Raw genomic sequence first — 115,343 nt, forward strand, 5'->3', positions numbered from 1 at the left:
CACCAATTACTTGACCCGCATGCGCCTGTGTCGCGCCGATGGCGAGTTGGAACTGACATTCAAAGGGGCCGTCCGCGACATTCCCGAGGGCTACCAGCCCTGGTTTCGCTGGCCAACCGCCCCCCGGCAGGAAACACTGCTTTTCGGCCACTGGGCTGCACTGGAAGGCAAAACTGGCAGAAGCGACGTGATCGGCCTGGACAGCGGCTGCGTCTGGGGACGCCATATGACACTGCTGGATATGGATAGCGGTGAACTGCATCGCTGCGATTGCCACTAGGCCTTCCCCCACCTCACAGAATCGTTGATTATTCGCCCATGGACATTTATCTGGTCGGCGGCGCGGTCCGCGACGAACTCTTAAACTACCCTTTCCACGAGCGCGACTGGCTGGTGGTGGGCGCCACGCCCGAGGAACTGACTGATCTCGGCTACGAGCAGGTCGGCAAGGACTTTCCGGTTTTCCTTCACCCGAAAACCAAAGAAGAATACGCCCTCGCACGACGCGAGCGAAAAACGGCGGCGGGCTACCACGGTTTTGTCTGCGACTTTGGCCCTGAAGTGAGCGTTGAAGACGATCTGCGACGCCGCGACTTGACCATTAACGCCATGGCAAAGGCCGACGACGGCTCGGTGATCGACCCCTTTGGCGGCCAGCAAGACCTTGAACAACGACTGCTGCGCCACGTCTCCCCGGCATTTGCCGAGGACCCGCTGCGTATATTCAGGGTTGCCCGCTTCGCCGCCCGCTACGCCCATCTCGGCTTCCACATTGCCGACGACACCCTAGCGCTGATGCGGCAGATGAGCACCGCCCGCGAACTGGGCGCACTCAGTCCCGAGCGCATTATGGTCGAGATCAACAAGGCCCTCAGCGAACGCCAGCCCAGTGCCTTTTTCGAGAGTTTGCTGGCCTGCGGCGCACTGAATACCTTATCCCCAGCCTGGGCCGACAGTTTGAACGCCGCGCTGCTTCAGGCGCTGAATAAAACGGGACTCGATGTCGACCAGCGCTTTGCCCTGAGCTGCAGCGCAATGTCTGGTGAAGACGCTGAGGCGCTCTGCACCCGGCTTCGCGCCAGCAAACTGGCCACGCTGCTGGCTCGCCATGCCGCCAGCGCCCTGCCGCTGACAAGGGCTCTGTCAGCCGATGCCACGCTGTCACAACTGGAAGCACTGGATTACCTGCGACGACCGGAGATACTCGATAAGCTGTGCGGCATTGCAGCCGCGCTGGGTGAAGACGGTGAGCAGCTCCAACAACTCAAACGCGCCGCAGCGGCACTCGGTCGTATCGACGCAAAGCAGTTGATGGAGGAAGGATTGCGCGGTCCCGCACTGGGCAAGGCCTTACGTGAGCACCGCCTGCATACACTGACGATGCTGCTGGAAAAACGCTGAAATCAGCCAGCGCTGCCGCGTTCGATAATAATGCCGACTTCGTCCGCGTAATGCAGGGCGTTCGGTTTGGCCAGACGCAAACGCAGCCAAGGCACACCAAACTCATCGCGAATCAGGGCCGCACAGCGCTCGGCCAGGGTCTCCACCAGCAGAAATTCGCTCTGACGAATAAAGTCACACAGGCGCTCACTGATGGCCTGGTAATTCAGCGTCAGGGAAATGTCTTCGGCAGCCGCCGCCGCCCGAACGTCATAGCCCATTTCCAGATCGATAAGTACCGTTTGGCGGTGGAGACGTTCGTAATCGTGAGTACCAATAATGGTATCGACGCGTAAACCGCGTACAAAGACTTTATCCATGATTCAGTTTCCCAGACCGGGCAGCTCGTTCATCGGCCAGCGAGGACGCACCTGCACCGACAGCGCCTCCGCTTGCCCAGCCAGCAGACGGCAAGCACCTGCGTAGGCAATCATTGCACCGTTGTCGGTGCAGTAGGCAGGGCGCGGATAATACACTTGGGCACCGATCTTCGCCAGTTTCGCTTCCAGCCGCTCACGCAACAAGGTATTGGCACTCACACCACCGGCAATGACCAGTCGCGACAGCCCTTCCTGCTTCAGCGCACGCAGACACTTGATGGTCAGGGTATCCACCACGGCGTCCTGGAACGCGGCCGCGATATCGTTGCGATCCGTTTCGCTCAACACGCCGTCAGCACGGCAGTCATTCACGGTATTCAGCGTGAAGGTTTTCAGCCCACTGAAGCTGAAGTCCAGACCGGGGCGATTAACCATCGGTCGGGGAAAATCAAAACGCCTGTTGTCACCCAGCGCGGCGACCTTCGCGAGTTGCGGCCCACCCGGATATGGCAGGCCCAGCATTTTCGCCGCCTTATCGAAGGCCTCCCCCGCCGCATCGTCCAGCGACTCGCCCAGCAATTGATAATGACCAATGCCGTCGACGCGGACCAACTGCGTATGCCCGCCAGACACCAGCAAGGCAATAAAGGGGAACTCGGGGGGATTCGCTTCCAGCATGGGCGCCAACAAATGGCCTTCCATATGGTGAACAGCCAGCGCGGGCACGCCCCAGGCGTACGCCATCGCACGCCCGGCACAGGCACCCACCATCAGCGCGCCAGCAAGACCGGGGCCAGCAGTATAGGCCACGGCATCGAGGTCACCGCCGTTCATTCCGGCCTTATCGAGTACTTCGCGAATCAGCGGCAACAACTTGCGAACATGATCGCGGGAGGCCAGTTCCGGCACCACGCCGCCAAACTCCGCATGCAGGGCAATCTGGCTGTACAGCGCATCGGCCAGCAGCCCCTGCTCGCTGTCGTAGATTGCCACGCCTGTCTCGTCGCAGGAGCTTTCGAGTCCAAGTACCCGCAAAATCGGCCCTTCCGCACTGTTACTGAGCGCGCATCATACTGATTTCCCCCTGACGGCACCAGATAAGCCGCTTTTTACTTTGCATTTTCACAATACAGCGTTTAGAATTCTGCGCCCTTAGAGAGCCACGTTTGTATCGGTGGCAAAAGAATCGATTGCTAACTTTTATCAGCACAGGTTTAACGAATGCCTTCAGTTAAGATCAAAGAAAACGAGCCCTTTGATATCGCTCTGCGCCGTTTCAAGCGCTCTTGCGAAAAAGCCGGCGTCCTTGCCGAAGTTCGTCGTCGCGAGTTTTACGAGAAGCCGACGTCAGTTCGCAAGCGTCAAGCGGCGGCAGCTGTTAAGCGTCACGCGAAGAAAGTTTCCCGCGAAATGAAAAAGCAGCAGCGCCTCTACTAAGAGCGCCTGCCGGCAGCCACCATCGCGCTGCCATCTGCACAGCTATTTGCGAAAGATGGGCGACCCCAGTGGTCGCCCGTTTTTGTGTCTGAAAAACACATCTCCAGCAGGGAAATGCCGATGAGCCAGCCAACACTGAAACAATCGCTGAACGACGCTATGAAAGCGGCCATGCGCGCCCGCGAGAAAGAGCGCCTAGGCGCCATTCGCCTGATTCAGGCCGAGGTCAAGCGCATTGAAGTGGACGAGCGCATTGAGGTGGACGACGCCCGCCTGCTGACCATCCTCGACAAAATGTGCAAGCAGCGCCGCGACTCCATTACCCAGTATGAAGAGGCGGGGCGCGAAGAGCTGGCCGCGCAAGAGCGCGCCGAAATGGCCGTTATCCAAGAGTTCATGCCCACACCGCTGAGCGATGAAGAGCTGGACGCGCTGATAGAGAAAGCCATCGCCGACAGCGGCGCCGACTCCATGAAAGACATGGGCAAGGTGGTTGGCCTGATCAAGCCTGCCGCCCAGGGCCGCGCCGACATGGCAGCCGTAAGTCGCAAAATTAAAGAGCGACTGGCCCAGTAAACCGGCTGGGCTGGTCGGCACCCCACCAGCCTTGCTAATCTGAAGCTCCCGTTTCATCGGATCAGCGCCGTGGCCGCCAAAGGACGTATCCCCCAAGCCTTTATCGACGACCTGTTGTCGCGGGTGGATATTGTCGACGTCATTAACCGTCGCGTATCCCTGAAGAAGACCGGTCGCAACTACACTGCCCGCTGCCCGTTTCACGAAGAAAAAACCCCCTCGTTCAGCGTCAACCCGGACAAACAGTTCTACTATTGCTTCGGCTGCGGCGCGGCGGGTAACGCCATCGGCTTTATCATGGACTACGAACGGCAGGATTTCCCTGCCGCCATCGACAGTCTCGCTCACAGCGCCGGACTGGAAGTCCCCCGAGAAGAACTCAGCCCCCAGCAGGCGCAGAAACAACAGCGCCGCAAGACCGTCTACGACTTGATGGAGCAATTGGCCAGCTACTACCAGCGCCAGCTTCGCCAACATCCCGACGCCGAACGCGCGGTCGGCTACCTGAAGAAACGCGGCCTCAGCGGGCAGATCGCCCGAGACTTCGGCATTGGCTTCGCCCCGCCCGGCTGGGACAACATCCTGCAAGGCTTCGGCGCCAATCCCGAAGGCCGCCAGCAATTGCTCGACGCAGGCATGCTGGTTGAGAAAGAAGACAGCGACCGCCTCTACGACCGCTTCCGCGACCGCATCATGTTCCCCATCCGCGATAACCGGGGACGGGTGGTGGCGTTTGGCGGGCGCGTACTCGGCGACGACAAGCCTAAATACCTCAACTCGCCGGAAACCGACATCTTTCACAAAGGCCGCGAACTGTATGGCCTGTACGAAGCCCGTCAACACAATCGCCAACTGGAGCGGGTCATTATTGTTGAGGGCTACATGGATGTCGTCGCGCTGGCTCAACATGGCATCCGCTGCGCCGTCGCCACCCTGGGCACCGCCAGCAACAGCGACCACCTGCGCACCGCATTTCGCTACTGCAGCGAAATTGTCTTCTGCTTCGACGGCGACGAAGCCGGACGCCGCGCCGCCCAACGCGCACTGGAAAACGCCCTGCCAACCATGGAAGACGGGCGCAGCATCCGTTTTCTCTTCCTCGATGAAGGTCAGGATCCCGACGACACCGTGCGGCGCATCGGCGGCCCCGGCTTCGAGGGATTAGTCGCCCGCTCCGCCAAACTCGAGAGCTACTTTTTCGACAGCTTCAACGACCAGCTTGACCCGGACACCATGGAGGGACGCGCCAAGCTCGCCAAGCTGGCGACACCGCTATTAATGCTGCTGCCCGACGGCGTCTACAAAGAGCTCATGTTTGACGAACTGGCCAAGCGCAGCGGCCTGAGTCGCCCGTCACTGGACAAGCTACGAGAAAACACCCCGCAGCCGGAACAGCAGGAGGAGCGCGCCGACAGCCCCGCGCCGCGGCCAAAGAAACGCGACAGCGCCACGCTGCTGGAGCAACTGCCACGCGGAAAACGCGATCCTGGCCTGTTTGCTCTGGCAATGTTGCTTTACGCCCCCAGTGAGATTGTCGACGGTATCAGCACGCTGCCGCCCAGCGACAACGACCCCGGCTTGCAGTTGCTGAGCGCCATTGTCGAACTACTGCGCAAGCGACCGGAATCGTCGACCGCGATGCTGCTCGGACACTGGCACGGCCAGCCCGAGTACCCGCTGCTGACCGATGCATTGAAGACCATCGAGTTGCTGGGCAGCAGTCTGGATGAAGCGCTGGCACGCAGGGCTTTTTTCGACACCCTTGAGCACTTTGAGCGCCGCCAGAAGGACACCCACCTTCAACAGAGGCTGGCCGCATTGCGCGAACGCGAAGAAGTCGACAAAGCCGCTACGGGCAACTACGCTGAACTCAGCGATGACACCAAAGCCGAGCTGCGACACATCCAGCAGCTTTTGGCACACAAACACCGCAAGTAATGCCACTGATCCCGCCTGAACAAAGCAGGTTTTTACTGGTCGGAGACTGTGCATTTAGGGTACAATATGCGGCTATTTTTCACCTGCACCTACGAGTATTTTGCAAGCATGAATGACTCAACGCATCAATCGCGCCTCAAACAACTCATTGCCAAAGGCAAGGAGCAGGGATACCTGACCTACTCTGAGGTAAATGACCACCTTCCGGAGGACATTTCCGATCCGGATCAGGTCGAAGAAATTATCCAGATGATCAACGACATGGGCATTCAGGTATTTGAACATGCCCCTGACGAAGACACCCTGATCATGACCGGCGGCGACTCCTCCGACGACATCGCCGCCGCCGAAGCTGCCGCCGCCCTGGCTGCAGTGGAAACCGAAACCGGCCGCACCACTGACCCCGTGCGCATGTACATGCGCGAAATGGGCACCGTCGAACTGCTGACCCGTGAAGGCGAGATTGTCATCGCCAAGCGTATTGAGGAAGGCATTCGCGACATGATGGCCGCGCTGGCTTACTACCCCGGCATCGTGTCAGGTGTGTTGACCGAGTACGACAAAGTCGCCACTGAAGAGCGCCGTCTGGGCGATATTATCAGCGGCTACCTGGACCCCGCCGACGAAGTCCCCTCTCCGCAGGCGCAGGCTGCTGCTGCCGCTGAGTCCAGTGACGACGACGAAGAAACCACCTCTGGCCCCGATCCCGAGGAGGCAAAACAGCGCTTCTCGGCCCTGCAAAAGCAGAACGACAAAGTCGAGAAGTGCATCGCCGATCACGGTCGCTACAGCAAGCAGACCGCCAAAGAGCTGGCCGCACTGGGCGAACTGTTCAAGTTCTTCAAACTGACCCCCGGCACCTTCGATCCGCTGATCGAAGAAGTCCGCACCACGCTCAGCTCCATCCGTGCGCTTGAGCGCGAGATTATGGTGATCTGCGTGAAGAACGTCGGCATGGACCGCAAAGAGTTCATCCGCAGCTTCCAGGGCAATGAAGCTAACGCCAGCTGGATCGACGAGCACATTGCCAAGTACCCGGCACTGGCCGACTACAAAGATGCCCTCGGCCGCATTCAGGCTCGCATCGCCGTCATTGAAGAACGTCAGGACCTGACGATTTCCGACATCAAGGAAATCAACCGTCGTATCTCCATCGGCGAAGCCCGCGCTCGTCGCGCCAAAAAGGAAATGGTCGAAGCCAACCTGCGCTTGGTAATTTCCATCGCCAAAAAGTACACCAACCGTGGCCTGCAGTTCCTCGACCTGATTCAGGAAGGCAACATCGGCCTGATGAAGGCTGTCGACAAGTTCGAGTATCGCCGCGGCTACAAATTCTCCACCTACGCCACCTGGTGGATTCGTCAGGCGATCACCCGCTCCATCGCCGACCAGGCACGTACCATTCGTATTCCGGTGCACATGATCGAAACGATCAACAAGCTGAACCGTATCTCTCGCCAGATGCTTCAGGAAATGGGTCGCGAGCCCACTCCGGAAGAACTGGGTGAGCGCATGGAAATGCCGGAAGACAAGGTTCGCAAGGTACTGAAAATCGCCAAAGAGCCGATCTCCATGGAAACCCCGATCGGCGACGATGAAGATTCGCATCTGGGTGATTTCATTGAGGACACCACCATTTCCTCGCCAGTTGACTCTGCAACAGGTGAAGGCCTGCGCGAAGCAACCAAGGAAGTGCTGGCTGGTCTGACCGCCCGCGAAGCCAAGGTGCTCCGCATGCGCTTCGGTATCGATATGAACACCGACCACACGCTGGAAGAAGTCGGCAAGCAGTTTGACGTTACCCGTGAGCGTATCCGTCAGATCGAAGCCAAGGCTCTGCGCAAGCTGCGTCACCCGACGCGCTCAGATCACCTGCGCAGCTTCCTCGACGAGTAATACAATCATGCGGCGGCCCGCGCTGGTCGCCGCGCAGCCCTGAACGACTCCACACGGAATCAGAACAGTGCCCATGCGCAAACTGCTTATATTCAGTCTTTTTATTGCCTTGATGGCCGGTTGCAGCTCGACCCCTGAAGAACCCGTGCCCGTCGTCAACGAACAAGCTGAGCGTGAGCAGGAACTGAACGAACAACTGCAGACCGCCATCGGCTTTGCCAACAAAGGCCATTATTACGTTGCAGAAGACCAGCTCAAGGTCATTGCCAACGAGCCTCGCAACAAAACCAGCCTTCGCCAGCAGGCATTGACGCAACTAACCCTGCTCTATCTGAACAAAGACAATCCCCGAGCGAACACCGCGCGCGCCACCCGCAGTCTCGACCAACTCAATGTGCTGAATAATGGCCGCTCCGGCGACAACACCGCGATTTTTACCGCGCTGGGCTATGCGCTGGAAGCACGTATCAGCCTGGAAGAAGCCCAGCGCAAAGTAGAAGAATCTGCCCGCACCCAGCAGGTTCTAATGCAGGAAATTAACGCGCTGCAGATCGCACTGGATAAGCTGCGCCAGCTCTCGCTGCAATAAGCCCATCACTCGGGGCGATCGCCTCCCGCCCGGCGCAGATACAGCGCCAACTGCTGCTCCAGCACACTGGCATCGGCCTCGGTGCGGGCCAGCATCACTGGCACGGCGCGCCACTGGCTGGCACGCAACCCGGCCAGAAATTCACCAACCTGACGGTCATTACTGTGCGGCCCGATCACAATCAACTGCCACGCGTGCTCGGCCAGTAGCTTCCGGGCCTCGCCCACCGTACTCGTGCGAAACAGCTGCCAATACTCGGAGCCGGGTAAACGCGCGATGACATTGGCCAGCGCATCCCCTTCTTCCAGTAACAGCAGATTGCCCACCGCCCCGGCGGGAATCAGCTCCCGCACGGCAGCGGCTAACTCCTCGCGCTCCACCGGCTTCACCAGGTATTCGTTGGCGCCCAGCAGCAGCCCCAGATCCCGCTCATTCAGCATGGACTGCATCAGCACCGGCACATTGCTCAGCCCCGGCTCCCGACGCAGAATATGCAGCACTTGCCAGCCGTCCATAATCGGCATCATTACATCGAGAATAATCAGGTCGGGGCGCTGCTCGCGCGCCAGATCCAAACCCTCTGGCCCGGTGCTGGCCGTACGCACCCGGTAGCCCTCTCGCTGCAAGCTGCGGCGGGCAATTTCCAACGCGTTCGCGTCATCATCAATCACCAGCACATCGCCACGCGCAGTGTCGGCATCCTGACTGTGTAGAGCGACCGAGGTTTCACCGTTCACCGGCAGCCGCAACAGAAACCGACTGCCTTTCCCGGCCTCGCTTTCGGCGCTGAGCGTACCGCCCAGCAGCTCTGAAAACTTCTTGGAGATCGTCAGCCCCAGTCCAGAGCCGCCAAACTGCTTGGTCGTCGACAGATCTGCCTGCACAAATGCATCGAAGACATTCTCAAGTTGTTCGTCACTCATGCCGATACCGGTGTCCGACACTTCGATATTCAGGGTATTGTTTTCGCCGCTTACTTCCTCCCAGACTTTCAGCGAGATATCACCCTCTCGGGTAAATTTGGCGGCATTGCTCAGCAGATTCAGCAGCACCTGCCGCAGCCGGGTCACATCGGTACGTACATAATTGCTGCTGAACTGGTAATCGCAATGCAGGCGGTTGCGGTTTTTCTCCATCAGTGGCGCCGCCGTCACCTCAACGTCGCGCAGCACCGAATCCAGCTCCACACTTTCCCAGAACACGGCCATGCGCCCGGACTCGATTTTGGAAATATCCAGCACGTCATTAATCAGCGTAAGCAAATGCTTGCCTGCCAACTGCACCTTTTCCAGGTCTGGCTGTAAGTCGCCGGCGGGCAGCGCTGGGTCGTCCTCAATCTCCTCAAGCAGCATTTCGGAGTAGCCAATAATCGCGTTCATCGGCGTGCGCAGCTCATGGCTCATATTTGCCAGAAAGCCACTCTTGGCCTGATTGGCGGCATCCGCCCGGCGACTGGCTTCACGCACGCGACTCATGGCGCTGCGCAGATTGGCCGCCATCTCATTGAAGGACTTCGCCAACTGCCCGAATTCATCGTGCCCCATATCGGCAATGCTGTAATCAAAATTGCCACTGCCCCATTCCGCCGTGCCCTTTTGCAACTGGCGGATGGAACGACGGGTATAGCGGGTAATGTAGTAACCCAGCACAAAGGTGGTAATCAGCGCCAGCAGGAACACCCCCAGCGCCACCTTGTTGGTCAGGCTGACGATGTCTTTGAGGCGGGCATTAATTTCATCCGAGCGAATCAGCAGTGCCAGTTCATTGTCGCTCAAGGTCGCACTGAGCTGCTGGTATTCCGTCGTGGCGATCAGCAGCGCTTCAGCGGCGTCATCCGGCGACACCAACCGCTTTTCCGTCGCCAGCAAAAATCGCTGCCAGGCATCCAGCAATGTCTCGGTCACCAGCGGACGATAACTGTCCGGCTCCATGTATTCACGCAACTCGCGATTAAGCGTGTCCTGCAGTTCACGCAGTCGTTCAATGGCCGCCAGCAGCTCTCCCCGCTCATTCTCGTTCAGCTGCTTATTCGCCGCCGAGGCATTGAGGGCTTCCACCACTCGCATTTTGCGCTGAATACCATATAGCTGCTGGCTGAAGGCATTCATGTCCGACTGCGTACTGATCACATTCTGCAACAACCAGACATTGCGGCGGCGGGTATCATTGCCCCACACCTGCACCAGCACACTGCCCAGCGAGAGCAGCAGAATAGTGACAAAAGACAGGGTTAAACGGCGGGTAAAACTCATGAAGGCTCAGCCAGCAGTGCGTTCATTTTGCTCAACAGCCGCGGCAGGTCCACAGGCTTGGTGTCGTAATCGTCACAGCCCGCCTCCATCGCCCGCAGCCGGTCGTCGGCCATGGCGTGGGCGGTCAGCGCAATAATGGGAATGTGGCGCAGCGAGTCATCAGCCTTCATTTCCCGCGCCACCTGCCACCCGTCCTTCACCGGCAGACTCATATCCAACAGCAGGATATCCGGCGATTCACGGCGACTCATATCAATCCCCTGCTGACCATCGACGGCCAGCAGCACCTCATAACCGCGACGCTGCAGGCGACGGCTGAGCATATCGCGGTTCATTTCATTGTCTTCAACCAAAAGCACGGTCGGCATTTGTCACCCGTTATTCTCTGTTGTGTCAGTTGCCGCCAGGCCCAGCCAATCGGGCTGGATCGTTGTGCGCAATTCATAGCGCCCGTCGTCGGCGGCCACCAGCTTGCCATACAGACTGCCCTCTTCTCCCGGCCCGAACAGGCAAATATCACTGGGGCTGGGCAGTTCAGCATCGCTCTCGATCAGCAGCCCATTATCGCGGCGGGCACAAAGGTGCACCGGCAGCCGCTCATCACCCAGACGCTTGCTCTCCAGCACATTCAGCGTCAAAGACTGCGGCGTCGCCAACCACTGCCAGGGTTGCGGCTCCGGCGACTCCAGCAGCAGATCGTAGGGCAGCCCCACTCCCAGAACTTCCGACAACGGCAATGGCGCGTCCAAGCCTTTCACCGATACCTCAATGCAGCGACCGCGCAGCACTTCGCTACGGGCATTCTCCAGCGTGGCGGGCGAAGCGAGAATCTGTCCACCTGCGGTACAGGCCTCGATTCGCGAAGCGAGGTTCACGTTGTGGCCCACCACGCCATATTTACTGCGCAGCTCGGAACCGATGTTTCCCGCCACCACATCACCGGTGTTCAGGCCAATACCAATTTCAATCGCCGGAAGGCCCTCGGCCACATTGCGGGCATTCACTTCACCCATGGCCCGCTGCATGGCGACCGCACAGGCCAGCGCTCTGTCGGCATCGTCCTCTTCACTCACCGGCGCGCCGAATACCGCCAGAATGCCGTCGCCGACAAACTCGTCCACCGTGCCGCGAAAACCCTGAATCACTTCCGTCATCACCGCCAGATAATGGTTCAACAGCAGCATGCAGCGTTCCGGCTCCAGCAGCAGACTGATCGTCGAAAAGTCGCGGATGTCTGCCATTAACACCGTCACCTGGCGACGTTCGCCACCCAGCCGCAGACCGTCCTGTTCATCCAGCAGACGCTGCACGATCTCATCCGACAGATAGCGGCCAAACACCTTGCGCACAAAACGCTGACTTTTCTCCAGCTCGGCGAGGTACTCCCGTTCGCGATCGAACCAGGACTTGCGCTCCAGCAACGCCGACACGCGCGCCCCCAGCAACGTGGCATTCACGGGTTTGATCAGGTAATCGCTGGCCCCGGCGTCAATACAGTGAATCGCCCCGGCCTCGTCCTGCACACCGCTGATGACCACCACCGGAATGCGCCGCAGCTCTTCGTCGGCGCGAATGGTTTGCAGTACCTCGTAGCCATTCAGGCCCGGCATTACCAGATCCAGCAGCAGCAAATCCGGCTTGGCACTGCGCATCACCTCCAATGCCCGCTCGCCGCTGCTGGCCTCAATTACCAGATGCTCCTGACGCTGTAGCTGTTGCGCCAGCAACTCACGGCTGCTGTCATTGTCATCCACCACCAAAATCGTTGCTGGCGCCACGCGCCGCTGATCCAGTCGCAGACCGCGCTTGAAGCTTTTGAAAATGGAGGAAATGGGGTCGGTCTTGTCACCACCGGCAGTGGGCAAACGGAGCTTTTCCAGCTCCAGTTGGAAGCGCTTGGAAAGGGTGGCGATTTCGCTCAGCGCCTCGCAGCAGGAAGCATCGCCGAGGTCTTCCAGCAAAATTTCCACATAGCCTTCCACTACGCCGATACTGTTGCGCTGATCGTGACGCAAGCGCGACAGGGCAGTGTCATCGCTGGCCTCTGCCGCCGCCTCCAGCGAGGCCGACAACACCTCCAACGCCTCGGAAATGCGCCGGGCGTCAGCCAGTGCAGCGGGATCGTCCGCAAGGGCCTGCTCAACACTCGCCGCCCGGCGTTGCATCGCCGTCAACGGCGCGTAGAGGCTCTGACGAATGTCGTCCAGATACGCCTTCTCAATACGCTGTTTGTCGTTCAAAACCCGCTCCGCGCCAAGGGTGAATACCGCAATTATGGCAGCACCGCAGCAAAATAACACAGCCGCTGGCAATGCCTGGCACGCCTCTTTATAATGCCCCGGCTGCGCCCACCGGGCGCCCTCCGCGAAACCGCAAAACGGCAGGCCGATACGGCCCACGCCAAGCACGCGGCTCAGTGGGCCTTTAGCTCAGTTGGTTAGAGCGCTCGACTCATAATCGATCGGTCGCAGGTTCAAGTCCTGCAAGGCCCACCATTTTCCCAATTAAATTAGCTCCTAGCTCACCCAGGGCTATCCCCTCAAACAAGCCTATCCAAACCCCGTAGGACTTCCTGAATCAAAAGGTCTCGGGCTAGAGTTAATGACAGGCTTATTAACTGCCGCCAAATCGACTAAGATCAGATATACAAAAGGATTTTTAAGCAGCTGAACCATACATCGATGGATAGGCGGATGGATAAATCAGAAAAAAAGCAGCTAAGCGAATCAGATATTAAAGCTAAATTCATCACCCCCGCCCTTATCGAGGCTGGCTGGGATGAAATGACACAAATCCGCCGTGAAGTTACCCTAACACCTGGCCCCGTAATCGTGCGAGGCAACCTCTCGTCCCGCAACAAGAAGAAGAAAAAATTTGCCGACTATGTTCTGCAAAAGGAAAAAGGCATCCCCATTGCGGTAGTTGAAGCCAAAGACAATAATCACACCGCCAGCCAGGGTATGCAGCAAGCCCTAGGCTACGCCGATATTCTGGAAGTACCCTCAGCCTTTAGCTCCAATGGCGACGCCTTTGCCTCACACAACAAGGTAGCCGCGCCTAGCGAGGATATCGAAACCGAACTCTCTTTAGATGCATTCCCCACTCCCGCCGAGCTATGGCAGCGTTACAAAACCTATCGCGGTATCACCGAAGAAGAGCAAGATTTGGTTATCGAACCTTACTTCGATGACGGCTCAGGTAAAGAACCCCGCTACTACCAAGCAGAGGCTATCAACCGTGTGATGGAGAAGGTTGCCAAAGGCGATAAGCGGCTGTTGCTGGTGATGGCCACTGGTACTGGCAAAACCTACACCACCTTCCAAATCATCTGGCGTCTGTGGAAAGCCAACAAAGCCAAACGCATTCTGTTTTTGGTGGATCGCAATATTCTGGCCGACCAAACCCTGGTCAACGACTTCCGGCCCTTCGGTTCGGTGATGACCAAAATCAAAAACCGCAAGATCGACCCGGCCTACGAGATCTATCTGGGCCTCTATCAGGCCCTCACAGGCCCGGACGAAGAGGACAAGATCTACCAGTCCGTATCCCGCGACTTCTTCGATCTGATTGTGATCGACGAATGCCACCGTGGCAGCGCCAACGACGACTCCGCCTGGCGCGAGATTCTGGAATACTTCGACAGCGCTATTCAGCTGGGTCTCACCGCCACACCCAAAGAGACCGAATACGCTTCCAACATCACCTACTTTGGCGAGCCGGTGTACACCTACACCTTAAAGCAGGGCATTCAAGATGGCTTCCTTGCCCCCTACAAGGTGGTGCGCATCAATATCGACCGGGACCTGGAAGGCTGGCACCCGCCCAAAGGCATGAAAGACGATCTGGGCAACGAGATCGAACAGCGGGTCTACAACCAGCAGGATATGGACCGGGTGCTGGTGCTGAACCAGCGCACCCGGCTGGTGGCTGAACGGGTAATGCAGCTGCTGAACGCCACCGACCCCTACCAGAAAACCATCATCTTCTGTGAAGACATCGACCACGCCGAGCGCATGCGCAAAGCCATCGTCAATGCCGCCGGGGCCCTAGCGAAAGAGAACAGCAAATACGTGATGCGTATTACCGGCGACAGCGTCGAGGGCAAGGCCGAGCTGGACAATTTTATCGACCCGGAGAGCAAATACCCGGTCATCGCCACCACATCCGAACTGCTCACCACCGGCGTGGATGCCAAAACCTGCAAGCTGATCGTGCTGGATAAAACCATCAATTCCATGACCACCTTCAAACAGATCGTCGGGCGCGGCACCCGCATTCATGAAGAGCAGAACAAGTACTTCTTCACCATCATGGACTTCAAGCGGGCGACCCAATTGTTTCAAGACCCAGAATTCGATGGCGAGCCCGTAGTGATCTATGAACCGAGTGATGGCGACAATCCTGTACCGCCAGACCCCGATTTGCCCGGCGATGACAATGATGGCGACGGGGTGAATGAACCCGAGGGTGCCTACAAAGTACGCGTCAGCGGCGTGGACGTGCGCATCCTCTCTGAGCGGGTGGAGTATCTGGGCGAAGATGGCCAGATGGTCACCGAGTCCTACCGCGACTACAGCCGTAACTGCATCCGCAAGGAGTTCAGCTCCCTCAACGACTTCCTCAGCAAATGGCACAGCAGCAAGAAGAAAGCCGCCATTATCGAGGAGCTGGCCGAATACGGCATCGAGCTGGACAAACTCGCTCAGGAAGTGGGCGAAAAAGGCCGCGAGTACGGCGATTTCGACCTCATCTGCCATATCGCCTTCGACCAGCCACCACTGACCCGAAAAGAGCGGGCCAACAACGTCAAAAAGCGCAACTACTTCACCCGCTACGGTGATCAGGCCCGCGCCGTGCTGGAGGCCCTGCTGGACAAATACGCCGATGAAGGCATCACCTCCATCGAAACCCCCAAGGTGTTAAAGCTCAACCCGTTTGATAGCATTGGCACCCCCGTAGAGATCATCAACGACGTCTTTGGCGGCAAGGCCAACTACGAGCAGGCCGTCGCAGACCTCGAACAACAGCTCTTCAGCGACATCAGCTAGCAAGCAGCTAACAGACACCCCAAAAGATTGAATACTTTTTAACCTCAGGAACTTCATGAGCAACGTCAGCGGTATTATCAAATCCATTCAGGACATCATGCGCAAGGATGTGGGCGTCGACGGCGACGCCCAGCGCATCAGCCAACTGGTGTGGATGTTCTTCCTCAAGATTTACGACGACCGCGAAGCCGAAATCGAACTCCTTGACGAAGACGACTACAAATCTCCCCTGCCCGAGCACCTGCGCTGGCGCAACTGGGCCGCCGATACCGAGGGCATGACCGGCGACGAGCTGAGCGACTTCGTCAACCTGCAGCTCTTCCCCACCCTCAAAGACAAACTGGTCATCAGCGGCGAGAACGGCAAACGCGCACTGGTGATCCGCAATATCTTTGAAGACGCCTACAACTACATGAAGTCTGGCACCCTGATGCGCCAGGTAATCAACAAAATCTGCGAGATCAACTTTAACAACACCCAGGATCGCCACACCTTCGGCAGCATCTACGAGCAGATCCTTAAAGACCTGCAAAGCGCCGGTAACGCCGGTGAGTTCTACACCCCCCGCGCTGTCACCAAGTTTATTGTCGACCGGGTAGACCCCAAGCTGAAAGAGAGCGTACTGGACCCGGCCTGCGGCACCGGCGGCTTCCTCGCCTGTACCATTGATCACAAACGGGATAACTACGTTAAAAAGAGCAAGGACAACGAAGTACTGGCGCAAAGCATTCACGGGGTGGAGAAAAAAGCCCTGCCCCATATGCTCTGCACCACCAATATGATCCTGCACGGCATCGACACGCCCACCCAGATTGAGCACGACAACATGCTCAGCCGCCGTGCCTATACCGACTACGGCGAGAAAGACCGGGTCAATGTGATTATCACCAACCCGCCCTTTGGTGGCATGGAAGAGGACGGCGTGGAAAACCAGTTCCCCGCCACCTTCCGCACCCGCGAAACCGCCGACCTGTTTATGGCGCTGGTGATCAAGCTGTTAAAAACCCACGGCCGCGCCGCCGTGGTACTGCCCGATGGCTTTCTGTTTGGCGAGGGCATGAAAACCCGCTTAAAAGAGAAACTGCTCAACGAGTGCCACCTGCACACCATCGTGCGCCTGCCCAACGGCGTCTTTAACCCCTACACCGGTATTAAAACCAATATCCTCTTCTTTACCAAAAAGTCCGAGGCCGAATGGCCCGCCACGCAAGCCGTCTGGTACTACGAGCACCCCTACCCGGAAGGTGTGACCAGCTACAACAAAACCAAACCCATGCAGTTCGAAGAGTTCGAAACCGAACGCCAATGGTGGGGCAATGAAGAGGACGGCTTTAAAACCCGCACCGAGACCGAACAGGCCTGGAAAGTCAGCCTGCAGGACATTATCGACCGTAACTACAACCTGGATATTAAAAACCCCCATGTGGGCGAACAGGTCAATCACGACCCGGACGAGCTGCTGGCCGAGTACGATCAGCAACAGCAAGAGATTCAAAGCCTGCGCGACCAGCTGAAGGCCATCTTACACGAAGCTTTGAACCACTAAGTCCACGTCATTGCGAGGAGCGTCAGCGACGCGGCAATCCATCATGAATAATGTAGAAAACCTGATCACCCAACACCTCAACCTCTGGACCTCTGCCATCAAGCAGAAATCCAGCGCAGGCCGAGGCTCATCCAGCAAGACCGAGCTTTACGGCATTAAAAAGCTGCGCGAGTTGATTTTGGAATTGGCAGCGCGTGGTCTATTGGTTCCACAAGACCCGAATGATGAACCAGCAACTGAGCTACTCAAGAAAATATCAACCGAAAAAACAGCCCTCATAAAAGAGGGGAAAATAAAAAAAGCCAAACCTCTACCGCCCTTAACGGATGAAGAAAAAATCAATACCCCTGGCGGATGGACCCTCATTCGCACAGGCCAACTATTTAACACAATCAATAGCGGTGGAACGCCTAGCAAAAGAAACCCTGAATACTGGAATGGAGACATTCCTTGGGCAAGCGTCAAGGATCTTGGAACAAAGCGTCACATTTCAACAACGCAGGACCAAATAACCGAACTAGGATTAATCAACGGTAGTCGACTAGCGGATGTTGGGGACATACTGATTTGCACCCGCATGGGACTTGGAAAAATCTCTATAGTTAAAGCTCCCATGGCCTTCAATCAAGATTTGAAGTCAGTAAAGCTAACCTCGTTCGTAGATGTAGATTTTTTCTTGAACACATACTCGACACTAAAAATCAGAGGCACAGGAACAACTGTCGAGGGAATTAAGCAAGAACAACTCTTAGAGTATGTCATAGGCCTCCCCCCACTTGCCGAACAACACCGCATAGTCGCCAAAGTCGATGAACTAATGGCCCTCTGCGACCAACTGGAACAGCAAACCGAAGCCAGCCTTAGCGCCCACCAAACCCTGGTGGCAACCCTGCTCGGCGCCCTCACCAACGCCGCCGACCACGACAGCTTCCAACAAGCCTGGCAACGTATCGCCCAACACTTCGACACCCTGTTCACCACCGAACACAGCATCGACCAGCTCAAACAAACCATCCTGCAACTGGCCGTTATGGGCAAACTCGTCCCGCAAGATCCCAACGACGAACCGGCTAGTGAACTGTTAAAGCGGATTGCGACTGAAAAGGCCAAGCTGGTTAAAGAGGGGAAGATTAAAAAGCAGAAGGTGCCAACCACCGTATCTGCTGAAGAGCATCCTTTTCCGTTAAAGAGAGGCTGGGAATATAGAAAACTTGGCGACTTAGCTCAAATTTTCTCTGGTAATTCATTTAAAAGTGAAGACTTTAAAGAGAATGATGGATGCAAGGTAATTAAGATTACCAATGCAGGAGTAGGAGAACTTATTGAAACAGCTGATTGCTTGCCTATCGACTTCCAAGAGGAATATAAAAACTATCTCGTTTTTAAAGGTGATTTGATACTGGCTCTAACAAGGCCTTATATTTCCACTGGACTTAAAATTAGCATATGTCCTGAGACTTATCATGAATCACTATTAAATCAACGGGTAGCTGCAATCAGGCCATTTTTGGACTCGTCGTTCCTATATCTATTTATGCAAAGCGCTTACGTATTGGGCTTATACCAAGCTCGATTTGGCGGGTCAGGACTACAGCCAAACCTAAAAATTAGTGATGTTACCGATCTAGTTATTCCCGTCCCGCCTATGCCAGAGCAGGAGAGAATTGTTGCACAAGTGATGAATTTAACCATGCTCTGCGACCAACTAAAAGCTCGCCTAAACCAAGCCCAAACCATCCAACTGTATCTGGCTGACGCCCTAACCGAACAGGCCATTGCCTGATAGCAGACGCTGATGAGTGATAGAGACGGATTAAAACCCCTGACCGAGTTATGCACTGCTGATATTCGCAATACCTGGTATGTGCGCATCGACCGACAAACCGGCGAAGAACGGCCGGTCACCGTGGAAGATCACTACGCCGAAATAGAGCGCTACCCGCTGCACGACCAGGTGCCGGATAGAATCGCCACTCAATACGATGTGGCCCGCAACCTCTACCTCTACGCCTGGTTTGAATACCGCTTCTTTAACATCGCCGAAGCTCAGGTACTTACCGTACTGGAGCTTGCTATGAGAGAGCGTATCGGCGAGGACGAGATAAAGCGCTATATCAAACGGCGCAACGACGAACACAAGGCTAAAACTGGCAAAAAAGGCGGCCTGCGAAATGGCATGAAAACGCTGATGCAGTACTGCCGAGACCATCAGTTAATCCGCAACGAAGGGTTTTCTGCCTGGCACCGAAATGCTAAACAAATCGCTTACAACAAAGCCGATACTGAACGCCGGCAATGGGCCATTGCCGAGTTAAAACGAACAGGAAAATCTCAGATTGCGCTTCCGGAGGTTGATATCGATACACTGCCACCAGATCCAGATTATGATTATGTTGAGCTTCTCGTAGACAATCTCAACCAACTACGAAACCACTATTCTCACGGCAGCACTATGCTCCACAATCAGGTGCTTGATAACTTCGAAATGGTATCTGAATTTATCAATCAAGTTTTCGAGGACCACGCCCTTACCAAGGAAAAGGTACGTTAAATGAGCAGATTCTGTGGTAATAAAAATACAGCTCCTATCCTTCAAGCTGCTCAGCAGTGGCAGGAAGTCAGCTTACTCAACGGCCAGTCGTTATTTGGTTTTGGCGATATTTGGAATAGCCACACCCTCGATGAGCTGGTGACCTATTTCGTTGATAATCTCAATTATGGCGAAGGCAACTTTGTACAAAAACTTGAGACCCAGCTAGCATCTGCTCGACCAGAGTCCAAGATCCTTTGTGCAGAGATCATGTGGGCCATGCTGCTAGCCCCAAGTAATATTAAGCCAAGCAAGAAGCGCGAAAATATTAACCATATTCTCGCCTGGGCTGGTGTAGAACTACCGGAGAACCAAGCGCTACTCGGTGATGAACCGTTAAGTGGTATCGGCAGCGGCGGCACGGCCTATAACAATCTTCGCTGGAAAGAGCTGGTCTATGCTATTCGGCTGTTCAAGGCGCTCTTTTCTCTCTCACCTGACGAACGCGGCAAGCTTCTACAAAATGGTCAAGACTTTGCTCAATGGCTGGAGACAATCCCGGACAATGGAAAGCGTCAGTTCCGCCATATGCTGCTTTACCTGCTTTTCCCGGACGGTTTTGAACGCATTTTCGGCCAAGGCGATCGCAAAAAGGTATTAAAGAGCTTCAGTGGTCTCGACAAACAAGAAATTAACGCGCTCAAAGCAAGTGAGATGGATGAAGCACTCGCCACTATTCGCGCAGAACAGGTGGAATCATTTAATACAGAACAATTAGATTGGTATGTGCCGCCCCTAAAGGCTATGTGGCAGGACACGAGCAAATCGAAGGAGGGTACAGAGGGCCATTCAATCTACGACACATTGATGACCTTTTTGGAGCAAGCCCATACCGAAAGTCTACGCACCCAAGACTATCCTCGCTCGCACGCAGGTTTAACCATGCGAATCAGCTTTGGCGCGGGTAATCAGGCGCATGTTCCCTGGATTGGGCTGCTGTCGGCCGGTCAAACACCGACAAAAGGGATCTACCCCGTTTACTTATATTATCGTGCCGACAGCTTGCTTGTGCTTGCCAAAGGCGTGAGCGCGACAAATCCACCCCTTATCACTTGGGAAACTGATGAAGAGAGCCAAACAGTAGAGCAGTACTTTCAAACCACGCTTCATAAATCCGCCATTCGTTATGGCGAATCCTATATTCATCAAGTTTATGACCTGTCGGAAGCGCTCGATAAAGATCAAATAGACGCGGATCTAGACGAATTGATCGACGAGTACCTTTCCATAGTTGGAGGACTTCCGATCGACGTAAAGGAGCCGGAGCCCAGCTATCAATCAGATACCCAAACTGCCTCAGCCGCACCAATGTCTGTCGATAGCTTAATGTCAGATGTATTTATTGGTAAACAAGACATCAAGGACATTCTTGCGCTGCTGCACAACAAGAAAAACATTGTGTTGCAGGGCCCACCCGGTGTGGGCAAATCCTTTGTTGCCAAAAAACTGGCCTATGCCCTGATGGGAGAGAAAGCACCCCAGCGGGTAGAGATGGTGCAGTTCCACCAGTCTTACGCCTATGAGGACTTTGTACAGGGCTATCGCCCCAGCGATTCCGGCTTTGAATTGAAGAACGGTCTGTTTCATCAATTCTGCAGCAAGGCCGCCAAAGACCCGAACAACACCTACGTGTTTGTGATCGACGAGATCAATCGCGGCAACCTGAGCAAAATCTTTGGTGAACTGATGTTGCTGATCGAGGCCGACAAGCGCGGTGAGGAGTGGCAGGCGCCCCTCACCTACAGCAAGGATTTGGGGGAGCGCTTTCATGTGCCCGAGAATGTGCACTTGATCGGCTTGATGAACACTGCCGACCGCTCGCTGGCCATGGTGGACTACGCCCTGCGCCGCCGCTTTGCGTTTGTGGACTTAAAGCCCGAATTCAAAAGCGAGGGCTTTACCCGCTTTATGCAGGAGCGCGGCGCCGAGCAGGCCATGATTGCCACCATCACCAGCCGTATGAACAGCCTGAATGATCGCATTGCCAAAGACAGCGCCAATCTTGGCCCCGGGTTCTGCATTGGTCACAGCTTCTTCTGTGCAGCCTCGGATAGCGGTCTGTACGACAACGCCTGGTACCGGCAGATTGTGAACTTCGAAATCGCGCCACTGATTCGCGAGTACTGGTTTGACGATCCCGGTACAGCACAATCGCTGATTGATGAACTGCTGGCCTGAGTGGATTGACAGATTACCGTGTCGAACGTCATTCCCATTCAGAACCTCTACTACCTACTCTGCTATTCGTGGAATCGATTGGCCGAGTCAGAGGTAATCGATGTAACCGGGATCGATTCCACCCGCCAGGTGGATTTGTTTGCCTTTGTACTAATACGCGGCACCCGTCACTTGTTGCGTCGGGGACTGGAGCAAGGCTATCAAGCTCATAGCGAGACGATTCCCGGCATTCGGGGTCGTATTGATATGACCACCACCGCACGTCGAGTACTGGCTGCACAGGGCTTGGCTCACTGCCAGTTTGACGAACTGACCACCAACACTATTGCCAATCAGATTCTGCGCTCCACCCTCTATCATCTAAGCCGCGTGCGAGAGATGGACCGCGACCTGAACAAACAGCTGCACAGCCTTTACCGAGAGCTGGATGGCATCGACGCCCCTCCACTGAACAAAGCCCTCTTCCGCAAGGTACAACTACACAGCAACGCACGCTTTTATAAACTACTGCTAAGTGTATGCGAGCTAGTTGCTGACTCACTTTTGATTAGCCAGCGCGATGGCAGCCTCAGTTTTAAAGATTTTCTCCGCGACGAGAGACGCATGGCAAAAGTCTTTGAAGAGTTTTTGTTCAATTTCTATCGCACAGAACGTAGCGATTTATCCGTTCGCAAGGAACGAATCAACTGGCTTTCTGAAGGATCAGCCGAAGAGAGCTTGGCATACCTACCCACGATGGAAACCGACCTATCGATTCGTAGCCCCAGCCAGACACTGATTATTGATGCCAAATATTACAAAGAAACGCTAACAAGCTATTTCAACACCGAGCGCGTGCATTCGGCGAACCTATATCAACTATTTGCGTATGTAAAAAATTTGGAGGGGCGCGAGGGACCTGATGCACGTGCCAGCGGTATGCTTTTGTACCCATTGGCAAGTAGGAAGATTCGCCTAAACTATCAACTGCACGGCCATGATATTCGAATCTGTACGGTTAATCTTTGCCGACACTGGACCGAAATCCGCGAGGAGCTTCACGAACTCATACACGAAATCTAAGCCGCCTTAAAACCCGATAAGTCTGCACTAGAACCACTTAGCGTCGATTCAAGCTACTCAAACGCATCCCAATACGGCGGCGAGCCGAAATAACCGTCGATAAAATCCAGAAAGCACCGCAGTTTTGCCGTTTGCAATTGGCGGTGGGCGTAGACGGCATAGAGCCCCAGCGGTTCAGGCTCGCACTGCGGCAGGACGACTTCTAGCTGCCCGGCAGCGATAGCAGGGCCAGCGATGAAGCTGGGTTGCAGGGCGATGCCTCCGCCATTGATTGCCGCCTGGACGAGCAGGTCGCCATTGTTGGAGACGACACTGGCGGCGGGTGCCCCCGGCCCTTTGCGTCGCCAATATTGAGATAAGTCCCCTTCATCTTCGATGTAGCTGTAGCGCAGGTAGCGATGCTCGGCTAACTCTTCAGGCTGCGCGGGTCGACCACATCGGTCCAGATAGTCTGGCGCGGCGCAGAGCAGAATACGTACGGGTGCAAGACGTTTGGCGATAAGCGAGGAGCTTTTTAGCTGACCGATACGCAGCGCGACATCGAAGCCCTCTTCCACAATATCGACCTTGCGGTCATTGAGCTGCAGGTCGATCTCGATGGCGGGATAGGCCCGCTGGAAATCGCAGATCAAGGTTCCCATGTGGGAGATGGCAAAGGATACCGGCGCGCTGATACGCAAAAGCCCCTGCGCCTGCTGCTGATAGTCGCCAAGCTGGCTCTCCATATCGTCGATATCAAACAGCACTTGTTGAACGCGCTGAAAGTAGGCCTGCCCGGCTTCTGTCAGACTGATACGGCGCGTGGTGCGCCGGAGCAGACGCGTGCCGAGCTGTTTTTCCAAGGCTGCGACATACTTGCTGACCAACTGCGGTGACTTGTCCAAGCGCTCAGCCGCGCGGCTGAATCCACCCTCATTCACGACCGAAACAAAGGTCCTCATCGCATCGAGACGATCCACAGTCACTCCTTAAGTGCGCCAACTCGCTCCAATATTATCAACATATTATTGATAGTTATAAAACATATCAGCCATTTATTGCCATTAAGTAGAAAGATAAAGTTGCACCATGGCTCGGGCAATAAGGACCTCAGCCACCCCAACGATTCTTAATTGACGGAGCACGACATGAATACCTCACTGATCAAAACGGTTTTACACAGCAACGCTGGCTTTTCCGCACTGGTACTTCGCGTACCGATTGGCTTGATTCTGGCCGCACATGGCGCGCAGAAACTGTTCGCGTGGTTCGGCGGCTACGGCCTGGAAGGCACCGGCCAGTGGATGGCCAGCATCGGCCTTGAGCCGGGCTACCTGATGGCGCTGATGGCAGGCAGCGCAGAGTTCTTCGGCGGGCTGGCGCTGGCACTCGGTTTGTTAACTCGACCCGCTGCCCTGCTCACGGCTTTTACCATGCTGATCGCGATCTTCAGCGTTCATATTGATAACGGCCTGTTCATGAGCAACAACGGCTACGAGTACGCGCTGACCCTGCTTGTCGCCGCGGTGGCACTGGCGATTCAAGGCGGTGGCCGGTTCTCGGTGGATGCACTGCTGAGCCAACGCCTCAGTCAGTAAGCGCCCCCACCCCATCGGCCCGCAGCGTTGCGGGCCATACTGTTTCCCGAGGAGTGAGCTATGTTGCTTAACGGTAAATGGGCAGAAAACTGGCAGCCCGTTCAGAACAAAGATGAGCAGGGTCGTTTTATTCGCCAAACCTCGTCGTTTCGACACTGGATTACCCCGGACGGCAGTGCCGGGCCGACTGGCAAAGGCGGCTTTAGGGCCGAGAAAGGACGCTACCACTTATACGTCGCCTATATCTGTCCGTGGGCGTCGCGCACGCTGATGGCTCGCGCACTCAAAGGCCTGAGCGATTACATCAGTGTGAGCGTGGTGAATCCGGTATTGACCGATCAGGGCTGGACGTTTAGCGCTTACCCAGACGCCGATGAGGACAAACTCAATGGCGCGCAGTATATGCACCAGATTTACACTCAGGTTGATCCGCAGTTCACCGGGCGCGCGACGGTACCGGTACTCTGGGACAAGCATCTGCACACTATCGTCAATAACGAATCGGCCGATATCCTTCGCATGTTGGGCAGCGCGTTTGATCATCTCACGGGCAATCACCTCGACCTTTACCCCGAGGCATTGCGCAGCGAGATTGATGCGCTGAACGACTACCTCTATCCCGCCTTGAACAATGGTGTGTATCAGGCGGGCTTTGCCAGCTCACAGGTGGCGTATGAGGAGGCTTACCACGGCGTTTTCGCGGCGCTGGACAGGCTGGAGTCCCAGCTCGCTGATGGACGATCGTTTCTACTGGGAGAGCAACTGACAGAAGCGGATATTCGACTGTGGGTGACCTTAATTCGCTTTGATCTGGCCTACCACAGCTTATTCAAATGTAATCGCAACACCCTGCGATCGATGCCCCGACTATGGGCCTACACTCAGCGGATACTGGCGATGGAGGGCATTGCCAGCACCGTGAACGTCGACCATATCAAGGCGGGCTATTATTCGATTAAAGCCCTAAACCCAAGTGGTATTGTGCCGCTGGGGCCGCGGCTGGACGACTGATGTGCGTCAATACAACACATCGCTCGGCGTATTCCCGGAGCGATGTGTTGATGAGCATACCGCGCTTACTGGCAGCTAATATCTACATTATCAATGGTAGTGCCGTTCACCGTACCGCTGCCATTGCTGATGGAGCAAGTCACACTGCTGGAGGGCGAGAGCTTCACTTCGTAGCTGGCACCATCGGCCACCGGGTTGTAGTTATAGTTGTAGTAGCCGTTCTTGATACCGCCATCGTTGACCCACTTGCCGTCGATGAACAGCTCCCACTGACCAAAGTTATTGCTATTCGGCAGACCGGAAGTGGTGCCACCGATGTCGTAACCGGCCACAACTTCGCTACAACTGATGTCGATATTGTCGATATCGCTGCCGCTGAGCGTGCCGCTGGCATTGCTCACCGTGCAGTCCACCGCACTGGTAGGATGAACAATGACTTCGTAGCTGGCGCCATCAGCCACCGGATTGCTGTTGTAGTTGGTGAAGCCATTTTGCAGGCCACCGTCTGTGACCAGTGAGCCATCCACAAACAGCTCCCATGAACCAAAGCCACTGCCCGCAGGCAGGCCGCTGGTGCTACCACCGAGGTTGAATGCATTGTCGCTGCACTGAATATCAACATTGATGACATGGGCGCCGCTGACGGTGCCACTACCATTGCTGACCTCGCAACTCTGCCCCGCCGGCGCAGTGACAGTGACCTCATAGCTGCTGCCATCGGCAACGGGATCACTGTTGTACGTCACCGCCCCGTTTGCAAGCGCGCCATCATTGGCAATGCTGTCGTCCAGCCACAATTCCCACTGCGCTGAGTTGCCGCCAGCATAGCCGGAAATAGTCCCGCTGATATCAAAGCTGCTGGCTTCCATATACGGTTCGAACTGACCGAGGAAAGCCACGGGATCAATGCTGCTGACGTTAATTTCGTGAACCTCATTTTCCATCAAGCTTACGGCGTAGCTGTAGCCGTTTTCGTCGTCGTACCACACGTACTCTGAATTGACCTGCTCAAACCTAGTGAGCTGCAACGCATCACCATTGTTGTCATCCGGAGTGAGGTCGAGAAACAGATTGCCCGAGCCAGAGAAGATAAATGACACGCGATCGTTCAGCGCATAAGGTGCTCCGGGGGCTGCATAGGTGAACTGCATGACCATGGATGTACTTTTGAGCGCATCCGGCAGGGTGCTGACATCGCCACCGCCGGAGTTATCTCGCTCGAGCTCACTCAGGGTTTTCTGAAAGTGCGCAATGGCATCTGCAATACTGATCAGGGTCACGCTCATCACATTGAACACCTGCGCTTCGAAATCAGACTCACTCAGACTGAAATCCAGTGCGCCAGTAGTAAGCGAAGACTCGTCGATATTGATGCCGTTATCAGGATTGTTGTCACTGTCGAGCGATTGCAGCAGACGAATGATATTCACCACAACATTGTTGTTTATATCGTCAACACCCGCGATATCCAACGGCGTGAGTAAACGGCTTGCCCGCACCGACGGGAATTCAATATCGCCGATAAAGAAGCTGACCGCCTCGCCACGACGGAACCGGAAAACGCCGTCAGCATCGGTATAGCCTTCAAAGGATGGCGTTGAATAGCCAACGCCCTCGACTGCCGAGTCAACCAGGCGACCACTGGATTCAGACTTTTTATCATCGTCATCACAGCCAGCGAGCATTAGAGGAAGGGCCAGCACGCTGGCGCAAAGTAGAGATAGTCGGGGAGCGGTTGCTGTTTTCACGTGGAGTCTCCATACGGTCACATTGAGTCCTTCAGGAAACACCATTATTCACGCCCACTCCCCGCTTGCCCGCCCCCCAATTACGGGGGAATGATCGCAACAATCAGCGCAGCGCAAGATCAAAGGCAACGACTGCTCTGAATTCAGCCCGGCAGGCCATTAATCCATTTCGCCAAAGTTATAGCGAAAGTCCACGGAGTACTGCGTTTCGTCCGGGCGGGTAATCGCCACATAATTCCCCCCCTGAAGAATGGTATCCAGTACGAGCAACTTCTCTTTGACTTCAGTGAGGTTCTTGGCATTGAAGATCACCGCCCAGCGCTTGTCTTCCGGTCCAATCGCTAGGCGCGCATTAATCTTGGTCGTCGCTTTCTGGAAGGTTTGCTCATCGAGGTCGTAGTCCAGGTAGTGCTCGCCCTGATGAATAACGTCCACCGCCATCATCCCGCCGATTCCCCAGCGCGGAAGGATGGGAAAACGAATCGTAGGGGAGAGACTGGCTGTCACCTTGGGATTGTATGGCAGCTCCTTACCGCTAAGGTCTTGTGAGGGATGCGCGTTCTGGCCGCATTCGGGTAGAGCGTCGGTGTCGTCCCAGGTCGTGGGACCACAGGGGAAGTGGCCGTACTGGGTTTCGTTAAAGCCCAGGCTGCCCTGAACACTCAGCCAGGGCATGGGCGGAAGCCAGCGAAAGTCGAGCTCTACACCCCGAGATTCCGCATCATCGACATTAACGGTGTAAATCGCAGTTCCGTCAAAAACATTGAGCTGCAAATTCTCGAACTGCATGCTGTACACCGTGGCATTCACTTCCAGGGTGTCGTCGAACAGTCGGCTTTTGATCCCCACTTCAGCCGAGACGGCCTCTTCCGGCTCGTATTGTAGGCTGCGAGTATGGATCACCGGCCCGGAAAAGCCCCCGCTCTTGAAGCCTTTGGAGATATTGCCAAACACGGTTAACTTATCAACCGGAGACCAGCTAATGGCAAGCTTTGGCGACACTTCACGTTCTTTCAGCCGGTCCTTGGCGTAGTAATTTTCAGAGCCATTGGTGAGCGACGGCACGATGGAGTCGGAATAATTCGACTGTTCGCCATCAATCGTTTCCTCGCCAAGGCGCAAGCCGAGTGACGCCGTCACGGTATCTGACAGATGCCAGTCCGCTTGCCCGAACAACGCATAAGTCTCGGATTTGACGCGAACCGAGGTCTCGATAGCAAAGTCCTCACCGCTTCCGGGAATAACCCCCACTTCAGCCAGTAGAGAAAAGAGCGGGCCGAGAAAAGAAGGCAGCGGAATACCACGTCCTTCTGCGATGACAGGAGCCAAGGCAATCAGGCCATCAAGTACCAGGGACGTCTCCTGACTGACCTTCGATTGGGCATTGCCTGCGAACACTCCGAACATCCAGTCAACCGATTCTCCCCAGCCAAAAAGCGGGCCACTGTCGGCGCTATAACGCAGCTCAAACTGGCGTTGCATGTACCGGTCTGGCCCGTCGGTTTCAAAATAGCCGGTATTTACCGGGCTGAAATCCGTATCCAGCAAAAACGGTGTATCCACGCGGGCCCAGCTTGCCAGGCCGCTGATACTGCCATTTCTGAACATCATAAAGTCGCCCACATTCATATCCAGTTTGAGGGCGACCGAGTCGCTGTCGCGATTGGAATAGGTGGGTGAGTTAGAAGAGCGCGTATCGTTGAACTCGTCATCTTCGATCCGTGGATCGCGCTGCTCAAATGTTCGTCTGGCGGTCTCTGTCAGGTAAGAGTGCTGAAAGCCATTGCCCACACCTTCGTATTCAGTACTGAAGGCAATCAGCTTGAGTTCCACATCCTCACTGAGGAAGTAATCGAGGCGAAGACGTACTGATTCATCTTTAAATTCTTCTTTTTCATTGTCTCTCGCAGTGTTGAACAAACCAAGGTACTTCTCCCGCTTTCGCCAACTGATGCGAGCTGCCAAGGTGTCCTCGATAAGCGGAAAACCTATCGCGGCCTCGTAGCGCTTTCCGTCGAGTCGCTCCTCAGTCACCTGGACATACCCGCCCGTATCAAGCGACGGTGACTTGGTGGTGAAGTTCAATACGCCCGCAATGGTGTTCTTGCCAAACAGTGTTCCCTGGGGACCACGAAGCACTTCCAGCCGCTCTAAGTCGAACACACCATCATTCGTAAATGTGCTGCGCCCGTAACTGATGCCGTCGATGACCAAGCCCACCGAGGGTTCGATATTTCTGGCCAGCGGCGGAGAACCAAAGCCACGGATCATCGTCGAGCTGTATTGCGGGTTAGACGCCGTGAATTTCACGTTGGGCGTGTATTGCACCAGATCCTGCGCATCGGTAATGGCCGCTTCGGCAGCCAGGTCGCCGGATAATGCCGACACCGACATGGGAACATCCTGCAAGCTCTGGGAGCGCTTCTGCGCGGTGACAATGACCTCTTCTAACAGCCTGCCTTTACCGGCCTGCGCCGAATACGCTCCAGAACTGCACGCCAGTGCCAGAATCAACAGACACCATCTCTTCTTAGCCGACCTTGGGACCATCACGCTTCTTCCCTAGTTATTATTTTTATATGTTCAGGTATCAATGAGCGCGTCACTCACCGCAGAGAAGGTATTGATTCACCTGTCGCTATCACCGCATTAACGCGATCTGCCCATCGCTTATCTGGCAGCACATGTCTACGCGAGACGCTCTCTGGTCATGACGTCAAATCTGGAACAAAACTCAAATGACACAAAAAACGAGAGAGGTGATCTTATCGACTGCTCATTCCCCCCAGAAGATGACAACCGTAAACACTAAATCGACGAACTGGCCCTAATCACGATTAAAATCGTCGCCAGGACTCGTCGTCGCCGGCCGCGGGTTTTTCCTGCCGGCACAAACTGGCCCGAAGGAATTACGTATTGATCTGAAAGGATTTTTTTGACGTAGTGCGAAAGAAGTAGTTCGAAGAAAGTCGTGCGAAAAAAACAGATAAAAAGTGGGAACATCATGAAACGCTTTACTCAATCCTTTTCCCTGGCGCTGGCCGTCATTGCGGTGACGGCCTGTGACCACGCGCCCTCTTCCGGTGACGGTGCGGCGATTCGCAGCATGGACGAGATCAAGGCATCTGGCGAGCTGCGGGTACTAAGCCGCAATGCACCGACAACGTATTTCCTGAATAGAGATGGCGACCCTGCTGGCCCAGATTACGAACTCACCAAAGCCTTTGCGGATTCTCTCGGTGTCGAGTTGCGCTTTATTGTGCAGGACAACATCGGCGACATTCTGTCCGGCATCAAAGCCGGGAAAGCGGACTTCGCCGCTGCGGGCCTGAGCAAAACGCCACAGCGCGAGACCGAGTTTCTGTTCACCCGCACGACCGAAACGGTTACCGAACAGCTGGTATGCCGACGCGGCGGCAATGTGGCCAAGAGTCTGGATAAACTGGCCAATGTTTCCCTCGAAGTGCCCACAGGCAGCAGCTATGAAGAAACGCTGACACAGTTGCAGCAGAGCAACCCCGAAATCAGCTGGAAGAGCAATGACAGCGCCGGTACGGAGAGCCTTCTACAGAAAGTATGGGATGGAAAGCTCGATTGCACCGTTGCCGACTCCAATATTGTCGCGGTTAACCGACGCTTTCTACCCGAGCTGATCGTGATGTTCGATCTGGGCACACCCAAGGCGCATGCCTGGCTGATGACGAAAGGCAGCAGCGAACTCAAGGGCGAAATAGACAAATGGATGGCCAGCGCCGACGGCAAGACTTCTTTGGCCGCCGTTCACTATCGGCACTACAGTTTTATTGAGAACTTCGATTTTGTCGATACGCGCGCTTTGGTAGAGCGCATTGAGGACCGGTTGCCCAAATACAGCCAGTTGTTCGAAAAGGCAGCGGGGAAACACGGCTTCGACGGCATGCTGCTCGCGGCACAGGCCTATCAGGAATCGCACTGGGACGCGACCGCCAAGAGCCCGACCGGGGTGCGCGGTATTATGATGCTGACCCAGAACACCGCCAAATCACTGGGCGTTGAGGATCGACTTGATCCCAAGCAGGCCATCCCCGGCGGCGCAGCCTACCTGGCGGAGATGCGAGACCGCTTCAGTGAGGACATTCCCGAACCCGACCGTACCTATCTGGCACTGGCGGCCTACAATATCGGGCGCGCGCACATGCATGATGCCCAGTCACTGGCCAGAAAGCTGGGTAAAGACCCGAACAAGTGGGAGGACATACGCGAGGTTCTGCCGATGCTATCGGACAAGCGTTACTACAAGGATTTAAAATACGGCTATGCCCGAGGCATAGAACCGGTGCGCTATGTGAAGCGTATTCGCAACTACGAGAGCATTATCAGCGCGAAAGATAAATAAAGGGCTGAGCACCGCCAGCCCCCTCTCGTCGGGTACGAGCCTGACTAGACCGGCGAACAGAGAAATACCGGAATATCCCGGTCGGTTCGCGCCTGGTACTCATCGAAATCCGGGTAAAGACTCAGCAGGTGTGGCCAGAGTTCGCGTTTGCGTTCAGGGCTTACCTGCTCAGCGAGATAGCTGCGTTTGTCTCCGCCCACCATGATCTCAATATCCGGATTGGCTTTCAGGTTGTAATACCACACCGGGTGCCTTTCCATCCCGCCCTGAGAGGCTACCAATAATTTCTGCTCTCCCATCGGTAAATGAATCAGGGCCACTTCCCGAGGCTGCCCGGTTTTTCTCCCGCGCATCGTGACAACGCAGATCGGATAGCCACCGGGAAAATGCTTCATCAGGCGCCCGCCGCTGTTCTTGTACACCCAGACATTAAAACGCGTGTAGTGGCGCATAATGAACTTAATCAGGCCAAACCATTTGTCCGGGATTTCAGCAACGTCCTCCCGACGTGTTTTTACATAATCGAATTTGCTCATCGCATTCCCCGCATCAACTCAGTGGTTTTTATTGTTGTGCCAGCCTTTCGCGTTCAGCGCGCGGAGTCAATGGAAAAACCGATCAGCTCGACTGCCAGAATTACCGCCTGATTCACCCGCCCCGCCCCTGCGACGATTTGCCACAATCCGCCGCGTCATCACTGAATTAAAATGCGCATTTTTTAACCCGACATAATGATGACAATGATAATCCGCCATAGCGCCTCAGCCCTTTTCCTTTTCAGCTGTGCCTCGCTCAGCTTCGCCCAGGCTCATCGTAACCACGACCTGCCCATTGAGCTGGTAGAAGTCAGCGCGACCGCTACCCATGGTGACGGCGAACAGTTACTCAGCAGCGCACCGGTCACACGCCCGGTTCACGACGCCGGAGAGCTGCTGCGTTCAGTTACCGGCATGACGGCATTGCGCCGAGGGGGCCGCGGCTTTGACCCGATTATTCGGGGTCAGAGTCAGGCCAATCTGAATGTCATCGCCAATGGCGCCTTTAATTACGGTGCCTGCCCCGGCCGCATGGACCCGCCCAGCACCTATATCAGCAGCGACAGCTTTGACTCGGTACGGGTCATCAAAGGCCACCGCTCCGTGGTTTACGGCGCGGGCGGCAGCGGCGGTACACTGCTGTTTGAACACCAGCGTCCGGACTTTAGCGACAGCCCCGTGCGCGGTGAAATCACCGCCGGCTACACCGGTAACAGTGATCTGCGGAGCAGCTCCGCGGACATCGCCACCGGTAATGAGCAAGCCTACCTCCGCGTATTTGGCAGTAAGAAGCGCTCAGACAACTACCGCGATGGCGGCGGTGATACGGTTGCCTCCGCCTTCCAGTCAGACAGCTTTGGCATCTTGGCAGGCGCCGATATTACCGCCAGCGATTATCTGGAAATAAACCATGAACGCGCCTTCGAAGACGATGTCTGGTACGCAGGGAATGGTATGGACGCGCCCTATGCCGACTCCGATAGCAGCAGCCTGCGCTGGCATCATCACGCGCCAATAGGCCCCATCGACAGCCTTGAGCTGACGCTGTATCGCAGCGACGTGGTGCACCTGATGGACAACTACACGGTTCGCCAGCGCAATACGATGGCGAACGGCATGGCCGCGCCGTCCAGCTCTGACACCTGGGGTGGGCGCCTGCTGGCAGGCATTGAGCGCGACAGCTACCAGCTACAGATGGGGCTGGATTACCGCGCCAATGCCCGCAAAGCGCTGTTGTATATGGATGCAGGTAAAGACGGCCAGTACGAGATGCTATTGTCACGGATGTGGCCCGACGCCGAGCTGCGCCAGCGCGGCGTTTTTGCCGAACTCGACTATCGCCTCAGTAACGTCGACACCCTGCGCATCGGGACGCGCTATGACCAGTTCAACGCTGCCGCCCGCAGCGCAAATGTGAGCACCGGAATGATGGGCAGCGCCACGCCCGCTACCCTGTATGCCAACGCCTACGGCGTTGACGCGCGGCCACGCGAACGAGAGGGCATCAGCGCAGTGCTGGGCTGGGATCGCCAATTAAGCGAGCAGTTGCTGCTGAGCAGCAACCTCAGTCGCTCACTGCGCGCCCCGGACAGCTCTGAATTATGGATGGCCCGCAGCGCCATGGGCAGCACCTGGATCGGCAACCCGGCACTGGACCCTGAACTGCATCAGCAACTGGATATCAGTCTGATCGGCAACCGTGAGCAAAGTCAGTGGAGTGTGACGGTATTCGGTGACGAGGTGCATAACTATATCGAGCGTTATGAGACCGCTGCGGGCGATCGCTACCGCAACATCTCCGCCTCTCTATACGGCGCCGAGTTTGATGCGAGCCGCACACTGGGAGAATCGCTGCGAGCGGGGGTCAGCCTGTCTTATACCCGCGGTGAAGGCGACAACGGCGACCTGGCGCAAATTGCGCCGCTGGAAGCACGAGTGAAAATTGACTACGAACGCGAACGTTGGGCAGTGGGCGCTGAATGGTTGATTGCTGACCGCCAGTCTCACTTCAACTCCGCCGTCGATGTCGACTCGGCAACCCCCGGCTTTGCGGTGTTGCACGTCTTTGGACACTGGCAACTCACCAACGCGCTGTTGCTGGAAGCCGGCATTGAGAACCTGTTTGATCGCCGCTATGCCTACCACGTAAACGCCGGTAACGCCGACCCGTTTACGCCGGATGCGCTGCGCGTCAACGAGCCGGGGCGGCAAAGCTGGATTAAACTGCGCTACCGCTTCTAATCGCCAGAAATCTTCTACACTGGTAGGCATCGCCCATATCGGAGATGTCTACCAAGATGACGTGGTTGCTCGAACACCGCCTGTGTCGCCGGCTGATCTCCATGCCGCTGATTGTGCTACTCGCGATCGTCATGGCGACAAGCGTTCCGCTTTGGCTGCCGTTGTCATGGCTACTGGGCCTGCTATACCCACCTGCCCGCGCCGCGTGGCGCTGCCTCGCCTTCATCACCTTATACCTGTTGTATGAGTGCGTTGGCCTCGCGGTGAGTGCCTGGCTGTGGTTCCGCTATCCCGTGATGGGCCGTGACCATCAAGACTATCTTCGCGCCAACGGGGCCCTGCAGTCCTGGTGGGCCAATGCCCTGTGCCGCTCGGCAAAGTGGCTCTTCCGGCTTCAGTTTGACGTGACGGGTGAGGAAGCCCTGAATGGGCCCGGCGCGATTGTTTTGCCACGTCATACCAGCATTGGGGATACGCTGTTACCCATGTACGTGTACACCATTCCTCAACAGCTGAACGTTCGCTATGTGCTGAAAAGAGAATTGCTGCTGGACCCCTGCCTCGATACCGCGGGACATCGCCTGCCCAATGTCTTCCTGAATCGCGCCGCCGAAGATATGTCTCCGGAACTGCAGTCGCTCACCGAGCTGGCAGCGAATGCAGGCAATGACGCGATTGTGCTCTATGTCGAAGGGACTCGCTTTTCAGAGCAAAAGCGCCAGCAGCTTATCCGCCGCCTTATAGAAAAAGGCAATAGCGCTGCTGCCGACCGAGCCAAAGCGTGGACACATGTGCTGCCACCCCGCCCGGCGGGCGCGCTGGCCCTGATTGATGCCGCGCCTGAGAAAGATCTGCTCTTCTTCGCACATCACGGCTTCGAGGGTGCGGCGAGCTTTACCAGTCTGTTCAATGGCAGTTGGCTGAACACCACCGTGAAAATGCACTTCTGGCGCGTTCCCGCCGCCGAGCTTCCCTGCGACGATCATGCACGCCGTGAGCTGCTGTTCGATCAGTGGCAGCGTATGCAGGACTGCATTGAAGAAATGCGGAAACGCTAGCAAAACCATAGCAAGAGCTGAGTGAAACGCCGTATCTGCTCTCGACGAGATTCGTCTTCCCACTTATTGTTAGCGGCTAAGCAAACGAAAAAGGGGACACTATGGCAATCTTAAATGAGTTCAAGACCTTTATTACTAAAGGCAATATGGTTGATATGGCCGTCGGCATCGTGATCGGCGCCGCCTTCACAACCGTTGTTAAATCCCTGGTTACCGACATTATCATGCCACCGGTGGGAATGATGACGGGCGGCATCGACTTTTCAAACTTCTTCATTGCACTGGATGGTCAGCACTATAACTCCCTGGATGAAGCGACCAAATCTGGCGCGGCAACCATTAATTACGGCTTGTTCGTTAACAATATTATTACGCTGTTAATCGTGGGCGCAGCCGTGTTTGGTGTGGTCAAAACCGTAAATCGCATCAAGGCGAAAGAAGAGGAAGCGCCCAAAGCGCCGGCCAAGCCCAGCGAAGAAGTACTGCTCTTGCGAGAAATTCGGGACGCACTCAGCCAACCGCCTGAAGCAAAATAAGCGCTTCAGGGGCAGGACATGGAGCGTTTAATCTGACAGATAATATTCCACGGTCGACACCACCCTCACCATTTTGATGTGAGGGTTGTTGCGGTCGCGGTCGCGGATTGAAAACTGCCCCTGTGAAGCGCGCTTGATCTTGCCGAGCTGACTCTCGGAATCGCGAGCAAACTTCTGGGCCACTTCCCGCGCTTTCGTCGTCGCCTCTTCAATCATCGCCGGCTTGATATCATTGAGACGGGTAAACAGGTATTCAGCCTGCGCCTGATAACCGCCTTCCAGCACAATACCTCGCTTACCCAGCTGCGATAATTTGCTCATTAACTGGCGGATCTCGGGGATATTTTCAGAGTAAACCGTCACGGCCTGCGTCGCGGTGTAGCGAAATTCAGCGCGCATATTGCCACCGTATTGCTGGGCCGATTTATCGGTAATGGCGGGCGCACCCTGAGTGATCTCGCTCTCGTCTACACCATTGCTAGTCAGAAACTCGCGAATCTCGCCCGACTGTTGTTCCAGCGCCGCGTATAAATCGGCGAGCTGATTACTGGCGACACTGAACTGGATCGGCCAGATCACCACGTCTGCCGGATACTCGCGTTCGGCGAGCCCCTTAACGTTCACACTGCGCTCAAAACTTTTCACCTGCAGGGCGGCATTGCCCAACAGGTATCCCAGCGCGGAAAGCCCTAGAAGCAGGCATAAACCCAGAAAAATCAGGCCTGCCCGATTGCTGTTCTGCTGCATAAGATTCCCTCAACGTCATCCTTGTGGTCGCCATGCCCGTGGCTGGCAATGATCACTATAGACAATATTGAGGACAATTAGTTGAGCGGCGCTCACTCGGCTGTTGTCGGTGTCGCCGGTCGCAGCAGTAACAATAGGGGAATGGCCGCCAGCACTACCCACATCATCAGCCGAAAGTCTTGTAGAAATGCCAGGGTCGATGCTTGCGCCGTCACCGCTTGGTCCAGCATCGCCAGACCGGCCGGCGTGCTGACATCCAATACGCCCTGTCCAACCGCATTATCGAGCGCCTGATTGTAGGGCGTCATGTAACTGGCAAAAGCCGCATGATTGATCTGCGTGCGCTGCGCCAAATACGCCATCACAACCGAGATGCCGATACTGCTGCCGATATTGCGAATCAAGCTGTACAGCGCCGTCGCCTCATTACGGTAACGGGGAGCCAGGGTCGAAAAGCTGATCGTGGTCAGTGGTACAAAAATAAAGCCCAGGCCAAAGCCTTGAACCAGGCCCGTTCCAATAATCGCGCCGCGACTCACATCCGTGGTGAACTGCGTCATTTCCCACATCGAGAAGGCGGTTAGCAACATGCCGAAAAACAGCATATAACGAGGGTCGACACGCCCCGACAACCGCCCCACGACCACCATTGCCATCATGGTTCCCAGGCCTCTTGGCGCCAGTATCAGCCCGACATCTACCACCGGATAGCCCATCAGGTTTTGCAGGAAGGGAGGCAATAGCGCCATCGTCGCCAACAGGATAATGCCGACAATAAAAATGAAAATCAGGCCAAGATTGAAATTTCGGTCACGAAAGACACCGGGATCAATATAGGGCGCTTTGCTGGTAAACATATGGCATACGAACAGGTAGAACGCGCCCACCGTCAACACCAGCTCAAACAACACTTCACCACTCTGCAGCCAGTCCTGAGACTGCCCGCGATCGAGCATCATTTGCAAGGCACCGATGGCCAGGCTGAGCAGAAAAAAGCCCAACACATCAAAGCGTCGCGATTGGTCTGTTTCGGTTTCTTCCACAAACGCCGAAATGCCCAGCCACGCGAGTATGCCGAAAGGCAGGTTGATATAGAAAACCCAGCGCCAGCTGTAATATTCCGTCAGCCAGCCACCCAGTGTCGGCCCCAAGATCGGCCCCAGCATCACACCCATGCCCCACATGGCCATCGCGGCGCCGTGCTTTTCCTTGGGGAAGGTATCGAGCATGACCGCCTGTGAGAGCGGCACCAGGCTGGCACCGAATATGCCCTGCAGCAGCCGAAACAATACCAGCTGCCCCAGGCTCTGGGCCGCACCGCAGAGCATCGAGGTCAGGGTAAAGCCAACTACCGACCACAGAAACACCCGGCGACGTCCCAAGCGGTCTGAAGCAAACCCCACCAGTGGCATCACAATCGCAGAGGCAACGATATAGGACGTGAGCACCCATGAAATTTGCTCCTGACTGGCGCCCACCGTTCCCTGCATATGCGGCAGGGCCACATTGGCAATGGTCGTGTCCAACGCCTGCATGACCGTTGCCAGCATCACTGAAATGGAAATCAGTGCGCGGCGCCTGCCGGTATGCGAGGCGCCTTCGACGGGAACGGATTCGGGGGAAGTACTCTCACTCATCGCGGGCGACTCAGAGCGTCATGCCCAGCAGCGAATGGTGATGGCCGGTATCAATCTCGGGAATCGCACTCAAACCGGCCCGCAGCGGTGGTTGCCCCGGCTGACTGTTGATACGGATTCGCACAGGCACCCGCTGCGCCACTTTTACCCAGTTTCCGGTCGCGTTCTGTGCAGGAAGAAGGGAGAACTCCGAAGCCGTCGCAGGGCTCATGCTCTCGACCTCTCCTTCCCAAACAGTATTCGGATAGATGTCCAGTTCAACGGTTACCGGCTGTCCCGGACGTACCCAGGTCAGCTCTTTCTCCGTGTAGTTCGCTTCAATCCACAAGCTGCCGCTGGCAACCAGTGTCATCGCTGCCTTGCCGGGCATCAGATATTGCCCGCGCTTGGGTGGCGCGCTGACCTGACCATCCAGCGAGGCATGAATTTCTGTATGCGCCAGATCCAGCTCGGCTTTTTCCAAGGCGGCCAGTGCAGCGAGGTAGTAGGGATGGTCTTCGATAGGCGATTCCAGCGAACCACCGAGTACCGCGGCCATCCGCGCCAATTCGGCCTTCTGCATTTCAACGCCCACTTCCGCGAGACGCCGGTTTTGCTCGGCGTTATCAAAATCCGAATCAGAGGTGTAATGCTCGTTTTTCAGGTTCTGCTGACGACGTTGCTCTTTATCGGCAAACTCCCGGTGAGTTTCAGCCAGTCGCAGCATCGCCTCCGCTTTGAGATAGGCGGCTTTCTTTTCCAGCAGGTCGGTGCGTACCTTTTCAAGGTTGGCCCGCGCCTGATTGACGGCCATACGATACGGAGCCGGATCCAGGGAAAACAGCAGCTGCCCCGCATTGACGGACTGATTTTCACGGACGAAGACCTCGTTCACTTGCCCGGCCACTTCGGTGCTCACCTGCACTTTGTCTGCCTTCACGTAGGCATTATCCGTTTCTACATAACGGCCACTTTTCAAGTAGATATAGCCCCCTCCCAGCAACGCGACAGCAGGTACCACCACCATGAGAACAAAACGTTTCATCACTCGCCCCACGCATTTTCCATTCAATTAACCCAGTACCGGCGGGCTGCCGATATTGCGATGTTTAGCCCACTACTCGCCCAACAGGTTTTCGCGAATTTGCAGCAGCGTCTTAGTAGCCGCTTCTGCATCGCGTTGACTCAATCCCCGCAGTGCCCGGCTGCGCACACGCTCACCGACGGCCCGGATTTCATCCAGATAGGGCTGCGCCTGGGGGGTGAGATGGATGCGGAAAGCCCGGCGATCGCTGAGGTCCTGACGGCGCTCCACCAAGCCCGCTTCGGTCAGCTGATCGAGAAGTCGCGCCAGGGTAATCGGCTTGACCTCCAGCAACTCCGCCAGATCGACCTGCCGCACACCCTCATTCTGGGAAACAAAAATCAGTGCCCGCGACTGCGCCATGGTGAGTTGATTCTCTCCCAGCGTGTCGTAAAAACGACGTTTCATCAGACGCGCCAGATCGGCAATGATCAAACCAATCGGCTCGGGCTGTTCACTCATCATGATTTAGTACGCAAGAGTTATAGTAAGCAATGCTTACTATATTAGCGAACGGCAGGCTGTCGCGCCACCCTGCAAATGCAGGAGGCGCAAAATTACCGGGTGAAGGACAAGTGATCGCAGCACCGTGCAGTGCTGCGTAAGCCTAGAAACCCCAGCTTTCGGGGTCGGGGTGCGCTTGACCGCGCTCAAGTACCTGCAAACCTTTCACGCAGCGCACCGCCAGCCAGACGACCCACAGCAGAATAATCAACCAGCCAATCAGGATCAGCGAGAGCAAGCCACCTACCAGCAAGAAGGGGATACTGATCCAGAAAGTACGGATCTGGAAGTCATAGTGACTGCGCAGCCACGCTGGGGCGTCGTTGCGATTCACGTAGGCAATCACCACCGCCACCACCGAGGTAATGCCAAACACCAGGCTCACCAGGTAGAGGATGTAGACCATTTTTGCCATGTTGGTAACAACACGTTCTTCGCTCATGTTCACGTCCTGTATCAACGCCGGGCGCCCTGCCCTGAATAGTTAATCCGGCAAATAAAAAGGGGCCGCAGCCCCTTGGTATACTTCAGCGGCGCAGCGTCAGATAAACAGCCATACGCAACTGACTGCAGTACCACTCATCACGATGGTATAGGGTAAGGCCATCCACACCATTTTACCGTAAGACAGACGAATGAGTGGCGCCAGCGCGGAGGTCAGCAGGAACAGGAACGCCGCCTGGCCGTTTGGCGTGCCTACACTCGGGATATTGGTGCCGGTATTGATCGCCACCGCCAGATGCTCCAACTCCTGATGCGTCAGGTTTCCAGCATCAAACGCCGCCTTCACTTCGTTGATATAAACCGTCGCCACAAAGACGTTGTCGGAAATCACGCTCAACAGGCCGTTCGCAACAAAGAACATGACAGTGCGCATATGGCCTTCCAAGGCCAGCACATGCTCGATAATCGGCGCGAACAAATGCTGCTCGTGGATCACCCCAACGACGGAGAAGAACACCACCAACAGCGCGGTAAACGGCAGAGCCTCTTCAAAGGCATGACCAATCCGGTGCTCGTCAGTCACACCGTTGAATGCCGTTTGCAGCACAATAATGGTCAGACCAATCAGGCCCACCGGCGCCAGATGCAGCGCCAGACCGGCCACCAGAAACACGGCTACAACACCCTGCACTATCAGCTCCGCTTTTTCGGCGCGACCACGCTTGGCATCCTGATCATTGGCATAGTCTTCGAGTACGCTACGCACCGAATCCGGCAGTTTCGCGCCGTAATCGAAGAAGCCCGTCATTTCCAGCACGATGCAGGTGAGCCATCCCATCAGCAATACCGGCATACTCACCGGTGCCATCATGATGAAGAAGTGCGAAAACTCCCAGCCCATTTTCTCGGCGATCAGCAGATTCTGCGGCTCGCCGACCAGAGTGCAGACACCCCCCAAGGCGGTCCCTACGGCGCCGTGCATCAGCAGGCTGCGCAGAAACGCGCGGAACTGCTCCAGATCATGGCGAGCATCATCCTTCACACCGGCATCTTCATTGTGGTCGTGATCGGTATGGGAGTGATGCCCCCCGGAGGCCACTCGGTGGTAGACCGCGTAAAACCCCACGCCGACGGTAATCAATACCGCCGTGACGGTCAGTGCATCAAGAAAAGCACTTAACAGTGCAGCCATTCCAGAAAACATGAGTGACAGTGCAATCTTAGAGCGGACACCCAGCAGAATCTTGGTGAAGACAAACAACAGAAGGTTCTTCATGAAGTAGATGCCCGCGACCATAAAGACCAGCAGCAGGATAACTTCAAAGTTGTTCTTGGCTTCCATATACACCGTTTCCGGTGTCGCCATACCAATAATGATGGCTTCCAGCGCCAGCAAGCCGCCCGGTTGCAAGGGGTAGCATTTGAGCGCCATAGCCAGGGTAAAAATAAACTCGGCGATCAGCGCCCATCCGGCAACAAAAGGGCCGAAGGCAAAGAGCAGAATAGGATTAAGAACGAGAAAGCCGATAATGGCCTGTTTATACCAGAGCGGGGAATTTCCCAGAAAATTGCCATAGAAGGCGCTCGCAAAGCTTTGATTCATGGGCTTCTACCTTGCTTGACGAAATATAAGGCGGAGAGCGGCTGGGAGGTCGCTCAAGGCGGGCTGCGTTTGAGTCCGCGGCGGATCATACTACATCTCTATACACGCCGTCAGCCGAAGAGCGGCGCCCATGCCGCCGCTCTCGACTAAAGTCGTAGCTTATAACGGTTCCGCTTCGGTTTGCTGCTGCGCGGCAATCGCCTGTCCCGCCGCGGCGACAGCACGACTGTCAGCGACCCGGCCACTGCCTTTTAAGGCATAGCGATTGAGCCCGGCTATATGGACTTTGCGTATGTAGTGTTGCCAGTCAATGGCCCGAGCATCGACCGGGAACAGCGCTTGGTCGCTCTCCGGCAGCGAGCGGTACATGGCCATTAACTTGTCGTTGTGAAAGATATAACTGGGCTGCGCATAAAAGGAGAAAATTGCCGACAACTCCATGGCGGCATCCAAATTTCGTCGGGCACGCAGTTTGCGACGGCGGCCAAAGCGGCTCAGCAGTGAACTCAAGACAATCAGTGCAAAACGCAAGCCGGAGGCAACCACAGTAAACAAGCGCTTATCCACCGCCACGAAACGCCGACTGGGAGCATCGCTGAACAGCTTGTCATAGTCGCGGTGATTTTCCTTGGCCTCGCTCATCAAATGGTCGATGAACTGACCCATGGTCAAGGGGTTGCTGCCGCCACTGCAGCATTGATAAATACGGTGTTGCCCAGGTTCACGGAACTGCTCGGCCAGTGATAACAACACCGCATTCGCAACCAAATCGGCGGGGATAACATCGATGACCCCGCTGCGCTTGCCGGGAAAGAAAGCGACTTTGCCTCGGGCATAGGCCAGCAAAATCGCATCGGCGACCTTCACGCCCTCAATCCACCCCGGACAGGGTTCCTGAAGGGTACTCTCAATAATGGAGGGCCGCACAATCGTCAGTGGATAATCCCGCAGCGCCCGCATCAAGCGCTGCTCGCCCAACCATTTAGTAAAGGTATAGGTGTCGTTCCATCCCGCAGCTTGGGACTCGCGAATACCCAGCTCCACTAACTGGGCCTTCAGGGCGCGCCCCTCATAATTTTCCTTCAGCCCCTCGATTTTCTCGAGCAAGGATTCCACCAGGCCAAAGCTTTCGTAGTAGCCGCGCGCGTGCTGGGGCAAATTATCCATCCCCGCCGGGCTGACATTTTCCTCACGCATATCTCCCCGGTTAAGTCCGTTCACATAACAGGTGGAAACTTGAATGAGAGGTACGCCGCCTGCCGCCTCGCACAGCTCGACGATGTTATCCAGCGAGAGGGTATTGATCTCAAGCGCACGGTCCAGCTCTTCCCTGAAATTAACGCTGGCCGCGGAATTGATCACAGCATCCACTTCCCCCGCCAGCGTGTTAAAGGCCGCGCGAGACAGCCCAAATCGCGGTTCGGTGACTTCGCCGGTAATACAGTGCAGGCGCTGTTGGCAAAATTGCTCAAACCACTCGCCGCGCTCGGTCCGCAATGTATCAAAAATCGACGATGTGGCGACCTCGGCTTCGAAACGGCTGCGGGCATCCCGGTGATGGCGATTCCCCCGCATCAACAGATAAACCGCCTCCACATCTGGCACACTGCGAAGCAGCTTTTCCAGTACCACCTTGCCGAGAAACCCACTGGCACCGGTTATCAGAATACGTTTGCCACGCAGCGCCGTAACGGTTGTCGATGGCTCTGAATTGAACTCTCGCATGTTGCCTCCTAAATTGAAGAAAACCCGCCTGATCGCACTTGCGATCGTTTGTCACCAGCCTACGCCGGCAACTTGACCCGCACATGACAAGCACCCTGATGCACTAAACAGGCCAGTCGCACACCCCGGTGTTACGGACTTTGCCTGCGGCACCGGGCCCGAACTGCACTGTTTTTGCACAAGTACTCAAGCAACGTCCCAGTTCAGCGCAGAATGATCGGTTTTTCTGATCTGAGTCAGCAGAATTCTCGACACCTCCCGACAAGACAAGTTTCTATACTGTTGCCATCAGTTCAGCGACCGCACAGGAGAACAAGATGGGTTTACTGGTAAACGGCAAATGGCAGGACCGCTGGTATGACACCGACAGCAGCGACGGAAAATTCGAACGAGAAAGCGCCCAGTTCCGCCATCAGATCGGCGACAAGGACTTCCCTGTTGAGGCCGATCGCTACCACCTTTATGTCTCGCTGGCCTGCCCCTGGGCACACCGCACGCTGATTTTCCGCAAACTGAAAAAGCTCGAGTCCCTTATCAGTGTTTCGGTGGTCAGCCCGATCATGCTGGAACAGGGCTGGTCGTTTGAGCAGAATGAAGGCAGTAGCGGGGACCCGCTTTATGGCATGGCGCATCTGCACGAGCTGTACACTCGCGATACCGCCGACTACACCGGCCGTGTCACTGTCCCTGTACTATGGGACAAAAAACAGCAGCGGATTGTTAACAATGAGTCGGCGGACATTATCCGGCAGTTCAACACCGCGTTTGACGGGCTGACCGGCGATACTCAGAATTTCTACCCGGCTGCGCTGCACAGCGACATCGAGAGCATTAACGAGCAGGTTTATCACGGTGTGAACAACGGCGTTTACCGCTGCGGTTTTGCCACCACGCAAGCCGCTTATGATGAGGCCTATCAACAACTGTTTGCGACACTGGATGCACTCGAAGCGCGACTCTCAGGTCAGGCATTTTTGGCAGGCGAACAGGTGACTGAAGCAGATTGGCGGCTGTTCACAACACTGATCCGCTTTGATGCGGTATATCACGGACACTTCAAATGTAACCGTCAGCGCATGGAGGATTTCCCGTCGCTGTCCAACTACCTTCGCCAGCTTTACCAATGGCCGGGTATTGCTGAGACCGTGGATTTTTCGCACATCAAACGGCACTATTACATCAGCCATACAATGATTAACCCAACACAAGTGGTGCCTGATGGTCCGGCGATCGACTATAACCGGCCTCACAACCGCCGCTAAGCCAATACCCTATGCTGGAAATCTCTAACGCCGTTCAACTGCCGCTTCACGAAATCGAGATCAATGCGATTCGCGCCCAAGGCGCGGGCGGCCAGAACGTCAACAAGGTCTCCTCGGCCATCCATCTGCGCTTTGATATTCAGGCCTCATCGCTACCTGCCTTTTACAAGGAACAGCTGCTCGCCCTGCGCGATCAGCGCATCAGCAAGGAGGGGGTGATTGTGATCAAGGCGCAGCAGTTTCGCACTCAGGAGCAGAACCGGGAAGATGCGTTGAACCGGCTGCAGGCGCTCATCCGCAGCGTAGCGGTCAGCCGCAAAGCGCGACGCCCCACCAAGCCCAGCAAAAGTGCCCGCGCCAAGCGCATGGACAGCAAAACCAAACGCGGTAACATCAAGGCCTTGCGCGGCAAGGTCGACCACTAAGGCTGGCGGCTAGGTCAAATCCTGAAACGGATTGTAGGCAACTTCCCAATAGTGACCTTCGGTATCTTGGAAATACCCGGAATATCCGCCCCAGAAGACCTCCTGTGCCGCCTTGATCAGGGTTGCCCCGGCGTTTACGGCCTGCTCCAGCACCGCATCGACCTCGGCTTTGCTCGCCACATTATGCGCCAGCGTAATACCGCTAAAACCACCGGGCTTCGCCGATGGCAGACCAATGTCAGCGGCCAGCTCTTCACGCGGAAACAGCGACAACCAAGCCCCCTCCATCTCAAAGAACACCACGCCTTCCGCGTCAAACTGATGCTCAGGCAGTCCCAAGCCATCCCGGTAAAAACGCTGCGCTCGGGCGAGGTCATCAACCCCCAGCGTAATCAGGCTGATTTTAGCTTTCACTTACGATCCCCTCAAAGTCGGGCCAATGCCGCCGCGTAAAGTCACCTCAGGTGGCGCAAGGCGCCCAATAGCGTGACAAAAACACAGCACTGCGCTGATTCACATCAGCACAGGCCGAATACCGACGTCGCTGACAATCAGGCCTTATCGAGCGCCTGACTGACATCGGCAATAATGTCGTCGATATGTTCGATCCCCACCGAAATCCGGATGAGGTCTGCGCTGACCCCCGCCGCCGCCAGCTCGGCATCGTTGAGCTGACGGTGGGTAGTGGTTGCCGGGTGGCAGGCCAGTGATTTCGCATCACCGATATTCACCAGACGCAGGATCATCTGCAGCGCATCGATAAAGCGGGCTCCGGCTTCTTTGCCCCCGGTAATACCAAAACTGAGGATGCCCGAGGCTTTGCCGCCGGTAATTTTCTGACAGGTTTCGTGGTAGGGGCTGTCGGGCAGTGCCGCGTAATTTACCCACTCGACCTTGTCGTGCTGCTGGAGGTAAGCCGCCAGCTTTTCAGCATTTTCGCAGTGACGCTCCATGCGCAGTCCCAGTGTTTCGAGACCTTGCATAATCTGGAAGGCATTCATCGGCGACAACGCGGCACCGGTGTTACGCAGCGGCGCCACTCTGCAGCGACCGATAAAGGCCGCAGGACCCAATGCCTCGGTGTACACCACGCCGTGGTAGGAGGGATCAGGTTCATTCAGAATCGGGAACCGAGCCTTGTTGGCGACCCAGTCAAACTTGCCGGAGTCGACAATCGCGCCACCAATCGAGGTGCCGTGGCCGCCGATATATTTAGTCAGCGAGTGCACCACAATATCGGCGCCCAACTCAAAGGGACGACACAGGAACGGTGTAGCCACGGTGTTATCAACAATCAGCGGCACGCCGTGTTTATGGGCGATATCTGCCAAGCGGGCAATATCCACCACATTGCCAGCGGGGTTGCCGATGGACTCGCAAAATACCGCCTTGGTATTGTCATCGATGGCATTTTCAAAGCCGTCGAAATCATCGTGGCTGACCATTCGCGTTTCAATACCCTGGCGCGGCAGAGAGTGGGCAAAGAGATTGTACGTGCCACCGTAAAGCTGGCTGGTACTGACAATGTTGTCACCCACTGCGCAGATGGCCTGCAAGGCATAGGTGATGGCGGCCATACCCGACGCGACACCCAACGCAGCAATACCGCCCTCCATAGCCGCGATACGTTCTTCAAGCACAGCGGTAGTCGGGTTCATGATGCGGGTATAGATATTACCCGGCACTTTCAGATCGAACAGGTCGGCACCGTGCTGGGTGTCATCGAAGGTGTATGAGGTGGTCTGGTAAATCGGCACCGCGGCCGCTTTGGTGGTTTCTTCTGACTTGTAGCCCTGGTGCAGGGCGATGGATTCCAGCTTCATAATCGTTCTCTATGACGGTTGTATTCGTTGTTATGTCTACCGCCTGCCCTGTATCGACTAATTGTGATTATCTGCCATCAACGCCAGTGTATTCAGAAACGCGGATGGCATATCCATTTTGGCAATGGCCTCCGGGCCAGGCAGGCAATGGCGGCTGAGGAATTCTAGTAGACTTGGGTCGGGATCACAAAACAGCACATCCAATGCCAGGCGCTGGCCACCGTAAAGCCCTCGATGCAGCATATTGGCGGAGAAAATCAGCAGATCTCCGGGCTCCAGGGCAATCCTCTTGCTTCCCGGCAAATCATCCGCCGGTTGCCGCCCCGCCAGCCCCATTCGCACCGACCACTGCTGGGGCGTATCCCAGCGACGGTGACTGCCAGGCACCAGCTCGATACCCGACTCGTGTTTTGTCGCGATGCGGAAATGCACGACCTCAGGCCCTGTTAACGCTGCACGCTGCTGGCATTCATCGAGGTGGTATTGAGGATCGCGATGCCAGTAATTTGCCTGAGCCGGGTCCGCAGGATCGAAAAACAGTTGGGTATTCATGAAGCATGGCGCTGAGTCAAAGACCGCATTGACCTGGGCCATCAATGCACGAGAACCCAAAAATTGAAACAGGGTTTCTCGCTGTGACGGACTGAGTATATCCGGCGCGGTCAGGTAAGCCGCGTTGATCGCCCCAAGCCGGAACGCCTCCTCATTGGTCTCGATCCATGCGGAGTAATACGCGCTCAACAGCGTGTTTAGCTGGGCAATTTCCGCCGACGAAAAAGCGCCAGCAACCCGTAAATAACCATCGCGCTCGTACTCAGGATTCACGGCTTGATGTACCTCGAACATATTTCGTCGCAGACCGGCGGGTAAGAACACAATCCTCTATACCGGCAACGCCGGTCAATCGGGTACGCCATTCCACTCCCCTTAATCGCGTTTACGCACTTTCTTAGCCGCCGCTCTCAAGGCAGCGCCATAGGCATTGTTGCCCCATTCGCGCATGGCATCGAGATCGTCAAAGACGGTTTCCGGGGCCTCGTAATACGATAAGGTGTAAGGCTTGCCCTGCTTGTGATATTCGAAGGCGGCCAGCCCCTCGCTGACAAAGTCGTCTTTACTCAATGCATCGGCTTTCAGATACAGCACCCGCTTTATTATCAGCGCAATCATCAGCCCGTCGAGAAACAAGCCGTAGCCGCCGAACATGCGCCGCGCAGTAACCGGACCGACCACTTGCATCAGGTCGAGCACATGCTCAGTGAATTCTTGATCGGCAGCGCCCACGCCATGCCTCCCGCAATAACGATGCTGACTACTATACCGGGCTGGATGCGAGCCACAAAAAAGGCGCCCGCAGGCGCCTTGTTCACAATCTCTCGCAGCGACTCGAGGTCACAGACTGAGGACTTTCTCGCCCCGGGCGATACCGGATACGCCGCTGCGTACCACTTCCATAATTGCGGCCTCACCGACCGCCTCCAGGAAGGAGTCGAGCTTGTCGGCCGCGCCGGTCACCTGAATGGTATACACGCTGGGGCCTACGTCCACGATCTGGCCACGGAAGATATCGGTACAGCGCTTGATCTCGGCGCGTTGGGCACCGGTCGCCCGCACTTTTACCAACATCAGTTCGCGCTCGATATGCGCGCCTTCAGACAGGTCGACCAGTTTGACCACGTCCACCAAGCGGTTGAGGTGCTTGGTGATCTGCTCGATCTTGTGATCGTCGCCGATGGTGGTCAGGGTCAGCCGCGACATGGTCGGGTCTTCGGTCGGCGCCACATTGAGCGTCTCAATGTTGTAACCGCGTTGTGAGAACAGGCCCACTACCCGCGACAGTGCACCGGGCTCGTTTTCCATGAGTACTGAAATAATCCGCCGCATCAGGTCCGCTCCGTTTTGCTCAGCCACATATCGCGCATGCTGCCGTTGGGGGCCACATGCATGGGGTACACGTGCTCGTGGGGATCGACATGAATATCCATGAATACCAGCTCGTTCTTGCGGGCAAACACTTCTTTCATCGCCTCTTCCAGGTCACTCAACTGAGTGACCTTCACGCCGGAGTGGTGATAGGCCTCAGCCAGTTTAATGAAATCTGGCAGCGAGTCCTCGTACACACTCTGTGAGTAGCGGCCTTCGTACTGCATGTCCTGCCATTGTTTCACCATGCCCAAATAGCCGTTGTAAAGATTGAGAATCTTCACCGGGATATTGTACTGGGCGCAGGTCGACAGCTCCTGAATGTTCATCTGAATGCTGCCTTCGCCCGTCACACAGGCCACGTCGGCATCCGGGAAAGCCAGCTTGACGCCCATCGCCGCGGGCAGACCAAAGCCCATGGTGCCCAGGCCACCGGAGTTGATCCAGCGGCGTGGCTCATCAAACTTGTAGTATTGAGCCGCAAACATCTGGTGCTGGCCCACGTCGGACGTGACGAAGGCTTTGCCGCCGGTCACCTTGCACAGCGTCTCGATAACCTGCTGCGGCTTGATGTACGGCGTGCTGGTGTCGTAACGCGGCTTGGTCCACAGGCCGTGAGTGTCACGCCACTCGTCGATCTGTTCCCACCAGTGCTTGAGGGCACTTTGATCTGGCAGCTCAGGCTGCTCGGTACGCAGCTCACGCACCAGTGCGATCAGCTCGGTCAACACCGAATCCACCGGGCCAACGATCGGCACATCGGCATTGATGGTTTTTGAGATCGCCGCCGGGTCGATATCGATATGAATAATCTTGGCACCGGGGCAGAACTTGCTGGTGGTATTGGTCACGCGGTCATCGAAACGTGCACCCACCGCCAGAATCACATCGCTGTGATGCATCGCATTGTTGGCTTCGTAGAAACCGTGCATGCCCAGCATACCCAGGAACTGGCGATCGCTGCCCGGATAGGCCCCCAGGCCCATCAGCGTATTGGTGACCGGGAAGTTCAATTCTCTCGCCAACTCACGCAGCTGTGGAGAGGCATTGCCCTGCACCACACCACCACCCGCATAAATCACCGGGCGCTTAGCGGCCAGCAGCAGGCTGGCGGCCTTCTTGATTTGTCCGCTGTGACCGCGACTGGCCGGCGTGTAAGAGCGCAGCTTCACCTTCTTCGGGTAGTTGTACTCGAACTTGTCGTGCGGGTTAGTCAAATCCTTCGGCAGATCAACCACCACCGGGCCGGGACGACCACTGGAGGCAATGTAGAACGCCTTCTTGATCATCTCGGGAATTTCTTCAGTCTTGGTAACCTGGAAGCTGTGCTTCACGATAGGCCGTGAAATACCCAGCATATCCGTTTCCTGAAAGGCATCTTCGCCGATCAGGTGGCTCATTACCTGCCCCGACAGCACCACCATCGGGATCGAATCCATGTACGCGGTGGCAATACCGGTAATGGCATTGGTGGCACCCGGACCAGAGGTGACCAGCACCACGCCCGGCTTGCCGGTTGCGCGCGCATAGCCGTCGGCCGCATGGGTGGCCGCTTGCTCGTGACGCACCAAAATATGCGGCACCTTGCAACTTTTAAACAATGCGTCGTAGATGTGTAGTACCGCGCCACCGGGGTAGCCGAAGATGAATTCAACACCCTCGTCTTCCAAGGCGCGTGCGATCATTTCGCCGCCAGATAACAACTCCACTGAAAGACCCTCGCTTCAGTCTGAATCAAAAAATTCCGTCGCCACGCCCCCGGCTGCCAACCGGAAACGCACTTAATGTGAACGCATGTGATGTCGAAACACATACCTGCCAAACACCTTGCAGTGTTTGGGCGAATCGCCAAATGCCGCCATCGCGGCCATATTTGCCTCGCGGGGTAAGCGAAGCGGGCAATCTCGCAACACAGGTCATGTGTCTGCTGAGTGAATGGAACTACGTGTGTAGCAGCACAACAGCTTTAGTTGCACTCTGTAAATTGGCCGCAGGTAAGCAGCGCGGAAAACAGCCATCAAACCCATTACGGGTAGACCGGCTATTTTTTAACCTGCCCCCTTTTTTGTCAAGGCAAACTGCGCCTAACTGCCAGTTTTTTACGGCTTTTCCGCGCTTCAGCGAAATTGTGATCCGCCTTTGTGTGGCACAGAGGGAATCTGCCATAATCAGAACACGATTCACTCTGGCAGCTGTCGACGATGATAAAGAAAATTCTGCTGATTTCCGGCCTTGGGCTGACCCTGATGCTTAGCAGCAGTCACCTGCTCGCCGCCAAGAGCGGTTACTATCGCTGGACCGACAGCGAGGGCAAAGTGCACTTCAGTCAGCAGCCACCGGTCGGACAGCGCTATGAGTTTGTCGAAACCCAGACCGGGCGACGCAGTATCTCTGAGGATGAACCGACAGCCGCAGACGGCGAAGCGCCCCAGGCGTCACCCGCCGACAACGCCTCAATGGAAGTACTGCCTCCCAAAGACCCAAGCATTTGCGAGCAGGCCAAGGGCAACTTGCAATCGCTCTCGACGCACGGCGCCCGAATCAGAGCGACAGACGCTGACGGCAAAGCAAGGTACCTGACAGCCGAGGAAATTGAGCAGCAACGCCTGCGCGCTGAAGAAGCCATTCGCATCCACTGCAACTGATCACGGCGAGTATTTCAATCGCTGGGCAGCCCACCAAAGCCCAGCGACCGCGATCAACCACAACAGGCCGTAGTACCCGTAGCGGCGATACCAAACGCGTTGATTGGCCACCAGCAACAGCGGCAGCAGTAGCACCATCACCAATAACTGCGCCACTTCAACGCCAATATTGAAGCTCGCCAGAGCCAGCGCGGTGTTGCGCCAACCGCTGAGTAGTTCACTCAGCATGCTGGCAAAGCCAAAACCGTGTATCAGGCCGAAACCGGCAGCCAATAACCACTGACGCCCCCGGTCACGACCGGCGATTGCCAGCAGCGCGCTGACCACAATCGAAATCGCAATCAGAAGCTCGACCGGCCCCGAGGGCAAGACCACCCAGCCCAGCGTTGCGGCAACCAGCGTTACACTGTGGGCAACAGTAAAGGCAGTAATCACCCAGGCACTGGCCTTCAGTACATCCCTGCGTGTTCCCCGATACTCCCCACCACGCGCAATGGGCAGCAGCAATGCCAACAAAAAGAGTAAATGATCGTAGCCGAGCAACATGTGCAACATGCCCTGCCAGAAGAAAGTACCTGCGGTACTCCAAACATCGCCCCTAGCGAATTCTAGCGTCGGATCACTCGGCCCCAGCACTCCCAGCTTGAGCGTCTCACCCTGATATTGCAGGTCGTAGAGAACCCGATGAAAGGGGTCGATATCGAATAGTAGTCGGTAGCTGAGCGACAGACCTTCGGGCTCCTCGCTGCAAGGTGACTCAAGCTGCCACGCGGCGTAATGGCCGTCACTGTGCTGGGTAAAGCCAATCAGCTTGACGTCTAGCGCACAGCGAAGCTGACCGCGAGTCAGTGACAATCCGGCGTCAATAATGTCACCCAACGCCGCCTCGGCATCACGCACTTCTCGGACCGTCACGACGCCATCGCGGGGTGAGCGGTCGATATCATCGAGGCGCTGCAGATCCTCGACGGCGATATCCAGCCGCCAAGACTGATCATGGAAGTACAGAAAACTGTCGCTGTTCTTATGCGCCTGCACAGCAAGCGGCAACGCGCTGAGCAACAGCAGATATAGAAACGCCCTCATCGCTCATCCCCCACGGCGGCACGGGCATCTAACAGCAGTTGCCGATCTGGCCACTCACGCTGCTCAGTCCAGATCTCTTCGGCCATTTTCAGTGCTTCCCGCTGCCGCCCCTCAATCTCAAGCAGGTAACGCGCACGGTGTCGACTGGCGGGAATGTCCCCCCTCCGCGCCATTTCGGTGAAGCGTTGCTCTACCTGCGCTCGCAGTTGCAGGTAGTCCGCTTGCAGGTCCGCGTCGACAGACGCCTGCGATGTCAGCCCATGCAGGGCCATCAAACGGCACAACAGCATCGCCTCATCATCCGCCTCAGCCGCGCTCAGGCTCAGTGCCCGCTGGAACTGTTCCGCACTAAGTGCGGCTTCGCAGTATCTGGAACGGGTGTAACGATCTTCAGGTGAAAGCAGCAGCGCCATCCGCCATGCGTCGAGCGCACTGTCATCGGCAAGGCGATCGGCAAGGTCAGCTCGAGAGACCGCTATCCAATGCAAAGCGACATCGCCGCCAAGCAAGTGGTTCGCGATCAGTGCGTGCAGCTCGTTCAAGGCACCGGGGTCTTGCTCCCGAAGGCCGCGCAAGTATATCTGGCAGGCCTGACGGTAAAGGCTAGCAACAAGCTCTCCCATCGCCGCGCAGTGACCCTGCGCTACCGCGTAATCCCCCTGGACCAAAGCCAGGTGGTAGGCCGCCAGTAACCATTGCATCGTCGCATCGCGACGCCTGTCAGGCTCCTCGAGTTGCTGAATACTCCGCTCAGCCTCCGTCAAATAGTGCCAGGCGCGCTCGAACTGGTGCAAGCTCTGGGCCAGTTGCGACTGCAAGAAGGCATAGCGCCAGCGTTGATCACGACTGACCTCCTCCGCGGAAAGGTCGCCGTTGAGCAGACGCTCGGCTTCTCCCAAACGGCGGGGGTTCCCCTGTTCACGAAAAGCGCGGATGGCCTGCTCGACCTCGTCGAGCAGCTCAGCCACATCCGCCTTTTTGGCGGACGTCGGGTCTTGAGGCGGAGCGACAACGAGGGGAACCTTTGCCAAACGAAACTCATCAGCAGGCCAGGCAACAGGCGGAATCGCCGCATCCACCGTACCCGCCATCAGCAGGCCAAGCGTGAATAGCCATATGTCCTTGGGCACCATCTTTCCTCCCTAACGATTCCTAAAGAGCCCTAACAAAGAGGGGGCGATCATGTCGCCCCCTCGTTCTGCTAAATCGCCTGGCTATTTTATGAAGCCGTCATAAGACTGCTGATCCAGCGTTTCCGGCTTCACGCCGTTGACATCAATCGGCTCGTCATTGGGCTGCTGATTGAAGGCCTGTGCAAAGGTGGCAGCAAAGACCCCATCGCGATCAGCCTTCTGACGACCATCGCCATCATCATCCCATGAACAGGCGCTGATGCTTACTATGAACCCAACGAACAGTATCCACTTTTTCATCACTCTCTCTCCTGTCTGCGCCATTGGCCTCAGGGTGAACCCGCGATAGGTGTCGCCAGATACGGGAAACCAGAGAGGTAGCTGAAGCGATCGGGCTTGGCGCCGTCATTTGCCACCGCGCCAGCGTTGACGATTACCGGAGCTACGCCGCTGAGATCGCAGGTTTGCAGTTGGTTGGGGTTGTTGGCAGTAATCGCACCCAGTGCCACAGTGAGGGCGATATCGACCACATCGTCAACCGGACGACGACCGTTGGGGAAGCCGGCCAAATCACAATCAAGGAAGCCCAGTTCGCCTTGGGAAACCAGCGGCGCTGGCGCGATCTGCGTGTTCAAACGCAGCATTTCGCCGGGCTGAACGGATGCCGGCTGGTTCAGGCCCGCCACACCGGTAACGAATGCCGCCAGCAGGTCGTTACGCGGGGTCGCAGGAACGGTGGTGGCACCGGGGAACAGCACATCGACCAGCACCGGCAGTGTCGGGTACAGCACATAGTTGGCGAAATTGCTCACGTCGTCAGCGGGCTCGCTGGCATTGAACTTGTCTTTGTCGGTAATACCGATCACTACCTCGTTCACCAACGGGCTGCCCAATCGTGAAAGCTGCGTCCAAGCGCCGCCCTCAACACTGGGGCCCTGACCATTACTGTCGGCGACCGGACCCACCGGCTTCGAGTTCAACAGACGGGCTTGCGGCTTGCTCGCCGTCGTCCAGGCACCGACCACGGTTTCAGTGTCGGTAGTAACACAGGAAATAGGCAGTTCCAGCGCCAGCGAGGTCACGTTCTTGTCGCCGATCGTGTTGCTGGCGCTGTCGCGCGCACCCAGCGGGTTGAGGTTCACCTGATCAAATACCTGACCGAGGTTCACCACAAAGCCTTCCTGCCGCTGACCGACAAACATCCGTCCGGAGCTGCTGCAGCCAGGGATGGCGATATCGTAAACAAACTGCGCCGCGTAGCCTTCGTAATCGGGAATCGTCTTATTGCCGATGTTATCAACGGGCTTCACGAACTGGCTGGCACCGGAGCTGAGATTGGTCACAGAGCTCTCCTGCCCACTGCGACGGTCTCCGGAGACAAGGTCCACCGTAAATGTCTCGACCACGTTCAGCAGACCCGGCGAGGTACCGCTACCGCCTCCGACAGCAGCAAGTGGCACCTGCACCAAAATATCGCCGCCCTGCTCGTCCTCCCCGGTTTTCACCTGGCCGTCACTGATCAACCCGCTGGCATTCGCCTGCCCGTAGGTATTGGAAAACTGAAACTGGAAGGTCAAATCTTCTCGCGAGTCGCCATTGTTATCGATGTGGATTTCGTACAGCGCCTGAGGGTCCATGGTGAAATAGTTGGGGCCACCATAGGCATCCTGCAACGGCTGGTAATTTGCGATAACCGTGATGAAGCCATCGCGGCCGGATTCATAACTGCGAAAGAGATAGAAGTCGGTTCCGTCGACTTTGGGTGCGCCAGCGATAAATGGTGCTTCCCTGTGGCTAGAAGCGTTTGCGTTCAATGCAAACACAGCCGCGGTCAGCGCTGGCAGCGCGAACCGACTTATAAATCGGACAGCTCTCATGACATTACCTCGAATGTACGTAAATGTACTTATTTTTTGCAACTAGGCGTACGAGGCGCTGACGGTGATTGGATCAAAAAAAAAAGCCCGGCGGGAGAGCCGGGCATGTAAAGGGCGGGTTGCTTTGTCGCAGGGCTACTGTAACGTCGCCGCCTTGAAGCTGAGTTGATCTCCATCAATTTCTGCCCGGATTTGCTGTCCCGGAACAAATTCTCCCTGCAGCAGACGCTGTGCCAACGGGTTTTCGATCTGTTGCTGGATCGCGCGTTTCAGCGGCCGTGCACCGAATACCGGGTCGAAGCCGATTTCCGCCAGGCGATCCATCGCTTCGTCACTCAACACCAGGCTTAGTTCGCGCTCGGCCAGACGCTTGTTGAGGATATCGAGCTGAATATTGGCAATCGCCCGCACCTGATCCTTCGCCAGCGGCTCGAACACCACCAGCTCATCAACACGGTTGATAAACTCGGGGCGGAAGTGACCGGATACCACATCCATTACGGCATTGCGGATCGCGCCATACTCGGCGCCATTGCGGGTCAGCTCTTGAATCACATCCGAACCGAGGTTGGAGGTCATCACAATCACTGTGTTGCGGAAGTCCACGGTGCGACCCTGGCCATCGGTCAGTCGACCGTCATCCAGCACCTGCAGCAAAATGTTGAACACATCCGGATGCGCTTTCTCCACCTCATCAAGGAGCAGCAGTGAGTATGGCCGACGGCGCACCGCTTCGGTGAGATAACCGCCTTCCTCGTAACCTACATAGCCCGGAGGGGCACCGATCAGCCGTGCCACGGAGTGCTTCTCCATGAATTCCGACATGTCGATACGCACCATGGCCTCTTCACTGTCGTACAGGAAATTGGCCAATGCCTTACACAGCTCGGTTTTGCCCACACCGGTCGGCCCGAGGAACAGGAAAGACCCGTTGGGGCGATTGGGGTCGCTCAGGCCTGCCCGACTGCGACGCACTGCATTGGACACTGCATCCACCGCCTCGGCCTGCCCCACCACGCGCTTGTGCAGCGCGTCTTCCATGCGCAGTAGTTTGTCTTTCTCGCCCTCCAGCATTTTGCTGATAGGAATGCCTGTCCAGCGGGACACCACTTCGGCCACTTCTTCGTCCGATACCTTGTTACGCAGCAGCTGCATCTCGCCGTGCTCAGCCGCATCCGCCGACGCCAGCTGTTTCTCCAGCTCGGGAATTACGCCGTATTGCAGCTCAGACATTTTGCTCAGATCACTGCTGCGACGGGCCGCCTCCAGATCCAGCTTCGCTTGCTCCAGCTCACTCTTCACCTGGGCGCTGCCGCTTAGGGTGGCTTTTTCCGCCTTCCAGACTTCTTCCAGATCAGCGTACTCTTTCTCCACCTTGTCGATATCTGCATCGAGTTTATCCAACTGCTTGCGGGCAGACTCATCCTCGTCTTTTTTCACCGCCTCGCGCTGAATTTTCAACTGGATCAAACGGCGCTCAAGCTTATCCATCACCTCCGGCTTGGAGTCGATTTCCATGCGAATGCGGCTGGCGGCCTCATCGATCAGGTCGATGGCCTTGTCGGGCAACTGCCGGTCGGTGATATATCGCTGCGAGAGTTTGGTCGCGGCGATAATTGCCGAGTCGGTGATATCAACACCGTGGTGAACTTCGTAGCGCTCTTTCAGGCCGCGAAGAATTGCAATGGTGTCTTCTTCCGAGGGCTCATCCACCAGGACCTTCTGGAAGCGACGCTCCAGCGCGGCGTCCTTTTCAATGTACTGGCGATACTCATCCAGCGTCGTCGCGCCCACGCAGTGCAACTCGCCACGAGCCAGCGCCGGCTTAAGCATATTACCCGCGTCCATCGCGCCATCGGCTTTGCCCGCACCGACCATCGTGTGCAGCTCATCGATAAACAGAATGACCCGACCTTCTTCTTTGGCCAGCTCATTCAGAACCGATTTGAGGCGCTCTTCAAAATCACCGCGGAATTTGGCACCGGCCAGCAGCGCACCCAGATCCAGCGACAACACTCGCTTGTCCTTCAGACCCTCGGGCACTTCACCGTTGATAATGCGCTGCGCCAAGCCCTCGACGATCGCCGTTTTACCCACGCCGGGCTCACCGATCAGCACCGGATTGTTCTTGGTGCGGCGCTGCAAGACCTGAATAGTGCGGCGGATTTCATCGTCGCGACCAATCACCGGATCGAGCTTGCCTGACTCCGCGCGCTCAGTCAGGTCGATGGTATATTTCTCCAGCGCTTGCCGGTTTTCTTCCGCAGAGGCGTCGTTCACCGCCTGCCCTCCTCGTAACTTTTCAATCACGGCCTCAAGCGCCGCTTTGTCCACGCCCACATCCTTGAGCAACTTGCTGACCGAACTGGCCGACTCCAGCATGGCGAGCACCGCCAGCTCGCTGGAGATATAGGCGTCGCCGCGCTGTTGCGCCAGCTTGTCGGTAATATTAAAAACCCGCCCCAGGCTTTGTGAGACGTGTACATCGCCCGGCGCACCCTCGACGCGGGGCAGTTTATCCAGGGCCGCATTCACGGCGGTATCCAGAGAGGCGACTTGTGCGCCGGCCTGGCTGAGCATCGGACGCACGGAACCGCCCTGCTGCTTCAGCATCGCGGCCAGCAGGTGTTCGGGTTCGATATATTGATGGTCGCGCCCCAGCGCCAGCGACTGGGCATCGGCCAGCGCGGTTTGCAGTGAGTTGGTGAATCGATCAATACGCATAAGCGGCATCTCCATCAGCGCGGCATTAACCACACTATTAATAAGGTCTTTTATAGAGATGGGGTTGCGTAACGGAGTTTCAAGGTGTGCTGAAAAAAATGTGCGACTTCCGTGACGCTACACCAGGGCAATCAAGCTGGCCTGACGGCCACAGCGCGGCTGACGCCGGTAAGAGTAAAAACGACTCTCATCGGCAAACGTGCAGTGCTGTCCCCCGTATATGGCGGCAACACCACAGCTTTTCAACTGAAGACGGGCCAGTTGATAGAGATCCGCGTGAAATTTGTCGCCGACCCCAGGCTGAGAGACAAAACAGCGGGCAATGTCTTCTGCTGACGGCCCTGAAAACGCGTCGAGAAAGGTATCCCGCACCTCCGCTCCTACCTCAAAATGCCGGATCGAGATTGCGGGCCCCATCCAGGCCATCAAGGTATCCGGGGGGCAAGTAAAAGACGCGATGGTCTCTGCCAGCACGCCCTGACACAGTCCCCGCCAGCCCGCGTGGGCAGCAGCCACCTGTGTGCCCCGACGATCACAGAACAATACCGGCAGGCAATCGGCGGTCATAATTGCCAGTGCCAGCCCGCGACGATCAGTCATCACTGCATCGGCTTCCGGTGGGGGCGCTGCATTAGGCGATACCTCATTCGCGTGAAACACGGCGGTGCCGTGCACTTGCTGGAGCCACTGGATAGCCTCGACACCCCTTGGCTTTAAGTCATTCAACAAAGCACGGCGATTAGCCGCCACGGCATCGGGGTGATCGCCCACATGGTCGCCAAGATTAAAACTGGCGTAATCCCCTTCGCTGGCACCGCCGCCCGACGGCGCTTCCCGCTCGGTGCTCACCGCCAGTACATTCGCGGGCGCAGGCCAGTCGGGCAGTATCACCGCCGTTTTTCCTCGGCATCAAGTACCGCCAGCAGGGCTTTCATATCGTCCGGCAGAGGCACTTCCCAACTCAGGGTATCGCCGCTGCGTGGATGCTGCAGCTCCAGTTTGCGGGCATGCAGTGCCTGGCGCGGAAAGGTTCGCAGCATATCCACCAGTTCCTCGCTCGCGCCCTTGGGCAGACGCGGTCGCCCGGCATACGTGCTGTCACCGACCAAGGGATGGCGAATATGTGCCATATGGACGCGAATCTGGTGGGTACGCCCCGTTTCCAGAAAGCAGCGCACATGGCTGTGGTCCCGGTAACGTTTTTGCAGACGATAGTGAGTAATCGCCTCTTTGCCTCCCACCTGCAGCACCGCCATTTTCGTGCGCTGCTGCGGGTGTCGCCCCATCGGCTCGTCGACGACACCGCCACCGGTCATACTGCCCATCACCACCGCATCGTATTCCCGGTGGACGTCGCGAGCCTGCAACTGCATGACCAGATCGTTATGGGCTTCCAGCGTTTTCGCCACCACCATAAGACCGGTGGTATCGCGATCAAGGCGATGAACGATACCGGCGCGCGGCAGCGTGTCCATCACCGGGCTGTGATTGAGCAGTGCATTAAGCAACGTGCCGCCGGGATTGCCAGCACCGGGGTGCACGACCAGACCCGCGGGCTTATTGATAACCAGGATATCCTCGTCTTCATAGACCACATCCAGCGCAATAGGCTCGGGCTCAAAGCGCCCCTCTGGCTGCAGCTCGGCACTCAGGCTGAGTACGTCGCCCTCGTGCACCTTGTCGCGAGGACGCAATACCTCGCCATTGGCCTTGAGCGCACCGCTCTTAATCCAGGCCTGCAAACGCGAACGGGAAAATTCGGGGAACATGCTGCTGGCCGCCTGGTCGAAACGCGCATAGTTCAAAGCGGCCGGTACGGCTTCCTGGCGATTGATAATTTCTGTCATAGTGAATCTCCGGGGCCTCCTTTATACCACCCTGCCGCTGTGGTTAAATAGCAGGCCCTCGCAAAGCGGGGTTTTTCCGCCATCTGGAACGGATACATGAACGCGTTTACCAAGCTCCTAGCACTCCTACTAATAAGCACGCTGGCTGCCTGTGCCAGTAAACCGGACCGGCCTGAGCTGTCGGAGCGGGAGATCTACGAAACCGCGCAAGGCTACCTGAACAGCAAGAATTTTTCACTTGCCATTCAGAACCTGCAAATGCTGGAAAGTCGTTATCCCTTCGGCCCCTACGCCGAGCAGGCACAGCTGGAAATCATTTACGCCCACTATCGGGCGGGTGATAACGAAGCCGCCGTCGCCGCCGCCGACCGATTTATTCGTCTGCACCCCGGCCACGAGAAAGTCGACTACGCCTATTATATGCGCGGCCTTTCTAACTACACCGAGGGCGAAGGCTTACTCGAGCGGTTTATTCCCACCGATATGACCCAGCGCGATCCAGGCGCAGCTACCCAGTCCTTTGAAGACTTCCGTCAGTTGCTGCAACGCTTCCCCGACAGCGCCTACGCCGACGATGCCAGGGCGCGGATGATTTATCTGCGCAACCGACTGGCCCGTTACGAAATTAACGTGGCGAACTATTACTTCAAGCGCAAAGCCTATCTGGCCGCAGCTAACCGTGGCCGCTATGTGATTGAGAACCTGCCGCAGACGCCGGCCGTGCCGGACGCGCTGGCAGTGATGGTTCAAGCCTACCTGTTGCTGGGTATGGACGACCTTGCTGAGCAGACACTGACCGTGCTGCGCAGAAACTACCCCGACCATCCAAACCTGGACAAAGACGGCAACTTCCTGAGCGAAGTGGGTATTGATCAGGAAGGCTCGTTCCTCAACAAAGCGACCTTCGGATTGATCGACCGCTATGAGCCACCGCGCTTTGACAACCGCCAGAAGGGTCAGGAGTAATTCCTGACCGGTAATAAAAAGGGCGCAATAAGCGCCCTTTTTATTTGCCCAAAGTTTTCGCCACTGACAACCTAGTCGCCAATTTAGTCACCAATAGGCCACTTCTGGGTGATCGGATAGCGTCGATCGCGACCAAAGCCCCGCTCGGTAATTCTTGTGCCAATCGGCGCCTGACGGCGCTTGTACTCATTAATGTCTACCAGCCGCAGCACCCGGTAAACCGTCTCTCGGTCAAAGCCTTCCGCAATAATGGCCTCGGCACTTTCGTCGCGCTCGATATAGCGCTCGAGAATTTTGTCGAGCGTCTCGTAGGGCGGCAGGTTGTCCTCATCTTTCTGATCCGGCGCCAGTTCGGCCGAAGGTGGGCGATCTATGACGCGCTGTGGAATGGCAGCGGCGCGGGTATTGCGGAATCTCGCCAGCTCAAATACGCGGGTCTTCGCCACATCTTTGAGCACATCAAAGCCGCCCGCCATATCGCCGTAGAGGGTTGAATATCCGACAGCAACCTCGCTCTTATTGCCGGTCGTCAGCACTAGCGAGCCTTTCTTGTTGGAAATCGCCATTAGCAACACGCCCCGGCAACGCGCCTGCAAGTTCTGCTCGGTTGTATCCGCCTCCAGCCCGGCAAACTCGTCAGCCAAGGCCGCCATAAAGGCGTCATACATGGGTTCAATGGAAATACAGGAATAGCGAACGCCCAGCAACCGAGCCTGCTCTTCGGCGTCGCTCACGCTCATCGACGACGTGTAGCGAAAGGGCATCATCACGGCTTCGACCCGCTCAGCACCGAGTGCGTCGACGGCTATCGCCAGCGTCAGCGCAGAGTCAATACCGCCAGACAGACCGAGAACCACCCCTTTGAAACCGTTTTTGTTTACGTAGTCGCGAACGCCCAGCACCAGCGTCTCGTAGACGTCTTCGAGCACCGGCTTGAGGTCGGTAATGTCGCCCTCGGCAAAGCTCAGCGTTTTGCCGTTCCAGGTGGCATCCATGCAGGCGAGATGCTCCTGATAGGCCGGGCTGCGCGCCAGCAGCTCCCCTTCTTTGGATACCAGCATCGAAGCGCCGTCGAAAACCAGCTCATCCTGACCGCCGACAAGATTGCAGTACACCACTGGCATTCCGCCCTGCCAGGCGCGCTGAGCCAGCAGTGCTTCACGCTCGATTTGTTTACCCGCGTGAAATGGCGAGGCGCTCAGGTTAAGCATCAACTGCGCACCCTGAGAGCGTGCCGCCGACGTTGGGCCATCCTGCCAGACGTCTTCGCAGATACTGACCGCCGTCGGTACGCCAAAGAAATCGAACACCAGGCTTTCCTTGCCTTCCCTGAAATAGCGTTTCTCATCAAATACGCGGTAATTCGGCAGGCATTGTTTGAAATACTCATACTGCATGCGACCGCGATAAAACACCCCGGCGGCGTTGTACAGTCCATCTTCGCGACTGCGCGGATAACCGACAATGACGTAGGCTTCACTAGTTGCCTGCGCGATGCGCTGCAGTGCGCGATCGACGCGATGAGAAAGACTGGCACGAAGCAACAAGTCTTCAGGCGGATAGCCGGTGACCACCAACTCGGGGAACAGTATCAGTTGCGGATTGTGGGCCGCCGTGGCCCGCGCAATGGTATCGAGAATTTTGTCGGTATTGCCCTCGATATCCCCCACCACGGGGTTAATCTGAGCAGTCACAATGCGAAGCGTGGTCATTAAAGGGATTCCGTGTTGCTGTAGCGGCACGCCCCAACCGGGCACCGCTCGCCGTCGACGCGGTATTCTATCAAAACTCGCGGTGTGCATCCGCAGGAATTGGCAGATACACTGGCAACAGCCGAATTAATGAGTCCACCATGCCCACTGCCTACGACCCCAACCAGCGCCGCGCGGTCATGCGCATTTATGCTACCTACCGCTTGTTGCTCGCTGGCACCCTGTTTTTAAGCTACCTGCTGGGCGCCAGCAACAGCATTCTCGGCAGCAACCTGCCCGGCGTGTTCATGGCAACCGTCACCGCCTATCTGGGCTTCAGCCTGCTGGTATTTCTGCAACACCTGCTGATCACCCGCGACTACAGCGACACCGGACTGTTTTTCGAATTCTTTGTCGATATCGGCAGCATTATGCTGATGAGCTATTGCTCGACAAGCACCGACAGCGGCCTCACTTTATTACTGATTGTCAGCATCAGCGCCGCCAGCATGACCCTGCCTGCGCGATTGTGTCTGTCGCTGGCCTCACTGGCGACCATTGCCGGCATAGGCGAAGTCGCCGCACACACGCTCAGCGAACGGGTAGCCACCCAGCAGTTCGTTACCTCGGGCATGATGGGGATCGCCTACTTCTCTACCGCCATCGCCATTCGCCACCTCAGTGCCCGAATCGTTAAAGCCCAGGGGCTGGCTGAAAGCCGACGCAACGACCTGGAACAGCTCTCGCAGATTAACCAGAGCATTGTTCAGCGTATGCAAACCGGCATTCTGGTGATGTCGCGCACAGGGCGCATCAAGCTCAGCAATGCCGCCGCCATTGAACTGCTGCAGTTACCCGCCGACCCCGAAAAAACACAGCAATATGCGCCGCCCCAGCTCATCGCCATGAGCAACAGCGGCAACGGGCACTCGACGATTATTCAACTGCAGCCCTCAGGCGTAGAACTGCATGTAAACCTGACCTATCTCGCGCCTCAACACGGCGACGATGTGCTGATGTATATAGAGAATATCAGCAAGATCAATCAACGCGCCCAGAACCTGAAGCTGGCCTCCCTGGGCCGCTTCACCGCCAGTATCGCCCATGAAATTCGCAACCCGCTGGCAGCGATCAGCCACGCCGCGCAGCTACTGCGCGAATCGCCGGACCTGATCAGCAGCGACGCACGCTTTGTTGCCATTATCCAAAGTCATGCCAACCGCATGAACGACATCATCAAAAACATTCTGGAGCTTTCGCGGGGCCGCCTCGCGCAACCCCGGCAGTTTGCCCTGCGGCCGTGGCTGGAAACGTTCTGCCGGGACTGGCACGGCAATCATCCTGATAAAACCCGACTACAGATCGACGCCAACACCGAACACGACACGATTAACGTCGACCAGAGTCAGCTGTCGCAGATCATCAGCAATATCATGGAAAATGGCATCCGCCACGGCATTGCCGCCCATGGCGAAGCGCTTATCCAGTTTCAACTGAGCCACACATCCCCCGGCGGCGGCCTGACATTGGACATTATCGATAACGGGCCGGGTATTGATCGCGACGACGAAGACAAGATATTTGAGCCTTTTTTCACAACCCAGACACAGGGTAATGGCCTTGGTCTGTATCTCTGTCGCGAGCTCTGCCTCGCTAACCAGATCGCCATCTCTTACCGTCGCGACAACAACGGCGCCAGCTGTTTTCGGTTACAATTTGCCCATCCCGAACGCGGCACCATTCCAGAATAATCGACACGGCACCGATGAATAGCAAAACCGTACTGATCATTGATGATGAACCCGATATTCGCGAACTGCTGGAAATCACCATCAGCCGCATGGGACTCCATACTGAAGCGGTAGGCTGTGTGGCCGACGCACTGCACTGTCTGGCCAGTAAGCCGATACAGCTGTGTTTAACCGACATCAAACTCCCCGACGGCACCGGACTCGATATTGTCCGGCATATACAACAGCATTGTTCCGATACTGCAGTGGCAGTCATTACCGCGTTCGGCAGCACCGAGTTGGCCGTGGAAGCACTGAAAGCGGGAGCCTTCGACTTCATTAACAAGCCACTCGCTGTCGATCAACTGCGTAATCTGATCAAATCCGCTTTGCGTCTGGAAAACAGCCAGGCCAGCCCGGTAGACAGCAGCCGCAACACTCGCCTGCTCGGAGAGAGTGAACAGATCCGGCGACTGCGTGAGCAGATCAACAAACTTGCCCGCAGTCAGGCGCCGGTGTACATCAGTGGTGAATCGGGCAGCGGCAAGGAAGTGGTTGCGCGCTTGATTCATGCCAATGGGCCGCGCAGCAATGCGCCCTTTGTGCCAGTGAACTGCGGCGCGATTCCCGGCGAGCTGGTAGAGAGCGAATTCTTCGGCCATGTAAAAGGCAGCTTTACCGGCGCCTATGGTGACAAGGAAGGTCTGTTTGAAGCCGCCAATGGCGGCACCCTGTTTCTTGACGAAGTCGCGGACCTGCCGCTGAGCATGCAGGTGAAATTGTTGCGTGCCATTCAGGAAAAGGCCATCCGCCGGGTCGGCTCGAACCAGGAGATTCCCGTGGACGTGCGCATTCTCAGCGCCACCCATCGCGATCTCGCCAAAGAAGTGGCCGCCGAGCACTTCCGCAGCGACCTCTTCTATCGGATTAATGTGATTGAGGTCCAGGTGCCCAGCCTGCGCCAGCGAAAGGAGGACATCCCACTGCTCGCCCGTTTCATGCTGGAAAAAATAGCGCGGGAGTGGGATATCACGGCGCCGCAGCTCAGTGACGAGGCGCTGTCAGCTCTGAACGCCTACCAATTTCCGGGCAATGTTCGCGAACTGGAGAACATCATTGAGCGCGCCGCCACGCTTTGCGAGGGCAATGTCATTCGTGCCAGTGACCTGTCTCTGCCCGACAGCCCTGGGCAACTCCCTGAGGCAATAAGCGAGCCGAATCATCTCGCTCAGGCCACAGGGGATATCGAGGCCTATGTGTCGAGTATTGAAAAGGCGATTATTCTCGAAGCGCTGGAAGCCAATGACGGCAACAAAACCGAATCCGCCCGCATGCTAGGCATCACCTTCCGGCAGTTTCGCTACAAGCTGAAAAAGTACGAAATGGAATAGCGGGGCCCATAACAGGCCCCGATTACAGTTACTCGTAGTACCAGTAACTGCGTTTGCGCCCACCGGACAAATCCAGCGTTGGCGTAGTCGGGTCAAAGGGTGACGGGCCAGCCCCCCCAATGATAAACGGCACCGTTTTTCCGTCGATAGTGACGAGCCCGGCAATCGGTGATGGCGGCAGGCCGCCCCCCGAGAATTCATTGCGCTGACGCTCGCCAGTCACCAGATTGACGATATATGCCCCGGCATTCCCGAGGTTTGCACTACAGCTTTGCGCATCGGGAACATCCGGCTGGTTCGTGCCGAAATACACCTTGCCAGCCACCGCCAGAGGCGCATTGACGCCCTTCTCTCCCGTTAACAAGTCGATGTAGTAGCCGGCGAAGCTGTCTTCCAATCCACCGAAGTAAAGACTCGTTGCCCCTGTTGTCTCACAAGCAACCACCGCCCCGGTATCGTCGCTGCACTGCAAGGTGGTCTGGTTCACCAAGTCGTTCAGGGTGTAGGTCGTAAAACTGTCCGACACCGATTTTCCGAGATTCTTGTCCATAACCATGAAGAATTTATTCTCCACGTTGTAGGCAATGCCCGGTGTGGTTGAAGCACTGTACAAGGGGTGCTCACGGTCCCCTGAGACTGCGACCACCGCATCGTAGCGGTTGGTCGGCACGACATCCGCGCTGAACAGGAACTTGCGATTATTGTTACCGGTTCCCCCGAGGCTAGCGAGTTTGGTGATTTCCACTTCGTCAAAGTCCGTGGTTTGCGGATCATCGGCCTCCAGGTCTACGCGCCAGATATTGCCGCCCACATCGGTGGCATAGAGCCGGTCGATATAGCCATCGAAATCTTTGTCGAGCAAGGTAATATCGGCAGGGAAAGATTTATTCATGCCCGTAACCGTTTCACAATGCCCGCCACTGGCCATCGCCACACCGGAACAGTTCGCCAGTGCCGCCCACACAACCTCGCCACTGATCGCATCCAGAATCAGCACGCCGCGCCCCTGACTGTTGCTGGCTGGCGCAGGTTCATGATCCTCAGCAGGGTCATAGCCCGCACCGAGAATCAGCACAGGATTGTCATGATGTTTGAGCATGCCGACTTGCGCCTGTGACCAGGTTTGTCCCAACTCTGGTACCTGCTGCTCTGTCAGGCGCCACATGAACCGCGGCGCCAACGGGTTGCTGACATCCATCGCATAGATCAAGCGTCCACCACGACGCGCTGACAGATAGATAAACGCCTTGCCCGAGGTTGCCGTTCCCGTGCGCTTGTCCTGCAAGATTGTGGTACTGCCGTCGAAGAAATAATCGCGCTTCAAGGCACGCGGGTCGACGACATTGGGGTATTTGACCAAGGGGTCATTATTGAACTGACGCTTGAGCTTGCCAAAAAACTCTGGCGCGACAAAGCTCCACAACTCGCCACCGGGCTGCACGCTGGAAATATTGCTGTCCTGATTGCCATTAATGGCGTGGAAGTGGCCGTCGTTAGAGCCGTAGAACACCACAACCCCAGTGCTGCCACCGTAGTTAATAACAGCCGGACGGGAGTGCAGTACGTCGGCGTGAATAGAGCCCCGCGCTGTAATCGGGCAATTCGCATCCCGAACTTCAGGCGGACAGGGGCCTCGGCGCGCCTCGTTACCATTAATATCCTCACCGCGTACCCAATCAATGAGGTTTTCCGCTGTCAGCGTCACCGTGCTTGCACCACAGCTGACGTTATTGTTTTCAGCAAGCACATACTGGCTCAACTGGAGCACATAGGAGTCGTCATCAATTTTACTGCGTACGGCCCCCAACACTGTGCCTTTCAAGGCATCGATATTGTAGGTATTACTCTCGTTGCCCACCGTGCAGTTTTCCAGCTTGACCTGATCACCAATGTTTAATCCGTGACCGGCCTGGGTGACCGTGGCCACCCGACTGACCTCCACAATAGTGGCGTTGCTATAGCTCGCGCCATCAGGGATATCCTTTGAGGCGATATCAAAGCTGGTGTCCTGCACATTGCTTATCGAACAGGGTGCTGCAAAGGTACAAACCTGTTTGTTTTGTACTTCGTTCCAGGCGTTCAACAAAACGACCTGATCGGTATTGGCGTCGAGATTCGTGCCACCGGTCCCGTCATGCGTGATCGTACACACTGTGTTATTACCACCGCCACTGCAGCTGGTGGAAATCGCCTCGCCGGTATCAATACGCCCTACACTGATACTCGCGCCACCACCCTGTTGGGCAGCGCCCAGAAGAGTATTAAGCGACGCCACCAGCGTACTGTTGCTGCTGGCGAAGCTGGGCATTTCCGTGCCGGTAGGGCAACCACCAGCACTGTTACAGGTATAGACCACGCGGCTGTCAGAGTTAAGCAGATTATCAATCCGCAATAGCTGCCCGGCGCCACCCTTCTCTACCAGTTCTCCGTCTGGCGAATCCAAACCAAAACCCGCCCCTTCCGGGCTGTTGCGCCAGAAGCCGTCCAAGGGCCAGTCGCTGACACTGGAGCCATCGGCACGCGTCGGAGTGTTGGTAGTCCAGAAGCTCACCGCATCGTCAGTAATCGCCCCCGTAATGGGGTTAGTCACCGAGGTGACCGTACCGGAGATATCCTGGGTCGAATCGGTAAGGACAATATTGCCACCCGCATCAAACCCCAGCTGATATTGTTTAACGTTACCCGTCCAGCGCGGGGAAGCGGTGCTGTCGGGCCGGAAGCTGGCGATATACACCTGATTCAGGAAGGTGCCCTGTGTATTGGCGCTGACGGGCAGCGTGGCCGACGAGAAGGCGCTGTTGATGTCCTGCACCTCATTGAAAATCTGCAGCAGAATTTCTGCCAGACCGGCGTGATTCTCCGCGGTGACTTTGAAGGCCTTACCGCCACCTTCAACAGCCATATCCGCCAGAAAATTAATTTCCCCCGCCAGCTTATTCTCAAGGGCGGGGTCATAGACGGCAATAGAATAGGTCGTGACATTGCGATCAGCCTGCGCGCTGTCGCCAACATCCACCAGATTCATAAAGCGCGTCCACTCGTCCCCCCAGTATTTGTTGTTGGCACTGCCGGAGTTATTAAGCTGGGTAACGGCACGCGGCGTGGCGTAAAAATTGTACTGGGTAGAACCTGCCGCATAACCGAAAACACTGCTGAGTTGATTCTTGAGCAAGGTGTCGGGGTTACCCGTACCGTCTGCAACACTGGAGGTTTCCTTTGTCGCATTGCCGATATACACCAGTACCGCATCTCGGCACTCGGTCGCCACTTCCGCCAGCCCAGAATAATTGACGCCGGAACAGGACGTGGACAGGCCGTTAAGCATGGCCCAGCTTTCCGCGATCAGGTCACCCAGGCGGGACTGGTTCGCCAGCTTATTCTTGTCGATCTGTTTTAGTCGGGTAATGAAGTTGTTTATTCCAGTACTGTCCATCAGCGCCGGCGGCGCCAACAGGAAACCGCAGTTATTGTTACCATTGCCCAAGCCAGTACCGTTATTAAAGCTACTGAAGCCCTGCTCATTGAACACCATCAAACCAATACGGATCGCACCGTTGAGGTAGGCATACTGTGGATCCAGCAGTGACAGCATAGTGTTAACCAGCGCGCACTGCTCCATACCGCCGACCGTATCGCCGAGCGCGGGGGCATTGCCGGTGTCCCCGTAGACACAGCCGTGAGTCACATTCGCGTTGGAATTTGCCGTACTGTGCCAACCGAGCAAGACGGTAGGCGGATTCGCGCCACCCGGCGTAATACCCGCAAAAAGATCAATATCTTCTGCCTGCACTGGCCCCTGCATGGCAAGCAGCATCAGTGACAGACCCAGCAGTGATTTCAGCGTCTTCATATTCGTTACTCTTTGCTCATGCCTCGGCGCTCACCGTCAGTTCAGACAGGGCGTCCCGATTACCTCTCGCAGATACACACCCTGGTGCATCTCCACTTCTGTATTGGTACGGGCATCACTGACCGTCGCGCCAACATCCCAGGTCATTTTGGCGCACCAGGAGTTACCCTGCAGCGCCGCACTGTCATCCGTCAGCACCCCGGAACTGCTGTTCTGAGCGGTTCCCAGGCACTGAGCATCAGCGGGGTCCGCAACGTCCAGCTCTGATTGTTTGATCGGTTCGGAGCTCAAACACGTCGGCGGCGCGACGACCGCGACCATGTCATCGCTGCCGTCACCGTTAAAGTCGCTGCCAAACTCGGTATTTCCTTCCGGCAGCGGAATAGCAAAGTTGGCCGGGTTGCTGATGTAGGACTCGATAGCATTGCTGGCGCTATGTTTGGCCTCAATCCGATTTTGCTGGTTGCCGGCGATCTTGAAATTAATATTACTGCCCGTGAGCATACTCACCACGATCACAGTGAAAATAGCGAGCATGATCAGCACCACGATCAGCACGATGCCACGCTGTTTTGCCTTGGTCTTCATTCTCTCGGCCCCGCCATATTTGGCATCAGGATAGTCGAAGAGACCACCTGCCGCTTAAAGCGGTCATCAAAGGGCCCCTGCTCCGCCCCCCGGCCCAGATTGAAGGTATCGGCCACGGGCTGATTGAGCGCAGGCTCCTCCGATCTCAGCAGTAAACTGACACTCACTGCCACCACATCTTCCCAGTTATCCACGGCTGTCGCCGACCACAGGGCGGCGGCGCAGCCTGCGGGCACGGTGGCCGCCGCCGGATCAGCCGCATAGCAGTCGGGGCCGCCATCGCCATCAAGATCGAGACCGTACTGGATATGCATGTCCTCAACACCGCTGACCATCGAGAAGGTCCCGAGGCTGTCGTTGGCATACTCGATCATTTTCAGCGTGGGTTTGCCGTCTCCCCCATTGGCACAGTCATCGCAGTTCGCGATAAAAAAGCTGCGAACAATCAATGGCCGTGCCACTTCCACACTGCCGCAGCCTTTGGCTCGCAGCGTCAGCTGGCTTGGGTCGTGGCTCAAGCGGTAGGGCAACAGATCCAGCTCACAGTTGGAAATCTGCAAATAAGGCGTGGTATTGCCCAAGGGAATATCCGCTATCTCAACAGTGCCTACTCCCACCCGCCGCACAGTGATCACCTCCGCGGTCGACGGCGCTCCTGCAGCAGAAATACAACTGGGCTGGGTGGCGCTACTTGCGATACCGCTAACCGGCAGGGGAAAGTTCAGCGCAGAGCCATCAAAGCCTTGGTCCACCGCTGCATTACTGCTGACGCAGGGGCTGATAGCTTGATAGTTGGGCACACCTACGCCGGGATGGTAGCGCCCCCAAAAGCCCGCGAGTGACAACTCTTCCTCCAGCATCATCATGGCATATCGCCCATTCTCCGCCTGCGCGGAGACCACCGACAATTTGCCGCGGGTCTGACTGACCGAGGCCACCAGAGAAATAATGCCAATCAGCATAAACGCACCGACGCCCAGCGCGATCATCACCTCCACCAGTGAGATGCCCCGTTGCAAGCGCCTCATGACAGATCTCCAATACGGACGGTCGCGGTGACAACTCTGCGCTGCTTCTCGCTGCCGTACTGATCCTTACCGCAAGCCAGTGCATCATTCGGCGCCACCGTTTCATTAAGCCCCTGCCAGACGACGCTGATACGGTAAATTCTCGCCACTGCATCCAACTGATCAATGCAGCCTCGCGCACCAATCATGGCACCGACATTGTCATCATCACTATTCTGTTGCGCCGCCCCCAGCAACGCATCATCCCAAGCCTGTAAATCGGCATCGGCGCGGGTTCGCTGCTCCGTCGTCCCTGCCGCACAGCTGGTGGGCGCCGACGCCTGGTATCCAAGCTGCATTCCGTTGGCGCCGTTGGAGTAACAGTCGGCAACCAGCCGATTCGCATTCAGTCGGCCAACCATATCTTGCAACAGATTCAGTGCCTGCAGGCGCTGGTAAGATTCAACTTCCTGCTGGACGGAACGGGCGATCAGCCCGGCGGCGCCCATCAGCGCAACCAGGCCGATGACCATGGCAACCAGAATCTCGATCAGCGTAAAACCGCGAGCCACTCGCATCAGCACTCCCCCTTGGCACTTCGCGGGCGACCGCTCAAGCTGATTTCGACACAGGACGCGTGAGTGGTATCGCCAGAGGCTGGCACAATGCTGAAGCTGGCGGAGGCGTTAGCCCGGCCATTGCCCGTGAATTGGACACTGGTGTGACTGGCGGTGATGCTGGCACTCGGCTGGGCCGGTGCCTCGTAGACAACTTCCGCACCGGCCAAAACCTGCCAACCCTTATTCCAATCGTCACTGACGCGACTGAACGTGATGGGCGTATTTCGCTTAACAGCTTCGCTGCGCGCCAGGTCGATACTGCTGCGCAGCATGTCGGCAACCGTACGTACACGCTGGCGCTCCAGCACGCCATTAAAGGATGGGGCAGCCAGTGTTGCGACAATCGCCACAATCGCCATCACGATCAGCAACTCGAGCAGGGTAAAACCCCGTGTCACCGGCCTCAATCCCAACATCGCGTTGCTCCCGAGGCGTGACCTTTTTCCCCTTTGTTGTTCAGGGTCAGCGTACCGCAGCTGTCACTAGACTGTGCGCCCTTGGGGACTGCGCTAACCGAATAGCTGGGTGGTGTCGCCGCATTGTTGCCGACTGTGGTGATGGTGTAGCGATCGCTGAGTTCAGCCGGTGTCGATGCGCCCAGCGCGCTCATATCCGCCGCATAAGCGCGTGCGTCCAGATAGTAACGCTCCTGCATATTCGCCACTTCCATCAGGAAGCTGGCCGCCGCCGAACGGTTGGCGCGCATCACGTGATTTTGGTAAGACGGCAGCGCCACTGTCGCCAGAATGGCAATGATGGCAACCGTGACCATCAACTCGATCAACGTAAAACCGGCGTTTTGCTTCTTTCGCACGTGTATTTGCACTTGGCCCGATCCCCCTCAAACCGATGTGCTTATTGTTATGCCTGGCGCAGAGGCCGATCGAAGGAGAGAGTGCAGGCTCACACCGCGGGGGTGTAAAGCGCGGCCTCATGCCTACTTCTATTGGAAGTGGTTCCTCGATGCCAGCGCGTGGCGGCAACAACTGTCAGTATAGAACGGTTGTGTAAAGCGAGAATACGCAGTTTCACCAGTCAAGTACAAAAGCAAACGCACAAAGCGAGCACTATTCGACACTCAGGAAAAACGCGTATGGACAGCGCCGCGTTACCGCCGCCAACAGTCCGCCAGCGTTCGACTGGCATTGCTAATCCCTACCTGTCCCGCCTGATTGATCGTTAAATCACCACAATCGTCGCCAGCCATCACGCCTTTGCGCTGAGCCATCAAGGTGAAACTGTTTGGCGCCGGCGTTCCCGAGACCACAATCTCGTAGTAGGCCGTGCCGTTATCCGGCACCTTGCTAGGATAAACCGAGGGCAACACACCGCTGTTCAATGTGGTGGTATAGCGACCGTTCGCAGAGTAGTAACGCTCCAAGGCCTGAGCCCCAACCATTAGTGCATTGGCGGCTTCACTGCGGCGGGATTTGGCCACATGTTCTTGGTAGCTCGGATAAGCAATCGACGCCAGGATGCCAACAATGGCAACGGTGATCATCAACTCCAACAGTGTGAATCCGCGTGCGTTTATTCTGCACATTACTGTAGCTGCCTCCATGACTGACGACCGATATCGCCGCCATCATCGCCTTTCTCCGTAATCACACCCACCGTACCGCTACTGCCGGAGGTGTATTTGTATTCCAGACTGCCCTTGCTGATGACACCCGGCGTTTTAATAATTTCATCGCTGCCGCGACCGCTGATCGGGTAGTACTCGCCGTCGATGTACAAAACGGCATCCAGCTCATTGACCAAGCCATCATTGTTGGTATCCAACACCGGATCAGCATAGCGCCCTCCGGTATAGGCATCCAACTCCATCAGCCAGCTGCGACCGCCAAAGCCACAGATATTGTCGGTTGGGATCAGACTGGTAAAGATAATCCGACCATTCCTCAGCAGTGGACGCGAGACAGAGCGCTCACCCTCCAAGCTGTTATTGGGCGGCTGCAATGGCAGACGCCAGCCGTAATCAGGCGCCGTCCCACCATTTGATGACACCAGGCGAACCGATACCTCCGTGCTCGAGCCATCTCGATTGGTGCCCACTGCTTCGTAAAACACATCCTGTACCAGCAGATCGTCTCTATCGACAACAGCGCCATTATCACGAATGCCGTAAAAATCCTGTAACTGCGGGTCATTGCCGACGGTAGCATCAACGGTTTCGAAGTACTTGCCAGTACCGAAGTAAACAAAATAACCGCCCGCTGGGTGGCGGCCCACCGTGGGTCGCATGGTAATCGGCTGCGGATCACCGTCACCATCCACCGCCGAGAACAACGGTGCCGGATCGCCGCCCGACTTGAACGCCACGTCCCAGCTATTGGTATTGCTGCCGGTGAGATCAAACTTCCACAGATTACCTTTCAAATCACCGGCATAGACATAATCGGTAATTCGATCATTATCGATATCCACCGGCACCGGCGAACCCAGGCCGTTGCCTTCCCCGCTCACCTCAGTATCGATGGCTTTAATCAAGCTTCCCGTCGCCAGATCAACCACCATCAGCTTGACGGTATCACCCGACTCATAGCCGTTACCGAAAATCGCCACCCACTTGTTCCCTGCCGCCACCCGGATAATCGTCGGCTCACTCATCGCCACACCCAACTTGTCGCTGGCATCGGACGGGGTAGCAAACTCCCAGAGGAAATTATTCTGGCTGATTGTCGCCGGGTTGCTGACATCCACGGCAAACACCGACCGCCCGCCTGCGCCGGTCGCACCAACCGCCACCGTGGTCCAGTTGCCGTTGATGTAAGCATCACTGGCCCGGGGAGAGCCATCAACAAAATAGCGATGCTCATAGTTTGGGTCAGCTAACAAGGGCAGGCGGTTAAAAATCGACGATGGCAAGAAGCCGAATAACTCTTTGCCCGTTTCCGCATTAAAGCCGTGCAACATGCCATCGTTCGCTCCGACCACAATAATGGATGCCCAAGCCTTTTTACTGCGCAGATAATCGCGGTAACTGCTGCCCTCAGTGCCACTGAGAGTGTGGAAACCATAGTCATCACGATTGCCGACAAACACCGGATCGGAATTGACGATATCGCCAAGCAAACTGCTGCGACTGCGGAAGCTGCTGACACTGCCTTCCCCTCTCAGCCAGTTCAGCAAGTTCTGCCCTGCAGCATTGTTACCGCCATTGTTCAGCGCGCTGCGCTGCGCCGCATCCAAGCCCGACCAGTTACTGGTGGTAAAGGCGACCGCGCTGGTACTTGCGGTGCCGGGAGCCGCCACCGCGGCAAAGAGATTTCGAGTCGACGGTGAGGCAATAGAAGCGCTATCGCTGTCCCATTTAATATCCCCCAGACTGCCGTCTTCTTTCACCTTGTAGGCAACAATCCGGCCGGTCCATTCGAGACTGTTGAAGCTGGCCTGATAGACCAGAGTACCGGAATCCAGGCGCGTGGAGTTTGCCGCGACGGCTGATGCCGACGACTTGCTCTCGTTGGCGATCACCTGCAAGGCATCTGACAGGCCTTTGGCGAAGGAGTCCGGGTCGGTTGCACTGAAGAACTGTCCACGGCTGTTCACTGCCGCATGCAGCAAATCGTCAATCTTGTGCAGTTCATTAGATGTCGGGCTAGGCCAGCTGATATCTGCACCGCTGGTAATCGCGGCGAATGCCGTATCCGGATCAACCGTTCCGCTCACCCCGAGGCCAACCCCAAAGGTCACCATATGCTGCCAGAACGCCGGATTTTTCTTGTTGACCGTTACGGCATTGGGCATGTCCGAACGCAAGTCGTTTTTCCAGTAATACATGGCAACGTCAGCCAACGTATCAGAGCGACTGTCTTCGAAGGGGGAAACTGCCTTGTAGGTATAGGATGCCCCCCCTGTCGACGTGTGACTCGGATTATCACTGCCGTCATTGTTGTTGCTGGGATCGCCTCCGGGGCTGCTTCCCGACCAATAGCCATCCGTCATCAGTACAGTGTAGTTGCGCCGACACTCCAACTGCTCGCCGCCGTCTTCGCCGGGGGTTTCACTCCAGGGCCCCTTGTTGTCCGAACGCTCAAAATATTCACCCGAGGCATTCAAGGCTCGACGCAATGGCGTACCCGCGGCGGGGATATCCAGCTCGTAAAGCTCCTCGAAAAAGTCATTGCGATTCTCACCACTGAACTCTCTCACGCCCCTGAGGATGACACTGGTATTTTCGCCATCGATATTGCGGCTGCTGCTATTGAGACTGCCAAAACCCACGCGAAGGTTTGCCCCTTGTTCAGAAAACGCCCGCCCCGATCCACCGCGCGCGGTGGCGACGCGAGACCGGTAATAGCTATACCAGTTGGCAAAATTCTGAATTTCCTCGTTGTAACTGCACGTGCCGTTTGCCGCGTCGGCGCAGTCATCACGGTTCTCGCGCCCGTGGCCGGAATACGTATTGCCCGGCCGGATTTCTATCTTGCTGTAATTAGACCAGCTCCAATTGTCTCCGGTACCGTCATACCAGAAATAGGTCGCTGGCCAGAAGGTCTTATTCCACTGGCTGTATGAGCAAGAGCCACTTTTGTTACAGCTCACCCAGTAATTGGAGTTATAGCGGTCGTTGTCTTCGGTGAGATCTCGACAATTGGACTCGCTGTTGTAGCCCGAGTCATTGGATGGGTTATGTGGAGCGCAGTCGATATCCGCATCAGGATAATAGCTGCCGTCACCTTTTATCCACGGCTCATAAGTAACAGAGGGGTTGTAGTAAACCGTATTAATTTGAGGAGAACGGCTGCGGGCGTTAAACCCATTATTGTCATCAACCGTTACCACATAGTTGCTGTAATCCGAGCCTCCGTAAATACCGTCAGCACGAGGGTAAACATAACGCGCATCGCCAAGAATATTTTGCTCGGGCATCAGCTCAAACTGCATAGAGCCGGAGTCATCGAGGATATACATGATGTTCGGCGTTGCCGATTGCGCCAGGAACAGCGGGACCTGAGCAATATCGTTATCCTGATCCTCGTTGGCGGTACAATTTTTCTTTTGCCCTTTTACCGTAAATTTCGCCTTACATTTATAGAAATCAAAACGACTGTTTTTAACGGTGAGAATATTGGCATTGGCGACATAAGAATCAGATCCACAGTACACGAAAAAACCGTTTTGTAGCTCTATTCCAACGATTTGATCAATACTCTCTAACTCATCAAATGTGTAAGTATCATTGCCGTTATTTTTTCCCACAAAGCCATTTGTGGTGACCGTCTCCGTACAAGCATCGTCTGCATGCAGCACAGGCGAAAACATAGCCATCAACGCCAATACCGAAAGCAGACACTTTCGATAGGAAAGCAACTGGAAGTGACGCTTCATACCTTTCGTCTCCATAACAGCACGCATACTAGTTCTCTTCCCGGCGATAGGTGGTGGTGAGTACCGCCATTGTACGATCGCTCTGACCAAAGCCCCTCGCCGTCACCCGATAGTACCCTTGCGTGGAGATTGTCCGATCGGAGTCCAATGACGCGCCCGGATCTATCGTCGCGCTAATCTGTTCAATAATGTACTCGGGCTGGCGACTCACATCAGGAATGTCGTCACCGATGACCTTCCATCCCACCGAGTCTCGCTGTTGCCAATCGGGCTCACTGCAGGCGGTCGTCGTATCCGTTTGATCGGGACAGGACAGGTACAGCCCGTCACTGCCATCAAAGTCGATGCTCGACAGCGCGGCCATTGCCGTTTCCGCTTCACGAACGGCTGCCTCCGCAGCCTGAAAAGCAATATTGACATCTTTATTGTTGCCCGCCATTCGCTCCTGCATAGTGGCATTGCGCATGGACGCTACGCCCAACACGGCGATGATAAGCATGAAGACCAGAGCGACGATCAATACCGCGCCCCGCTGCTGAAGGGGAGAGTTCATGGCAGGCGATTCCTCAAGGCAAAGACCGACGTGAACACCTGACGCATTCGCCCATCCGCGTTATTAATCAAGTTTCCCGCAGAGTCGTAGACCGTTTGCGCATTGTCACTGCCGGTGGTGCCTACGACGCCCTCGTCCATCGCCACCATGGTCAGTTCCACCCTGACACTGAGGACTTCCTCCCAATCCGTCACCGACGCCGCCCCGGCGTAGCGATCAACAGATCTGTCTCCATCGTCGTCAATACCATAAGCCAGTTGGAGATTCTCCACGCCTTCAACCAACTCGGTTGCGGCGCTGGCTACCCCGCCTGAGGCAATAGGACGATCGCGGAAGTACAATGAGGTGACGGCATTACCACCACCGGTCGTGCGGCCGGTATCACGAACAAAAAATGTGCTGGCGACAAAACCGAAGACCTCGGCATCTGCGCCATATATCTTGCTGAGTTTATTGCTGGTATTACTGTTCGAGGCATGAGTCAGCGTCGTCTGCCCTTTCCCTGACTCCTTTGGCGAATTGGTAATACGAAAAATATCCGCCGACGCGCAGTCGGAAATCAGCACAAAGTCACCCTGAATAAAGCCGAGACTATTGTCCTCGATCTGCACATTGGCATTATTGGGCGTCAGATTCCCCGTCAGCCTGATAGCCTGATTGGAGCTACGGCGAATATTCAAGACATCCGTGCCCGGCAGCGCCCCCAGCGCATTGCCGCTGGTAACATTGTCGACGCCTTCCACGGCCTTGAATTCCGCATCGGCAGGCGGTTTGGCGATGACATTCGGTGTAATCCCGCCCGTGGAGTTACAGCCCATATAACCGGCCATTCGAACTTCTCGCCCGATATAATCCATCGCAAAGCGCGCACTCTCCTGAATCAAAGACAGCGACTCCTGCACGCGATAGCTGCTGCGGCTGGCCAGAAACACCTGTATCACTGCCGCGCTCAACACTAAGCCAAGCGTGATGGCAATCATCAGCTCGACCAGACTCAGTCCCTGCTGCCTTGATTTCACGCCTATAGCTCCGTGATAAATTGGAAGGATTGAAGGTTACCGCTGCCCGCTTCGCGGGTGTCGCTAAGACGGCTCTCATCCCATTGAATAGTGATGGTAAAGCGGCGGTCATCCCGAGCCACCTCGCCATCGCCTGACGGCATACGCAACGCGAGCTCACCCAGCCACTCGCTCAGGTCCACCACATCGATACTGGTGCCACTGGGCGCATCATCGTCCATCGCAATATCGTAGTCACCGTTCAGCGCCGCCGTTCTGTTAGCACGCAGCCGGTCGGCGATATCATTGGCAAGAAAAACGGCCGTCGAACGAAACTTGGCGGTCTGGTTAAATTTCACGGCATTCAATTGCACCGCAGCCGCCCCCATGACGCCAATAGCGGTGACCAGAATGGCAACCAATACCTCAATCAGCGTGGTTCCCCGCTGACGCTGTGGCAAACGTACCCGTTTCCTCATTCTTACTCCCGATTTGCCCGCCCCAGTCGGACTTCGTCTGGACACTACCGTCCTTCACCACGCCAACAGCGCTCCGGCAATTCGCCGAAGACTAACGTCTTGCAAAACAGAAACCAATTCAGGCGTTTAGCCTAGCACAACGGCAATTTTTTACTGTAGTCAGTAGAAGCGCAATCGGAAAAGGCGGACTTATACTTAATTCCATTTCCAGCGCGGCCTTGTTTGCAAAAAAGGACAATTGTAATCAGTCAGCTAGAATAGCCTTAAAACAGCAGTCCATGGAAAGGAGTCCGTGATGTATGCACAAGGAAAGACGCTGCTTGAGATACTCGTCACGCTTGGCTTGATTGCGATATTGAGCGCGATGGCGACGCCTCAACTCAGCCAGTTCCTTCACGAACAGCGCTTGCGCAGCGCAACTGACAATCTTTACCACGCCCTGTATGCCACCCGCTATGAAGCTGCTGTACGGCAACAGCGTATCAGTCTCTGGAATCAACACGGTGACTGGAGCGGTGAACTGGAAATGTTTGTGGACAGCGACGGCAGCGGTAAGCGGGAAAGTGGCGAGCCCCTGCTGCGCAGTATCTCGGCGCCGGCGGACGGGCTGTCTATCTCCGGCAACAACAGTGTCAGTGACTATGTCTCGTACATGCCAGATGGACGCGCCTTGACCAAGAACGGTGCCTTTCAAGCTGGCACGCTGCAGCTATGCCAACCGGGGCATCAGGGTGTCTATCGCATTGTACTGAGTATCGGCGGCAGGTTGCGCCGGGCGCATCAGGCAGAGAGTAGCTGCGAACGATAAGCTCAGGACGCGTCGACCCAGCGCAGTTCGCGAGGAAGAGAAAAGGTGATGTTTTCCGGGCGACCATCAAGCTCCACAGGCGCAGCAGCGCCCAGCTCGCCAAGCCGGTCGATCACCGCCCGCACCAGCACCTCAGGGGCCGACGCGCCGGCGGTGATACCAATTCGCAAGCCCTCTTTGAGCCACGAAGGCTGAATATCATTTTCGCTGTCGATGAGGTGCGCCTCACAGCCAAAGCGCTCTGCCAACTCGCGCAGGCGGTTTGAGTTAGAGCTGTTGGGGGAACCCACCACCAGCACCAAGTCGGCTTGCTGGGCGAGATTCTTCACGGCGTCCTGGCGATTCTGGGTGGCGTAGCAGATGTCATCTTTACGCGGCCCCTGAATGGCGGGAAACTTCTCCCGCAACGCCGTAATCACCGCGGCGGTATCATCCATCGACAGGGTAGTTTGGGTAACGAAAGACAGCCGCTGCGGGTCATTCACCTCCAGCGCCTTAGCCTGAGCCACGTCTTCCACCAGATAAATCGCGCCGCCATTCCCGGCATCGTACTGCCCCATGGTCCCCTCAACTTCGGGGTGACCTTTATGCCCGATCAACACGCACTCACGGCCGTCACTGCTGTAATTAACCACTTCCATATGGACTTTCGTCACCAGCGGACAGGTGGCATCAAACACTTTCAAGCCACGTCGCGCCGCTTCATTGCGCACAGCTTGCGATACACCGTGGGCGCTGAAAATCACGATTTTACCATCGGGGACTTCGTCCAGCTCATCAACAAACACAGCCCCGCGCTGGCGCAGGTTTTCGACGACAAATTTGTTGTGCACAACCTCGTGCCGCACATAAATCGGCGCGCCGAACACATCCAGCGCGCGATTTACGATTTCAATCGCGCGATCTACCCCCGCGCAGAACCCCCGGGGATTAGCCAAAACGATTTCCATGCTGTGCTCAACCGGCATGCTGAACCTCATCCTCGCCGCTATGCGGCTGCACATCGATGATCTCGACCTTGAAGCCCAGCGTACGCCCAGCCAGGGGATGATTAAAGTCTACGTCGACCATTTCATCGTCAATGGCGCTGATCACACCCGGCAACTCCGCATTGGCGGCATCGGCAAAATTCATCACCAGCCCCTCGCTGAGTTCGATATCGCCGAACTGGCTGCGCGGCAAACGTTGAATATTGGCGGGATTGCGCTGCCCAAAGGCATCCTCTGGCGCCAGCACAAGCTCCTGCTGATCACCGGCCACAAGGCCTAACAACTTTGATTCGACCCCAGGCAGTAGCTTGCCGTCGCCGAAGACAAACACCGCGGGCTGGCGCGAGAAAGTGGAATCCACCTCACTGCCGTCTTCCAACAGCAGCGCAAAGTGCAAGGTAACAGCGGTTCCGGGTCCAATCGCTAAGCTCATTTATCTTCTCTCTGGGTCAGGGCCATGCCAGCTATTTGCGGCTCTCAGGGTTCAATACGGTATCCAGCACCAGCAGGATGGCGCCTACCGTAATGGCCGAGTCAGCAATATTAAAGGTGGGGAAGTACGCGCTGCCCCAATGCACAGAAATAAAATCGATCACATGGCCGTGCAGCAGGCGATCAATCAGGTTGCCCAGTGCGCCGGACAACACCAGGGACAATGCCGCCGACAGCAGGCGCTGTTGCTGGTCGAGGCGCATCAGCCAGACAAGCAGATAGCCGCTGACCAGCGCCGCAATCCCGGTGAAAAACCAACGCTGCCAGCCACCGGCATCGCTGAGAAAGCTGAAGGCGGCGCCGGGGTTGTAGTGCAGCGTGATGTCCAACACCGGCAACAAGGCATTGGGCTGACCGTAAACCAGTTGCGTATCGGCCAGATACTTGCTGAGCTGATCGAGCAGGATCAGCAGAATGGCAAACACCAGCCAATAAAGGCGATTGCGGCGCTGAGCCGCGGCCTGCGCATCAGGCATAGTGGCGAACCTCGCCGTCACCATCGACATTATCAATACAACGGAAACACAGTTCGGGGTGCTCCAGCGATTGCCCAACATCGTCGCGATGGTGCCAGCAGCGTGTGCACTTCATGCCCTCACTGGCGCGAACCCGCACTTCCAGCCCGTCTACATCGGTCGTCGCCGCCTCATTAGAGGCTGAGATCGGCGCCAGCATGGCTGCTGAGGTGATCAGTACGAAACGCAGTTCATCACCCAGCTTGGCCAGAGTATCGATCAGCTCTTCGCTGCAAAACAGCGTCACTTCTGCCTGCAAGGAACCGCCTACGACACCTTCGTTGCGGGCATTTTCCAACACTTTGTTCACCGCCGTTTTTACTGCTTGCACACGGCGCCAGAAGGCATCATCCATATCGTCATCAGCAGGCAGACGACTGAGCCCGGTATACCACTCAGCCGCAAATACCGGCCCCTGGCGCTCGCCCGGCAGTACCTGCCACAGCTCGTCAGCGGTAAAACTGAGGATCGGCGCAATCCAGCGAGTCAGTGCTTCGGCAATGTGGTACAGCGCAGTTTGCGCAGAGCGACGGGCACGGCTGTTTTCCTGCGTGGTGTACTGACGGTCCTTGATGATATCCAGATAGAAACCACCCAGTTCGAGCACGCAGAAATTGTGCAGCTTCTGGTAAACCTGATGGAACTGATAGTCGTTGTAAGCCGCCTGCAGCTCGTCCTGCAGCACGGCTGCACGATGAACAATCCAGCGATCCAGCGCCAGCATATCGTCGCTGTCCAGCGCGTTTTCAGCCGGATCAAAACCGGTCATATTGGCCAGCAGGAAGCGTGCGGTATTACGGATACGGCGGTAGGAATCGGCGGTGCGCTTGAAAATTTCATCCGACACCGTCATTTCATTACGGTAGTCGGTAGCCGCCACCCACAGGCGCAGAATATCCGCACCTAGGTTGTTCATCACTTCCTGAGGTGCGATGACATTGCCCAGGGATTTGGACATTTTGCGACCGTTCACATCGACGGTAAAGCCGTGAGTCAACACCTGCTTATAGGGTGCGCAGCCATTGATTGCCACCGACGTCAGCATGGACGACTGGAACCAGCCCCGATGCTGATCGGAACCTTCCAGATAAATATCTGCAGGGAAAGCCAGCTCCTCGCGCTGACTCAGCACCGCGTAGTGGGTAACGCCTGAATCGAACCAGACATCCAGCGTATCGCCCACTTTCTCGTAATCCGCGGCCTCGTCACCCAGCAGCTCGCCAACGTCCAGATCAAACCAGGCCTGAATGCCCGCCTTCTCCACGCGCTGAGCAACCTGTTCAATAAGCTCAGGCGTACGCGGATGCAGCGCGGCGGTCTCGCGGTGAACAAACAACGCGATTGGCGCTCCCCAGGTACGCTGGCGGGAAATACACCAGTCCGGTCGCTCACCCATCATCGACTCAATACGCGCGCGGCCCCAGCCAGGCATCCACTGCACGCCGTCGACAGCCTGCATCGCTTTGTCGAGCAGGCCGTTCTGCTTCATGCTGACAAACCACTGGGGCGTGGCACGAAAAATGATCGGCGTTTTGTGGCGCCAGCAATGGGGGTAGCTGTGCGGATAGGCGGCGTTATGCAGCAGACGCTGACGCGCCGCCAACTCGGCGATAACCTGTTCGTTGGCCTTGAAAACATGCTGACCGCCAAACAGTTCGGTGCCCTCAATGTACACGCCATTGGGACCAACCGGGTTGTAGACGTCCAGGCCGTATTTCTGCCCCACGGCAAAGTCGTCCTGACCATGGGCAGGCGCAGTGTGGACAGCGCCGGTACCCGCTTCCGTGGTGACGTGGTCGCCCAGAATAACCGGCACCTGACGGTCGTACAGAGGATGCTGCAGCGCCAGCCCTTCCAGCGCCTGTCCCTTGCAACGCCCAACAATGCGGAAATCGGCAATGCCGAGACGCGCCATGACCTGCTCGTGCAGCGCCTCCGCTAACAGCAGTAATTCGTCTCGGCCGTCGCGCTGGTAGGCCAGCCAGACATAATCCAGCTCAGCGTTCAGACACACCGCCATATTGGCCGGAATGGTCCAGGGCGTTGTGGTCCAGATCGCCAGATTCATCTGTCCACAGACATCGTCACCCAAGCCGCTGCGCTGGCGAGCATCCGCCTCGTCTACCACGGCAAAAGCGACATCGATAGCCGGAGACGTTTTGTCCTTGTACTCCACTTCGGCTTCCGCCAGCGCGGAGCCGCAATCCAGACACCAGTGCACGGGCTTGAAGCCCTTGTGCAGATGGCCATTCTCGGCAATTTTCCCCAGCGCGCGGATAATATTGGCCTCGAAGTCGAAGCTCATGGTCAGGTAGGGCTTATCCCAATCACCCAACACTCCCAGACGCTTGAAACCCTCGCGCTGGCCATTGACCTGCTTGTAGGCATACTCCCGGCACTTTTCACGGAAGGTGGCTGCATCAACCTTGCGACCGGGTTTGCCGACTTTCTTCTCCACGTTCAGCTCAATCGGCAGGCCGTGGCAGTCCCAGCCGGGAACATAGGGCGCATCGTAGCCACTCAGAGTGCGCGACTTGACGATCATATCCTTGAGAATTTTATTCAATGAGTGACCGATGTGGATATCACCGTTCGCATACGGAGGACCGTCGTGCAGAATAAATTTTTCGCGTCCTGCGCGGGCCTTGCGAATCTGACCGTAGTAATCCTCGGCGTACCAGCGCTTGAGCGCCTGTGGCTCGCGCTGGGCCAGGTTGGCCTTCATCGCAAAGTCCGTTTTCGGCAGGTTCAGGGTGTGCTTGTAGTCACTCATAAATGCGTTTCTTGCAGTCCCGGCAGTCGGGTTAGAGAGAGAAGTAATCGCGTGCCTGGTCAATATCCCGGGCTATCTGCTCGCGCAGCGCGTCGATGCTGTCAAATTTGATTTCGTTGCGCAGTTTCTCGCGAAACAGCACGCGGATATTACGCCGATAGAGGTCGCCATTGAAGTTCAATAAATGCACTTCAAGAATGGCTTTGCTCAAGTCGCCCACAGTGGGCCGAACGCCGACGTTAGCCACGCCCGGCAGCGGCTGTGCCTCAACCCCTTCCACTTCCACAGCAAACACCCCGGCCAACGGCGAACGCAGACGGCGGAGCTGGAGATTAGCGGTGGGCGCACCAATAGTGCGCCCCAGTTGCTGGCCAACAATCACGCGTCCGGAAATGCTGTAAGGTCGCCCGAGCAGCGCTTCCGCCAGCGCGAAATCCCCCGCTGCCAGCACCTCGCGAATACGGGTACTGCTGACACGCTCGCCATCGTATTGCAGCGTGGCGGTATCCATCACGTCAAAGCCATCGCGGGCACCGGCCTTGCGCAGCAAGTCAAAATCGCCGCTGCGATCCCGACCAAAGCGCAGATCGTCACCCACCACGATGTACTTGGCACCGAGGTTTTTCACAAACAGGGTATTAATGAACTCGTCGGCGCTCATATTGCGCAGCGCAGGGGTGAAGCGAATACGCACCACGCGATCAATGCCCAGCTCGCGAATGGCCTCAAACTTCTCGCGAAACGACATCAGCCGCGGCGGCGCAGAATCCGGGGCAAAGTATTCGCGGGGCAGCGGTTCAAACAGCACCACAGTGGAAGGCAGGCCGTATTCGCGACTTTTTTCCACGAGCTGGCGCAACACCGCCTGGTGGCCGCGATGCACGCCATCAAACGCGCCTATCGTCGCCACACAGCCCCCGTGTCGCGGGCGGAAATTGTGAAATCCGCGGATTAACTCCATGCCTTCGGCTGTTCCCATCGTTGCGCTCATTGCCGACACTGTTGAACATCATTATTGAACACAGAGAAACGTGCCGAAGCCGGAGCAGTGACAAAGCGCCTGATTATAGCGCAGTCACCGTCGCGACTAAACGCCTCAACGCGCGCCGCGAATATCGCCGATGCGCATCCCCATCATCCACAAACCGAGCAGGTACACACCGCCCCCCGCCGCGCAAACCGCCAACAGCACGGCAGCACGCTGCCAGGCAAACCACAGGGCCCAGTCGTGAATACCCAGACGCGCGGCGATCAGCACCGCCGCCATCGCCGCCACCGGCAGCAACACTTGCACGCTATAGCGCAACCAGCCCGCTGCGGGATGGTACACATCGCGCTTCAGCAGCCCGCGCAGCAACAGCGCCGCATTGAGCCAGGCTGACGCCGCGGTGGCCAGTGCCAGCCCCACGTGACCGATCTGCCAGTAAAAATGCAGTGGCAGCACCAGCGCGATGTTAAAGACCATATTCGCCACCATCGCATAGATGCCGATGCGCACCGGCGTGCGAGTGTCCTGGCAGGCAAAGAAGCCCGGCGCCAATACCTTGATCAGCATAAAGGCCAACAGACCCAAGGTGTAAGCCCTCAGGCTCAGGGCCGCCATGGTAACGTCGCGACTTTGCAGCTCACCGTACTGGAAGAGCGTAATCAGAATCGGTTCGGCGAGAATCAGCAACGCCACGGCAGCGGGCAGGGCCATCAGCAACACGCCGCGAATCGCCCAGTCCAGCGTCTGAGAAAAGGCCTGCTGGTCCCCCCCCGCCCGCTGGCGCGACAAACTGGGCAGAATCACCGTGGCAATGGCGATAGCAAACACCCCCAGAGGCAGCTCTACCAGCCGGTCGGAATAATAGAGCCAGGAGATACTCCCGGTAGGCAGGAAGGACGCCAGTACGGTATCGAGCAGCAAATTGATCTGGCTGACCGAGACCCCGAACATCGCCGGGATCATCAGTTGCACGATCCGGCGCACACCCTCGTCGCCCCACTGCCAACGCGGCGTCGGCAATAAATGCAGGCGCTGGAGAAACGGCAGCTGAAAGACCAGTTGCACACAACCCGCCGTTAGTACCCCCCAGGCCAAAGCCATTGCGGGCTCATCGAAATACGGCGCGGCCACCACGGCCGCCGTGATCAGGCAGACATTCAGCAGCACCGGCGTAAACGCGGGCACGGCAAAGCGGCCATAGCTGTTCAGCACCGCCCCGGCAAAGCCGGTGAGGGAGATCAGCATCAGATAGGGAAAGGTGATACGGATCATTTCCGTGGTGAGCGCAAACTTCAGCGGGTCGCCGCGAAATCCCGGCGCAAATACCGTTGCCACCAGTGGCGCAGCGATGACCGCCAGCAGCGTGATGCACAGCAATGTGCCGCCCAAGGCACCGGCCACCCGGTCGAGCAGCTGTTTAACCGCCGCGGCATCACGGGTTTCCCGGTACTCGGAGAGCACTGGCACAAAGGCCTGAGAAAACGCCCCCTCAGCAAACAGGCGGCGCAGAAAATTGGGGATTTTAAAGGCAACAAAGAAGGCGTCGGCATTGGCCGTGGCACCCAGCACTACCGCAATCACCACGTCGCGAATCAGCCCCAGTACCCGCGACAACATGGTCATGGCACCGACCACCAGACTGGAGCGCAGCAGTCCGCCACCGGATGAGGATTTAGAAAGTGCCGCTTCTTCCGTTACGCTCACGACCATTGCGCCTGCAAACGCGCCCGATGCAGGCGCAGCCACTGCAGGGCAATCACCGAATGGGCATTGTTGATTTCGCCGCGATCCAGCATGGCAAAAGCCGTTTCGGCCGCGTATACGCTGGCGCGGATATCTTCCCCCTCGGTGGCAAGGCCGTGAAGACCGCCAGCACCATCGAGAGAACACTGTCCGCAGTAGAGGTAAAAGTACTCGTCGCTGCCACCGGGCGAAGAGAAATACTCGGCCACGGCCTCCAGTTCAGCCACCGCGATGTCCGCTTCCTCTCGGGCTTCACGGCGGGCGACGTCTTCCGGGCTTTCATCGGTGTCGATAATCCCCGCCACCAGTTCAGTGAGCCAGGGCGACTGACCGCTGTCGAGCGCGCCCACACGAAACTGCTCTACCAGCAGCACTTCATCGCGCCGGGCATCGTAGGGCAACAGTCCCACGGCCGGACCGCGCACAAACAGCTCGCGAGAAATCGGCTTGCCCCAGCCACCGGCAAACAGGCGATGGCGCAACTTGAGCGCGCGGATCTCGAAGAAGCCCCGCCAGGCGCTGCGGCTGTCGATTACCTCGACATCGTCGCGATCGAAGTCCGCCATCAGAACCGCCTTTCGGTATACCAGTTAACGTCGCGAGCCGATTTGTCGACCTGGTCAACAACATCGAGAATCATCGCGAACAGCGCCATACGTACCAGTACGCCGTTGTCGGCCTGACGAAAAATCGCCAGATTGGGGTTGTCGTTCAGGTCGTTATCCAGCTCATTGGCTTCCTGCCGGGAATCCCTGGGCAACGGATGCATGATGACGGTATTGGGTTCGCAGTAGCGGGTGTAAATGGACTGATTCAGGCGATAGCGACCACGGTAGAGATCGGCGTCGGCCTTGCTGGCAAAACGCTCTTCTTGAATGCGAGTGGAATAGGCGATATCCACATTGGACAGACTCGCCTCCATCACGTCGGACTCCACCACGGTGTGTCCGTCCATGCGCAGCGCCTCGACAATTTCCCCCGGCATGCGCAATTCGTCAGGTGAGATCAACACCAGATGGATATTGCGATACAGCCCCAGCAGCTTGCACAGCGAGTGCACAGTACGGCCATATTTCAGGTCACCAATCATCGCGATGCGCAAGCCATCGATATCATTGCGGCCCTGATGACGAAGCTCCTTGCGGATGGTGTACAGGTCAAGCAACGCCTGACTGGGGTGCTCGTTCGCACCATCGCCACCATTGATCACCGGCACGCGGCTGGCCTGAGCAAACTCGCTGACCGACCCCGATGCCGGATGGCGCATCACAATCACATCGCTATAACCACTGAGCACCCGTGCCGTGTCATAAAGGGATTCGCCTTTGGCAATCGCCGAGCTTTCGAAGCCGGTGGTCTCGCGCACCTCGCCACCCAGCAGATTAAAGGCGCAGCCAAAGCTGACCCGCGTTCGGGTAGAAGGCTCGAAAAACATATTGCCGAGAATGGCACCATCCAGCACCTTGGTGACCCGTTCCCGGTGCGCGTAGGGCACCATGCGGTCGGCCACGGTAAAGACGCGCTCGATATCTTCGCGCTCGAACTGACCGATGGAGAGAATATGACTACCGGCAAATTTCAAGACTGTTCTCCCATATTTACTGTGCAGCGCCAGACAAGGGACGTTCGTCCGCTGCCGACGCCTGATGGTTCGCTTCATCAAACTGCAAACTGGCCCAGCGCGCATACAGCGGCGACTGACTCAGCAATTCACTGTGGCGGCCACAAGCCACCAGCTCACCGTGATCCAGCACGGCAATACGATCGACATTGATGACGGTGGCCAGGCGGTGGGCAATCACAATGCTGGTGCGACCTTGCATCAGGCGTTCCAGCGCCTTCTGTACCTGATATTCACTCTCGGCATCCAGCGCACTGGTCGCCTCGTCGAGCAGCAGCAAGCGCGGATCAGCCAGCAGTGCACGGGCAATCGCAATGCGCTGGCGCTGGCCGCCTGACAAGCGCACCCCGCCCTCGCCCACAAAACTCTGGTAGCCCTCTGGCAGACGCTCGATAAACTCGTGGGCATAGGCCGCCTTTGCCGCCGCTTCAATATCTTCGTCGCTGGCGTCCGCACGACCATAGCGAATATTGTCCGCGACCGTGCCAGTAAACAGCACCGGTTGCTGCGGCACCATGGCGATGTACTGCCTCAATTCGGCAGGATCAAGGTCGCGAATATCGACGCCGTCAAAACGAATAGCGCCACCGCTGACATCGTAAAATCGCAACAGCAAATCAATCATCGTCGACTTACCGGCACCGGAACTGCCCACCAGCGCCAGGCTGCTGCCAGCGGGGACGTTCAGGGTGAACTGCTTGATGGCCAGTACCTCAGGCCGGGAGGCATAGGCAAAATCCACGGCGTCAAAGGCAATCTCGCCACGAACGGGTTGCGCCAGCGACACCGGCTGTGCGGGCGGCAAAATTCGGTTCTCAGCGGCCAGCAGTTCCAACAGCCGCTCTGCCGCGCCTGCGGCCCGCTGCAAGTCGCCATAGACTTCCGAGATTGCGCCGACGGACGCGGCCACCATCACGGCATAGAAAATAAACGCAGTCAGCTCACCGGCGCTGATCCGACCGGCCAATACGTCATGACCACCGACCCACAACATACCTGTCACCGCGCCCAGTACCAGCACAATCACAATGGTGGTCAGCCAGGCACGCTGGCGAATGCGCACAATAGCCACATCAAAGGCCGTCTCGGCATGACGATCAAACGTCGCTCTATCCGCCTGCTGGTGATTAAAGGCCTGCACCAGTTTGATGTTCTTTACCGCCTCGCCCACAAAGCTGCCAACACTGGCGATCTTGTCCTGGCTGCTGCGCGACAGGCTACGCACTCGGCGGCCGAAGATAAGAATGGGGCCGATAACCAGCGGCACACTCAACAGCACTACGCCGGTCAACTTGGGGTTGGTGATAAACAGCCAGATCAGGCCACCGAAAAACATCAGCGCATTGCGCAGGGCAATCGATACCGACGAGCCAATCACCGTTTGCAGCAAACTGGTGTCGGTGGTGATGCGCGACTGAATATCACCGCTGAGCTGGTTTTCAAAAAAGCCGGGGTGCAGCGTCACAACGTGGGCAAACACCGCTTTGCGAAGATCGGCACTCACCCGCTCGCCGATCCACGACACCAGATAAAAGCGAATAAAAGTGCCAAAGGCAAGAAGGACCACCATGCCCATAAACAGCAGCAGCGCCTGATTCAGCGCGTCTTCCGTTGCGCCGCTGGCAAAGCCGCTGTCCACCAGCATCCGCAGGCCCTGACCAATAGACAGGGTGATGGCCGCCGTGCACACCAGCGCGACACTGGCGCCTAAGACCTGAGCACGATAGGGACGAAGAAAGCCCAGCATGGCGCGCAACACGCCGATGTTTGCCTTGCCGCGCTCGTCGCCACCTTGATCAGCCATGGACCCTCCTGTTATGGGCGCGCATTATTGCGCGGATCTGCATCCGGTAAAAGCGCCCCGTCAATCAGCCGCAACTTTTGCTGGCGACTGAGTTTTTTGATCGCGGCCTCGCGCTTTGAGGCCGCCGAGCGATCCACCGCCGCTTCGGTATACACCATCGCCTCTGGCGGGTCGCTGCGAAAAAACCGGGCACCACGTCCACCTTCGCCGCAGTGCTCCCGAAAACGTCGCTCGGTGTCGGTGGTAATGCCGGTGTACAGCCGCCCGCTGCGGCAGCGCACCATATACACCCACCAATCGCTCAAAGCCCCTCCTGCTCCAGCGCGTCAGCGTAGTCGTTCAGTTCCTGCAAAATGTGCTGCTGGAAGTCGTCCAGTTCTCCCTCAGCCAGCTCGCTCAGGCGCTGACGAAAGGCGTCGAAACCCAGCAGACCGCTTCCCGGCTGACGAAGACGCTGCTTACAGAAAGCAAACCAGCGCTGACGCTCCTGAGCGGACAGGCTCTGAGGGAAGTTTCGGCCGCGATAGCGCCACAGCAGCTCGCCAAGACGGGCATCACTGAACTGAAAGGACTCGCTGGCCAATGCTTCTGGCGACAAACTGCGAATACGATCCATTGCGCGCTTGTCACTATCGCCGAAAAAGCCGCCATAGAGCTGAGTATCCACATCGGGGTTTTCCTCAAACTCCCGCTGCTGATAAAGCTGCTGAAGCTTTTCTTTCAGGCCCTGAGCATGACGCAATTGCTGCCAGTGACGACGACAGACGTCCAGATCAATCTGCAGCCGCTCGGCACTGGCGTCGTCCAGCAATTTGGGGGTCGCCACGATCGGCGCACGGTTCAGATGAATTTCTTTCAGAGGAATACGCTCAACGCCCTCCCCCAGTTCGGCACTGCTGCTGAACAGCCGCCGAGCAACTTCTTCAACGCCGAGCTCAATCAGGGGCTGCGGGTCAACTGACAGGTCGTAAACAATCACACTGTTCCGATTCACCGGGTGCGGCGCCAGCGGCATCATCAAGGCAGTGCAACCCCGCGCCGCAGAAATTCGACCTGACACATGCACCACCGGCACCTGCGTGTCGGTATCCAGCATCGCCGACACCGTGCGCTTGTTGCGCAAGCTTAGCGCGTAGTCATAGAGCTTGGGCTGCGCGGTTTTTATCAGCCTCGCCAGATCAATCGTTGCCAGCACATCCGATAGCGCATCGTGAGCCGATTCGTGGCTCAGGCCATTGGCCGCTGTCAGCTCCTCCAGCCTGAAGCTCGGGCTGCCATCCTCGCGACGGGGCCATTCAATTCCCTCAGGGCGCAGTGCATAACACAGACGCACCACGTCGATCAGATCCCAACGCGAATTGCCGTTCTGCCACTCCCTGGCGTAGGGGTCGTAGAAATTGCGGTAAAGCGCGTAACGAGTCACTTCGTCATCGAAGCGAATACTGTTGTAACCGACAGTGCAGGTGCCGGGCTGGGCCAGTTCCGCATGGATATTGGCAACAAACTCGGCTTCACTCAGCCCCTCTTCCAAGGCCTGTTGAGGCGTGATGCCGGTGACCAGACAGGCCTCGGGATTGGGCAGGTAGTCGGGCGTGGGGCGACAGAACTGAACCAGCGGCTCGCCGATAATGTTCAGATCGGCATCGGTTCGCACACCGGCAAACTGTGAGGGACGGTCCAGCGCAGGCGCCGTGCCCCAGGTTTCGTAGTCATGCCAGTAAAAGGTTTCGCTCATGCCGTTTGTCCAACACCACCCTGCAAAAACGGGGGCCTAGCCCCCGTTCTGTTTTACGCCACGTTAATCTTTTCAGCCTCGATTTTGGCTTTCCAGATCTGCGGCCCGAGTTTATGTACCGACTCACCCTCGGTATCCACTGCCACGGTGACCGGCATGTCCTCCACGGTGAACTCGTAGATCGCCTCCATGCCCAGTTCCGGGAAGGCAACCACTTCAGCTTTTTTGATCGCCTGCGCCACCAGGTATGCGGCGCCGCCGGTCGCCATCAGATAGACAGCTTCGAACTCTTTAATGGCATCGATGGCGCCATCACCGCGCTCGGACTTGCCAATCATGCCCATCAGGCCGGTTTCGGCCAGCATGGTGCGGGTGAATTTATCCATACGGGTGGCCGTGGTCGGACCAGCGGGGCCAACCACCTCATCGCGCACCGGATCAACCGGGCCAACGTAATAAATGAAGCGGCCTTTCAGATCGACCGGCAGCTTCTCGCCCTTGGCCAGCATATCGACCATCTTCTTGTGCGCAGCGTCGCGGCCGGTAAGCATTTTGCCATTCAGCAGCAGTGTATCGCCGGGCTTCCAGGTCTTGATCTCGTCAGCCGTCACAGTGTCCAGATTCACACGCTTCACATTGCCGCCGGTTTCACGGGTGACTTCCGGCCACTCTTCCAGCTTCGGCGGCGTCAGCGCAACCGGGCCGCTGCCATCCAGCGTAAAATGAGCGTGACGGGTGGCTGCGCAGTTCGGGATCAGTGCAATCGCCTTGTTCGCTGCGTGGGTCGGGTAGTCTTTGACTTTAACATCCAGCACCGTCGTCAGGCCGCCCAATCCCTGAGCACCGATGCCCAGCTGGTTCACTTTTTCGTGCAGTTCCAGGCGCAGCTCTTCTGAACGGTTAGATGCGCCACGTTTTTGCAGGTCGTGAATGTCGATGGGGTCGAGCAGAGCTTCTTTGGCCAGCAGCATCGCCTTTTCGGCCGTACCGCCAATACCAATGCCCAGCATGCCCGGCGGACACCAGCCCGCACCCATGGTCGGCACCATTTTCAGCACCCAGTCCACTACGGAATCAGAGGGGTTAAGCATGGCGAATTTCGACTTGGCCTCGGAGCCGCCCCCTTTCGCTGCCACGTGCACGTCAACGGTGTCACCGGGCACGATTTCGTAGTGAATGACGGCAGGCGTGTTGTCTTTGGTGTTGCTGCGAGCGCCGTCGGGATCGGCCAGAATGGAGGCACGCAGCACATTGTCGGGCAGGTTGTAAGCACGGCGAACACCTTCGTTCACCATATCGGAAACGCCCATATCACCTTCCCACTGCACGTTCATGCCCACGGTCAGGAAGACGGTTACGATACCGGTGTCCTGACAGATCGGGCGGTGCCCCTCGGCACACATACGCGAGTTGATGAGAATCTGCGCCATGGCGTCTTTGGCCGCCGGGTTTTGCTCACGCTGGTAAGCCTCGTCCACTGCCTTGATGAAATCGACCGGGTGGTAGTAGGAAATGTATTGCAGGGCGTCGGCAACACTCTGAATCAGGTCGTCTTGACGGATAACAGTCATGTGGCAGGTTCCTCAGGCCAAGGTTTGCATTGGGGTTGAGCGCCGTGGCGCAGACCGACCCGCAGGCCAGTCAGGCTCGGCACCGGGCCCTCGCCCAGTGCCGATAATGTGGCGCAGGATTATACACCAGCCAGCGCGGCGGCGTCAGCGGGCCTCGGGACTGCCTGCGTGGTATTGGGTAATGGTCTGGCGCAGGGCATCGATTTCACGATTGACCTGACGGCGGAACGCATTCACAGAATCCAGCCACTGCTCGCTCTGCTCCATGCGTTTCTCCAGATCCTTGACGCGCGCATCGAGACTGCCCCCGGCGGCAAGCTGCTTGTTCACGTCCAGTAAGGTTTTTTTGTTCACCTCACTTTGAGCGATGACTCTATCCAGCTTGCCCGACATCGATTTGAGCGACTCGCGGTCGGCCTTGTAGCCATCCAGCGCCTTTTTAAGCTCCGCGCTCAGCGTGGTATTGCGGCTTTCGATACTCGCCAGACGTTTTTCGTTTTTGGCAATCTGGGCATCGTGCTCGGCCAGTTCCGCTTTCTGTCGCTTCCAGACGTTATCCCAAAGTTTGCGCACCTCGGAATCCAGCTCTTTGAGTTTTACCGCCGTTGTCACGCTGTTCTGCTCAAGGCTCTCATCCGCTGAGGATAATCGCTGTTCGAGTGCATCCAGCCGCGACTGCGCCTGCTTCAACTCGCCCTGAGTCAGCAGCAAACGATCAAACAGGTAGTACGCCGCCGCGGCCAAGGCAACAATCAACAAGGCCAGCATAAACAGAATAAAGCCACTACCACCCGAGGCAGGCGGAGGCGGCGGAGGTAAATCAGCCCCGCCGTTACCTCCCTTGCCAGCGGGCGCGCGCTGGGCAATGTCCTCTTCCTCGAGGGCAATCGAAATACGCGGTTCCTGTCGTTCTGTACTCACTATTCACCTTTCCATCGCTGTTTAAACATCGCCACCCAGGCATCAATGCTCCGCATTATGAACTGCCGCCCGTCCAGCCTCCAGTGCCACTGTACAAAGTCGCTCGGCCGACGGGCATTTTGCTATACTGCTGCCGCCCCCGGACGCGCTGTCTGCGGGCTACAACTATGACAACAACTCTTCGAGAGGGGCTTATGGACGCGTATATTTCTGTCGACCTCGCACTGCGCTGGTTGCACGTATTGTTTGGCATTACCTGGATCGGCCTGCTGTACTACTTCAACTTTGTACAGACCGAATACTTCAAAGAAGCCGAGCCCGCCGCCAAAGCCGATGCGGTACAAAAATTGGCTCCCCGCGCGCTGGCGTGGTTCCGCTGGGGCGCCATGTTTACCTTCCTGACCGGTCTGGCCCTTCTACACTTCACCATGAGCCGCACCGGCGGCCTGAATGGCTACATTATTGTCGGCGCCCTGCTCGGCACCCTGATGTTCCTCAACGTATGGCTGATCATCTGGCCAAACCAGAAAGTTATTTGCGGCATCAAGCCCGGTGACGCCGCCAAGGCCGCGCCTCGCGCCGCCGTGGCCTCACGTACCAACACGCTGTTCTCTGCCCCCATGCTGATCGGCATGCTGGGTTCTTTCCACGGCACTGGCAACGCGGCACTGGCCGCCGTTGGCAAGACCGCCGAGGGAGGCATCAGCCTCGGCCTGTGGATTTGCCTGGGTATTATTGCCCTGCTGCAACTTAACGCCATGTTCGGCAAACCCGGCCCGATGACCACTGTGGTTGGCGTAGTGCATTTGAGTCTCGCACTGGCGCTGGGCATGATCGGTCTGCTGCAGTTTGTCTGAGCCAGCACGACGTTGATAATTTTAAGGGAGCCTCTGGCTCCCTTTTTAGTTCCCAAATCCCCGCAAAATCTCCCTTCGCCCGCGCTAGAACGTCCCACTTCGCAGCATCACCAGGGTGCAGGCATCAACACACTCAATACCCGCCTCACGCAGTGTCTTCGCCAATGCTGGCGCTTCGCTGCCAGGGTTAAAAATGATTCGACGTGGCATCAGCGCCAACAACTCGGAAGCATGAGGTGCCAGCAGCGCTTCGCGCATATACACCGTTACCGTATCGACACTCCCCTCATCCAGCGCCGACAGCGACGGTACACAATTCAGCCCCGCCACGCTGGGGTGATAAGGGTTTACCGGCACAACCCGATGACCGAAGTCCTGCAGCATCACCGCGGCCCTGTGAGAAAAGCGCTCGGCTTTCGGGCTGGCTCCCAGTACCGCAACTACCATAGTTATATTCCTGAATAGATCCGATATTGAGGCAAATATGGCAGGCAATAAAAAACCGGGCAAGGCCCGGTTTACGTTCGTGCAGTGCTCAGCTTACGGCTGGTTGCTGCCCATCCATCGGCGCAGTGTAGATGCCAACTCCTGCGCATTGTAAGCCTCTGCCGCATCAGGCATGGGGTCTTTGCCCATTTTGATTTCCAGCGATGCCTGATAGGACGTACGCGTGGTGGACGTGGCGTAGCCACCACTGAGGCGTCCGGGCGTTTGCGCCACCACCGTGTCGCAGCTCAACAGCCCGCAACGCTGATAAACGGCCGTACCACCGCCAAAGTCGTTCACACCGGAAATACTGCTGCTGGTGCGACTCTTACTTTCGGTATCACGGTTGACCAGCTGGAACCAGTCGTAACCCTGCTGAAGGGTTAATTCCGCTGCGCGCAGCAGCGCATAGTCATTCACCGTCTCTTTGTCGGTAACCGTATTACCGGTAAACGTGACTCGGTAGCGATCCTTGCCCAATTCAGTTTCGGTGTAGCCGTAACCGCCCCGCTTCTCCGCAGGCTGATAGGTGGTTGTACTGCTGCAGGCGGCCATGAACAGCGCCAACACTGCAATCAACATCGTCTGAATACGCATGGTCTCTCCTCATCTCGAATGCTGGCCAGTCGTTTCGCTGGCCTGTTTGCTCTTTACTGACGAGAGAAAGCTTACGTGAATCGTATTAACTGAAACTGAATAGGTATAACTACGTAGCTGGCAAGATCACCATTCTCGCAACGCAGTCGTCGCCCGGCGCTAATGCAAGCTCATCGGCAAAAGCCATACCGCGCTCCACGCAGACGTAGTCTCGATAGCCCCCACCGACATCCTTCATGTCAGCGGCCAGACGCTCTCCGGGGTTCCAGATGACCAGGGTATCGCAACCCTCACCTCTGATATCCAGGGTCTGCGATCCGGTTAACAGTCGCTGACGGCCGCCAGCGCCCTCAAAAACACGATCCACCTCGCCAAAAAATGTCTGCGGTTCGACCTGCTGCTTGGCAAGCAGGCTATCGGTATTGTCGAGAAAACGACCACTTCCCAAGCCGAAGACCTGTGCTTGCTCTATGATTGCCGAAAAATAACTATGCGCGGCAAAACTCAGTGGCATAACGGTGTTACTGCAATTGCGAACCCGCAGCTCAAGCTCAATCTTACGGCCGAGGCGGTATTCCACCTCGACCTCATACACCCAGGGAAAATCCGGCAGTTCGGAGGGCAATGATGCGGTTGCCAGCTGCAGGGTCACCACACCCTCTGCATCGCAGCTCGCCGCCTGCAACTGCCAGTCACGCTGGCGCAGCCAACCGTGTTTGGGAAGCTCGGGCCGACGGCGATTCACGCCAAACCAAGGCAAACAGAGTGGAATGCCGCCGCGAACCGCCTTGCCCGGCGCAAATTCAGCCTGTGGGCTCAACCACAGCCAATCGCGCCCGCTCTCAGGCACAAAGGACAGCAACTGCGCCCCCTGCAAGGCGAGTACGGCGCGGCACAAAGGGGTTTCAATACGTATCAACGGTATGGATGACTCGCTTGCATACTCGTTCCGACTGTCGCTCAGACTGACGCCGGCGGGCAACTCACACGTCAAGTTCAAGGTTTTCTCCTACAGATTGAATCCACAGCATATCGGTGGCGCCCTTCTGGAATTGGTAGTCGACCTTTTCCATACCCAGCTCGTAGCCGCAGGCCGCCAGCTCGCGAATCACCCCTGGCAAATGACTGGAGGGCCTACCTTCCAAGTCGACCAGCGGATAAATCCGCACTTCCCGGGCAACCCGGCACAGTTCTTTAATGGCAGCGATATGCGACGCCAGACTGATCTGTTCGCCATACAGGAACAACAGATGCGAGCACAAAGCCAGATCGTACTCCCGATCCAGGCAGGGTAATTCCGGCAGGCTGGCCTCAATATAGCGACCGTCAGCCAGCCCTTTGGGGTAGTCCTCCAGAAATCGGTTCATCGCTGACATGCGCACCGACCCGACGTGGCTGGGGTCGCGGAAATGCCGCCAAAGATACTCGTCGCGCTGCCGGGCGAGCTGACTGAGCATACCGGGGTAGACGCGGCGAATACGCTGTTGGATGTCCTCGACGCTGAAGCAGTACATCGGGTCAACCGACAGTACCCGGCCTCCCAGCGCGGTCAACTCGGCATTAAAACTGGCAGGGCCATCTCCACAGCCCAAAATTATCCGTTCTAAATCTTCGTCACTGAGGGAAAACATCGCCCGATATTCCTCGAACGAGCGCCCCCAAGGCACAACAGATGACAACTCCAATGTATTTCACTCCGCCCTTAACGGTAAAAGCCCGCGGTGCGGGCTCTGAAGGACGAAGTATACGGCCTGAACGGGGCGACATGCCATGTCGCCCGACCTCAGTTTTCGCTGAGTTCACTGACCGCGGTGGTCAATGCCATCTGCGGATCAGGCTGGCCCGCACTGTCTACCGCATACAGCGGCAGGCGAAGGTCGGCCGAGACATTAACCAGCGGAATTGTCACATCCCGCGAGAAGGACTCGATGTACTGCGGGTGATAGCCGCTGACCCAAAAGCCCAAGGTATCGCCGGGTAACAGGCGCTCGGCAATCCCCACCATATCGATATCGACATGCTCACCCAGCCCGCGTACCGGCATCATCTGATCGTCAATCAGCGCCCAGTCGCCGCCATCGCGCTGTACAGCAAGCCCCACTAACATAATGGCGTCGCAGCCAAGGCGCAGCGTGGGAATCGTCCCCATGGTACATATTTCATCGTTAAGCATCTGGGGCGTACTCAAGGTGATATCCAACTGGGGAATTCCTGCCAGAATCACGCCTTGCTCATCGTCCACCGTCAACAGCGGCACAATCTGCGCCGCCTGGCCCAGAAGATGCGCTACCTGCGCCTCCACGCCGTTGGGGACATTGTCCACCGCTACGTCCGCAACGCCGTAGAATGCGGGCTGCACACCGTTTGCCCGCCGCGCTTTAAAATCCCCGTCGTCGATGTAGACAGCGTCGTCATCGGCCAGCGACAGGCAGAGGCCCTCGCCCAACAAACCCGCCGAATCGACGCCACGCAGCTTTTCCTGCAGCCAGGCAAACTGCGCATCGCGCTGGGACAGACTGCCACAGGCAAAATTACCGCCGGGCGCCTGGAAGTAAAGCGGCTCCGGCGTCTCACCAATGAATCCAGAGATAATGTGACCGCTCTCGTGGGTCAGCAATCGCACCTCGGCGCCGTTGCTCTCGGCGCGCTGACTCAGGCACTGGTAGTTCCACCAGGCATCATTAAAATTAAACAGCGTGTCGCGGATACCCTGCGTAATCAGCACATCGACACCCGGCTGGCCGGTGTAGGTATTGCTGCCGGGCGGCGCCACTTCAATCTGCCCGGTCAGATTATTATTCAACTCACTTTCCGCAACGCTGTAGGGCATAGTGGGCTGACTGTTCAGCCCGCACCAGTAACTCGGGCTGTGGTAGGCAAACCAGTCAATCGCGTCGCGGGGGAATTCATTCAGCGTGATTCCCCGCAGCAGCGTTTCTTTTACATAGGGGTCGAGGCCACGAGAAAAGGGCGAATCCTGCCCCTCCAGTCCGGGGCCGTAGCTGCCCGCTTCGCCACCGGCAACGAGCAGCAGGCTCCAGGTCGCCTTGATGGCATCGCCGGGGTTGAGGCTGTAGGGCAGGTGATGCCAGGTGATGTCAGGCACCATCGCGTCCAGTCGCTGCTTTTCGTCCACGGCATGCAGCAGCATCTGATAACCACCGCCATAACTGGAGCCAATGGAGCCCAACAACAGGTTCACGCCGTCTGCTGTGCTCTCGGCACTGTCAGGCCGGCCAGCATAGCCCCCACTGGCGTTGTCACGCCAGGCCAGGTAATCCAGGTTTTGCTCTGCCCAGTCGACAATCTGTACGAGATCCAGTCCCTCAAAATCCGGGTCCATCACCCGCACGGTGCCGCTGCTCTGACCAAAGCCGCGCAAGTCGATACTGATTACCGCGTAGTCGGCATTTACCAGCGTCTCAATACCGGTAGACGCGTAGTCTCCAGACGCCGGATCGCTGACTCGACTTCCCCCAAAGCCGTGCCCCTGCAATACCAGAGGGTGCGCCCCCAGCGAGCGGGCACCGCAACGCAGGGTGGCGGGCTCAAACACTTCAAAACTGATGGTTTCACCACTGGCCGATTGCAGCGTTACCGGATAGTGGCGACCCGCCGACTGCGTGGCGAAGCTGTCGCCGCAACTGGCATTGACTTGCGTATCGGCACAGCCGCGATCATCGACCGCTGCCCCCGCAGGCGTCGCCGCGCAGAGGTCATTGCTGTTCACAATGCCATCTTCATCACTGTCTCGGGCGTCGTCCGCGTCGCAGGCATCGCCCGCGCCGTCATCGTCGGTATCCTGCTGATTCGGGTTAGCCACCGTCGGGCAGTTATCATCCGCATCAAGAATACCGTCACTGTCGGTATCAATGGCTTCGGGTGTCGAACCACCACTGGAGGATGAGCTTGAGCCACCGCAGGCCTGCAGCAGAGCTAAAAGCACGCACAGCATGCCAAGACGCAGTTGAATAGACATGGGAACCACCGTTTATTGTTATTGGCGATCGCCGAAGCCATCGCTATGTCACATTTATTTAATATGTTTACTACTACAACATTAAAACGGATTTTCGACAAGCCGCCATTTCCGACCTCCTGCCTTTCGCGAGCGTCTTGAACCTATCTCGCAGGCAAAAAAAAGCCCCGCATTGCGGGGCTTTTCGGTAGAGCGCGGAGGCTTACATCATGCCGCCCATGCCGCCCATACCACCCATGCCGCCCATATCAGGCATTGCCGGGGCATCGTCTTTCGGTGCGTCGGCGATCATGCACTCGGTGGTGATGATCAGGCCGGCAACAGAGCCAGCAGCCTGCAGAGCAGTACGGGTCACTTTGGCGGGATCGAGGATACCCATTTCCATCATGTCACCGTAGGTGCCGTTACCAGCGTTGTAGCCGAAGTTGCCTTCGCCACTGCGAACTTTGTCCAGCACGACAGAGGCTTCGTCGCCAGCGTTAGTGACGATCTGACGCAGAGGCGCTTCCATCGCGCGCAGTGCCGCTTTGATACCGGCCTGCTGGTCTTGGTTGTCGCCAGCCACTTCACCCAGCTGAGAAATAGCGCGAACCAGCGCAACACCACCGCCAGGTACCACACCTTCTTCAACCGCAGCACGAGTAGCGTGCAGCGCGTCTTCAACGCGGGCTTTCTTCTCTTTCATTTCGATTTCGGTGGCCGCTCCAACCTTGATCACAGCAACACCGCCAGCCAGCTTGGCTACGCGCTCTTGCAGTTTTTCACGGTCGTAGTCAGAGCTGGTGTTTTCGATCTGCGTGCGGATTTCACCAACACGCGCCTGAATGGCCGCGCTGTCGCCCGCACCGTCAACAATCACCGTGTTTTCTTTATCCATGGTGACGCGCTTGGCAGTACCCAGGTGCTCCAGAGTCGCTTGCTCCAGATCCAGGCCCACTTCTTCAGAAATAACCGTACCGCCGGTCAGAACAGCGATGTCCTGCAGCATGGCTTTGCGGCGATCGCCGAAACCAGGCGCTTTACAGGCAGCCACTTTCACGATGCCGCGCATCGTGTTAACCACCAGTGTCGCCAGCGCTTCGCCTTCAACATCCTCAGCGATAATAACCAGCGGACGGCTGGACTTGGCCACTTGCTCCAGCAGCGGCAGCAGCTCGCGGATGTTGGAGATTTTCTTGTCGACCAGCAGGATAAAGGGGCTGTCGTGCTCAACACTCATGTTTTCAGAGTTGTTGATGAAGTAAGGAGACAGGTAGCCGCGGTCGAACTGCATGCCCTCAACCACTTCCAGCGCGTTTTCCAGGCCTTGGCCTTCTTCAACGGTGATAACGCCTTCTTTACCCACTTTTTCCATCGCTTCTGCGATGATCTCACCAACATGGCTATCGCTGTTGGCAGAAATAGTACCGACCTGAGCAATCGCTTTGCTGTCGGCACAGGGGATAGACAGGGCTTTGACCTGCTCTACGGCGGCAGCAATCGCTTTGTCGATACCGCGCTTCAGGTCCATCGGGTTCATGCCAGCAGCAACGGCTTTCAAACCCTCGTTAACGATAGCTTGTGCCAGAACAGTTGCGGTAGTGGTGCCGTCACCTGCGTCGTCAGAGGCTTTGGAAGCCACTTCCTTCACCATCTGGGCGCCCATGTTCTCCAGCTTGTCTTCCAGCTCGATTTCTTTCGCCACAGATACACCGTCTTTGGTCACGGTCGGCGCACCGAAAGATTTGTCCAGAACCACGTTACGGCCTTTGGGGCCCAACGTTACTTTAACGGCGTTTGCCAGGGTGTTGACACCAGCCACCATGCGCTGGCGAGCTTCGTTGCCAAATACTACGTCTTTAGCCATGATCGTCTTACCTTTAATTCACTAATTCGTTGATTCAATTATGGTTTTGAGAATTAGGCTTCAATGATGCCGAAAATCTCAGACTCACCAAGAATGATCAGCTCTTCGCCATCTACCTTCACGGTATTGCCGGAGTACTGACCGAAGATCACGCGATCGCCGACGTTGACACCGACGGGACGCAGCTCACCGTTTTCCAGCAGTTTGCCTTCGCCCACAGCCAGCACTTCACCCTGGTTCGGCTTCTCTTTCGCAGAACCGGGCAACACGATACCACCGGCGCTGGTCTGCTCCTCTTCGCTACGACGAACCACTACGCGGTCGTATAGGGGACGAATTTTCATCTTGCTCGATCTCCATTAAATCAATGAATACATGTTGTTATTTCACCGGTCTTCCGGTGCCGCAACACGGCTTACGCCGCACGACGACTTCCCTCTCACGCAGATCGGGACTCATCAGAGTTCCCGCGAGGCCAGTGCCCGCGGGCTGTTCAGGGAGTTGGGGGCTATAAAATACTTTTCAAGAGCGGGGGGCGATTTTTTTTACTCTTCTTTGCGGTATTCGCCTTCAATAGTGACATTTGACGCAGAATCTTCACGCTGAGCGCTGCGACCCGCTCCGTAGCTGCCGAAACCGGCGGTGTTTACTTGCACCAGACCGCGACGCAGCAGCGCATCAATCAGCGCCCCGCGCAACGGTCTCAGCAGGAAAACCAGCCCCAATGCGTCAGTGATAAAACCGGGCGTCAGCAGCAGTACACCACCGATGGCCAGCAACATCCCCTCCAGCATTTCCCGGGCAGGCACTTCACCGTGATCCATGCGCTGACGCGCGCGGAGCAGCGTCGATACGCCTTGCTGGCGGAGCAGTGCGGCGCCCGCCATGGCCGTTAACACCACGCAGGCGATGGTTGGCAGCGCGCCAATGGCACTGCCCACTTCAATCAGCAGCCACATTTCCAGAATCGGCGCCAAAATAAAAACAACAAACAGTATTCTCATGCTTACGCAGACCCGTTTTTCCTGCAAAGGTGCCCCGGCGGCGCCAAATTCTCATCCCGGCGACACAGCCACATTCGGAGACTTCACCCCTAGTGCATCGCCGCTTGTCACCCTATTATGTCAGCTCTTCAGACTCAACGACTAGCGACAAGCCATGCGCCAACTGCACGCCCAAATTATATGCTCACTCCTGCTCGGCGGCCTGCTGTGCGCGCCAGCCCTGGCTCAGGACAAAGTACAGGAAACGCAGGAGCAAATCGTGTCCATGCGACAGTGTCTGGCCTTGTTGAGCCAGGATGCCGCCAACGACACCTCTATCGGTGACCTGCGCGAACGCTGCCGCCAACAGATTGATCCGGTAGAAAGCGCAGAGCAGGAGCTGCGCAGCAATCAGAGTGGCGTCATCAACGAGCGCAAAGCGCTTGAAGATGTCGCCAGTGAGAACCCCTTTGTTCTCACCCCTCACCGCATCAACTATCTGCTGCCGATCTCATGGCGCGACGACACCAGCGACTTCAGTGACAGTCTCGGCGTGGATAAAGAGGGCGTCGACAATACCGAGGTGGAATTCCAACTCAGTGTGAAAGTTCATATCGCCCGGGGCATTCTCGGCGACGGCACACTGAGCGGAGCCTACACTGGCCGCTCCTTCTGGCAGGCCTACAACAAAGAATATTCCGCACCGTTCAGGGAGACCAATCACGAGCCCGAACTGATTCTGAGTTATACCAATGACTGGGAGTGGCTGGGCTTTCGCAATGTCGGCAATCAGCTGATTTTCAACCACCAGTCAAACGGTCGCAGCGAGCCGCTATCGCGCAGCTGGAACCGTGTCATGCTGAACTTCCTGTTCGAAAAGGACCGCTTCGCCATGTCGTTTCGGCCGTGGTATCGCATTCCCGAAGACCGGGATGACGATGACAACCCGGACATCGAGCACTATATGGGTCATTTCGAGTGGATGGGCTTCTATCAGTGGCACGACCGCACCCTGAGTATTATGGTCCGTAACAATCTGCGCAGCGACAGTCGAGGCGCAATAGAGCTGGGCTGGAGCTTCCCGATCAGTTCAAAAATCAAAGCCTATGTGAAGTATTTTAATGGCTACGGCGAGAGCCTGATCGAATATAATAATTCGCTGCAAAGCGTCGGCATCGGCGTATTGATCAGTGACTGGCTCTAAGCCGGTCCGCGCAAAACACTTACAACAACAATCATCAAAACACTGAAGGTAAGACATGATCACTGCACAGCAAGCTTTAGCGCGGCTCAAAGAGGGCAATGCGCGTTTCGTTGAAAAACTCAGCGCCAATGAAGATACCTGCATGGTCAACCGCCCTGAGCTGGTGGCCGAGCAGAGCCCTTTCGCGATTATTTTGGGTTGTTCCGATGCACGCGTTCCCGCCGAGCTGGTATTCGATCAGGGCCTGGGCGACTTATTTGTTATCCGCGTGGCAGGAAATATCGTTGCACCGTCTGGCATTGGCAGCGTTGAGTTTGCCGCACTGAGCTTCGGCACACCATTGGTCGTGGTGCTGGGCCACTCAAAATGCGGCGCAATCAACGCCACCGTCAATGCCCTGACCGGCAACTCAAAAATCCCGACGTCCAACCTTCATTCGATCGTTAAACGTGTTCGCCCGGCGGTAGAGAGCCTGCTGGCCACGGAGTTGAAACACGACCATGACAAGCTGGTGGAGCAAGCGGTACGCGCGAATGTCCGCAGTTCTGTTGAACACCTTTCCAGCGGCTCATCGACCCTTGAAAGCCTGATCAGCGAAGGCAAATTGATGGTTGTGGGTGCCGAGTACTCCCTCGAAACCGGCAAGGTGGACTTCTTCTATGAAGACTACTGGGAGCGCATCCGCAATCTCGACGAATGACCTCAGTGACCGGGCGCGCCAGCAACTGAGGCTGGCGCTCAGCCACATTCCTCATGGCAGGCTGTGCAGCTACGGCGAACTCGCCCGGCAAGCCGGGCTGCCCGGTCGGGCACGCTGGGTGGGCAGACAGCTGTCACAGTTACCCGAGGACACGGCTCTGCCTTGGCACCGGGTCGTCAATGCGCAGGGCCGAATCAGTTTCCCGGTGGGCAGTGATCAATACCAGCGGCAACTTCAGCGCCTGTTAGAAGAAGGCAGCGCCGATACCGCCGGCAAACTCTACTGGCGGCAGCGTCGCTGGCCCCTTCACGAAGACTGAGCATCGCTGGGCTCAGACCACGGCGCCACTTTAAACAACATCAACATGCCCGGAACCGCCAACGCGGTGCAGAAGAGGTAGAAATTGGTCCAGCCAATCGCCTCGACAATCCAGCCGGTGGTGGCGTTGGCAAAGGTGCGCGGCAATGCGGCAAGTGCGGTAAACAGGGCGAACTGCGTGGCGGCATAGGCCGGCGTTGTTGCCCGGGCAATAAAGGCGGTAAAGGCCGCGGTGCCCAAGCCAACGCCGAGGTATTCAAAAACAATCACCAGCGTCAGCGCCAGCCGGTTGGGGCCGATTTCCGCCAATGCAGCAAAGCCCAAAATACTGGCGACTTGGACAAAGCCAAATACCCACAGTGCCCGGTTAATTCCCAGGCGAATCATGATGACACCGCCAACCAGACCGCCAATGATGGCCGCCGTCAGCGAGGCGGTTTTGGCGATGGTGCCAATCTCGGTCAGGCTGAAACCAATATCCAGATAAAACGGCGATGACAGCGCCGTGGCCATGTTGTCGCCGAGTTTGTAGAGAAACAGGAACGACAGCAGCAACAGGGCACTGCCCAAGCCGCGGCGCAATACAAACTCCCGGAACGGCTCAACGACGGCCGCCCGCAAAGTCAGCGGCGCAACACTGGCATCAGAGGCCTCGCTGACCCACAGCGTCATGGCAACGCCGATTGCCATAAAGCCGGCCATCACCATAAACACCGTGCTCCAGGGCAGGTAATCGCCCATGATGACGCCCAGCGAACCGGGCACCAAGCCAGCCAGTCGGTAGGCCTGCACGTGTATGGCATTGCCCAGACCGAGTTCTTCATCTTTCAGCAATTCGCGACGATAGGCATCCAGCACCACATCCTGACTGGCGCCGAAAAACGCCACGCCCGCCGCCACATAGGCCACCAAGCCCACTGACACTTTGGGATCAATAAATCCCAGTGCCGCCATCGACAGCATCAGTGCGATTTGAGTAATCAGCATCCAGCCACGGCGACGCCCCAGAAAAGGCGGCACGTAGCGGTCCATTAACGGCGCCCAGATAAACTTCCAGTTGTAGGGAAAACCCACCAGGGCAAACAGACCGATTTCCGTCAGCCCGACGCCCTCACTGCGCAGCCAGGCAGGCACCAACTGAATAAGGAAATAGAGTGGTAGCCCCGAGGCGATTCCCGTCAATACACAGATAAACATCTGCCGGGTGAAAATCGCTTTATGCCAGGGCTGTTCTGCCAGTGGCGTGTCGGCATCGCTCATCCGACGACCTCCGCGTAAAGGAACAAAGACAACAGTAAGGCCTTAATCACGGAAGTTATTAAACTGTAGTGGCTGTTCAAGATCCGCCTCACGGAGCATAGCCATGACCTGCTGAAGGTCATCACGCTTTTTGCCGGTCACCCGTACTTGATCGCCCTGAATCTGCGTTTGTACTTTAATCTTGGTGTCTTTAATCAGCTTGACGATTTTTCTCGCCAGATCACCTTCCAGTCCGGTTTTCATGGTGATGCGCTGCTTCACCTGCTTGCCAGAGGTTTCCACCTTGTCGAGCTCCATGGCCTTGGGATCGATTTTGTTCTTGATCAGATTGCTGCGCAGCATGTCTTCCATCTGAGTCAGCTGAAACTCGGCATCTGCGTAGATGACGGCATTGAGGCCATCTCGTTCGAACTTGGCATCGACGCCCTTGAAGTCAAAGCGCGTTTCGATCACACGGTTGGACTGATCCAAAGCATTAGTAAACGTGTGCAAATCCACTTCAGAAACAATATCAAATGAGGGCATCGGGTCGTTCCTTAACAATTCTAGCGGGCCAAGTGTAGCAAGCACCGACGCAAGTCAACAGCATCGGACATTGCCGCAGCGCAGGCCTATCCCGTAAGCTGCGCCCATGCATACACACGAGCTTCACTGGTCTATTCTCGGTGCAGGTGCTATCGGCACGCTGTGGGCTTCTTATGCCTTCAAACAAGGCCGCAGCGCCGCTTTATTGCTGCGCGATAACGCCCGACTGGAAGACTATCGGCGGGCGCGGGGTATTCTCGCTACCCTCGGCGGCAGCGCCGAACTGCTGCCGCTGCCAGCGCAGTCCTGCGAGGAAGACGGCGCCCCCATCGACCACTTGTTGCTGACCACCAAAGCCCCGGACAGTCTTAAAGCACTGAGCCGAATCGACCGTCGTCTCAGCAGAGGCGCAACCGTGGTGCTATTGCAAAATGGCCTTGGCGTGCGCGAAGAATTGCTGGAAAGGCGACCCGATCTGCATTGCTACCAAGCAGTGACCACCGAAGGCGCCTATCGCCCGGCCCCCTTCCAAGTGGTTCACGCCGGTCGCGGCCAGACCTTACTGGGCGGCGGGCCGAATGCCGATTTGCTCGCCAACAGTCTCAGTGTCGGGCCACTGGATGTCAGCGCGACCGAAGACATTGACGCCGCACTCTGGCGCAAGCTGGCGGTCAACTGCGCGATCAACCCCCTTACCGCGCTTTATCGCTGTCGTAACGGCGAGCTACTGGACAACCCGCTGGCACTCCAGCAATTACACCAGGTTATCGACGAAATACTCGAACTGGGCGAATACATGGGCCAGCCCGCGCGCTTCGACGGACTGCGTGAGCAAGTGCTCGCCGTCGTCAGAGGAACCGCGCTGAATCGCTCGTCTATGCTGCAGGATATTGAAAATGGGCGCCCCAGCGAAATTGACTATATTACCGGCTACCTTTGCCGCTATGCGTCAGACGTGGGCCTGACACTGGACACCAACCAACAGCTTCTGGAACAGGTTCGCGCACTGTCGTAAATCCGCTTGCCATGCGCGCTGCAGCGCCGTTTTAATACGGTGAACAGCAAATCAAACCTGCCTGCGATGCTGCGGGCCGCCATGCGAGTCCCAGATATGACGCTGACAGCCCTGCAAGCGTACAACATAGAAAAAGCCATTGCGGCGGGCCGACAGATCGAGGCCATCAAACAGTACCGCCAGGCCACGCACTGTGACCTGGCCGAGGCAAAAGCCGCCATTGATCGCATCAGCAATGAATTGCGCGAGCAAAAGCCCTGGCTGTTTAAACACACGGCACCACCTGAACCGAAGGGCATCCGCAAGTCGGTCATCAATGTCAAAGCATTCGCCTTGTTTATGCTGGTCGATGCCGTGATTTTCGCCGGTGTGATTTACTACTTTTTTCTTCGCGACACGCCATCGTCGCAGCGAGACAGCACCGCCGTTACCAATGCGCTTGAGACCACCTCCGCACATGCCAAGCCCAAACGCTTGAAGCTGTCGGGCAAGATCGATACCGGCAGCTTTTCCGTAACGCTCGCTGACGGCGAGCGCTTTGAATCGCTGTATCTCGACAAAATTGCCGACCGCCATTACATCCGGCGCAAAGGCAGCTCGGCAAGCCGCCAGTATGATGACAGCCTGCTGGAGCGCAAAATTAAAACGGCCCGAAGCCAACAGGCTGCCACAAGGACACCGCCAGAGGGCACGAGCACCCTCTCAATCCCTCGCGATACCGACGCCCCCGTCATCGACGGCATTCTGGAAGCGGATGCATGGCGCGACGCGCTTCGCCTGACTAGCGATGACGGCAGCCAAACCACACTGTATGCCAAGGTTGTCGGCGACTGGTTATTTATCGCCTGCGACGCCACCGCTGAACGGACGGCCAGTGGCTATGACCAACTGCGCGTGTATCTCCACATGGGCCTGTTCGACACACTGGTCAACGAGAGGATTCATATCGGCCGTGGCCCCGGGATAACCAGCATTCGACAAACTCGCTTTCACTGGCAGGGCGAACCACCCAGCAGCGACAAGGAGCGCTGGAAAAAATACGCCATCAGCGACTGGGGACTCTATCAATACGCCCAAGGTAGCTCATCAATGTACAGCGGCCACCGCCAGTATGAAGCCGCCATCCATCTCGGCGAAGCAGCACTGCACGCCAACACGCCCTTCCCCCTCTATACAGAGCTTGAAACAGATCCTTTGCGCGACACCAACGGCAAATTTGTCGAGCGACAGTACCTCGGCAGTTTCGGCAGCGATGCCCAGCCGCTATGGTTATATTTCAACTAGTACTCCCTCAACCACAAGGCTTGGGTCAACAAGCGTCGGCCATCGCAATTTGACAAGCCTTGTCGCCCGGCATACAGTTGCGCCGCCTGAAACAGGTGCCCTGAAGCGTGTCACGCTCAAGGGTTAAACGGGAAGTTCGGTGAGTCGACCTCGACAAGACCGACGCTGCCCCCGCAACGGTAATCACCCCATGGTGAGAGCCCGGAACCGGCCTGATCAGTTGTTTACCCGATGTAGCGGAGGGCTTCATCAGTGGTCATATATTCGTATATCACCTCTATCCCTCCCTCATTGCTGACGTTCACAAGCTTTGAGGTTTATCATGAAACTCGCAAAACTCGCTATTGGCGGCTGCCTGCCGCTGTTTATTAGTCTCGCCCATGCCGGTTCACCGGAAATGGAAACTACGGTTGTCACCGCCACTCGGATTGAGCAAAGCCTGGCCGAAGTATTGGCGCCGGTCAGTGTCTTCGAGCGCGCTGACATTGAACGCATCGCACCGCTAGACCTGCAGGAACTGCTGTCCCGCGCAACGGGTGTCAGCATGCTGCGCAATGGTGGTCGCGGCTCTGCCACCAGTCTGTTCTTGCGCGGCAACAACAGTAATCACACGCTAGTGCTAGTCGACGGCGTGCGTGTCAGCTCAGCTACCAGCGGCAGCCCGGCATTGACCAACCTTCCCCCGGAGCTGATTGAGCGAGTGGAAATTGTGCGCGGCCCCCGCTCGGTGCTTTACGGTTCCGAAGCCATTGGCGGCGTGGTCAACATTATCACCAAGAAGTTTCATGATACCGATGGCGTGAAGCCCTTCGTCCAGATGAGCGCGGGGTCGAACAACACCTTGAAAGCACTGGCGGCACTGAACGGCGGCAATGCCGACACGCAGTTCAGCTTGAGCCTGCTGCATGACGAAACCGATGGTGTCGACAATACCACCAGCACCGCGGGCCGCCATGGCGATGACGACGCCTTTGAACAGCAAGCCCTAAACTTCAGCCTGGTTCATCGCATCAACGAGCGTGCAAACCTCTATGCGATGTATCAGCAGAGTGATTCGGAAAACGACTACGATGCGAACTGCTATGACAACGCCTGGAATACTGTCGAGTGCGCACCCTATGGTGACAACTCCGTCAGCGTCGGCAGTCTGCGTGGCGAGTTCCTGCTTACCGATAACTGGAAACTCACCCTCAGCGCAGGCCGCTCAGGGGATGAAAGTGAAACCGAGTATCGCTACGTAGATCCTGCCGCTCCGCGTGGTGACATTTTTAAAACCACCCGCAAGCAAGGCGGTATTCAAAACGACTTCACGCTGGGCAAAGCCTATACCCTGACCCTCGGCGGCGAATACTTCAGCGACAAAGTGAAAAGCACGCAAAATTATGATCAAGGTGAACGCGATGCCAGCGCGGGTTACCTGCAATGGCAGGCCGACCACGGCTTGATTGATTATGTGCTGGGCTGGCGCCACGACAACAATGAGCAGTTCGGCAGCCACAACACCCGCAATGCGGCAGCAGGCATCGACCTGACTGAGTCAATAAAAATGGTCTTGTCGTATGGCGAAGGTTTTAACGCCCCGACGTTCAATGACCTTTACTACCCAGGCTACGGTAACCCCGACCTTGAGCCCGAGCACTCAAAAAACCGTGAAGTCGAGATTCGCGGCCAGCAATCATGGGGACGCTGGAGCTTGAACTATTTCACCAATGATGTCGAAAAACTGATCGCGTACAATCCAATCACTTTTGGTCCGGATCAGATTAATTCTGCGCGCATCAAGGGTGTAGAAGCCAGTGTTTCCACCGTGATTGCCCTGTGGCATATCGATGCGAATATCACGCTGCTGGATACCGAAGATCGCGACCTCGGCAAGGAGCTGCGCCGCCGCCCCGACCGCCAGGCCAACATCAATGTTGATCGCGAATGGGATCGCTGGGGCGTCAATGCCAGCCTGAGACTGGTGGGAAGCCGCTATGAAGATGCCGCCAACAACGATGAACTGAGTGGCTATGGCCTGCTGGATGCTGGCATTTCCTATCGTCTGCGCGAGGATCTCAGCCTGAAGTTTGCCGTGAAGAACGCCCTCGACAAGGAGTACATCAGTGCGCGTGGCGGAAGTCTTGGCGACTACCAGTCTGTCGGACGCGAGGCGCTGCTGAGTATCACCTATAATCCCTGAGCACCAACAGGAGCCCACATACGATGACGGATGAAGAACAGCGCCACCGCGAGCGGATGGCCAAGAAAAAAGCACTGATTGATGCCCGCGTTGCCAAGGCAACCGAAGAGCGCGGAGTACTGATCGTACTCAGCGGTCCCGGCAAAGGTAAATCCAGTTCGGGTTTCGGCACAGTCATTCGCTGTATTGGTCACGGCTATAAAGCAGCGGTAGTGCAGTTCATCAAGGGTACCTGGGACTGCGGAGAGCGGAATTTTCTCCAGCAGTTCTGCCCCGACACCCCGTTCATCGTAATGGGCTCCGGCTTCACCTGGGAAACCCAAAGCAAGGCGCGGGACCGCGAAGCGGCACAACAAGCCTGGCAAAAGACAAAGGCGCTTTTAAAAGATGAAAGCCTGCATCTGCTTTTGCTGGATGAGCTGACCTATATGCTCAAGTACGGCTATATCGATGCCGATGAGGTCTATGACGCTCTCAAACAGCGCCCGCCGGAAATGAGTGTAATCATTACCGGCCGTGGCGCGCCGCCAGCCCTCAAGGAACTGGCAGATACTGTGTCGATGATTGACGACAAAAAGCACGCTTTCCGCGACGGCGTGAAAGCCCGTAAGGGCGTCGACTGGTGACACGGTTTGTACTGGCGGCAATCGTCGCCTGCTGTTTTCCCCTGCTCGGCTATGCCGACGCGACTTGCGTGCAGGACGACCGGGACAAAACCCTTTGCCTGGAGAAATCCGCCAGCCGGATTATTGCCCTGTCACCGGGGGCAACGGAGCTGGTCTATGCTGCCGGTGCAGGCGATCATCTCATTGCCGCCGTCACCTTCAGCGATTATCCCGACGCGGCTCAGAAACTCCCTCGCGTAGGCAGCTACAACCGCTTCGACCTGGAAGCCATTCTCAGTCTGAAGCCCGACTTATTGATTGGCTGGCACAGCGGCAACCCGGTCGAACAGTTAGCCCAACTGGAATCGCTGGGGCTGACGGTGTACTACAGTGAACTGCGCGGATTTGCCGATGTTGCCAGCACGCTGCGGCGTCTCGGGAAACTCGCAGCGACGGAAGCAATCGCCGAGACCGCCGCCAGCGAGTTTGAGAACGGGATCGACGAGCTGCGCAACCGTTATTCCAGCGCCAAGCCCGTGCGAGTCTTCCAGCAGATATGGGAGAATCCGCTGATGACCGTCAACGATGAACACCTGATCAGCGAAGCAACGCGCCTGTGTGGCGGGGTGAACGTGTTTGGCGCATTGCCCCGACTGGCCGCGCGCATTGACCATGAGGCCGTATTGGCCGCCGACCCTGAAGCCATCATAGCCGGTGGCATGGGCGAGGAAAATCGAGACTGGCTCGACGCCTGGCTGCCCTATTCCGGTCTGATTGCAGTACAGCGGAACAACCTGTTCTTTGTGCCGCCATCGACGCTGCAACGACCCACTCCCCGCCTGCTGGAAGGCACGCGCCTGCTTTGTCAGCACTTGGAGACCGCCCGTGCGCGGCGCTGAACGCGCCGCTCCACGACTGATGCCGACGCTCTTACTGCTCGGCCTGTTTGCCTGCGCCGCGATGGGGCTGAGCATTGCCACCGGCAGCCTGCACATTAACCTCGCTCAGTTGCTGGCGGTCTTGTTAGGCGATGGCGAACCCCTGCACCGAACGCTGATTTTCGAATTACGCCTGCCGCGCAGCCTCGCCGCGTTTGCCACGGGCGGCTTACTGGCCGTCGCCGGCGCGTTAATGCAGGTGTTGCTGCGCAACCCACTGGCTGACCCCTATGTTCTCGGCCTGTCCGGGGGAGCCGCTGTCGGCGCGCTGAGCGCGATGCTCGCCGGACTGGGGAGTGCGGTGGTGTCGGGTTCCGCTTTTGTCGGCGCCATCGTTTCCGCCGTCACCGTGTTTACGCTGGCCCACGGCAGTGGCAGCTGGACACCGACCCGCCTGCTGTTGACCGGGGTCGTCATTGCCGCTGGCTGGGGCGCCGTGGTCACCTTTATGCTGGCCATTGCGCCGACAGAAAACCTTCCGGGTATGTTGTTCTGGCTGATGGGCGACCTCGCCTACGCGCGCAGCCCCTGGCCGGCATTGATCGCGCTGTCACTCGTATCGCTACTGCTGATCCCTCTGGGTCGCAGCCTTAATGTGCTGGCTCGCGGCCCTCTTCAGGCTGCCGCGCTGGGTGTCGCGGTGAAGCCCTTGGAGTGGGGGATCTATATCGCCGCCAGCCTGCTGACCGCCATGGCAGTGACCACGGCGGGCAGCATCGGCTTTGTCGGACTGGTGGTGCCTCATCTACTGCGCTTGGTATTGGGCAATGATCAGCGCCTGATCCTGCCCGCCTGCGCCCTGGCCGGGGGCACCCTGCTTACGCTGGCAGATACGCTGGCGAGAACCATTATTGCTCCGGAGCAATTGCCGGTCGGGGTGATCACCGCCTTGCTCGGCGTACCGAGCTTTCTGTTCCTGCTGTATCGGAGCCGATAATGGATACGCCTTCTAGTCTGCTCAGCACTCGCCAACTG

At 56.9% G+C, this 115,343-nt stretch carries 101 protein-coding genes, 1 tRNA gene and 1 riboswitch (2 of these 103 cut by a window edge); of the genes, 38 read left to right on the forward strand and 64 right to left on the reverse strand.

All coding sequences use genetic code 11. The annotated features are described in order from the left end of the window. Together G411_RS0111930 and G411_RS22515 are read left to right on the forward strand one after the other, a co-directional pair. A protein-coding gene (locus G411_RS0111930) for a symmetrical bis(5'-nucleosyl)-tetraphosphatase (protein ID WP_022959443.1) crosses the window boundary here: on the forward strand, positions 1-280 show its end. Its footprint begins 527 nt before the window's first position; the window shows 280 of its 807 coding nt (coding positions 528-807); its start codon lies off the left edge, out of view; it ends in the stop codon at positions 278-280. A gap of 38 nt (positions 281-318) precedes the next feature. After that, a complete protein-coding gene (locus G411_RS22515; protein WP_022959444.1) occupies positions 319-1,401 on the forward strand; it encodes a tRNA nucleotidyltransferase/poly(A) polymerase-related protein in 1,083 nt (360 codons plus the stop codon). Positions 1,402-1,403: 2 nt separating this feature from the next. Here G411_RS22515 and folB read toward each other — a convergent pair whose 3' ends face one another. Together folB and tsaD are read right to left on the reverse strand one after the other, a co-directional pair. Beyond that, a complete protein-coding gene (folB, locus tag G411_RS0111940) occupies positions 1,404-1,760 on the reverse strand; it encodes a dihydroneopterin aldolase (RefSeq protein ID WP_022959445.1) in 357 nt (118 codons plus the stop codon). A 3-nt stretch (positions 1,761-1,763) separates the two neighbouring features. Further along, on the reverse strand, positions 1,764-2,795 hold the full coding sequence (tsaD, locus tag G411_RS0111945; protein ID WP_022959446.1) for a tRNA (adenosine(37)-N6)-threonylcarbamoyltransferase complex transferase subunit TsaD: 1,032 nt from the start codon (positions 2,793-2,795) through the stop codon (positions 1,764-1,766). Positions 2,796-2,981: 186 nt separating this feature from the next. On the opposite strand from tsaD, the gene rpsU reads away from it, so the two are divergent. The 5 genes from rpsU (at position 2,982) to G411_RS0111970 (ending at position 8,196) form a co-directional block, all read left to right on the forward strand. Beyond that, positions 2,982-3,197, forward strand: a complete 216-nt coding sequence (rpsU, locus tag G411_RS0111950) for a 30S ribosomal protein S21 (protein WP_022959447.1) — start codon at positions 2,982-2,984, stop codon at positions 3,195-3,197. 120 nt (positions 3,198-3,317) lie between these two features. Beyond that, positions 3,318-3,773 (forward strand): GatB/YqeY domain-containing protein, encoded by a 456-nt coding sequence (locus tag G411_RS0111955; protein ID WP_022959448.1) that lies wholly within the window; start codon positions 3,318-3,320, stop codon positions 3,771-3,773. A 69-nt stretch (positions 3,774-3,842) separates the two neighbouring features. Then, the gene (dnaG, locus tag G411_RS0111960; protein ID WP_022959449.1) at positions 3,843-5,711 is read left to right on the forward strand and encodes a DNA primase; all 1,869 of its coding nucleotides are present in this window, start codon (positions 3,843-3,845) and stop codon (positions 5,709-5,711) included. Between the two features lie 108 nt (positions 5,712-5,819). Then, positions 5,820-7,607, forward strand: a complete 1,788-nt coding sequence (rpoD, locus tag G411_RS0111965; RefSeq protein WP_028968385.1) for an RNA polymerase sigma factor RpoD — start codon at positions 5,820-5,822, stop codon at positions 7,605-7,607. A gap of 73 nt (positions 7,608-7,680) precedes the next feature. Next, a complete protein-coding gene (locus G411_RS0111970; RefSeq protein ID WP_022959451.1) occupies positions 7,681-8,196 on the forward strand; it encodes a putative periplasmic lipoprotein in 516 nt (171 codons plus the stop codon). A 5-nt stretch (positions 8,197-8,201) separates the two neighbouring features. Here G411_RS0111970 and G411_RS21515 read toward each other — a convergent pair whose 3' ends face one another. Genes G411_RS21515 through G411_RS21875 form a run of 3 tightly spaced genes read right to left on the reverse strand, consistent with a single transcriptional unit; the run spans position 8,202 to position 12,688 of the window. Beyond that, positions 8,202-10,448, reverse strand: a complete 2,247-nt coding sequence (locus G411_RS21515; protein ID WP_022959452.1) for an ATP-binding response regulator — start codon at positions 10,446-10,448, stop codon at positions 8,202-8,204. Continuing rightward, positions 10,445-10,816, reverse strand: coding sequence for a response regulator (locus G411_RS0111980; protein ID WP_022959453.1), 372 nt, complete (start codon positions 10,814-10,816; stop codon positions 10,445-10,447). Before G411_RS0111980 ends, G411_RS21515 begins: the two co-directional genes overlap by 4 nt. A gap of 3 nt (positions 10,817-10,819) precedes the next feature. Continuing rightward, entirely contained in the window at positions 10,820-12,688 is a 1,869-nt protein-coding gene (locus tag G411_RS21875) for an adenylate/guanylate cyclase domain-containing protein (protein ID WP_157581299.1), read from the reverse strand. A 178-nt stretch (positions 12,689-12,866) separates the two neighbouring features. On the opposite strand from G411_RS21875, the gene G411_RS0111990 reads away from it, so the two are divergent. From G411_RS0111990 to mcrC, 7 genes are all read left to right on the forward strand, one after another. After that, positions 12,867-12,943 (forward strand) — tRNA-Ile (locus G411_RS0111990). A 198-nt stretch (positions 12,944-13,141) separates the two neighbouring features. Continuing rightward, positions 13,142-15,496, forward strand: coding sequence for an EcoAI/FtnUII family type I restriction enzme subunit R (hsdR, locus tag G411_RS0111995; RefSeq protein WP_022959455.1), 2,355 nt, complete (start codon positions 13,142-13,144; stop codon positions 15,494-15,496). 55 nt (positions 15,497-15,551) lie between these two features. Further along, positions 15,552-17,042, forward strand: coding sequence for a type I restriction-modification system subunit M (locus G411_RS0112000; RefSeq protein ID WP_022959456.1), 1,491 nt, complete (start codon positions 15,552-15,554; stop codon positions 17,040-17,042). A 43-nt stretch (positions 17,043-17,085) separates the two neighbouring features. After that, positions 17,086-18,825 (forward strand): restriction endonuclease subunit S, encoded by a 1,740-nt coding sequence (locus G411_RS0112005; RefSeq protein WP_022959457.1) that lies wholly within the window; start codon positions 17,086-17,088, stop codon positions 18,823-18,825. A 12-nt stretch (positions 18,826-18,837) separates the two neighbouring features. Further along, positions 18,838-19,593, forward strand: coding sequence for a hypothetical protein (locus tag G411_RS0112010; protein WP_022959458.1), 756 nt, complete (start codon positions 18,838-18,840; stop codon positions 19,591-19,593). Next, positions 19,594-21,810 carry an MrcB family domain-containing protein gene (locus tag G411_RS22440; protein WP_022959459.1) on the forward strand — a complete coding sequence of 739 codons (2,217 nt, stop codon included), beginning with the start codon at positions 19,594-19,596 and terminating at the stop codon, positions 21,808-21,810. An 18-nt stretch (positions 21,811-21,828) separates the two neighbouring features. Further along, complete coding sequence (mcrC, locus tag G411_RS0112020; RefSeq protein WP_169530682.1) at positions 21,829-22,872, forward strand: 5-methylcytosine-specific restriction endonuclease system specificity protein McrC; 1,044 nt, start codon at positions 21,829-21,831, stop codon at positions 22,870-22,872. Between the two features lie 53 nt (positions 22,873-22,925). Here the strand turns inward: mcrC and G411_RS0112025 are convergent, their stop codons facing one another. Next, complete coding sequence (locus G411_RS0112025) at positions 22,926-23,831, reverse strand: LysR family transcriptional regulator (protein WP_022959461.1); 906 nt, start codon at positions 23,829-23,831, stop codon at positions 22,926-22,928. Between the two features lie 168 nt (positions 23,832-23,999). On the opposite strand from G411_RS0112025, the gene G411_RS0112030 reads away from it, so the two are divergent. Together G411_RS0112030 and G411_RS0112035 are read left to right on the forward strand one after the other, a co-directional pair. Further along, positions 24,000-24,449: a DoxX family protein gene (locus G411_RS0112030; RefSeq protein ID WP_022959462.1), complete on the forward strand. Its 450-nt coding sequence runs from the start codon at positions 24,000-24,002 to the stop codon at positions 24,447-24,449. A 60-nt stretch (positions 24,450-24,509) separates the two neighbouring features. Beyond that, the gene (locus G411_RS0112035) at positions 24,510-25,460 is read left to right on the forward strand and encodes a glutathione S-transferase family protein (RefSeq protein WP_022959463.1); all 951 of its coding nucleotides are present in this window, start codon (positions 24,510-24,512) and stop codon (positions 25,458-25,460) included. 65 nt (positions 25,461-25,525) lie between these two features. On the opposite strand, the gene G411_RS0112040 is transcribed toward G411_RS0112035, so the two are convergent. Both G411_RS0112040 and G411_RS0112045 read right to left on the reverse strand, forming a co-directional pair. Further along, positions 25,526-27,208, reverse strand: coding sequence for a hypothetical protein (locus tag G411_RS0112040; protein ID WP_157581301.1), 1,683 nt, complete (start codon positions 27,206-27,208; stop codon positions 25,526-25,528). A gap of 159 nt (positions 27,209-27,367) precedes the next feature. After that, positions 27,368-29,722 (reverse strand): TonB-dependent receptor, encoded by a 2,355-nt coding sequence (locus tag G411_RS0112045; protein WP_022959465.1) that lies wholly within the window; start codon positions 29,720-29,722, stop codon positions 27,368-27,370. A 490-nt stretch (positions 29,723-30,212) separates the two neighbouring features. Here G411_RS0112045 and mltF point away from each other — a divergent pair, with 490 nt between their 5' ends. Continuing rightward, a complete protein-coding gene (mltF, locus tag G411_RS0112050; protein ID WP_022959466.1) occupies positions 30,213-31,583 on the forward strand; it encodes a membrane-bound lytic murein transglycosylase MltF in 1,371 nt (456 codons plus the stop codon). A gap of 44 nt (positions 31,584-31,627) precedes the next feature. Here mltF and G411_RS0112055 read toward each other — a convergent pair whose 3' ends face one another. Continuing rightward, positions 31,628-32,119: a nitroreductase family deazaflavin-dependent oxidoreductase gene (locus tag G411_RS0112055; RefSeq protein WP_022959467.1), complete on the reverse strand. Its 492-nt coding sequence runs from the start codon at positions 32,117-32,119 to the stop codon at positions 31,628-31,630. A gap of 198 nt (positions 32,120-32,317) precedes the next feature. Between G411_RS0112055 and G411_RS0112060 the strand changes: the two genes are divergently transcribed. The 3 genes from G411_RS0112060 to mscL all read left to right on the forward strand — a co-directional run bounded on the left by G411_RS0112060 (position 32,318) and on the right by mscL (position 35,954). Continuing rightward, a complete protein-coding gene (locus tag G411_RS0112060) occupies positions 32,318-34,360 on the forward strand; it encodes a TonB-dependent copper receptor (RefSeq protein ID WP_211218341.1) in 2,043 nt (680 codons plus the stop codon). A 56-nt stretch (positions 34,361-34,416) separates the two neighbouring features. After that, complete coding sequence (locus G411_RS0112065; protein ID WP_022959469.1) at positions 34,417-35,418, forward strand: 1-acyl-sn-glycerol-3-phosphate acyltransferase; 1,002 nt, start codon at positions 34,417-34,419, stop codon at positions 35,416-35,418. Between the two features lie 101 nt (positions 35,419-35,519). Next, positions 35,520-35,954: a large conductance mechanosensitive channel protein MscL gene (mscL, locus tag G411_RS0112070; protein ID WP_022959470.1), complete on the forward strand. Its 435-nt coding sequence runs from the start codon at positions 35,520-35,522 to the stop codon at positions 35,952-35,954. A gap of 27 nt (positions 35,955-35,981) precedes the next feature. Here mscL and G411_RS0112075 read toward each other — a convergent pair whose 3' ends face one another. From G411_RS0112075 to G411_RS0112105, 7 genes are all read right to left on the reverse strand, one after another. Further along, entirely contained in the window at positions 35,982-36,701 is a 720-nt protein-coding gene (locus G411_RS0112075; RefSeq protein WP_022959471.1) for an SIMPL domain-containing protein, read from the reverse strand. Positions 36,702-36,793: 92 nt separating this feature from the next. Further along, positions 36,794-38,338 carry a DHA2 family efflux MFS transporter permease subunit gene (locus tag G411_RS0112080; RefSeq protein WP_022959472.1) on the reverse strand — a complete coding sequence of 515 codons (1,545 nt, stop codon included), beginning with the start codon at positions 38,336-38,338 and terminating at the stop codon, positions 36,794-36,796. Positions 38,339-38,348: 10 nt separating this feature from the next. Then, a complete protein-coding gene (locus tag G411_RS0112085) occupies positions 38,349-39,362 on the reverse strand; it encodes an HlyD family secretion protein (protein WP_022959473.1) in 1,014 nt (337 codons plus the stop codon). Positions 39,363-39,434: 72 nt separating this feature from the next. Beyond that, on the reverse strand, positions 39,435-39,866 hold the full coding sequence (locus tag G411_RS0112090) for a MarR family winged helix-turn-helix transcriptional regulator (RefSeq protein ID WP_037509323.1): 432 nt from the start codon (positions 39,864-39,866) through the stop codon (positions 39,435-39,437). A gap of 142 nt (positions 39,867-40,008) precedes the next feature. Next, positions 40,009-40,347 (reverse strand): DUF4870 family protein, encoded by a 339-nt coding sequence (locus G411_RS0112095; RefSeq protein ID WP_022959475.1) that lies wholly within the window; start codon positions 40,345-40,347, stop codon positions 40,009-40,011. 99 nt (positions 40,348-40,446) lie between these two features. Next, a complete protein-coding gene (gene nhaB / locus G411_RS0112100; RefSeq protein WP_022959476.1) occupies positions 40,447-41,952 on the reverse strand; it encodes a sodium/proton antiporter NhaB in 1,506 nt (501 codons plus the stop codon). Positions 41,953-42,111: 159 nt separating this feature from the next. Then, positions 42,112-43,677, reverse strand: coding sequence for a fatty acyl-CoA reductase (locus tag G411_RS0112105; RefSeq protein WP_022959477.1), 1,566 nt, complete (start codon positions 43,675-43,677; stop codon positions 42,112-42,114). A gap of 317 nt (positions 43,678-43,994) precedes the next feature. Between G411_RS0112105 and G411_RS0112110 the strand changes: the two genes are divergently transcribed. Together G411_RS0112110 and arfB are read left to right on the forward strand one after the other, a co-directional pair. Further along, positions 43,995-44,939 (forward strand): glutathione S-transferase family protein, encoded by a 945-nt coding sequence (locus G411_RS0112110; RefSeq protein ID WP_022959478.1) that lies wholly within the window; start codon positions 43,995-43,997, stop codon positions 44,937-44,939. 11 nt (positions 44,940-44,950) lie between these two features. Then, a complete protein-coding gene (arfB, locus tag G411_RS0112115) occupies positions 44,951-45,364 on the forward strand; it encodes an alternative ribosome rescue aminoacyl-tRNA hydrolase ArfB (RefSeq protein ID WP_022959479.1) in 414 nt (137 codons plus the stop codon). A gap of 9 nt (positions 45,365-45,373) precedes the next feature. On the opposite strand, the gene G411_RS0112120 is transcribed toward arfB, so the two are convergent. The 6 genes from G411_RS0112120 to G411_RS0112145 form a co-directional block, all read right to left on the reverse strand. Next, on the reverse strand, positions 45,374-45,778 hold the full coding sequence (locus tag G411_RS0112120; protein ID WP_022959480.1) for a VOC family protein: 405 nt from the start codon (positions 45,776-45,778) through the stop codon (positions 45,374-45,376). Between the two features lie 137 nt (positions 45,779-45,915). Then, positions 45,916-47,187: an O-acetylhomoserine aminocarboxypropyltransferase/cysteine synthase family protein gene (locus tag G411_RS0112125; RefSeq protein WP_022959481.1), complete on the reverse strand. Its 1,272-nt coding sequence runs from the start codon at positions 47,185-47,187 to the stop codon at positions 45,916-45,918. A 57-nt stretch (positions 47,188-47,244) separates the two neighbouring features. Continuing rightward, positions 47,245-48,033, reverse strand: a complete 789-nt coding sequence (locus G411_RS20310; protein ID WP_022959482.1) for a phytanoyl-CoA dioxygenase family protein — start codon at positions 48,031-48,033, stop codon at positions 47,245-47,247. An 81-nt stretch (positions 48,034-48,114) separates the two neighbouring features. Beyond that, entirely contained in the window at positions 48,115-48,471 is a 357-nt protein-coding gene (locus G411_RS0112135; RefSeq protein ID WP_022959483.1) for a TfoX/Sxy family protein, read from the reverse strand. Between the two features lie 108 nt (positions 48,472-48,579). After that, positions 48,580-49,071, reverse strand: a complete 492-nt coding sequence (ilvN, locus tag G411_RS0112140) for an acetolactate synthase small subunit (RefSeq protein WP_022959484.1) — start codon at positions 49,069-49,071, stop codon at positions 48,580-48,582. Then, a complete protein-coding gene (locus G411_RS0112145) occupies positions 49,071-50,819 on the reverse strand; it encodes an acetolactate synthase 3 large subunit (RefSeq protein WP_022959485.1) in 1,749 nt (582 codons plus the stop codon). Before G411_RS0112145 ends, ilvN begins: the two co-directional genes overlap by 1 nt. A 492-nt stretch (positions 50,820-51,311) precedes the next feature. On the opposite strand from G411_RS0112145, the gene G411_RS0112150 reads away from it, so the two are divergent. After that, positions 51,312-51,755 carry a DUF4124 domain-containing protein gene (locus G411_RS0112150; RefSeq protein ID WP_022959486.1) on the forward strand — a complete coding sequence of 148 codons (444 nt, stop codon included), beginning with the start codon at positions 51,312-51,314 and terminating at the stop codon, positions 51,753-51,755. Here G411_RS0112150 and G411_RS20315 read toward each other — a convergent pair whose 3' ends face one another. The 7 genes from G411_RS20315 to rluD all read right to left on the reverse strand — a co-directional run bounded on the left by G411_RS20315 (position 51,756) and on the right by rluD (position 60,422). Further along, positions 51,756-52,841 carry a HupE/UreJ family protein gene (locus G411_RS20315; protein WP_022959487.1) on the reverse strand — a complete coding sequence of 362 codons (1,086 nt, stop codon included), beginning with the start codon at positions 52,839-52,841 and terminating at the stop codon, positions 51,756-51,758. Then, complete coding sequence (locus G411_RS0112160) at positions 52,838-53,974, reverse strand: hypothetical protein (RefSeq protein ID WP_022959488.1); 1,137 nt, start codon at positions 53,972-53,974, stop codon at positions 52,838-52,840. The genes G411_RS20315 and G411_RS0112160 overlap by 4 nt, the downstream gene beginning before the upstream one ends. 81 nt (positions 53,975-54,055) lie before the next feature. Beyond that, positions 54,056-54,274 carry a hypothetical protein gene (locus tag G411_RS0112165; RefSeq protein ID WP_022959489.1) on the reverse strand — a complete coding sequence of 73 codons (219 nt, stop codon included), beginning with the start codon at positions 54,272-54,274 and terminating at the stop codon, positions 54,056-54,058. A 29-nt stretch (positions 54,275-54,303) separates the two neighbouring features. Then, positions 54,304-55,797: a DUF4331 domain-containing protein gene (locus tag G411_RS0112170; protein WP_245542387.1), complete on the reverse strand. Its 1,494-nt coding sequence runs from the start codon at positions 55,795-55,797 to the stop codon at positions 54,304-54,306. A 189-nt stretch (positions 55,798-55,986) separates the two neighbouring features. After that, positions 55,987-58,575, reverse strand: coding sequence for an ATP-dependent chaperone ClpB (gene clpB, locus G411_RS0112175; protein WP_022959491.1), 2,589 nt, complete (start codon positions 58,573-58,575; stop codon positions 55,987-55,989). A 117-nt stretch (positions 58,576-58,692) separates the two neighbouring features. Beyond that, positions 58,693-59,466, reverse strand: a complete 774-nt coding sequence (pgeF, locus tag G411_RS0112180) for a peptidoglycan editing factor PgeF (protein ID WP_022959492.1) — start codon at positions 59,464-59,466, stop codon at positions 58,693-58,695. Then, positions 59,463-60,422 (reverse strand): 23S rRNA pseudouridine(1911/1915/1917) synthase RluD, encoded by a 960-nt coding sequence (rluD, locus tag G411_RS0112185; RefSeq protein ID WP_022959493.1) that lies wholly within the window; start codon positions 60,420-60,422, stop codon positions 59,463-59,465. The genes pgeF and rluD overlap by 4 nt, the downstream gene beginning before the upstream one ends. A 96-nt stretch (positions 60,423-60,518) precedes the next feature. On the opposite strand from rluD, the gene G411_RS0112190 reads away from it, so the two are divergent. After that, on the forward strand, positions 60,519-61,388 hold the full coding sequence (locus G411_RS0112190; RefSeq protein ID WP_022959494.1) for an outer membrane protein assembly factor BamD: 870 nt from the start codon (positions 60,519-60,521) through the stop codon (positions 61,386-61,388). An 83-nt stretch (positions 61,389-61,471) separates the two neighbouring features. Here G411_RS0112190 and G411_RS0112195 read toward each other — a convergent pair whose 3' ends face one another. Beyond that, the gene (locus tag G411_RS0112195; protein WP_022959495.1) at positions 61,472-63,100 is read right to left on the reverse strand and encodes an NAD+ synthase; all 1,629 of its coding nucleotides are present in this window, start codon (positions 63,098-63,100) and stop codon (positions 61,472-61,474) included. A gap of 140 nt (positions 63,101-63,240) precedes the next feature. On the opposite strand from G411_RS0112195, the gene G411_RS0112200 reads away from it, so the two are divergent. Together G411_RS0112200 and G411_RS0112205 are read left to right on the forward strand one after the other, a co-directional pair. Continuing rightward, on the forward strand, positions 63,241-64,830 hold the full coding sequence (locus tag G411_RS0112200; RefSeq protein WP_022959496.1) for a sensor histidine kinase: 1,590 nt from the start codon (positions 63,241-63,243) through the stop codon (positions 64,828-64,830). Between the two features lie 14 nt (positions 64,831-64,844). Continuing rightward, positions 64,845-66,200 (forward strand): sigma-54-dependent transcriptional regulator, encoded by a 1,356-nt coding sequence (locus G411_RS0112205; RefSeq protein ID WP_022959497.1) that lies wholly within the window; start codon positions 64,845-64,847, stop codon positions 66,198-66,200. 28 nt (positions 66,201-66,228) lie between these two features. Here the strand turns inward: G411_RS0112205 and G411_RS21525 are convergent, their stop codons facing one another. The 11 genes from G411_RS21525 to pilV form a co-directional block, all read right to left on the reverse strand. Further along, positions 66,229-70,050 carry a pilus assembly protein gene (locus G411_RS21525; RefSeq protein ID WP_022959498.1) on the reverse strand — a complete coding sequence of 1,274 codons (3,822 nt, stop codon included), beginning with the start codon at positions 70,048-70,050 and terminating at the stop codon, positions 66,229-66,231. Between the two features lie 36 nt (positions 70,051-70,086). Next, positions 70,087-70,638 (reverse strand): pilus assembly PilX family protein, encoded by a 552-nt coding sequence (locus G411_RS0112215; protein WP_022959499.1) that lies wholly within the window; start codon positions 70,636-70,638, stop codon positions 70,087-70,089. Then, entirely contained in the window at positions 70,635-71,666 is a 1,032-nt protein-coding gene (locus tag G411_RS21530) for a PilW family protein (protein ID WP_022959500.1), read from the reverse strand. Before G411_RS21530 ends, G411_RS0112215 begins: the two co-directional genes overlap by 4 nt. Then, positions 71,663-72,223 (reverse strand): type IV pilus modification PilV family protein, encoded by a 561-nt coding sequence (locus tag G411_RS0112225; protein WP_022959501.1) that lies wholly within the window; start codon positions 72,221-72,223, stop codon positions 71,663-71,665. The genes G411_RS21530 and G411_RS0112225 overlap by 4 nt, the downstream gene beginning before the upstream one ends. Continuing rightward, the gene (locus tag G411_RS0112230) at positions 72,223-72,663 is read right to left on the reverse strand and encodes a GspH/FimT family pseudopilin (protein WP_169530684.1); all 441 of its coding nucleotides are present in this window, start codon (positions 72,661-72,663) and stop codon (positions 72,223-72,225) included. The genes G411_RS0112225 and G411_RS0112230 overlap by 1 nt, the downstream gene beginning before the upstream one ends. 5 nt (positions 72,664-72,668) lie before the next feature. After that, positions 72,669-73,079, reverse strand: a complete 411-nt coding sequence (locus tag G411_RS22520; RefSeq protein ID WP_022959503.1) for a type IV pilin protein — start codon at positions 73,077-73,079, stop codon at positions 72,669-72,671. Positions 73,080-73,373: 294 nt separating this feature from the next. Further along, positions 73,374-73,808, reverse strand: coding sequence for a type IV pilin protein (locus tag G411_RS0112240; protein ID WP_022959504.1), 435 nt, complete (start codon positions 73,806-73,808; stop codon positions 73,374-73,376). Further along, positions 73,808-77,599 (reverse strand): pilus assembly protein, encoded by a 3,792-nt coding sequence (locus G411_RS20330; RefSeq protein ID WP_211218342.1) that lies wholly within the window; start codon positions 77,597-77,599, stop codon positions 73,808-73,810. Before G411_RS20330 ends, G411_RS0112240 begins: the two co-directional genes overlap by 1 nt. 28 nt (positions 77,600-77,627) lie before the next feature. After that, the gene (locus G411_RS0112250; protein ID WP_022959506.1) at positions 77,628-78,152 is read right to left on the reverse strand and encodes a pilus assembly PilX family protein; all 525 of its coding nucleotides are present in this window, start codon (positions 78,150-78,152) and stop codon (positions 77,628-77,630) included. Continuing rightward, positions 78,149-79,171 carry a PilW family protein gene (locus G411_RS0112255; RefSeq protein WP_022959507.1) on the reverse strand — a complete coding sequence of 341 codons (1,023 nt, stop codon included), beginning with the start codon at positions 79,169-79,171 and terminating at the stop codon, positions 78,149-78,151. The genes G411_RS0112250 and G411_RS0112255 overlap by 4 nt, the downstream gene beginning before the upstream one ends. A gap of 2 nt (positions 79,172-79,173) precedes the next feature. Next, entirely contained in the window at positions 79,174-79,629 is a 456-nt protein-coding gene (pilV, locus tag G411_RS0112260; RefSeq protein ID WP_028968395.1) for a type IV pilus modification protein PilV, read from the reverse strand. 295 nt (positions 79,630-79,924) lie between these two features. Here pilV and G411_RS20335 point away from each other — a divergent pair, with 295 nt between their 5' ends. After that, positions 79,925-80,437 carry a GspH/FimT family pseudopilin gene (locus G411_RS20335; protein WP_022959509.1) on the forward strand — a complete coding sequence of 171 codons (513 nt, stop codon included), beginning with the start codon at positions 79,925-79,927 and terminating at the stop codon, positions 80,435-80,437. A gap of 2 nt (positions 80,438-80,439) precedes the next feature. Here the strand turns inward: G411_RS20335 and ispH are convergent, their stop codons facing one another. The 13 genes from ispH to G411_RS0112330 form a co-directional block, all read right to left on the reverse strand. Next, positions 80,440-81,387 (reverse strand): 4-hydroxy-3-methylbut-2-enyl diphosphate reductase, encoded by a 948-nt coding sequence (gene ispH, locus G411_RS0112270; RefSeq protein ID WP_028968396.1) that lies wholly within the window; start codon positions 81,385-81,387, stop codon positions 80,440-80,442. Positions 81,388-81,394: 7 nt separating this feature from the next. Further along, positions 81,395-81,859 carry an FKBP-type peptidyl-prolyl cis-trans isomerase gene (gene fkpB / locus G411_RS0112275; protein WP_022959511.1) on the reverse strand — a complete coding sequence of 155 codons (465 nt, stop codon included), beginning with the start codon at positions 81,857-81,859 and terminating at the stop codon, positions 81,395-81,397. 31 nt (positions 81,860-81,890) lie between these two features. Beyond that, entirely contained in the window at positions 81,891-82,394 is a 504-nt protein-coding gene (lspA, locus tag G411_RS0112280; RefSeq protein ID WP_022959512.1) for a signal peptidase II, read from the reverse strand. Next, positions 82,387-85,206 carry an isoleucine--tRNA ligase gene (gene ileS / locus G411_RS0112285; protein WP_022959513.1) on the reverse strand — a complete coding sequence of 940 codons (2,820 nt, stop codon included), beginning with the start codon at positions 85,204-85,206 and terminating at the stop codon, positions 82,387-82,389. The genes lspA and ileS overlap by 8 nt, the downstream gene beginning before the upstream one ends. A gap of 31 nt (positions 85,207-85,237) precedes the next feature. Then, the gene (gene ribF, locus G411_RS0112290; RefSeq protein ID WP_245542385.1) at positions 85,238-86,197 is read right to left on the reverse strand and encodes a bifunctional riboflavin kinase/FAD synthetase; all 960 of its coding nucleotides are present in this window, start codon (positions 86,195-86,197) and stop codon (positions 85,238-85,240) included. Positions 86,198-86,302: 105 nt separating this feature from the next. Further along, complete coding sequence (gene murJ, locus G411_RS0112295) at positions 86,303-87,898, reverse strand: murein biosynthesis integral membrane protein MurJ (protein ID WP_028968397.1); 1,596 nt, start codon at positions 87,896-87,898, stop codon at positions 86,303-86,305. Continuing rightward, positions 87,895-88,503, reverse strand: a complete 609-nt coding sequence (locus tag G411_RS0112300; protein WP_022959516.1) for an NUDIX domain-containing protein — start codon at positions 88,501-88,503, stop codon at positions 87,895-87,897. Before G411_RS0112300 ends, murJ begins: the two co-directional genes overlap by 4 nt. After that, positions 88,503-89,519, reverse strand: a complete 1,017-nt coding sequence (locus G411_RS0112305) for an aspartate carbamoyltransferase (RefSeq protein WP_022959517.1) — start codon at positions 89,517-89,519, stop codon at positions 88,503-88,505. The genes G411_RS0112300 and G411_RS0112305 overlap by 1 nt, the downstream gene beginning before the upstream one ends. Positions 89,520-89,535: 16 nt before the next feature. Further along, a complete protein-coding gene (locus G411_RS20340) occupies positions 89,536-91,362 on the reverse strand; it encodes an ABC transporter transmembrane domain-containing protein (protein WP_022959518.1) in 1,827 nt (608 codons plus the stop codon). A gap of 11 nt (positions 91,363-91,373) precedes the next feature. Then, complete coding sequence (locus G411_RS20345) at positions 91,374-91,667, reverse strand: GIY-YIG nuclease family protein (RefSeq protein WP_022959519.1); 294 nt, start codon at positions 91,665-91,667, stop codon at positions 91,374-91,376. Next, positions 91,664-93,097, reverse strand: coding sequence for an exodeoxyribonuclease I (gene sbcB, locus G411_RS0112320; RefSeq protein WP_022959520.1), 1,434 nt, complete (start codon positions 93,095-93,097; stop codon positions 91,664-91,666). The genes G411_RS20345 and sbcB overlap by 4 nt, the downstream gene beginning before the upstream one ends. A 53-nt stretch (positions 93,098-93,150) precedes the next feature. Then, complete coding sequence (locus tag G411_RS0112325; RefSeq protein WP_022959521.1) at positions 93,151-94,668, reverse strand: fumarate hydratase; 1,518 nt, start codon at positions 94,666-94,668, stop codon at positions 93,151-93,153. 144 nt (positions 94,669-94,812) lie between these two features. Then, positions 94,813-95,589 (reverse strand): hypothetical protein, encoded by a 777-nt coding sequence (locus G411_RS0112330; RefSeq protein ID WP_022959522.1) that lies wholly within the window; start codon positions 95,587-95,589, stop codon positions 94,813-94,815. 194 nt (positions 95,590-95,783) lie between these two features. On the opposite strand from G411_RS0112330, the gene G411_RS0112335 reads away from it, so the two are divergent. Then, complete coding sequence (locus G411_RS0112335) at positions 95,784-96,446, forward strand: urate hydroxylase PuuD (RefSeq protein ID WP_022959523.1); 663 nt, start codon at positions 95,784-95,786, stop codon at positions 96,444-96,446. 84 nt (positions 96,447-96,530) lie between these two features. Here G411_RS0112335 and G411_RS0112340 read toward each other — a convergent pair whose 3' ends face one another. The 8 genes from G411_RS0112340 to G411_RS0112375 form a co-directional block, all read right to left on the reverse strand. Further along, positions 96,531-96,893 (reverse strand): CoA-binding protein, encoded by a 363-nt coding sequence (locus G411_RS0112340; RefSeq protein ID WP_022959524.1) that lies wholly within the window; start codon positions 96,891-96,893, stop codon positions 96,531-96,533. A gap of 93 nt (positions 96,894-96,986) precedes the next feature. Beyond that, complete coding sequence (locus G411_RS0112345; RefSeq protein WP_022959525.1) at positions 96,987-97,529, reverse strand: CC0125/CC1285 family lipoprotein; 543 nt, start codon at positions 97,527-97,529, stop codon at positions 96,987-96,989. Between the two features lie 109 nt (positions 97,530-97,638). Next, positions 97,639-98,529: a D-hexose-6-phosphate mutarotase gene (locus G411_RS0112350; protein ID WP_022959526.1), complete on the reverse strand. Its 891-nt coding sequence runs from the start codon at positions 98,527-98,529 to the stop codon at positions 97,639-97,641. Continuing rightward, positions 98,513-99,160 carry a hypothetical protein gene (locus G411_RS0112355; protein ID WP_022959527.1) on the reverse strand — a complete coding sequence of 216 codons (648 nt, stop codon included), beginning with the start codon at positions 99,158-99,160 and terminating at the stop codon, positions 98,513-98,515. The genes G411_RS0112350 and G411_RS0112355 overlap by 17 nt, the downstream gene beginning before the upstream one ends. 152 nt (positions 99,161-99,312) lie before the next feature. Continuing rightward, a complete protein-coding gene (locus G411_RS20350; protein ID WP_022959528.1) occupies positions 99,313-101,508 on the reverse strand; it encodes a CocE/NonD family hydrolase in 2,196 nt (731 codons plus the stop codon). Between the two features lie 202 nt (positions 101,509-101,710). Further along, on the reverse strand, positions 101,711-103,357 hold the full coding sequence (groL, locus tag G411_RS0112365; RefSeq protein ID WP_028968399.1) for a chaperonin GroEL: 1,647 nt from the start codon (positions 103,355-103,357) through the stop codon (positions 101,711-101,713). 50 nt (positions 103,358-103,407) lie between these two features. Continuing rightward, a complete protein-coding gene (locus G411_RS0112370; protein ID WP_022959530.1) occupies positions 103,408-103,698 on the reverse strand; it encodes a co-chaperone GroES in 291 nt (96 codons plus the stop codon). A gap of 201 nt (positions 103,699-103,899) precedes the next feature. Continuing rightward, positions 103,900-104,358, reverse strand: coding sequence for an FxsA family protein (locus G411_RS0112375; protein ID WP_022959531.1), 459 nt, complete (start codon positions 104,356-104,358; stop codon positions 103,900-103,902). Between the two features lie 265 nt (positions 104,359-104,623). Between G411_RS0112375 and G411_RS0112380 the strand changes: the two genes are divergently transcribed. Genes G411_RS0112380 through G411_RS0112390 form a run of 3 tightly spaced genes read left to right on the forward strand, consistent with a single transcriptional unit; the run spans position 104,624 to position 106,560 of the window. Beyond that, complete coding sequence (locus G411_RS0112380; RefSeq protein WP_037509395.1) at positions 104,624-105,541, forward strand: phospholipase A; 918 nt, start codon at positions 104,624-104,626, stop codon at positions 105,539-105,541. A 55-nt stretch (positions 105,542-105,596) separates the two neighbouring features. After that, positions 105,597-106,241, forward strand: a complete 645-nt coding sequence (locus G411_RS0112385; protein WP_022959533.1) for a carbonic anhydrase — start codon at positions 105,597-105,599, stop codon at positions 106,239-106,241. After that, positions 106,201-106,560, forward strand: a complete 360-nt coding sequence (locus G411_RS0112390) for an MGMT family protein (protein ID WP_022959534.1) — start codon at positions 106,201-106,203, stop codon at positions 106,558-106,560. The genes G411_RS0112385 and G411_RS0112390 overlap by 41 nt, the downstream gene beginning before the upstream one ends. On the opposite strand, the gene G411_RS0112395 is transcribed toward G411_RS0112390, so the two are convergent. Together G411_RS0112395 and G411_RS0112400 are read right to left on the reverse strand one after the other, a co-directional pair. Then, positions 106,548-107,819 (reverse strand): AmpG family muropeptide MFS transporter, encoded by a 1,272-nt coding sequence (locus tag G411_RS0112395; RefSeq protein WP_022959535.1) that lies wholly within the window; start codon positions 107,817-107,819, stop codon positions 106,548-106,550. The genes G411_RS0112390 and G411_RS0112395 overlap by 13 nt on opposite strands. A 42-nt stretch (positions 107,820-107,861) precedes the next feature. Further along, positions 107,862-108,344 carry a YajQ family cyclic di-GMP-binding protein gene (locus tag G411_RS0112400; protein WP_022959536.1) on the reverse strand — a complete coding sequence of 161 codons (483 nt, stop codon included), beginning with the start codon at positions 108,342-108,344 and terminating at the stop codon, positions 107,862-107,864. Positions 108,345-108,450: 106 nt separating this feature from the next. On the opposite strand from G411_RS0112400, the gene G411_RS0112405 reads away from it, so the two are divergent. The 7 genes from G411_RS0112405 to G411_RS0112435 form a co-directional block, all read left to right on the forward strand. Then, complete coding sequence (locus G411_RS0112405; RefSeq protein WP_022959537.1) at positions 108,451-109,359, forward strand: 2-dehydropantoate 2-reductase; 909 nt, start codon at positions 108,451-108,453, stop codon at positions 109,357-109,359. Positions 109,360-109,455: 96 nt separating this feature from the next. Further along, positions 109,456-110,643, forward strand: coding sequence for a hypothetical protein (locus G411_RS0112410; protein WP_157581305.1), 1,188 nt, complete (start codon positions 109,456-109,458; stop codon positions 110,641-110,643). A gap of 76 nt (positions 110,644-110,719) precedes the next feature. Next, positions 110,720-110,873: riboswitch (cobalamin riboswitch) on the forward strand. Between the two features lie 92 nt (positions 110,874-110,965). Next, entirely contained in the window at positions 110,966-112,825 is a 1,860-nt protein-coding gene (locus G411_RS20355) for a TonB-dependent receptor domain-containing protein (protein WP_022959539.1), read from the forward strand. A 23-nt stretch (positions 112,826-112,848) separates the two neighbouring features. Next, positions 112,849-113,451 (forward strand): cob(I)yrinic acid a,c-diamide adenosyltransferase, encoded by a 603-nt coding sequence (gene cobO, locus G411_RS0112420; protein ID WP_022959540.1) that lies wholly within the window; start codon positions 112,849-112,851, stop codon positions 113,449-113,451. Further along, positions 113,448-114,329: a cobalamin-binding protein gene (locus G411_RS0112425; protein WP_022959541.1), complete on the forward strand. Its 882-nt coding sequence runs from the start codon at positions 113,448-113,450 to the stop codon at positions 114,327-114,329. The genes cobO and G411_RS0112425 overlap by 4 nt, the downstream gene beginning before the upstream one ends. Continuing rightward, a complete protein-coding gene (locus G411_RS0112430; protein ID WP_022959542.1) occupies positions 114,316-115,305 on the forward strand; it encodes a FecCD family ABC transporter permease in 990 nt (329 codons plus the stop codon). The genes G411_RS0112425 and G411_RS0112430 overlap by 14 nt, the downstream gene beginning before the upstream one ends. Further along, a protein-coding gene (locus G411_RS0112435) for an ABC transporter ATP-binding protein (protein ID WP_022959543.1) crosses the window boundary here: on the forward strand, positions 115,305-115,343 show its beginning. Its footprint extends 762 nt past the window's final position; the window shows 39 of its 801 coding nt (coding positions 1-39); its start codon is at positions 115,305-115,307; the stop codon falls past the right edge of the window. The genes G411_RS0112430 and G411_RS0112435 overlap by 1 nt, the downstream gene beginning before the upstream one ends.

The sequence above is a fragment of the Spongiibacter tropicus DSM 19543 genome (assembly GCF_000420325.1).
Classification (GTDB): domain Bacteria; phylum Pseudomonadota; class Gammaproteobacteria; order Pseudomonadales; family Spongiibacteraceae; genus Spongiibacter; species Spongiibacter tropicus.

What these genes read in the sequence shown, in the direction of transcription:
- G411_RS22515 (WP_022959444.1), top strand. Translation starts at nt 319, where the DNA reads ATGGACATTTATCTGGTCGGCGGCGCGGTCCGCGACGAACTCTTAAAC.
- folB (WP_022959445.1), bottom strand. Translation starts at nt 1,760, where the DNA reads ATGGATAAAGTCTTTGTACGCGGTTTACGCGTCGATACCATTATTGGT.
- rpsU (WP_022959447.1), top strand. Translation starts at nt 2,982, where the DNA reads ATGCCTTCAGTTAAGATCAAAGAAAACGAGCCCTTTGATATCGCTCTG.
- G411_RS0111955 (WP_022959448.1), top strand. Translation starts at nt 3,318, where the DNA reads ATGAGCCAGCCAACACTGAAACAATCGCTGAACGACGCTATGAAAGCG.
- rpoD (WP_028968385.1), top strand. Translation starts at nt 5,820, where the DNA reads ATGAATGACTCAACGCATCAATCGCGCCTCAAACAACTCATTGCCAAA.
- G411_RS0111970 (WP_022959451.1), top strand. Translation starts at nt 7,681, where the DNA reads ATGCGCAAACTGCTTATATTCAGTCTTTTTATTGCCTTGATGGCCGGT.
- G411_RS21515 (WP_022959452.1), bottom strand. Translation starts at nt 10,448, where the DNA reads ATGAGTTTTACCCGCCGTTTAACCCTGTCTTTTGTCACTATTCTGCTG.
- G411_RS0111980 (WP_022959453.1), bottom strand. Translation starts at nt 10,816, where the DNA reads ATGCCGACCGTGCTTTTGGTTGAAGACAATGAAATGAACCGCGATATG.
- hsdR (WP_022959455.1), top strand. Translation starts at nt 13,142, where the DNA reads ATGGATAAATCAGAAAAAAAGCAGCTAAGCGAATCAGATATTAAAGCT.
- G411_RS0112000 (WP_022959456.1), top strand. Translation starts at nt 15,552, where the DNA reads ATGAGCAACGTCAGCGGTATTATCAAATCCATTCAGGACATCATGCGC.
- G411_RS0112005 (WP_022959457.1), top strand. Translation starts at nt 17,086, where the DNA reads ATGAATAATGTAGAAAACCTGATCACCCAACACCTCAACCTCTGGACC.
- G411_RS0112010 (WP_022959458.1), top strand. Translation starts at nt 18,838, where the DNA reads ATGAGTGATAGAGACGGATTAAAACCCCTGACCGAGTTATGCACTGCT.
- G411_RS22440 (WP_022959459.1), top strand. Translation starts at nt 19,594, where the DNA reads ATGAGCAGATTCTGTGGTAATAAAAATACAGCTCCTATCCTTCAAGCT.
- G411_RS0112030 (WP_022959462.1), top strand. Translation starts at nt 24,000, where the DNA reads ATGAATACCTCACTGATCAAAACGGTTTTACACAGCAACGCTGGCTTT.
- G411_RS0112035 (WP_022959463.1), top strand. Translation starts at nt 24,510, where the DNA reads ATGTTGCTTAACGGTAAATGGGCAGAAAACTGGCAGCCCGTTCAGAAC.
- mltF (WP_022959466.1), top strand. Translation starts at nt 30,213, where the DNA reads ATGAAACGCTTTACTCAATCCTTTTCCCTGGCGCTGGCCGTCATTGCG.
- G411_RS0112055 (WP_022959467.1), bottom strand. Translation starts at nt 32,119, where the DNA reads ATGAGCAAATTCGATTATGTAAAAACACGTCGGGAGGACGTTGCTGAA.
- G411_RS0112060 (WP_211218341.1), top strand. Translation starts at nt 32,318, where the DNA reads ATGACAATGATAATCCGCCATAGCGCCTCAGCCCTTTTCCTTTTCAGC.
- G411_RS0112065 (WP_022959469.1), top strand. Translation starts at nt 34,417, where the DNA reads ATGACGTGGTTGCTCGAACACCGCCTGTGTCGCCGGCTGATCTCCATG.
- mscL (WP_022959470.1), top strand. Translation starts at nt 35,520, where the DNA reads ATGGCAATCTTAAATGAGTTCAAGACCTTTATTACTAAAGGCAATATG.
- G411_RS0112075 (WP_022959471.1), bottom strand. Translation starts at nt 36,701, where the DNA reads ATGCAGCAGAACAGCAATCGGGCAGGCCTGATTTTTCTGGGTTTATGC.
- G411_RS0112080 (WP_022959472.1), bottom strand. Translation starts at nt 38,338, where the DNA reads ATGAGTGAGAGTACTTCCCCCGAATCCGTTCCCGTCGAAGGCGCCTCG.
- G411_RS0112085 (WP_022959473.1), bottom strand. Translation starts at nt 39,362, where the DNA reads ATGAAACGTTTTGTTCTCATGGTGGTGGTACCTGCTGTCGCGTTGCTG.
- G411_RS0112090 (WP_037509323.1), bottom strand. Translation starts at nt 39,866, where the DNA reads ATGATGAGTGAACAGCCCGAGCCGATTGGTTTGATCATTGCCGATCTG.
- G411_RS0112095 (WP_022959475.1), bottom strand. Translation starts at nt 40,347, where the DNA reads ATGAGCGAAGAACGTGTTGTTACCAACATGGCAAAAATGGTCTACATC.
- nhaB (WP_022959476.1), bottom strand. Translation starts at nt 41,952, where the DNA reads ATGAATCAAAGCTTTGCGAGCGCCTTCTATGGCAATTTTCTGGGAAAT.
- G411_RS0112105 (WP_022959477.1), bottom strand. Translation starts at nt 43,677, where the DNA reads ATGCGAGAGTTCAATTCAGAGCCATCGACAACCGTTACGGCGCTGCGT.
- G411_RS0112110 (WP_022959478.1), top strand. Translation starts at nt 43,995, where the DNA reads ATGGGTTTACTGGTAAACGGCAAATGGCAGGACCGCTGGTATGACACC.
- arfB (WP_022959479.1), top strand. Translation starts at nt 44,951, where the DNA reads ATGCTGGAAATCTCTAACGCCGTTCAACTGCCGCTTCACGAAATCGAG.
- G411_RS0112125 (WP_022959481.1), bottom strand. Translation starts at nt 47,187, where the DNA reads ATGAAGCTGGAATCCATCGCCCTGCACCAGGGCTACAAGTCAGAAGAA.
- G411_RS20310 (WP_022959482.1), bottom strand. Translation starts at nt 48,033, where the DNA reads ATGTTCGAGGTACATCAAGCCGTGAATCCTGAGTACGAGCGCGATGGT.
- ilvN (WP_022959484.1), bottom strand. Translation starts at nt 49,071, where the DNA reads ATGCGGCGGATTATTTCAGTACTCATGGAAAACGAGCCCGGTGCACTG.
- G411_RS0112150 (WP_022959486.1), top strand. Translation starts at nt 51,312, where the DNA reads ATGATAAAGAAAATTCTGCTGATTTCCGGCCTTGGGCTGACCCTGATG.
- G411_RS20315 (WP_022959487.1), bottom strand. Translation starts at nt 52,841, where the DNA reads ATGAGGGCGTTTCTATATCTGCTGTTGCTCAGCGCGTTGCCGCTTGCT.
- G411_RS0112160 (WP_022959488.1), bottom strand. Translation starts at nt 53,974, where the DNA reads ATGGTGCCCAAGGACATATGGCTATTCACGCTTGGCCTGCTGATGGCG.
- G411_RS0112165 (WP_022959489.1), bottom strand. Translation starts at nt 54,274, where the DNA reads ATGAAAAAGTGGATACTGTTCGTTGGGTTCATAGTAAGCATCAGCGCC.
- clpB (WP_022959491.1), bottom strand. Translation starts at nt 58,575, where the DNA reads ATGCGTATTGATCGATTCACCAACTCACTGCAAACCGCGCTGGCCGAT.
- rluD (WP_022959493.1), bottom strand. Translation starts at nt 60,422, where the DNA reads ATGACAGAAATTATCAATCGCCAGGAAGCCGTACCGGCCGCTTTGAAC.
- G411_RS0112190 (WP_022959494.1), top strand. Translation starts at nt 60,519, where the DNA reads ATGAACGCGTTTACCAAGCTCCTAGCACTCCTACTAATAAGCACGCTG.
- G411_RS0112195 (WP_022959495.1), bottom strand. Translation starts at nt 63,100, where the DNA reads ATGACCACGCTTCGCATTGTGACTGCTCAGATTAACCCCGTGGTGGGG.
- G411_RS0112200 (WP_022959496.1), top strand. Translation starts at nt 63,241, where the DNA reads ATGCCCACTGCCTACGACCCCAACCAGCGCCGCGCGGTCATGCGCATT.
- G411_RS0112205 (WP_022959497.1), top strand. Translation starts at nt 64,845, where the DNA reads ATGAATAGCAAAACCGTACTGATCATTGATGATGAACCCGATATTCGC.
- G411_RS21525 (WP_022959498.1), bottom strand. Translation starts at nt 70,050, where the DNA reads ATGAAGACGCTGAAATCACTGCTGGGTCTGTCACTGATGCTGCTTGCC.
- G411_RS0112215 (WP_022959499.1), bottom strand. Translation starts at nt 70,638, where the DNA reads ATGAAGACCAAGGCAAAACAGCGTGGCATCGTGCTGATCGTGGTGCTG.
- G411_RS21530 (WP_022959500.1), bottom strand. Translation starts at nt 71,666, where the DNA reads ATGAGGCGCTTGCAACGGGGCATCTCACTGGTGGAGGTGATGATCGCG.
- G411_RS0112225 (WP_022959501.1), bottom strand. Translation starts at nt 72,223, where the DNA reads ATGCGAGTGGCTCGCGGTTTTACGCTGATCGAGATTCTGGTTGCCATG.
- G411_RS0112240 (WP_022959504.1), bottom strand. Translation starts at nt 73,808, where the DNA reads ATGTGCAGAATAAACGCACGCGGATTCACACTGTTGGAGTTGATGATC.
- G411_RS20330 (WP_211218342.1), bottom strand. Translation starts at nt 77,599, where the DNA reads ATGAAGCGTCACTTCCAGTTGCTTTCCTATCGAAAGTGTCTGCTTTCG.
- G411_RS0112250 (WP_022959506.1), bottom strand. Translation starts at nt 78,152, where the DNA reads ATGAACTCTCCCCTTCAGCAGCGGGGCGCGGTATTGATCGTCGCTCTG.
- pilV (WP_028968395.1), bottom strand. Translation starts at nt 79,629, where the DNA reads ATGAGGAAACGGGTACGTTTGCCACAGCGTCAGCGGGGAACCACGCTG.
- G411_RS20335 (WP_022959509.1), top strand. Translation starts at nt 79,925, where the DNA reads ATGTATGCACAAGGAAAGACGCTGCTTGAGATACTCGTCACGCTTGGC.
- ispH (WP_028968396.1), bottom strand. Translation starts at nt 81,387, where the DNA reads ATGGAAATCGTTTTGGCTAATCCCCGGGGGTTCTGCGCGGGGGTAGAT.
- fkpB (WP_022959511.1), bottom strand. Translation starts at nt 81,859, where the DNA reads ATGAGCTTAGCGATTGGACCCGGAACCGCTGTTACCTTGCACTTTGCG.
- lspA (WP_022959512.1), bottom strand. Translation starts at nt 82,394, where the DNA reads ATGCCTGATGCGCAGGCCGCGGCTCAGCGCCGCAATCGCCTTTATTGG.
- ileS (WP_022959513.1), bottom strand. Translation starts at nt 85,206, where the DNA reads ATGAGTGACTACAAGCACACCCTGAACCTGCCGAAAACGGACTTTGCG.
- ribF (WP_245542385.1), bottom strand. Translation starts at nt 86,197, where the DNA reads ATGAGCGCAACGATGGGAACAGCCGAAGGCATGGAGTTAATCCGCGGA.
- G411_RS0112300 (WP_022959516.1), bottom strand. Translation starts at nt 88,503, where the DNA reads ATGGCGGACTTCGATCGCGACGATGTCGAGGTAATCGACAGCCGCAGC.
- G411_RS20340 (WP_022959518.1), bottom strand. Translation starts at nt 91,362, where the DNA reads ATGGCTGATCAAGGTGGCGACGAGCGCGGCAAGGCAAACATCGGCGTG.
- sbcB (WP_022959520.1), bottom strand. Translation starts at nt 93,097, where the DNA reads ATGAGCGAAACCTTTTACTGGCATGACTACGAAACCTGGGGCACGGCG.
- G411_RS0112325 (WP_022959521.1), bottom strand. Translation starts at nt 94,668, where the DNA reads ATGACTGTTATCCGTCAAGACGACCTGATTCAGAGTGTTGCCGACGCC.
- G411_RS0112335 (WP_022959523.1), top strand. Translation starts at nt 95,784, where the DNA reads ATGGACGCGTATATTTCTGTCGACCTCGCACTGCGCTGGTTGCACGTA.
- G411_RS0112340 (WP_022959524.1), bottom strand. Translation starts at nt 96,893, where the DNA reads ATGGTAGTTGCGGTACTGGGAGCCAGCCCGAAAGCCGAGCGCTTTTCT.
- G411_RS0112345 (WP_022959525.1), bottom strand. Translation starts at nt 97,529, where the DNA reads ATGCGTATTCAGACGATGTTGATTGCAGTGTTGGCGCTGTTCATGGCC.
- G411_RS0112355 (WP_022959527.1), bottom strand. Translation starts at nt 99,160, where the DNA reads ATGTTTTCCCTCAGTGACGAAGATTTAGAACGGATAATTTTGGGCTGT.
- G411_RS20350 (WP_022959528.1), bottom strand. Translation starts at nt 101,508, where the DNA reads ATGTCTATTCAACTGCGTCTTGGCATGCTGTGCGTGCTTTTAGCTCTG.
- G411_RS0112370 (WP_022959530.1), bottom strand. Translation starts at nt 103,698, where the DNA reads ATGAAAATTCGTCCCCTATACGACCGCGTAGTGGTTCGTCGTAGCGAA.
- G411_RS0112375 (WP_022959531.1), bottom strand. Translation starts at nt 104,358, where the DNA reads ATGAGAATACTGTTTGTTGTTTTTATTTTGGCGCCGATTCTGGAAATG.
- G411_RS0112380 (WP_037509395.1), top strand. Translation starts at nt 104,624, where the DNA reads ATGCGACAGTGTCTGGCCTTGTTGAGCCAGGATGCCGCCAACGACACC.
- G411_RS0112385 (WP_022959533.1), top strand. Translation starts at nt 105,597, where the DNA reads ATGATCACTGCACAGCAAGCTTTAGCGCGGCTCAAAGAGGGCAATGCG.
- G411_RS0112390 (WP_022959534.1), top strand. Translation starts at nt 106,201, where the DNA reads ATGAAGACTACTGGGAGCGCATCCGCAATCTCGACGAATGACCTCAGT.
- G411_RS0112395 (WP_022959535.1), bottom strand. Translation starts at nt 107,819, where the DNA reads ATGAGCGATGCCGACACGCCACTGGCAGAACAGCCCTGGCATAAAGCG.
- G411_RS0112400 (WP_022959536.1), bottom strand. Translation starts at nt 108,344, where the DNA reads ATGCCCTCATTTGATATTGTTTCTGAAGTGGATTTGCACACGTTTACT.
- G411_RS0112405 (WP_022959537.1), top strand. Translation starts at nt 108,451, where the DNA reads ATGCATACACACGAGCTTCACTGGTCTATTCTCGGTGCAGGTGCTATC.
- G411_RS0112410 (WP_157581305.1), top strand. Translation starts at nt 109,456, where the DNA reads ATGACGCTGACAGCCCTGCAAGCGTACAACATAGAAAAAGCCATTGCG.
- G411_RS20355 (WP_022959539.1), top strand. Translation starts at nt 110,966, where the DNA reads ATGAAACTCGCAAAACTCGCTATTGGCGGCTGCCTGCCGCTGTTTATT.
- cobO (WP_022959540.1), top strand. Translation starts at nt 112,849, where the DNA reads ATGACGGATGAAGAACAGCGCCACCGCGAGCGGATGGCCAAGAAAAAA.